103 protein-coding genes and 1 pseudogene (2 of these 104 running past the window's edge) are annotated in these 112,949 nt (G+C 70.6%); 58 read left to right on the top strand and 46 right to left on the bottom strand.

Going from position 1 to position 112,949, the window contains the following annotated elements:
- Positions 1-226, bottom strand: the start of a protein-coding gene (locus ACGFX9_RS04305; RefSeq protein ID WP_393465635.1) for a HAMP domain-containing protein. Its footprint begins 3,896 nt before the window's first position; 226 of the gene's 4,122 nt are visible here — the first part of the coding sequence; the start codon lies at positions 224-226; its stop codon lies beyond the left edge, outside the window.
- Between the two features lie 285 nt (positions 227-511).
- Here ACGFX9_RS04305 and ACGFX9_RS04300 point away from each other — a divergent pair, with 285 nt between their 5' ends.
- Together ACGFX9_RS04300 and hemW are read left to right on the top strand one after the other, a co-directional pair.
- On the top strand, positions 512-2,425 hold the full coding sequence (locus ACGFX9_RS04300; protein WP_393465632.1) for a SpoIIE family protein phosphatase: 1,914 nt from the start codon (positions 512-514) through the stop codon (positions 2,423-2,425).
- Between the two features lie 108 nt (positions 2,426-2,533).
- Complete coding sequence (hemW, locus tag ACGFX9_RS04295) at positions 2,534-3,766, top strand: radical SAM family heme chaperone HemW (protein WP_393464314.1); 1,233 nt, start codon at positions 2,534-2,536, stop codon at positions 3,764-3,766.
- 213 nt (positions 3,767-3,979) lie between these two features.
- On the opposite strand, the gene ACGFX9_RS04290 is transcribed toward hemW, so the two are convergent.
- Positions 3,980-4,795: a DUF3097 domain-containing protein gene (locus tag ACGFX9_RS04290; RefSeq protein ID WP_393464311.1), complete on the bottom strand. Its 816-nt coding sequence runs from the start codon at positions 4,793-4,795 to the stop codon at positions 3,980-3,982.
- 35 nt (positions 4,796-4,830) lie between these two features.
- Positions 4,831-5,574: an MBL fold metallo-hydrolase gene (locus ACGFX9_RS04285; RefSeq protein ID WP_393464308.1), complete on the bottom strand. Its 744-nt coding sequence runs from the start codon at positions 5,572-5,574 to the stop codon at positions 4,831-4,833.
- A gap of 201 nt (positions 5,575-5,775) precedes the next feature.
- On the opposite strand from ACGFX9_RS04285, the gene hrcA reads away from it, so the two are divergent.
- The 18 genes from hrcA (at position 5,776) to ACGFX9_RS04195 (ending at position 24,681) form a co-directional block, all read left to right on the top strand.
- Positions 5,776-6,792: a heat-inducible transcriptional repressor HrcA gene (gene hrcA / locus ACGFX9_RS04280; protein WP_351160429.1), complete on the top strand. Its 1,017-nt coding sequence runs from the start codon at positions 5,776-5,778 to the stop codon at positions 6,790-6,792.
- Positions 6,793-7,932 carry a molecular chaperone DnaJ gene (dnaJ, locus tag ACGFX9_RS04275; RefSeq protein ID WP_393464305.1) on the top strand — a complete coding sequence of 380 codons (1,140 nt, stop codon included), beginning with the start codon at positions 6,793-6,795 and terminating at the stop codon, positions 7,930-7,932.
- A 167-nt stretch (positions 7,933-8,099) separates the two neighbouring features.
- Complete coding sequence (locus ACGFX9_RS04270; protein ID WP_393464302.1) at positions 8,100-9,209, top strand: nitronate monooxygenase; 1,110 nt, start codon at positions 8,100-8,102, stop codon at positions 9,207-9,209.
- Entirely contained in the window at positions 9,206-9,955 is a 750-nt protein-coding gene (locus tag ACGFX9_RS04265) for a 16S rRNA (uracil(1498)-N(3))-methyltransferase (protein ID WP_393464299.1), read from the top strand. The genes ACGFX9_RS04270 and ACGFX9_RS04265 overlap by 4 nt, the downstream gene beginning before the upstream one ends.
- Positions 9,956-9,994: 39 nt before the next feature.
- Positions 9,995-10,423, top strand: coding sequence for a VOC family protein (locus ACGFX9_RS04260; protein ID WP_393464297.1), 429 nt, complete (start codon positions 9,995-9,997; stop codon positions 10,421-10,423).
- A 132-nt stretch (positions 10,424-10,555) separates the two neighbouring features.
- Entirely contained in the window at positions 10,556-11,152 is a 597-nt protein-coding gene (locus ACGFX9_RS04255) for a hypothetical protein (protein ID WP_393464295.1), read from the top strand.
- 45 nt (positions 11,153-11,197) lie between these two features.
- Positions 11,198-14,446 carry a S41 family peptidase gene (locus tag ACGFX9_RS04250; protein WP_393464292.1) on the top strand — a complete coding sequence of 1,083 codons (3,249 nt, stop codon included), beginning with the start codon at positions 11,198-11,200 and terminating at the stop codon, positions 14,444-14,446.
- A 657-nt stretch (positions 14,447-15,103) separates the two neighbouring features.
- Positions 15,104-15,457, top strand: a complete 354-nt coding sequence (locus ACGFX9_RS04245) for a histidine triad nucleotide-binding protein (protein WP_393464289.1) — start codon at positions 15,104-15,106, stop codon at positions 15,455-15,457.
- 6 nt (positions 15,458-15,463) lie between these two features.
- Positions 15,464-16,372, top strand: a complete 909-nt coding sequence (locus tag ACGFX9_RS04240) for a ribonuclease Z (RefSeq protein WP_393464287.1) — start codon at positions 15,464-15,466, stop codon at positions 16,370-16,372.
- Between the two features lie 12 nt (positions 16,373-16,384).
- A complete protein-coding gene (locus ACGFX9_RS04235) occupies positions 16,385-17,386 on the top strand; it encodes an adenosine deaminase (protein ID WP_393464284.1) in 1,002 nt (333 codons plus the stop codon).
- A gap of 159 nt (positions 17,387-17,545) precedes the next feature.
- Positions 17,546-18,739: a macrolide family glycosyltransferase gene (locus tag ACGFX9_RS04230; protein WP_393464281.1), complete on the top strand. Its 1,194-nt coding sequence runs from the start codon at positions 17,546-17,548 to the stop codon at positions 18,737-18,739.
- A gap of 100 nt (positions 18,740-18,839) precedes the next feature.
- Complete coding sequence (locus ACGFX9_RS04225) at positions 18,840-19,943, top strand: carbohydrate kinase family protein (RefSeq protein ID WP_393464278.1); 1,104 nt, start codon at positions 18,840-18,842, stop codon at positions 19,941-19,943.
- A 170-nt stretch (positions 19,944-20,113) separates the two neighbouring features.
- The gene (locus ACGFX9_RS04220; protein WP_393464275.1) at positions 20,114-21,148 is read left to right on the top strand and encodes a PhoH family protein; all 1,035 of its coding nucleotides are present in this window, start codon (positions 20,114-20,116) and stop codon (positions 21,146-21,148) included.
- Positions 21,149-21,161: 13 nt separating this feature from the next.
- Entirely contained in the window at positions 21,162-21,659 is a 498-nt protein-coding gene (gene ybeY / locus ACGFX9_RS04215) for an rRNA maturation RNase YbeY (RefSeq protein WP_393464272.1), read from the top strand.
- 3 nt (positions 21,660-21,662) lie between these two features.
- Positions 21,663-22,964 carry a hemolysin family protein gene (locus tag ACGFX9_RS04210; RefSeq protein WP_393464270.1) on the top strand — a complete coding sequence of 434 codons (1,302 nt, stop codon included), beginning with the start codon at positions 21,663-21,665 and terminating at the stop codon, positions 22,962-22,964.
- On the top strand, positions 22,961-23,314 hold the full coding sequence (locus ACGFX9_RS04205; protein ID WP_393464267.1) for an MmcQ/YjbR family DNA-binding protein: 354 nt from the start codon (positions 22,961-22,963) through the stop codon (positions 23,312-23,314). The genes ACGFX9_RS04210 and ACGFX9_RS04205 overlap by 4 nt, the downstream gene beginning before the upstream one ends.
- 66 nt (positions 23,315-23,380) lie before the next feature.
- Complete coding sequence (locus ACGFX9_RS04200; protein WP_393464264.1) at positions 23,381-24,289, top strand: helix-turn-helix transcriptional regulator; 909 nt, start codon at positions 23,381-23,383, stop codon at positions 24,287-24,289.
- A gap of 26 nt (positions 24,290-24,315) precedes the next feature.
- A complete protein-coding gene (locus ACGFX9_RS04195) occupies positions 24,316-24,681 on the top strand; it encodes a cytidine deaminase (RefSeq protein WP_393464261.1) in 366 nt (121 codons plus the stop codon).
- A 71-nt stretch (positions 24,682-24,752) separates the two neighbouring features.
- Here ACGFX9_RS04195 and ACGFX9_RS04190 read toward each other — a convergent pair whose 3' ends face one another.
- Together ACGFX9_RS04190 and ACGFX9_RS04185 are read right to left on the bottom strand one after the other, a co-directional pair.
- On the bottom strand, positions 24,753-25,091 hold the full coding sequence (locus ACGFX9_RS04190; protein WP_393464258.1) for a P-II family nitrogen regulator: 339 nt from the start codon (positions 25,089-25,091) through the stop codon (positions 24,753-24,755).
- On the bottom strand, positions 25,088-26,374 hold the full coding sequence (locus tag ACGFX9_RS04185; RefSeq protein WP_393465629.1) for an ammonium transporter: 1,287 nt from the start codon (positions 26,372-26,374) through the stop codon (positions 25,088-25,090). The genes ACGFX9_RS04190 and ACGFX9_RS04185 overlap by 4 nt, the downstream gene beginning before the upstream one ends.
- Before the next feature lie 200 nt (positions 26,375-26,574).
- Here ACGFX9_RS04185 and era point away from each other — a divergent pair, with 200 nt between their 5' ends.
- The gene (gene era, locus ACGFX9_RS04180) at positions 26,575-27,543 is read left to right on the top strand and encodes a GTPase Era (protein WP_393464255.1); all 969 of its coding nucleotides are present in this window, start codon (positions 26,575-26,577) and stop codon (positions 27,541-27,543) included.
- 35 nt (positions 27,544-27,578) lie between these two features.
- Here era and ACGFX9_RS04175 read toward each other — a convergent pair whose 3' ends face one another.
- The 4 genes from ACGFX9_RS04175 to ACGFX9_RS04160 form a co-directional block, all read right to left on the bottom strand.
- On the bottom strand, positions 27,579-28,826 hold the full coding sequence (locus ACGFX9_RS04175) for an MFS transporter (protein WP_393464252.1): 1,248 nt from the start codon (positions 28,824-28,826) through the stop codon (positions 27,579-27,581).
- Positions 28,823-30,220, bottom strand: coding sequence for a GH1 family beta-glucosidase (locus ACGFX9_RS04170; protein ID WP_393464249.1), 1,398 nt, complete (start codon positions 30,218-30,220; stop codon positions 28,823-28,825). Before ACGFX9_RS04170 ends, ACGFX9_RS04175 begins: the two co-directional genes overlap by 4 nt.
- 74 nt (positions 30,221-30,294) lie before the next feature.
- The gene (locus tag ACGFX9_RS04165; protein WP_393464245.1) at positions 30,295-30,561 is read right to left on the bottom strand and encodes a protealysin inhibitor emfourin; all 267 of its coding nucleotides are present in this window, start codon (positions 30,559-30,561) and stop codon (positions 30,295-30,297) included.
- 25 nt (positions 30,562-30,586) lie between these two features.
- A complete protein-coding gene (locus ACGFX9_RS04160; RefSeq protein ID WP_393464241.1) occupies positions 30,587-31,657 on the bottom strand; it encodes a M4 family metallopeptidase in 1,071 nt (356 codons plus the stop codon).
- A gap of 297 nt (positions 31,658-31,954) precedes the next feature.
- On the opposite strand from ACGFX9_RS04160, the gene leuA reads away from it, so the two are divergent.
- From leuA to ACGFX9_RS04145, 3 genes are all read left to right on the top strand, one after another.
- Entirely contained in the window at positions 31,955-33,682 is a 1,728-nt protein-coding gene (gene leuA / locus ACGFX9_RS04155) for a 2-isopropylmalate synthase (RefSeq protein ID WP_393464239.1), read from the top strand.
- A gap of 186 nt (positions 33,683-33,868) precedes the next feature.
- Positions 33,869-34,603: a TerB family tellurite resistance protein gene (locus tag ACGFX9_RS04150; protein ID WP_393465625.1), complete on the top strand. Its 735-nt coding sequence runs from the start codon at positions 33,869-33,871 to the stop codon at positions 34,601-34,603.
- A gap of 358 nt (positions 34,604-34,961) precedes the next feature.
- Positions 34,962-35,267 carry a hypothetical protein gene (locus tag ACGFX9_RS04145; RefSeq protein ID WP_393464236.1) on the top strand — a complete coding sequence of 102 codons (306 nt, stop codon included), beginning with the start codon at positions 34,962-34,964 and terminating at the stop codon, positions 35,265-35,267.
- Between the two features lie 455 nt (positions 35,268-35,722).
- Here the strand turns inward: ACGFX9_RS04145 and ACGFX9_RS04140 are convergent, their stop codons facing one another.
- Genes ACGFX9_RS04140 through ACGFX9_RS04120 form a run of 5 tightly spaced genes read right to left on the bottom strand, consistent with a single transcriptional unit; the run spans position 35,723 to position 42,395 of the window.
- Positions 35,723-36,661 (bottom strand): dihydrodipicolinate synthase family protein, encoded by a 939-nt coding sequence (locus ACGFX9_RS04140; RefSeq protein WP_393464233.1) that lies wholly within the window; start codon positions 36,659-36,661, stop codon positions 35,723-35,725.
- Complete coding sequence (locus tag ACGFX9_RS04135) at positions 36,658-37,731, bottom strand: ABC transporter ATP-binding protein (RefSeq protein ID WP_393464230.1); 1,074 nt, start codon at positions 37,729-37,731, stop codon at positions 36,658-36,660. The genes ACGFX9_RS04140 and ACGFX9_RS04135 overlap by 4 nt, the downstream gene beginning before the upstream one ends.
- On the bottom strand, positions 37,728-39,767 hold the full coding sequence (locus ACGFX9_RS04130; protein WP_393464227.1) for a dipeptide/oligopeptide/nickel ABC transporter permease/ATP-binding protein: 2,040 nt from the start codon (positions 39,765-39,767) through the stop codon (positions 37,728-37,730). Before ACGFX9_RS04130 ends, ACGFX9_RS04135 begins: the two co-directional genes overlap by 4 nt.
- Positions 39,767-40,726, bottom strand: a complete 960-nt coding sequence (locus ACGFX9_RS04125; protein ID WP_393464223.1) for an ABC transporter permease — start codon at positions 40,724-40,726, stop codon at positions 39,767-39,769. Before ACGFX9_RS04125 ends, ACGFX9_RS04130 begins: the two co-directional genes overlap by 1 nt.
- Positions 40,727-40,775: 49 nt before the next feature.
- Positions 40,776-42,395, bottom strand: coding sequence for an ABC transporter substrate-binding protein (locus tag ACGFX9_RS04120; RefSeq protein ID WP_393465622.1), 1,620 nt, complete (start codon positions 42,393-42,395; stop codon positions 40,776-40,778).
- Positions 42,396-42,564: 169 nt separating this feature from the next.
- Between ACGFX9_RS04120 and ACGFX9_RS04115 the strand changes: the two are divergent.
- Together ACGFX9_RS04115 and ACGFX9_RS04110 are read left to right on the top strand one after the other, a co-directional pair.
- A pseudogene (locus ACGFX9_RS04115) lies at positions 42,565-42,696 on the top strand (transcriptional regulator); the annotation flags it as partial.
- A gap of 1 nt (position 42,697) precedes the next feature.
- Positions 42,698-44,620 (top strand): beta-galactosidase, encoded by a 1,923-nt coding sequence (locus tag ACGFX9_RS04110; protein WP_393464220.1) that lies wholly within the window; start codon positions 42,698-42,700, stop codon positions 44,618-44,620.
- A 117-nt stretch (positions 44,621-44,737) separates the two neighbouring features.
- On the opposite strand, the gene ACGFX9_RS04105 is transcribed toward ACGFX9_RS04110, so the two are convergent.
- On the bottom strand, positions 44,738-45,319 hold the full coding sequence (locus ACGFX9_RS04105) for a class I SAM-dependent methyltransferase (RefSeq protein WP_393464217.1): 582 nt from the start codon (positions 45,317-45,319) through the stop codon (positions 44,738-44,740).
- Between the two features lie 56 nt (positions 45,320-45,375).
- Here ACGFX9_RS04105 and ACGFX9_RS04100 point away from each other — a divergent pair, with 56 nt between their 5' ends.
- Genes ACGFX9_RS04100 through ACGFX9_RS04090 form a run of 3 tightly spaced genes read left to right on the top strand, consistent with a single transcriptional unit; the run spans position 45,376 to position 47,793 of the window.
- Positions 45,376-46,149, top strand: a complete 774-nt coding sequence (locus tag ACGFX9_RS04100; RefSeq protein ID WP_393464214.1) for an AraC family transcriptional regulator — start codon at positions 45,376-45,378, stop codon at positions 46,147-46,149.
- Between the two features lie 10 nt (positions 46,150-46,159).
- Positions 46,160-46,285: a hypothetical protein gene (locus ACGFX9_RS04095; protein ID WP_393464211.1), complete on the top strand. Its 126-nt coding sequence runs from the start codon at positions 46,160-46,162 to the stop codon at positions 46,283-46,285.
- 32 nt (positions 46,286-46,317) lie between these two features.
- Positions 46,318-47,793, top strand: coding sequence for a membrane-associated oxidoreductase (locus tag ACGFX9_RS04090; RefSeq protein ID WP_393464209.1), 1,476 nt, complete (start codon positions 46,318-46,320; stop codon positions 47,791-47,793).
- Here the strand turns inward: ACGFX9_RS04090 and ACGFX9_RS04085 are convergent.
- Complete coding sequence (locus tag ACGFX9_RS04085) at positions 47,780-47,986, bottom strand: DUF397 domain-containing protein (protein ID WP_393464206.1); 207 nt, start codon at positions 47,984-47,986, stop codon at positions 47,780-47,782. The genes ACGFX9_RS04090 and ACGFX9_RS04085 overlap by 14 nt on opposite strands.
- Complete coding sequence (locus ACGFX9_RS04080; protein ID WP_393464203.1) at positions 47,968-48,801, bottom strand: helix-turn-helix domain-containing protein; 834 nt, start codon at positions 48,799-48,801, stop codon at positions 47,968-47,970. Before ACGFX9_RS04080 ends, ACGFX9_RS04085 begins: the two co-directional genes overlap by 19 nt.
- A gap of 118 nt (positions 48,802-48,919) precedes the next feature.
- Between ACGFX9_RS04080 and ACGFX9_RS04075 the strand changes: the two genes are divergently transcribed.
- The 4 genes from ACGFX9_RS04075 (at position 48,920) to ACGFX9_RS04060 (ending at position 50,562) form a co-directional block, all read left to right on the top strand.
- Positions 48,920-49,141, top strand: a complete 222-nt coding sequence (locus ACGFX9_RS04075; protein WP_393464200.1) for a hypothetical protein — start codon at positions 48,920-48,922, stop codon at positions 49,139-49,141.
- Positions 49,142-49,167: 26 nt separating this feature from the next.
- Entirely contained in the window at positions 49,168-49,356 is a 189-nt protein-coding gene (locus tag ACGFX9_RS04070) for a hypothetical protein (protein ID WP_393465619.1), read from the top strand.
- A gap of 16 nt (positions 49,357-49,372) precedes the next feature.
- Complete coding sequence (locus tag ACGFX9_RS04065; RefSeq protein ID WP_393464197.1) at positions 49,373-49,999, top strand: DUF1266 domain-containing protein; 627 nt, start codon at positions 49,373-49,375, stop codon at positions 49,997-49,999.
- Between the two features lie 89 nt (positions 50,000-50,088).
- Complete coding sequence (locus ACGFX9_RS04060; RefSeq protein ID WP_393464195.1) at positions 50,089-50,562, top strand: carboxymuconolactone decarboxylase family protein; 474 nt, start codon at positions 50,089-50,091, stop codon at positions 50,560-50,562.
- Positions 50,563-50,595: 33 nt separating this feature from the next.
- On the opposite strand, the gene ACGFX9_RS04055 is transcribed toward ACGFX9_RS04060, so the two are convergent.
- Positions 50,596-51,273, bottom strand: a complete 678-nt coding sequence (locus tag ACGFX9_RS04055; RefSeq protein ID WP_393464192.1) for an AIM24 family protein — start codon at positions 51,271-51,273, stop codon at positions 50,596-50,598.
- Positions 51,274-51,392: 119 nt separating this feature from the next.
- Here ACGFX9_RS04055 and recO point away from each other — a divergent pair, with 119 nt between their 5' ends.
- Both recO and ACGFX9_RS04045 read left to right on the top strand, forming a co-directional pair.
- The gene (gene recO / locus ACGFX9_RS04050; RefSeq protein WP_393464189.1) at positions 51,393-52,145 is read left to right on the top strand and encodes a DNA repair protein RecO; all 753 of its coding nucleotides are present in this window, start codon (positions 51,393-51,395) and stop codon (positions 52,143-52,145) included.
- A gap of 31 nt (positions 52,146-52,176) precedes the next feature.
- The gene (locus ACGFX9_RS04045) at positions 52,177-52,998 is read left to right on the top strand and encodes an isoprenyl transferase (protein WP_393464182.1); all 822 of its coding nucleotides are present in this window, start codon (positions 52,177-52,179) and stop codon (positions 52,996-52,998) included.
- 70 nt (positions 52,999-53,068) lie between these two features.
- Here the strand turns inward: ACGFX9_RS04045 and ACGFX9_RS04040 are convergent, their stop codons facing one another.
- From ACGFX9_RS04040 to ACGFX9_RS04025, 4 genes are all read right to left on the bottom strand, one after another.
- Positions 53,069-53,497, bottom strand: coding sequence for a Fur family transcriptional regulator (locus ACGFX9_RS04040; RefSeq protein WP_393464179.1), 429 nt, complete (start codon positions 53,495-53,497; stop codon positions 53,069-53,071).
- 79 nt (positions 53,498-53,576) lie between these two features.
- Complete coding sequence (locus tag ACGFX9_RS04035) at positions 53,577-54,470, bottom strand: metal ABC transporter permease (protein ID WP_393465616.1); 894 nt, start codon at positions 54,468-54,470, stop codon at positions 53,577-53,579.
- A gap of 8 nt (positions 54,471-54,478) precedes the next feature.
- On the bottom strand, positions 54,479-55,279 hold the full coding sequence (locus tag ACGFX9_RS04030; RefSeq protein ID WP_393464176.1) for a metal ABC transporter ATP-binding protein: 801 nt from the start codon (positions 55,277-55,279) through the stop codon (positions 54,479-54,481).
- 32 nt (positions 55,280-55,311) lie between these two features.
- Positions 55,312-56,292, bottom strand: a complete 981-nt coding sequence (locus ACGFX9_RS04025; protein ID WP_393464173.1) for a metal ABC transporter substrate-binding protein — start codon at positions 56,290-56,292, stop codon at positions 55,312-55,314.
- 144 nt (positions 56,293-56,436) lie between these two features.
- On the opposite strand from ACGFX9_RS04025, the gene ACGFX9_RS04020 reads away from it, so the two are divergent.
- Entirely contained in the window at positions 56,437-57,816 is a 1,380-nt protein-coding gene (locus ACGFX9_RS04020; RefSeq protein WP_344527453.1) for a glycine--tRNA ligase, read from the top strand.
- Positions 57,817-57,912: 96 nt separating this feature from the next.
- Positions 57,913-58,119 (top strand): hypothetical protein, encoded by a 207-nt coding sequence (locus ACGFX9_RS04015; protein WP_393464170.1) that lies wholly within the window; start codon positions 57,913-57,915, stop codon positions 58,117-58,119.
- Between the two features lie 6 nt (positions 58,120-58,125).
- On the opposite strand, the gene ACGFX9_RS04010 is transcribed toward ACGFX9_RS04015, so the two are convergent.
- The 3 genes from ACGFX9_RS04010 to ACGFX9_RS04000 are packed head-to-tail and all read right to left on the bottom strand — an operon-like array spanning position 58,126 to position 61,543.
- Entirely contained in the window at positions 58,126-58,563 is a 438-nt protein-coding gene (locus tag ACGFX9_RS04010) for a protein-tyrosine phosphatase family protein (protein WP_393464167.1), read from the bottom strand.
- Entirely contained in the window at positions 58,560-60,038 is a 1,479-nt protein-coding gene (locus tag ACGFX9_RS04005) for an MFS transporter (RefSeq protein ID WP_393464164.1), read from the bottom strand. Before ACGFX9_RS04005 ends, ACGFX9_RS04010 begins: the two co-directional genes overlap by 4 nt.
- 44 nt (positions 60,039-60,082) lie before the next feature.
- Positions 60,083-61,543 carry an MFS transporter gene (locus ACGFX9_RS04000; protein WP_393464161.1) on the bottom strand — a complete coding sequence of 487 codons (1,461 nt, stop codon included), beginning with the start codon at positions 61,541-61,543 and terminating at the stop codon, positions 60,083-60,085.
- Positions 61,544-61,644: 101 nt separating this feature from the next.
- On the opposite strand from ACGFX9_RS04000, the gene ACGFX9_RS03995 reads away from it, so the two are divergent.
- On the top strand, positions 61,645-62,532 hold the full coding sequence (locus ACGFX9_RS03995) for a helix-turn-helix transcriptional regulator (protein WP_393464158.1): 888 nt from the start codon (positions 61,645-61,647) through the stop codon (positions 62,530-62,532).
- A 58-nt stretch (positions 62,533-62,590) separates the two neighbouring features.
- Positions 62,591-63,721, top strand: a complete 1,131-nt coding sequence (dusB, locus tag ACGFX9_RS03990; RefSeq protein ID WP_393464155.1) for a tRNA dihydrouridine synthase DusB — start codon at positions 62,591-62,593, stop codon at positions 63,719-63,721.
- A gap of 7 nt (positions 63,722-63,728) precedes the next feature.
- On the opposite strand, the gene ACGFX9_RS03985 is transcribed toward dusB, so the two are convergent.
- Both ACGFX9_RS03985 and ACGFX9_RS03980 read right to left on the bottom strand, forming a co-directional pair.
- Positions 63,729-65,009, bottom strand: a complete 1,281-nt coding sequence (locus ACGFX9_RS03985) for a cytochrome P450 (protein ID WP_393464152.1) — start codon at positions 65,007-65,009, stop codon at positions 63,729-63,731.
- A gap of 40 nt (positions 65,010-65,049) precedes the next feature.
- Entirely contained in the window at positions 65,050-66,432 is a 1,383-nt protein-coding gene (locus tag ACGFX9_RS03980) for a glutamine synthetase family protein (RefSeq protein ID WP_393464149.1), read from the bottom strand.
- A 174-nt stretch (positions 66,433-66,606) separates the two neighbouring features.
- On the opposite strand from ACGFX9_RS03980, the gene ACGFX9_RS03975 reads away from it, so the two are divergent.
- From ACGFX9_RS03975 to ACGFX9_RS03960, 4 genes are all read left to right on the top strand, one after another.
- Entirely contained in the window at positions 66,607-67,443 is an 837-nt protein-coding gene (locus ACGFX9_RS03975) for a helix-turn-helix domain-containing protein (protein ID WP_393464146.1), read from the top strand.
- Positions 67,444-67,525: 82 nt separating this feature from the next.
- The gene (locus ACGFX9_RS03970; protein WP_393464144.1) at positions 67,526-67,996 is read left to right on the top strand and encodes a cupin domain-containing protein; all 471 of its coding nucleotides are present in this window, start codon (positions 67,526-67,528) and stop codon (positions 67,994-67,996) included.
- On the top strand, positions 67,993-68,712 hold the full coding sequence (locus ACGFX9_RS03965; protein WP_393464141.1) for an SGNH/GDSL hydrolase family protein: 720 nt from the start codon (positions 67,993-67,995) through the stop codon (positions 68,710-68,712). Before ACGFX9_RS03970 ends, ACGFX9_RS03965 begins: the two co-directional genes overlap by 4 nt.
- A gap of 330 nt (positions 68,713-69,042) precedes the next feature.
- Positions 69,043-69,834, top strand: coding sequence for an acetoacetate decarboxylase family protein (locus ACGFX9_RS03960; RefSeq protein ID WP_393464138.1), 792 nt, complete (start codon positions 69,043-69,045; stop codon positions 69,832-69,834).
- A 42-nt stretch (positions 69,835-69,876) separates the two neighbouring features.
- Here ACGFX9_RS03960 and ACGFX9_RS03955 read toward each other — a convergent pair whose 3' ends face one another.
- Positions 69,877-71,352: an APC family permease gene (locus ACGFX9_RS03955; protein WP_393464136.1), complete on the bottom strand. Its 1,476-nt coding sequence runs from the start codon at positions 71,350-71,352 to the stop codon at positions 69,877-69,879.
- Between the two features lie 194 nt (positions 71,353-71,546).
- On the opposite strand from ACGFX9_RS03955, the gene ACGFX9_RS03950 reads away from it, so the two are divergent.
- The 6 genes from ACGFX9_RS03950 (at position 71,547) to ACGFX9_RS03925 (ending at position 77,139) form a co-directional block, all read left to right on the top strand.
- Positions 71,547-72,119, top strand: a complete 573-nt coding sequence (locus ACGFX9_RS03950; protein WP_393464133.1) for a MarR family winged helix-turn-helix transcriptional regulator — start codon at positions 71,547-71,549, stop codon at positions 72,117-72,119.
- Between the two features lie 251 nt (positions 72,120-72,370).
- Positions 72,371-73,906, top strand: a complete 1,536-nt coding sequence (locus ACGFX9_RS03945; protein WP_393464131.1) for an aldehyde dehydrogenase — start codon at positions 72,371-72,373, stop codon at positions 73,904-73,906.
- On the top strand, positions 73,899-74,828 hold the full coding sequence (locus ACGFX9_RS03940) for a 3,4-dihydroxyphenylacetate 2,3-dioxygenase (RefSeq protein ID WP_393464128.1): 930 nt from the start codon (positions 73,899-73,901) through the stop codon (positions 74,826-74,828). Before ACGFX9_RS03945 ends, ACGFX9_RS03940 begins: the two co-directional genes overlap by 8 nt.
- On the top strand, positions 74,825-75,685 hold the full coding sequence (locus tag ACGFX9_RS03935) for a fumarylacetoacetate hydrolase family protein (protein WP_393464125.1): 861 nt from the start codon (positions 74,825-74,827) through the stop codon (positions 75,683-75,685). Before ACGFX9_RS03940 ends, ACGFX9_RS03935 begins: the two co-directional genes overlap by 4 nt.
- Positions 75,686-75,711: 26 nt before the next feature.
- Positions 75,712-75,906 (top strand): ferredoxin, encoded by a 195-nt coding sequence (locus tag ACGFX9_RS03930; protein WP_393464122.1) that lies wholly within the window; start codon positions 75,712-75,714, stop codon positions 75,904-75,906.
- A 6-nt stretch (positions 75,907-75,912) separates the two neighbouring features.
- Entirely contained in the window at positions 75,913-77,139 is a 1,227-nt protein-coding gene (locus ACGFX9_RS03925) for an NAD(P)/FAD-dependent oxidoreductase (protein ID WP_393464120.1), read from the top strand.
- Between the two features lie 54 nt (positions 77,140-77,193).
- On the opposite strand, the gene ACGFX9_RS03920 is transcribed toward ACGFX9_RS03925, so the two are convergent.
- Both ACGFX9_RS03920 and ACGFX9_RS03915 read right to left on the bottom strand, forming a co-directional pair.
- Positions 77,194-79,158 carry a glycogen debranching N-terminal domain-containing protein gene (locus ACGFX9_RS03920; protein WP_393464116.1) on the bottom strand — a complete coding sequence of 655 codons (1,965 nt, stop codon included), beginning with the start codon at positions 79,156-79,158 and terminating at the stop codon, positions 77,194-77,196.
- Entirely contained in the window at positions 79,155-80,570 is a 1,416-nt protein-coding gene (locus tag ACGFX9_RS03915; RefSeq protein WP_393465613.1) for a hypothetical protein, read from the bottom strand. Before ACGFX9_RS03915 ends, ACGFX9_RS03920 begins: the two co-directional genes overlap by 4 nt.
- Positions 80,571-80,725: 155 nt before the next feature.
- Between ACGFX9_RS03915 and ACGFX9_RS03910 the strand changes: the two genes are divergently transcribed.
- On the top strand, positions 80,726-81,994 hold the full coding sequence (locus ACGFX9_RS03910; protein WP_393465610.1) for an ROK family protein: 1,269 nt from the start codon (positions 80,726-80,728) through the stop codon (positions 81,992-81,994).
- Positions 81,995-82,421: 427 nt separating this feature from the next.
- Positions 82,422-85,175, top strand: a complete 2,754-nt coding sequence (gene ppdK, locus ACGFX9_RS03905) for a pyruvate, phosphate dikinase (RefSeq protein WP_393464113.1) — start codon at positions 82,422-82,424, stop codon at positions 85,173-85,175.
- A 195-nt stretch (positions 85,176-85,370) separates the two neighbouring features.
- Here ppdK and ACGFX9_RS03900 read toward each other — a convergent pair whose 3' ends face one another.
- From ACGFX9_RS03900 to ACGFX9_RS03860, 9 genes are all read right to left on the bottom strand, one after another.
- The gene (locus ACGFX9_RS03900; protein WP_393464110.1) at positions 85,371-86,471 is read right to left on the bottom strand and encodes a hypothetical protein; all 1,101 of its coding nucleotides are present in this window, start codon (positions 86,469-86,471) and stop codon (positions 85,371-85,373) included.
- Positions 86,472-86,502: 31 nt separating this feature from the next.
- Complete coding sequence (locus ACGFX9_RS03895; protein WP_393464107.1) at positions 86,503-87,057, bottom strand: hypothetical protein; 555 nt, start codon at positions 87,055-87,057, stop codon at positions 86,503-86,505.
- 10 nt (positions 87,058-87,067) lie between these two features.
- A complete protein-coding gene (locus ACGFX9_RS03890) occupies positions 87,068-91,522 on the bottom strand; it encodes an RHS repeat-associated core domain-containing protein (RefSeq protein ID WP_393464104.1) in 4,455 nt (1,484 codons plus the stop codon).
- 268 nt (positions 91,523-91,790) lie between these two features.
- A complete protein-coding gene (locus ACGFX9_RS03885) occupies positions 91,791-92,735 on the bottom strand; it encodes an oxidoreductase (protein WP_393464101.1) in 945 nt (314 codons plus the stop codon).
- Positions 92,736-92,809: 74 nt separating this feature from the next.
- Positions 92,810-93,589: an SDR family NAD(P)-dependent oxidoreductase gene (locus tag ACGFX9_RS03880; RefSeq protein ID WP_393464098.1), complete on the bottom strand. Its 780-nt coding sequence runs from the start codon at positions 93,587-93,589 to the stop codon at positions 92,810-92,812.
- Positions 93,590-93,662: 73 nt separating this feature from the next.
- Positions 93,663-94,247 carry a TetR/AcrR family transcriptional regulator gene (locus ACGFX9_RS03875; protein WP_393464095.1) on the bottom strand — a complete coding sequence of 195 codons (585 nt, stop codon included), beginning with the start codon at positions 94,245-94,247 and terminating at the stop codon, positions 93,663-93,665.
- A gap of 51 nt (positions 94,248-94,298) precedes the next feature.
- Complete coding sequence (gene nirD / locus ACGFX9_RS03870; protein WP_393464092.1) at positions 94,299-94,622, bottom strand: nitrite reductase small subunit NirD; 324 nt, start codon at positions 94,620-94,622, stop codon at positions 94,299-94,301.
- On the bottom strand, positions 94,619-97,222 hold the full coding sequence (nirB, locus tag ACGFX9_RS03865) for a nitrite reductase large subunit NirB (protein WP_393464089.1): 2,604 nt from the start codon (positions 97,220-97,222) through the stop codon (positions 94,619-94,621). Before nirB ends, nirD begins: the two co-directional genes overlap by 4 nt.
- Before the next feature lies 1 nt (position 97,223).
- Complete coding sequence (locus tag ACGFX9_RS03860) at positions 97,224-98,507, bottom strand: NAD(P)/FAD-dependent oxidoreductase (protein ID WP_393464086.1); 1,284 nt, start codon at positions 98,505-98,507, stop codon at positions 97,224-97,226.
- A 363-nt stretch (positions 98,508-98,870) separates the two neighbouring features.
- On the opposite strand from ACGFX9_RS03860, the gene ACGFX9_RS03855 reads away from it, so the two are divergent.
- The 3 genes from ACGFX9_RS03855 (at position 98,871) to ACGFX9_RS03845 (ending at position 101,432) form a co-directional block, all read left to right on the top strand.
- Entirely contained in the window at positions 98,871-100,328 is a 1,458-nt protein-coding gene (locus ACGFX9_RS03855; RefSeq protein WP_393464082.1) for a ferric reductase-like transmembrane domain-containing protein, read from the top strand.
- Positions 100,329-100,360: 32 nt separating this feature from the next.
- Positions 100,361-100,552: a hypothetical protein gene (locus ACGFX9_RS03850; RefSeq protein WP_393464079.1), complete on the top strand. Its 192-nt coding sequence runs from the start codon at positions 100,361-100,363 to the stop codon at positions 100,550-100,552.
- Positions 100,553-100,649: 97 nt separating this feature from the next.
- A complete protein-coding gene (locus ACGFX9_RS03845) occupies positions 100,650-101,432 on the top strand; it encodes a sulfite exporter TauE/SafE family protein (protein WP_393464076.1) in 783 nt (260 codons plus the stop codon).
- 28 nt (positions 101,433-101,460) lie between these two features.
- On the opposite strand, the gene ACGFX9_RS03840 is transcribed toward ACGFX9_RS03845, so the two are convergent.
- The 3 genes from ACGFX9_RS03840 to ACGFX9_RS03830 form a co-directional block, all read right to left on the bottom strand.
- Positions 101,461-102,090, bottom strand: coding sequence for a class F sortase (locus ACGFX9_RS03840; protein WP_393464073.1), 630 nt, complete (start codon positions 102,088-102,090; stop codon positions 101,461-101,463).
- Positions 102,091-102,216: 126 nt separating this feature from the next.
- Positions 102,217-102,762 (bottom strand): hypothetical protein, encoded by a 546-nt coding sequence (locus ACGFX9_RS03835; RefSeq protein WP_393464070.1) that lies wholly within the window; start codon positions 102,760-102,762, stop codon positions 102,217-102,219.
- A 254-nt stretch (positions 102,763-103,016) separates the two neighbouring features.
- A complete protein-coding gene (locus ACGFX9_RS03830; RefSeq protein WP_393464067.1) occupies positions 103,017-103,808 on the bottom strand; it encodes an aminotransferase class IV family protein in 792 nt (263 codons plus the stop codon).
- A 435-nt stretch (positions 103,809-104,243) separates the two neighbouring features.
- Between ACGFX9_RS03830 and ACGFX9_RS03825 the strand changes: the two genes are divergently transcribed.
- Positions 104,244-104,861 carry an NADPH-dependent FMN reductase gene (locus ACGFX9_RS03825; protein WP_393464064.1) on the top strand — a complete coding sequence of 206 codons (618 nt, stop codon included), beginning with the start codon at positions 104,244-104,246 and terminating at the stop codon, positions 104,859-104,861.
- A gap of 52 nt (positions 104,862-104,913) precedes the next feature.
- On the opposite strand, the gene ACGFX9_RS03820 is transcribed toward ACGFX9_RS03825, so the two are convergent.
- On the bottom strand, positions 104,914-106,224 hold the full coding sequence (locus tag ACGFX9_RS03820; protein ID WP_393464061.1) for an ATP-binding protein: 1,311 nt from the start codon (positions 106,222-106,224) through the stop codon (positions 104,914-104,916).
- Positions 106,221-106,949: a hypothetical protein gene (locus tag ACGFX9_RS03815; protein WP_393464058.1), complete on the bottom strand. Its 729-nt coding sequence runs from the start codon at positions 106,947-106,949 to the stop codon at positions 106,221-106,223. Before ACGFX9_RS03815 ends, ACGFX9_RS03820 begins: the two co-directional genes overlap by 4 nt.
- 378 nt (positions 106,950-107,327) lie before the next feature.
- Between ACGFX9_RS03815 and ACGFX9_RS03810 the strand changes: the two genes are divergently transcribed.
- Positions 107,328-107,624 (top strand): DUF6355 family natural product biosynthesis protein, encoded by a 297-nt coding sequence (locus tag ACGFX9_RS03810; protein WP_393464055.1) that lies wholly within the window; start codon positions 107,328-107,330, stop codon positions 107,622-107,624.
- A gap of 70 nt (positions 107,625-107,694) precedes the next feature.
- Here the strand turns inward: ACGFX9_RS03810 and ACGFX9_RS03805 are convergent, their stop codons facing one another.
- The gene (locus ACGFX9_RS03805) at positions 107,695-109,803 is read right to left on the bottom strand and encodes a molybdopterin oxidoreductase family protein (protein ID WP_393464052.1); all 2,109 of its coding nucleotides are present in this window, start codon (positions 109,801-109,803) and stop codon (positions 107,695-107,697) included.
- Positions 109,804-109,949: 146 nt separating this feature from the next.
- On the bottom strand, positions 109,950-110,561 hold the full coding sequence (locus ACGFX9_RS03800) for a vancomycin high temperature exclusion protein (RefSeq protein WP_393465607.1): 612 nt from the start codon (positions 110,559-110,561) through the stop codon (positions 109,950-109,952).
- A 337-nt stretch (positions 110,562-110,898) separates the two neighbouring features.
- On the opposite strand from ACGFX9_RS03800, the gene ACGFX9_RS03795 reads away from it, so the two are divergent.
- Positions 110,899-111,813: a sirohydrochlorin chelatase gene (locus ACGFX9_RS03795; RefSeq protein WP_393464049.1), complete on the top strand. Its 915-nt coding sequence runs from the start codon at positions 110,899-110,901 to the stop codon at positions 111,811-111,813.
- Between the two features lie 57 nt (positions 111,814-111,870).
- Positions 111,871-112,949, top strand: the 5' portion of a protein-coding gene (locus tag ACGFX9_RS03790) for a deoxyguanosinetriphosphate triphosphohydrolase (RefSeq protein WP_393464046.1). 247 nt of this gene lie beyond the right edge of the window; 1,079 of the gene's 1,326 nt are visible here — the first part of the coding sequence; it begins with the start codon at positions 111,871-111,873; the stop codon falls past the right edge of the window.

The following is a 112,949-nucleotide window of genomic DNA, read 5'->3' as shown; positions in this document are numbered from 1 at the left end:
AGTTGACGTCCCGCACGCGCGTGGCCCAGCTGCCGTGCCCCGGACTCGCGGAGAACCGCTCGTCGAGGTGCCCGTGACGGATGATCTCCCTGCGTACGCGGGCCAGTTCACCGTCGAAGTGGAGAGAGCGGTCCAGCATCTCGTTGAAAACCGTGTGCAGCTCGGCCGTCAGGCCGTCGCCGGTCACCGAGACCTTGGTGAAGTCCCCGTCACGCGCGGCCCGCATGGCGGCGAGGAGGGGGCGCAGATCGGAGCTCGCTTCCGGGGCGGTCTCCGGGATGTTCTCTACTGCCGCGTCCGTGGCGGACCCGGTGCGTGACGTGGGTTCTGGTGCCGGTTTCGGGGCCGGAATCCGACCGTAACCGAGCGCGGGCATAGCACTGTTCTCACTCATAACGGCCCACTTCAGTAACTCGGTGCTTATGGGCGTGGCCAGTCTGTCACTCTGTCCGTGTCGCCTGAGGCGTATTCGACCGAACTGCTCAGGAGCCGAAACGTGGGGTCCATTCCGATGCAACGGGAGACCACTTTCCGTGCCTCCGCCCAACCGGGACACCAACCTGGACCCCCGGCGGTGGTGCGCACATCACTGCCCGGAAACTCTCTTGCGCCCGCCGCCGCGCGCAGGTTCGTGCGCGCGGCGCTCGCCGACTGGACCGAGCTCGCGGTGCCCGCGGCCGTGGGCATCACCGACCGCCTGGCGGACGACGCCGTGCTCCTGGCCAGTGAACTCGTGACGAACGCGGTCGTGCACGCGGGCACCACGGTCGAGCTGATGTGCCGCCTCGACGAGGCGGGCCTGGGAGAGAGCGCCGACAGCCTCGTCATCGAGGTCTCCGACCACCACCCCGCCCGCTCCGTCCGCAACGAACCCGCGCCCCAGCCGCCCGGCACCCCCGAGTACGGCAGGGGCCTGCGGCTCGTCGCGAGTCTCTCCGAGTCCTGGGGCATCACCTACCGAACGGGCACCAAGGCCGTCTGGGCCCGCCTGCCCGTCGACGGCGTCCCGGCCGCCGGCCAGGAACTCCAGTCGTACGCCAACGAACAGGCCCAGCAGCGCGGAGTGCGCGCCGCCGAGATCCTCGCGCCGCTGCCGAATCGGATCGCGCACGACACGGAGTGGGTCAACCGCGGCGCGCTCTCCTTCCTCGCAGAGGCGTCCGATCTGCTCGCGGGCCAGTTCGACGAGGACCTCGTGGCGGCGCTCGCCGGGCAGCTGCTCGTGCCGCGGCTCGCGGACTGGTGCGCGGTATGGCTCGACGACGAGTCCGAGGTCGGCGGACGCGGCGACGGCAGAGGGTTCTCCGGGACACGCCTCGCCCGCGTGTGGCACACCAGCGAGCAGCGGATAGAGGAACTGCGCCGGGCCCTGGAGAAGGACCCGCCGCAGCTGCCCGCCTTGGCCGGATCGGGAGCCGTCCCCGTGCGCTGGCCCACCGAGGCGCTGGCCGGTGAGGCGCCCGGCACGGCCCTGGCGTACCGCCTCACGGCGGGCGGGCGCTCGCTCGGCACGCTCATCATCGGGCGGGCCGGGACGGTGCGCTTCGCCGACGAAGTCACCGGCCTCATCGAGGACTTCAGCCGCCGCGTCGCGCTCTCCATCAGCGCCGCGCGGCGCTATCAGCGGCAGGCCACCATCAGCCAGGTCCTCCAGCGCGGCCTGCTGCCGAGTTCCGTCGCGGAGATCCCCGGGGTGCGCAGCGGCGTGGTGTACGAACCGCGGGACAAGGGCGGCCCCGGCGGAGACTTCTACGACGTGTTCCAGGCCGGCAAGGGCCGCTGGTGCTTCGCGCTCGGCGACGTACAGGGCAAGGGCGTCGAGGCGGCCGTCGTGATCGGCCTCGCCCGGCCGTGGCTGCGGCTGCTCGCCCGCGAGGGGTACGAGGTCGCCGAGGTCCTCGACCGCCTGAACCAACTCCTTCTCGACGACGCGACCGAAGCGGCGGACGCGGCGGCCGCGGCGGTGGTCGCGGTGGCGGGCGGCCAGGGCGTGCCGACCGACGGGGCCACGTCCCGCTTCCTCTCCCTCCTCTACGGCGAGCTGGTGCCCATAGACGGAGGCGGCATCCGCTGCACCCTGGCCAGCGCCGGACATCCGCTGCCGCTCGTGCTCTCCCCGGACGGGACGGTGCGGGAGCCGGTCTCGTCCCAGCTGTTGCTCGGGGTGATAGACGACGTGACGTACACGAGCGAGACCTTCGACCTGCGGACGGGCGACACGCTGCTCTGCGTCACGGACGGCGTGACGGAGCGCCGCACCGGCCGTCACATGTTCGACGACGAAGACGGCCTCGCGACGGCGTTCGCGAGCTGCGCGGGCCTTGACGCGGTGCTGGTGGCGGAGCGGATCAAAAGGCTGGTGCACGAGTTTTCTGATCGGCCGCCGGATGATGATCTGGCGGTGCTCGTGTTGCAGGCGCAGTGATTTCTGCGCGCCGGGGGCGGTGGAGGGGGCGGGCTGCTTTGTGGGGCGGGGCGCTGGTCACCTCCTAGGCGGCGTTCGCTTCTCCGGCGGTGCGGGACAATCGAAGGTATGCCTTCCGCACTGCCTGATGGTGAGCCCATGCCCGAGGACGGGGCGCTTCCCGCGTCCGCCCTTCAGGGGGCAGAAGCCCGTCCGCTCGGCTTCTACCTCCACGTTCCGTACTGCGCCACGCGCTGCGGCTACTGCGACTTCAACACCTACACGGCGACGGAGCTGCGCGGCTCCGGCGGTGTGCTCGCCTCACGCGACAACTACGCGGACACCCTGACCGACGAGGTGCGGCTCGCCCGCAAGACCCTGGGGGACGACCCCCGCCCCGTACAGACCGTCTTCGTCGGAGGCGGTACGCCGACGCTGCTGGCCGCGGCCGATCTCGTCCGCATGCTGGCGGCCGTCCGCGAGGAGTTCGGCCTCGCGGACGACGCGGAGATCACCACGGAGGCGAATCCGGAGTCGGTCGATCCGGCGTATCTGAGCGAGCTGCGCGAGGGCGGCTTCAACCGGATCTCCTTCGGGATGCAGAGCGCCAGGCAGCACGTACTGAAGGTGCTCGACCGCACACATACGCCCGGGCGGCCCGAGGCATGCGTGGCGGAGGCGCGGGCGGCGGGCTTCGAGCACGTCAACCTGGACCTCATCTACGGCACCCCCGGAGAGACCGACGACGACTGGCGGGCCTCGCTTGACGCGGCAATCGGAGCCGGGCCCGACCACGTCAGCGCCTATGCGCTGATCGTGGAGGAGGGCACGCAGCTGGCGCGGCGTATCCGGCGGGGCGAGGTCCCGATGACGGACGACGACGTGCACGCGGACCGGTATCTGATCGCCGACGAGGTGCTTGGCGGCGCGGGATTCTCCTGGTACGAGGTGTCCAACTGGGCCACGTCCGAGGCGGGCCGGTGCCTGCACAACGAGCTGTACTGGCGGGGGGCCGACTGGTGGGGGGCCGGGCCGGGGGCCCACAGCCATGTCGGGGGCGTGCGGTGGTGGAACGTGAAGCATCCCGGGGCGTACGCCGGGGCGCTGGCCGCCGGGCGGTCGCCCGGGGCCGGGCGGGAGGTGCTTGCCGCGGAGGACCGGCGGGTGGAGCGGGTACTGCTTGAGCTGCGGCTCCTTGAGGGGTGTCCGCTGACGCTGCTGCGGCCGGCCGGGCTTGAGGCTGCGCGCCGGGCCCTGACGGAGGGGCTCCTGGAGGCCGCCCCTTACGACGAGGGCCGGGCTGTGCTGACCCTGCGGGGGCGGTTGCTGGCGGACGCGGTGGTGCGGGACCTGGTGGACTGAGGACGCCCCCGGCCCCCCCGGCTCACGCGCACCGCAGATCACCGGCTCCGCCGAGTTCGTCCTCAAACGCCGGACGGGCTGAAAATGGCTTGGCTGCGGCCCTGGCGATCAGGCTGTGCTGCGTGGCAACCGAACGCGCACCCCGGTGATCAGGTCGCGCTACGGGGCAATCGGGTGGGTGGGAGGGAAAAAATCCGCCGCGAAGCGGGCGGGCTAGGGGAGTGTCACGAAGTCGATCAGTTCCTCCACGCGGCCCAGCAGCGCAGGCTCAAGATCCCGGTAGCTGCGCACCGAGCCCAGGATCCGCTGCCACGCGGCGCCCGTGTTCAGGGGCCAGCCGAGCGCCTCGCACACGCCCGTCTTCCAATCCTGTCCGCGGGGGACCCGGGGCCACCCCGCGATACCCACCGAGGACGGCTTCACCGCCTCCCACACGTCGATGTACGGATGCCCCACCACCAACGCGTGCGCACTGCTCACCTCCGCCGCGATCCGGGACTCCTTCGAACCCGGCACCAAGTGGTCCACCAGGACACCGAGCCGCGCGTCGGGGCCCGGAGCGAACTCCGCGACGATCGCGGGGAGGTCGTCGATGCCCTCCAGATACTCGACGACCACGCCCTCGATCCGCAGGTCGTCGCCCCACACCCGCTCGACGAGTTCCGCGTCGTGGCGGCCCTCGACGTAGATCCGCCCCGCGCGGGCGACCCGGGCCCGCGCCCCCGGAACGGCCACCGACCCAGAGGCGGTACGAGAGGGACGTACAGGAGAAGTAGCCGTCGGGCGGACCAGCGTCACCGTCCGGCCCTCCAGGGCGAAGCCCCCCGGCACCATCGGAAAGACGCGGTGCTTGCCGAAGCGGTCCTCCAGGGTCACCGTCGGCCCCTCGGCGGTCTTCTCGCAGCGGATCACCGCCCCGCAGAACCCGGTGCCCAGCTCCTCCACCACGAGGTCCGCCTCCGCGGCGACCTCCGGCACAGGCTTCGGCTTCTTCCAGGGCGGGGTGAGATCGGCGGAGTACTGGCGCATTTTCCCGACGATAGGAAGAAGAAGCGGGAGGCCGGCTACGACACGCCGAAGCGAGCCGCCAGAGTGGCGCGCTGCGCACGGACAAAAGCCGCATCGACCACCGCACCATGCCCCGGCACGTACAGCGCGTCATCCCCACCCAGGTCGAGCAGCCGGTCGAGCGCCGCCGGCCACCGCTTCGGCACCGCGTCATGGCCCGCCTGCGGTTCCCCCGACTCCTCGACCAGATCACCGCAGAAGACGATCTCCGGGGTGTCCGCGGTGCCGGGCACCAGGACCGCCAGGTCGTGGCCCGAGTGGCCAGGACCCACGTTCGCCAGCAGCACCTGCACCCCGCCGCCCAGGTCGAGCGTCCACTCCCCGCACACCAAGTGGTGCGGGCGGACGAGCAGATCGGCGGCCTCCGCGGCGGCGTCCGGCGCGACCCCGTGCCGCAGGGCCGAGGCGCGCAGCTCGTCGCGGCCCTTCGCGAGGAGCATGTCGAGGCCGACCGCGCCGTACACCTCCACGCCCGCGAACGCCGCCGCCCCCAGCACATGGTCGAAGTGCGGATGCGTCAGGGCGAGGTGGGTGACCCGCCGCCCGCCGCCGAGGATGCCCCGGGCCTGGGTGCGCAGCTCCGCACCCTCCCGCAGGGTCGCGCCCGCCTCGATCATCAGGGCCGACGTACCGCCGACCACGAGCCCCGCCGTGCAGTCCCAGACCGGCAGACGCCTCCGCCCCACATGCGGCGCGAGCCGCTCCCAGCCCGCCTCGTCCCATCCCAGTGCCACGTCCATGAGTCGACGCTAGCCCGGTGCGGACGGCTGGGCAGCCGCTCTGCTGCCCGGCCCTTGCCCAGGTCGTACCTCACGGCCGTACACTGGGCGCGGCGAAGACTGGCACTCGCCCGAGGTGAGTGCCAGGCGAAGCCCAAGGGCAGACAGGATTCAGGCCGGAATCAGGCAGGAATCAGGGCGAAGAGGTGGAGGTGTGCGCGGATGCTCAGTGAACGCAGGCTCGAGGTGCTGCGCGCCATCGTCCACGACTATGTCGGTACCGAGGAGCCCGTCGGCTCCAAGGCGCTGACCGAGCGGCACAGCCTGGGGGTCTCCCCGGCCACCGTCCGCAACGACATGGCGGCGCTTGAGGAGGAAGGGTTCATCGCCCAGCCTCATACGAGCGCGGGACGCATCCCGACCGACAAGGGGTACCGCCTCTTCGTCGACCGGCTCGCGGGCGTCAAGCCGATGGCGGCGCCGGAGCGCAGGGCGATCCAGAACTTCCTGGACGGCGCCGTCGACCTCGACGACGTCGTCGCTCGTACGGTGCGGCTGCTCGCGCAGTTGACCCGGCAGGTCGCGGTCGTGCAGTACCCCTCCCTCACGCGCTCGACGGTGCGGCATGTGGAGCTGCTCTCGCTGGCTCCCGCCCGCCTGATGCTCGTACTGATCACGGACACGGGCCGGGTCGAACAGCGCATGATCGACTGTCCCGCCCCGTTCGGTGAGACCTCGCTCGCCGATCTGCGGGCGCGGCTCAACAGCCGCGTAGCCGGCCGCCGCTTCGCGGACGTGCCGCAGCTGGTGCAGGACATGACGGAGTCCTTCGACGCCGAGGACCGGGGCACGGTGGCGACCGTGCTCTCCACGCTCCTCGAAACCCTCGTCGAAGAGACCGAAGAACGGCTGATGATCGGCGGAACGGCCAATCTCACCCGCTTCGGGCATGACTTTCCCCTCACCATCAGGCCCGTCCTCGAGGCCCTTGAGGAGCAGGTCGTCCTGCTCAAGTTGCTTGGCGAGGCCACCGATTCGGGCATGACCGTACGGATCGGTCATGAGAACGCCCATGAGGGACTCAGCTCTACTTCCGTGGTCTCCGTCGGCTACGGTTCGGGCAGCGAGGCAGTAGCCAAGCTCGGCGTGGTCGGACCGACCCGCATGGACTATCCGGGAACGATGGGAGCAGTACGCGCAGTGGCACGTTACGTCGGACAGATCCTGGCGGAGTCGTAAGTGGCCACGGACTACTACGCCGTACTAGGCGTGCGCCGCGACGCTTCCCAGGACGAGATCAAGAAGGCCTTCCGGAGGCTGGCGCGTGAGCTTCACCCGGATGTGAATCCGGATCCGAAGACTCAGGAGCGCTTCAAGGAGATCAACGCCGCGTACGAGGTGTTGTCGGACCCGCAGAAGAAGCAGGTCTACGACCTCGGCGGCGACCCGCTGTCCCAGGCGGGCGGCGGCGGTGGTGCGGGCGGTTTCGGGGCCGGTGGCTTCGGCAACTTCTCGGACATCATGGACGCGTTCTTCGGGACGGCGTCGCAGCGCGGCCCCCGGTCGCGCACGCGCCGTGGCCAGGACGCCATGATCCGGCTCGAGATCGACCTGGACGAGGCGGCCTTCGGGACCACCAAGGACATCCAGGTCGACACGGCGGTCGTCTGTACGACCTGCAGCGGTGAAGGTGCCGCGCCGGGTACGTCCGCTCAGACGTGTGACATGTGCCGCGGTCGCGGCGAGGTGTCGCAGGTCACGCGGTCGTTCCTCGGCCAGGTCATGACCTCGCGGCCGTGCCCGCAGTGCCAGGGCTTCGGCACGGTCGTGCCCACGCCCTGCCCCGAGTGCGCCGGCGACGGCCGCATCCGGTCGCGGCGGACGCTCACCGTGAAGATCCCCGCCGGTGTCGACAACGGCACGCGGATCCAGCTCGCGGGCGAGGGCGAGGTCGGCCCCGGTGGCGGCCCCGCCGGTGACCTGTACGTGGAGATCCACGAGCTGCCGCACGCCGTGTTCCAGCGGCGCGGGGACGATCTGCACTGCACGGTCACCATCCCCATGACGGCCGCGGCTCTGGGCACCAAGGTGCCCCTTGAGACGCTGGACGGTCTGGAGGAGGTCGACATCCGGCCGGGCACGCAGTCCGGCCAGTCGGTGCCGCTGCACGGCCGTGGCATCACGCATCTGCGCGGCGGCGGTCGCGGTGACCTCATCGTGCACGTCGAGGTCCTCACACCGACGAAGCTCGACGCCGAGCAGGAGCGGGTACTGCGGGAGCTGTCGGCGCTGCGCGGCGAGGAGAGGCCTACCGGGCAGTTCCAGCCGGGGCAGCAGGGTTTGTTCTCGCGTCTCAAGGACGCGTTCAACGGCCGTTGAGGTTCTGGTGCTCCGGCACGGGGGTTGGTTCCCCGGTGCCGGAGCACTGTTGATTCCTGCGGGGTATCGGGCGGGTGGGCGGGAAAGTCTGTTGCCCGCCGCAGGCGCCCGCGGGCCCGGCGTCAGGGCGATTCGGCCGCCCGGCCAGGGCATGGCACGATGCGTTCATGTCCTCCGCGCTGACCGATCTCTGCCACTATCCGATCGTGCAGGCCCCCATGGCGGGAGGCGCTTCGTGCCCTCAGCTCGCCGCGGCTGTCTGTGAAGCCGGGGGGCTCGGGTTCCTCGCCGCCGGGTACAAAACCGCCGACGGGATGTACCAGGAGATCAAACAGCTGCGGGGGCTCACGAGTCAGCCCTTCGGCGTGAATCTCTTCATGCCGCAGCCCGAGTACGCCGACGCCGCCGCGATCGACGTCTACCGCAGCCAGCTCGCCGGTGAGGCCGCCTGGTACGAGACGCAGCTCGGGGACCCGGACAGCGGACGCGACGACGGCTACGACGCCAAGCTCGCGATCCTGATGGACGACCCGGTGCCGCTCGTGTCGTTCACCTTCGGGTGCCCCACGCGTGACGTCTTCGACGCCTTCGCACGGGTCGGCACGATCACCGTCGCCACGGTCACCACGCCCGAAGAGGCGCAGACCGCCCAGTGGTCCGGCGCGGACGCCGTATGCGTACAGGGCATCGAGGCCGGCGGCCACCAGGGCACGCACCGCGACAACCCCGAGACGGACGGCGCTGGGCTCGGCCTTCTCTCGCTCATCGCGCAGGTGCGCGAGACCGTGCAGATCCCGGTCATCGCCGCCGGCGGCCTGATGCGCGGCTCGCAGATCGCCGCGGTCCTCGCGGCGGGCGCGGACGTGGCGCAGCTGGGCACGGCGTTCCTCGTCTGCCCCGAGTCGGGCGCGAACGTCCTGCACAAGCAGGCCATGACCAATCCGCTGTTCACCCGCACCGAACTGACCCGCGCCTTCTCCGGGCGCCCCGCGCGGGGCCTGGTCAACCGCTTCATGCGCGAGCACGGGCCGTACGCCCCCGCCGCTTACCCCCAGGTCCACCACCTCACCAGCGGCCTGCGCAAGGCCGCTGCCAAGGCAGGTGACGCGCAGGGCATGGCGCTGTGGGCCGGGCAGGGGCACCGCATGGCGCGGGAGCTCCCGGCCGGGCAGCTGGTGGAGGTCCTGGCCGCCGAACTGGCCGAGTCGAAGGCCGCGTCGGCGGCCGGAGGGCAGCAGGGGAACCAGCCCGGAAACCAGCCGGGGAGTCAGGCATGACCGCGCCCGTCTTCGTCGTCGAGACTTTCGAGGACGCCGACGCGGGCGGCGACGGACGCTACGTACTCGGTGGCCCCGAAGGGCGTCACGCCGTCTCCGTGAAGCGGCTGCACGCCGGTGAGGACGTCGTCCTGACCGACGGCGCCGGACGCTGGGCCGACTGCGTGGTCATGGACACCGAGGGCAAGGACCGGCTGATCCTGCGGATGGACTCCGTACAGGAGGAGGCGCCGCAGGAGCCCCGGATCACCGTCGTGCAGGCGCTGCCCAAGGGCGACCGCGGTGAACTCGCCGTCGAGACGATGACGGAGACCGGCGTCGACGCGATCGTGCCCTGGTCCGCGTCCCGCTGCATCACGCAGTGGAAGGGCGAGCGCGGCCTCAAGGCGCTCGGCAAGTGGCGGGCGACCGCGCGCGAGGCGGGCAAGCAGTCCCGCCGGGTGCGGTTCCCCGAGGTGGCGGAGGCGGCGTCGACCAAGCAGGTCGCGGCGCTGCTCGCCGCGGCCGACTTCGCCGCAGTCCTGCACGAGGAAGGCAGCGAACCGCTGGCCACGGCGGGACTTCCGCAGGCCGGGCGCATCGTCCTGGTGGTCGGTCCCGAGGGCGGAGTGTCCCCGGACGAGCTCGCGGCCTTCGCGCAAGCCGGAGCGAAGCCGTACCGCCTGGGGCGTAGCGTGTTGCGTACGTCGACCGCGGGGACGGCGGCGGCCGCACTGCTCCTCGGCCGCACGGGCCGCTGGTCCTGAATCCCCGCTCCGGGTGGAGCCCAGGTCGAGGAGGATGCCGTGGAACTGGCCCAAGTGCGGCTGCTCGTGACGGATTTCAGCGCCTGCTACCACTTCTACGCCGAAGTCCTCGGCCTCAAGCCGCAGTCCGGGGCGGTGGAGGGGCCCTATGAGAAGTTCAGCCCGGCGACCGGCTCCGCGGGCATCGCGCTCCAGGACCGCTCGATGATGGCCCGCTTCCTGGGCGGAACGGGTGAGCTGGGTGAGTTGGGTGAGTCGGGAGAACTGGTTGAGCCCGCGACCGGTCACCGCTCCCTGGTGGTGCTGCGGGTCGACGACCTCGACGCGTACTGCGCGCAGATCACCGAACGCGGCGGAACCATCGCACACGGCCCGACGCCGCTGACCGACCGCATGCGGGTCGCCCATCTCAAGGACCCCGAGGGGAACCTGGTGGAACTGCAGGAGTGGCTGCTGCTGCGCGGCTGAGGGCACCGCCTTCGAAGAGGACGCAAAGGGGACTGTCGTCGTGCGGCTCGTGGTGGCACTCTGCCGCCTATGGGGGCATTGAGGCGTTTACGTGATCATGCGGGGGGCTCGCGAAGCCGTCACCGGCGGGTGGTGTGTGCCGTCGCGCTCACCGGTGCCGGGGTGCTCGGGGCCGCCGCGTGCGACCCCGTCGACGGGGGCATGAACTCCGCGGCCATCGCGATCACCGTCGACCGGATGGGGACCAAGGAGCTGGAGCGGCAGCACCTCGACGTGCTGTGGGTCAGCTGTACCGCCACCTTCAAGGACAAGTCCACCCCGGCCGGTGGTACGCCGAAGCGCGACACCGTCGCCACCGTGGACTGCCAGGGGCAGGCCAAGGAGGGGAAGGGGCCTGGCGGCACCACGGACATCACCATCAAGGGCAAGGTGTGGAAGCTCGTCGACGGGCGGTGCGTGCGGGGGGACCTGACCGCCAAGGTCGGGGGCAAGGTGTGGTTCCGGGTGGACGTGCTGGGGGACTGCTCCGGGGGCGGCGGCGGTGGGAGCGACGGTGGGGGCGAGCCTTCTCATGAGCCGTCCCATCAGCCGTCCCATGAGCCCTCCCACGAACCCTCCGACCCCCCTGCCTCCCATCAGCCTCCCGCGCCCACCGTCACCGTGACCGTCACGGCCGATCCGCCGCCGCGGGAGCCGGACCCGACCTGCTCGTGCTTCAAGGGCAAGTGATCGAAAGCGCTGTCCGACTGCGCCGCTGCTGCTTACGCTGGCTGTGTGACACAGACTGGGCACCCTGCGTATCTTCGGTTTCCGCATCTGCACGGCGAGTTGGTCGCCTTCACCGCTGAGGACGACGTCTGGGTCGCTCCTCTCGACGGCGGGCGGGCCTGGCGGGTCAGCGCCGACAACATGCCGGTCAACCATCCCCGTATCTCCCCCGACGGGACCACCGTCGCCTGGACGTCCACACGGGACGGCGCGCCCGAGGTGCATGTCGCCCCAGTCGACGGCGGGCCATCCAAACGCCTTACGTACTGGGGCAGTTCGCGCACGGCGGTGCGGGGCTGGACCCCGGACGGGCGGGTCCTCGCCGTCAGTACGTACGGCCAGGCATCCCTGCGGCGCAGCTGGGCGCGGGCCGTGCCACTGGACGGAGGGCCCGCCGACACGCTGCCGTACGGGATCGTGGGCGACGTCGCATACGGCCCCGGGGAGGGGCAAGTGCTGCTGCTCTCCGCACCCATGGGGCGCGAGGCCGCCTGGTGGAAGCGGTACCGGGGCGGCACGGCGGGCAAGTTGTGGATCCGGGGAGGGGGCGGGGAACCTGCCGAGGAGTCCCGGTTCGTACGCGTCCACGAAGAGCTCGGCGGGAACATCGAGTACCCGCTGTGGGTGGGCGAGCACGTCGCCTTCCTCTCCGACCACGAAGGCGTGGGCGCCGTCTACTCCTCGCTGCCCGACGGGTCCGAGCTGCGGCGGCACAGCGGCGTCGACGGCTTCTACGCCCGGCACGCGGCGACCGACGGCACCCGCGTGGTGTACGCGTCGGCAGGCGAACTCTGGCTGCTCGACGACCTGTTGGAAGCCGAGCCACGCCGCATCGACATCCGCCTCGGCGGCCAGCGCGTCGACCTCCAGCCGCACCCCGTGAGCGCGGCACGCTGGTTCGGTTCCGCCGCGCCCGACCACACGGGACGGGGCAGCGCCGTCTCCGTACGCGGTGGCGTCCACTGGGTCACCCACCGGGAGGGGCCGGCCCGCGCGCTCGCCGCAGAGCACGGGGTGCGGGCGCGGCTGCCGCGTACGTTCCGGGTCGAGGGCGAGGAACGCGTCGTATGGGTGACGGACGCGGAGGGCGACGACGCCCTTGAGTTCGCGCCCGCGACCGGGCTCGCCCCCGGCGCCACGCCGCGACGCCTCGCCGCCGGGCAGCTGGGCCGGGTGCACGGGCTCGCCATGGCGCCCGACGGGAGCAGGGCCGCCGTCGCCTCGCACGACGGGCGGGTGCTGCTGGTGGAGCGGGAGAGCGGTGAGGTGCGGGAGGTCGACCGCGCGGAGCACGGCGATGCCACCGGGCTCGTCTTCTCGCCGGACTCGGCCTGGCTCGCGTGGTCGCATCCCGGGCCTCGGCCGCTGCGGCAGCTGAAGCTGGCCAACACCGCTGACCTCTCGGTGTCCGAGGCGACTCCGCTGCGGTTTCGGGACTACGCGCCCGCGTTCACCCTGGACGGGAAGCATCTGGCCTTCCTGTCCGCGCGCGCCTTCGACCCCGTCTACGACGAGCATGTCTTCGACCTCGCCTTCGTCGGCGGATCGCGGCCCCACCTCATCACGCTGGCCGCCACCACCCCCTCGCCCTTCGGGGCGCAGCGGCACGGGCGGGCGTTCGAGGCGCCCGACAAGGACGAGACGCCGGAGAGCGAGGGCGCGCCCGTCACACGCATCGACCTCGACGGGCTCGCCGACCGCATCGTGCCGTTCCCCGTCGAGGCCGCCCGGTACTCGACGCTGCGGGCAGCCAAGGACGGTGTGCTGTGGCTGCGGCACCCCCTGCGGGGGGTGCTGGGGGCCTCGCGGGCCACACCGTCCGACCCCGACCCCAAGAGCGAGCTCGAACGGTACGACCTCGTGCAGCGGCACGTCGAGGAACTCGCCCTGGACGCGGACCACTTCGCCGTGAGCGGTGACGGGAAGCGGGTCCTGCTGTGGGTCGACGGCAAGCTGAAGGTGGTCCCGAGCGACAGGCGTGCCTCCGGCGAGGACGGCTCCGACTCCAACATCACCGTCGATCTCTCCCGGGTACGGCAGAGCGTCGATCCCGCCGCCGAGTGGCGCCAGATGTACGACGAGGCGGGGCGCCTCATGCGGGACAACTTCTGGCGGCCCGATCTGGGCGGGGTGGACTGGGAGGCGGTGCTCGACCGGTACCGGCCGGTGCTGGGGCGGGTGGCCACGCATGACGATCTCGTGGACCTGATGTGGGAGGTGGCGGGGGAGTTCGGGACCTCGCACGCGTACGTGGTGCCGGGCGGGCACTGGGGGAGTGCTGAGGGGCGGCAGGGGCTGTTGGGGGCGGACGTTTCGCGGAGCGTGGAGGGTGAGGCCGACGGTGGTGGTGTCTGGCGTATCGACCGGATCCTCCCCTCGGAGACGTCGGACCCCTCGGCCCGTTCGCCGCTTGCCGCGCCCGGGGTCGCGGTGCGGGCAGGGGACGCGGTGCTAGCCGTCGCGGGGCGGCCCGTCGATCCGGTGACGGGGCCGGGGCCGCTCCTTGTGGGCACCGCGGGGAAGCCCGTCGAGCTGACCATCCTGCCCGCCGGCGGGGGCGAGCCCCGGCACGCGGTGGTGGTGCCTGTCGACGACGAGGAGCCGCTGCGGTACCACGCGTGGGTCGCGGACCGCCGTGCGTACGTCCATGAGCGGTCCGGGGGACGGCTCGGCTATCTGCATGTGCCGGACATGCAGGCGCCCGGGTGGGCGCAGATTCACCGGGATCTACGGGTGGAGGTCGCCCGGGAGGGGCTCGTCGTCGACGTCCGGGAGAACCGGGGCGGGCATACGTCGCAGCTGGTGGTGGAGAAACTGGCCCGCAGAATCGTGGGCTGGGACCTGCCCCGGGGATCGCAGCCCTACAGCTATCCGGCGGACGCGCCCCGGGGGCCTGTGGTGGCCGTCGCCAACGAGTTCTCGGGGTCGGACGGGGACATCGTGAACGCGGCGATCAAGGCGTTGGGGATCGGTCCCGTAGTGGGTACGCGGACGTGGGGCGGGGTGATCGGCATCGACAGCCGGTACCGGTTGGTGGACGGGACGCTGGTGACGCAGCCGAAGTACGCGTTCTGGCTTGAGGGGTACGGGTGGGGCGTCGAGAACCATGGCGTTGACCCGGACGTGGAGGTGGTGGTGACCCCGGAGGACTACGCGGCGGGCCGGGACCCCCAGCTGGACGAGGCGATCCGCCTGGCCTTGGCGGCCCTGACGGAAACCCCGGCCAAGTCGGCTCCGGGGTTGCCGGGCCTCTGAGCGGGGTCGCGTGCGCTGGGCTTGAGCGGGGGTGCGTGCGCTGGGCTTGAGCGGGGGTGCGTGCGCTGGGCTTGAGCGGGGGTGCGTGCGCTGGGCTTGAGCGGGGGTGCGGCGTCGCTCCCTCTGTGGGGCGGGGCCGCGGTGCGGGGAGCCTGGGGTGTGGTGCCTGTCCGTCTGTGGGTGCGGGGCCGCGCCGGTATGTCCGTCCTCGCTATCGTCCGGTGGCCGATGGGCTACTGCGGCACCGGAGCGCCGCGAACCGTGCTCCGGGCGGAAATACCGACACGTCCCCTCGCGTCTCGCTGCCGACTGCGGGTGGGTGGGGTCTGTCCCCGCCTACCTATGTCACGGCCGCCTACCCTGCTGACGTACGCGCCCCGCCCACCCGCCCCTAGTTGCAAGCCCCACCCCACCCGTGCCGATCGCGCCCTGTCACCGCGGGGCAATCGGGTGGGTGGGCGGGAAAGGTTTGTTCGGTCAGGAGGTGCTGCGGGGTGATCGGGCGGGTGGGAGGGAAAGGGCTGTTCGGGCAGGTGGATGCCGGGGGGAGGAAAGGCCGGGCCGGGGCGTAGCCACGGAGGGGAAGGGGCCAGGCGAGGGCGCAGCCCGGCTAGCATGGCGGGGGTTAGCGATCACGACGTAATACGGAGGCGCCGCATGGTGGGAGAACCGCAGGCCGACTGCCTGTTCTGCAAGATCGTCGCGGGTGACGTCCCCGCAACCCTCGTCCGGGAGTCCCCCACCACCCTCGCCTTCAGGGACATAAACCCCCAGGCCCCCACGCACGTACTGGTCATCCCGAAGGCCCACCACCAAGACGCCGCCGCCCTCGCCATCGAGGCACCGGAGCTCGCGGCGGACGTACTGCGCGAGGCCGGCGAAGTCGCCGCGGAGGAGAAGGCGGAGAGCTACCGCATCGTCTTCAACACCGGGTCCGGCGCCGGGCAGACCGTCTTCCACGCGCACGCCCACGTCCTCGGCGGCCGCGGCCTCCAGTGGCCCCCCGGATAACTCGCCTTGTCCGTACGCGAATTGGTGGTCCTCGGCACCGCGAGCCAGGTTCCCACCCGGCACCGCAACCACAACGGGTACGTTCTGCTCTGGGACGGGCAGGGCATCCTCTTCGACCCCGGCGAGGGCACGCAGCGGCAGATGCTGCGTGCCGGGGTCGCCGCGCATGATCTGCACCGGATCTGTGTCACCCATTTTCATGGGGATCACTCGCTGGGACTGCCCGGTGTGATCCAGCGGATCAATCTTGACCGGGTCCCGCATCCGGTGGCCGTTCATTTTCCGCGCTCCGGTCAGCATTTCTTCGACCGTCTGCGGTACGCCACCGCCTATCGCGAGACCGTGGCCCTGAGGGAAGAATCCGTCGCGGAGAGCGGAAACCTCGCCGTTGATTCCTCCTACGCGCTCGACGCCATCAAGCTCTCCCATCCCGTCGAATCCTTTGGTTATCGAATCGCCGAGCCCGACGGTCGCCGCATCCTCCCGGAGCTGCTCGCCGAGCACGGCATCGCGGGGCCCGACGTGGGCCTGTTGCAGCGGGGCGGTGTCCTTGGGGATGTCACCCTGGAGGACGTCAGTGTGGTGCGGCGCGGGCAGCGGTTCGCCTTTGTGATGGACACCCGGCTGTGTGATGGCGTTTACGCCCTCGCCGAAGGATGCGACATGCTGGTCATCGAGTCGACCTTCCTGAACGAGGACCAGCAACTCGCCTCTGACCATGGCCATTTGACCGCCGGACAAGCCGCCCGCGTCGCCGTCGAATCCGGCGTCCGCCATCTCGTACTGACCCATTTCAGTCAGCGCTATCCCGACCCCGGTGTTTTTGAGCAACAGGCCCGAGACGGTGGGTTCGAAGGTGAACTCACCATCGCCCGCGACCTGTTGCGTGTTCCCCTGCCCAAACGAACCATCTGAGTGAGCCGCACCATGCCTCTTCCCAAAGCCGAACTCCATCTCCACATCGAAGGCACGCTCGAACCCGAGCTGGCCTTCGAACTCGCGGCAAGGAATGGCGTCGTCCTGCCGTTCGCGGATACCGAAGAACTGCGCAAGGCCTATCTCTTCGACGATCTGCAGTCCTTTCTCGACCTGTACTACGGGCTCATGACCGTGCTGCGGACCGAGGAGGACTTCGAGCAGCTCGCCGATGCCTATCTGGCACGGGCCGCCCAGCAGGGCGTGCGGCACGCGGAGATCTTCTTCGACCCGCAGGCCCACGTGGAGCGCGGTGTCGCCATCGGGACCGTGATCGAAGGCCTCGGGCGCGCCCTTGACCGCAGTGCCGAACAGCACGGCATCTCGACCCGGCTCATCATGTGCTTCCTGCGCGACAAGTCCGCCGAGTCCGCCCTGCAGACGCTGGAGGCGGCGAAGCCGCACCTCCACCGCATCATCGGCGTCGGGCTGGACTCCGCCGAGGTCGGGCACCCGCCCGCCAAGTTCCGCGAGGTGTACGAGGCCGCCGCCGCGCTCGGCCTGCGCAGGGTCGCGCACGCGGGCGAGGAGGGCCCGCCCGCGTACATCACCGAGTCCCTGGACGTGCTCGGCGTCGAGCGCATCGACCACGGCCTGCGCTGCGTCGAGGACCCGGAGCTGGTGGAACGCCTGGTGCGCGAGCGGGTGCCGCTCACCCTCTGCCCGCTGTCCAACGTCCGGCTGCGCGCCATCGACGTACTCGAAGAGCACCCGCTGGCGCGGATGATGGACGCCGGGCTGCTGTGCACCGTCAACTCCGATGATCCGGCGTACTTCGGCGGCTACGTCGACGACACCTTCCACGCGGTGCGCGAAGCACTCGGCCTCGACCAGGAGCGGCTGCGGGAGCTCGCGCGGAACTCGTTCGAGGCTTCCTTCCTCGACGCCGACGCGGAGGACGAGGCGCTGCGCGCGCGGTACCTCGCCGAGGTCGAGGCTTATTCGTTCGACTGATCGCCGGGGGCAGAGCTAGGGTTGGCTCATGGACTCCTTCATTCAGCTCTACGGCTGACACGACCCTCCAAGGCCCGGGCGCCCGCGATCAGCGGCTGCGCCGGGCCTGTCGTGTCCTCGTCCGCATGCAGCAGCTGAACCACACGAAGGGCTTCCCCCATGCATACTCGACCGTTCCGTCGCCGTGCCCATATCGCCATGGTCGGCGTCCCGATAGTCAGCCATGTGCTGCCAAGCCTGGAGATCATCCGCGAGCTGGTGGCGCGTGGCCACCGGGTGACCTACGCCAACGACCCGGCCGGGCCCGGTGAGCTGATCAAGTCCACCGGCGCCGAACTCGTCCCGTACACCTCGGCGTTGCCCTTCCGGGACAACATCTGGCCCGAGGACCCGATCGCCGTCGGCGCGCTCTTCCTCGACGACGCCATCGCGGTGCTGCCGCAACTGCGGTCCTTCTACGGCGACGACCCCGCCGATCTGTATCTGTACGACATCGGCGCGTACGTCGCGCGCGCCCTGGCCGAGGAGCAGAAGCGGCCGTTCATGCAGCTGTCGCCCACCTATGTGGCGTGGCAGGGGTACGAGGAGGAAGTCGGGGCGCAGCTCGCCCAGTTGCCCGGGGCCGGTGCGCTGAAGGCGCGGTTCGCCGAATGGCTCGCCGGGTGCGGGGCCACGACCCTGGATGTCGCGGCCTTCTCCGGAGTTCCCGACCGGGCCGTCGCCACGATCCCGCGGGCCATGCAGATGTTCGCCGACCGGGTCGATCCGGAGCGGGTCAGCTTTGTCGGGCCCTGTTCCGGCAAACGGGCGCAGGAGGAGAGCTGGCAGCGGCCCGAGGGCGCGGACAAGGTGCTGCTCGTCTCGCTGGGCTCCGCCTACACCCAGCAGCCCGACTTCTACCGGAACTGCGTCGCCGCGTTCGGCGGGCTCCCGGGGTGGCACGTCGTGCTGCAGATCGGCAAGCACGTGGATCCCGCGGAGCTCGGCGAGGTCCCACAGAACGTGGAAGTGCGCTCCTGGGTGCCGCAACTGGCCATCCTCGAGCAGGCGGACGCCTTCGTCACGCACGCGGGGATGGGCAGTTGCGGGGAGGCGCTGTCCGCGGGCGTGCCGATGATCGCTGTGCCCCAGGGCGCCGAGCAGCCCGTCAACGCGGGGCGGCTCGTGGAGCTGGGGGTCGCGCGGCGGATCGAGACCGCCGACGCGACGCCGGACGCGTTGCGCTGCGCGCTGCTCGAGCTGACCTCCGATCCGGACGTCGCGCTTCGGGTCGCCCGGCTCAAGGCCGAGGTGCGTGCCGAGGGCGGCACGGCTCGGGCCGCTGACCTCGTGGAGGCAGAGCTCGGCGGGTAGCGGGTGTGCGTGCCGTCGTCACCGGCTTCGCCGAGCTTGTCCTCAAACGCCGGACGGGCTGCAACCAGCCCGTCCGGCGTCCGTCCGTTACGGTCCCTGCATGGTCGTACCTCTCAAACCCACCGTCGACCCGCTCAAGGCAGCCCGCAGAGCAGGCGATCCGCCCTGCGACGTCTTCCTCACCGGCACGGTCTTCCTCGACATCATCTTCACCGGCCTCGACTCCGCTCCGGTGCGCGGAACCGAGTCCTGGGCGCGCGGCATGGGATCGAGCCCCGGCGGCGTCGCCAACATGGCGACCGCGCTCGCCCGGCTCGGCCTGAACACCTCGCTCGCGGCGGCCTTCGGGGACGACCACTACGGCGAGTACTGCTGGGACGCGCTCGAACAGGGCGAGGGCATCGAGCTCACGACGTCGCGCACCGTGCCCGGCTGGCACTCCCCGGTGACCGTCTCCATGGCGTACGAAGGGGAGCGGACCATGGTCAGCCATGGACACGAGCCGCCGCCGGACGCCGATTCGCCGGGCGGCGGCGCCCCGGAATGCCCGCCACGCGCGCGTGCCGCCGTCGCCTCCCTGACGCCCGGTACGCGCGCCCCGTGGATCGCCGCCGCCGCGCGCACCGGCACGCGGATCTTCGCCGACGTGGGCTGGGACGACACCGGACGCTGGGATCTGGCGGGCCTCGCGGACCTGGAGCACTGCGAGGCGTTCCTGCCGAACGCGGAAGAAGCCATGCGGTACACGCGCACCGACTGCCCCCGGGCCGCCGCGCGGGCGCTGACCGACCACGTGCCGCTCGCCGTGGTGACGCTGGGTGCCGAAGGCGCGTACGCCGTGGACGGGCGGACCGGCGAGACCGCCGAGGTGCCGGCCATCGCGGTCGAGGCGCTGGACCCCACGGGGGCGGGCGACGTCTTCGTGGCGGGCTTCGTTACCGGGACCCTGGCGGAGTGGCCCCTGGCGGACCGGCTCGCCTTCGCGGGGCTCACGGCGGCGCTCTCCGTGCAGGAGTTCGGGGGGTCCCTGTCGGCGCCGGGCTGGGCGGAGGTCGCCGCGTGGTGGCGCACCGTACGGCAGGTCGACGACCAGGACCCCGTGGCGCTGCGCCGGTACGGGTTCCTGGAAGGGCTGCTTCCGGAGGCGACGCGTCCGTGGCCGCTGCGGCGGGCCGTGCCGACGATCGGCTTCCGCTCGGCGTAGGGCAGGGCGGGGCAGGGCGGGCGGCGGGACAGGGAAGGGTGCTCCGCCCGCGACGGGAGTGGAAAAGCCCTACGGCTGTGTCAGTGGTGCGACGTACTCTTGGCAGTGCAAGGCTTTCGAGCGGCCACAAGCCCCGCACGAGGAGGATGAGCAGGCCTAAGAGCCGGCCCATGACTCAGACACCCACAGCTCCTACCCCTGCCCAGGGCCAGGCCCGAGCGCACTTCGCCGTCCCGGCGAGCCACCCCATGGTGACGGTGCTCGGCTCCGGAGACGCCCTGTTGCGCGTGATCGAGAAGGCCTTCCCGGCGGCCGACATCCATGTCCGGGGCAATGAGATCAGAGCCGTCGGTGACGCCCATGAAGTGGCCCTCATCCAGCGCCTGTTCGACGAGATGATGCTGGTGCTCCGCACCGGTCAGCCGATGACGGAGGACGCAGTGGAACGCTCGATCGCCATGCTCAGGGCGGACGAGGCAGGAGAGGGCGACGGACCGGAGACCCCGGCCGAGGTGCTCACGCAGAACATCCTCTCGTCCCGCGGCCGCACGATCCGCCCCAAGACGCTCAACCAGAAGCGGTACGTCGACGCCATCGACAAGAACACCATCGTCTTCGGCATCGGCCCCGCGGGCACCGGCAAGACCTACCTCGCCATGGCCAAGGCCGTGCAGGCCCTCCAGGCCAAGCAGGTCAACCGCATCATCCTGACCCGCCCCGCCGTAGAGGCGGGCGAGCGGCTCGGCTTCCTGCCGGGCACGCTCTACGAAAAGATCGACCCGTATCTTCGGCCGCTGTACGACGCGCTGCACGACATGCTCGACCCCGACTCGATCCCGCGCCTGATGGCGGCGGGGACGATCGAGGTGGCTCCCCTTGCGTACATGAGGGGTCGCACTCTTAATGACGCCTTCATCATTCTCGACGAGGCGCAGAACACCAGCGTCGAGCAGATGAAGATGTTCCTCACCCGGCTCGGCTTCGAATCGAAGATCGTCATCACGGGCGATGTCACGCAGGTCGACCTGCCGAACGGCACGAAGTCGGGTCTTCGCCAGGTCCAGGACATCCTGGAGGGCATCGACGACGTGCACTTCTCACGGCTCACGTCCCACGATGTCGTACGGCACAAGCTCGTCGGCCGTATCGTCGACGCGTACGAGAAGTACGACGACAGTCAGCAGAACAAGAAAAACGGGAAGTAGCGGAAACCGCACCATGTCGATCGACGTCAACAACGAATCCGGAACCGAGGTCGACGAGCAGGCGATCCTCGACATCGCCCGCTACGCCCTCGCGCGGATGCGCATCCACCCGCTCTCCGAGCTCTCGGTGATCGTCGTGGACGAGGACGCCATGGAGCAGCTGCACATGCAGTGGATGGACCTGCCGGGACCGACGGACGTCATGTCGTTCCCCATGGACGAGCTGCGCCCGCCGGCCAAGGACGAGGAGGAGCCTCCGCAGGGGCTCCTCGGCGACATCGTGCTCTGCCCCGAGGTCGCCATCAAGCAGGGCAAGGAAGCGCCCACGGAGCACTCCATGGACGAGGAGCTGCAGCTGCTCACCGTCCACGGAGTGCTGCACCTGCTCGGGTACGACCATGAGGAGCCGGACGAGAAGGCCGAGATGTTCGGCCTCCAGGCGGCCATCGTCGACGGCTGGCGCGCCGAGAACGGCCTCACCGGGCCGTCTCCCGCGCCGACCGTCTCGTAGGCCATGAGTTTCCAGCTGATCGCGGGCGCCGTCGCCCTGGTCGTCGTCGCCTGGCTCGCGGCCTGCGCCGAGGCGGGCATCGCCCGCACCTCCAGCTTCCGCGCCGAGGAGGCGGTCCGCTCCGGGCGGCGCGGCAGCGCGAAGCTCGCGCAGGTCGCCGCCGACCCCACCCGCTATCTCAACGTGGCGCTGCTCGTGCGCGTCGCGTGCGAGATGGCCGCGGCGTCCCTCGTGACATACGCCTGCCTGAACGAATTCGCCGAGACCTGGCAGGCGCTCGCCGTCGCCATCGCGGTCATGGTCCTCGTCTCGTACGTGGCCGTGGGGGTCTCGCCGCGCACCATCGGCCGCCAGCACCCGCTCAACACGGCGACGGCCGCCGCGTACGTCCTGCTGCCGCTGGCCCGCGTCATGGGCCCGATCCCGCCGCTCCTGATCCTCATCGGCAACGCGCTCACGCCCGGCAAGGGCTTCAGGCGCGGCCCGTTCGCCTCCGAGGCCGAGCTGCGCGCGATGGTCGACCTCGCCGAGAAGGAATCCCTCATCGAGGACGACGAGCGCCGCATGGTGCACTCCGTCTTCGAGCTCGGCGACACCCTCGTACGCGAAGTCATGGTGCCCCGCACGGACTTGGTCGCCATCGAGCGCTTCAAGACCATCCGGCAGGCGCTGACGCTCGCCCTGCGCTCCGGTTTCTCGCGGATCCCGGTGACGGGTGAGAGCGAGGACGACGTCGTGGGCATGGTGTATCTCAAGGACCTGGCCCGCAAGACGCACATCAACCGCGACAGCGAGTCGGAGCTGGTGTCCACCGCGATGCGCCCGGCGACGTTCGTGCCCGACACGAAGAACGCGGGGGATCTGCTGCGCGAGATGCAGCAGGAGCGCAACCACGTCGCCGTCGTCATCGACGAGTACGGCGGCACGGCCGGCATCGTCACGATCGAGGACATCCTCGAAGAGATCGTCGGCGAGATCACCGACGAGTACGACCGTGAACTGCCGCCCGTGGAAGAGCTCGCGGACGGCTGTTACCGCGTCACCGCGCGCCTGGACATCGGTGACCTCGGCGAGCTCTTCGGGCTCGACGAGTTCGACGACGAGGACGTCGAGACGGTCGGCGGCCTGCTCGCCAAGGCACTCGGCCGGGTGCCGATCGCCGACGCGTCGGCGGTGGTGCCGCTGCCGGACGGCCGGGAGCTGCGGCTGACCGCGGAGTCCGCGGCGGGGCGGCGGAACAAGATCGTGACGGTGCTGGTGGAGCCGGTTGTGTCCAAGGACGTGGAGGGGGCGACTTCGGGGTGACTCCGCAGGAGCTGCGTGCGTTCTGCCTGTCGTTCAACGACGTGGTGGAGGAGTTTCCGTTCGGTCCTGAGGCCTCGGTGTTCAAGGTCGCCGGGAAGATGTTCGCGCTGTGCGCGCTGGACGGGCGGCCTCTCAAGATGAACCTGAAGTGTGACCCCGACATCGCTGTCCAACTGCGGGCCGCGCACCCGGAGATCGTGCCCGGGTGGCACATGAACAAGCGGCACTGGAACACGGTGACGGTGGCGGGGCTCCCGGACACGATGGTTCGGGAGCTGGTCGAGGACTCGTACGACCTGGTGGTGGCCGGGCTCCCGAAGGCTGTGCGGCTGCGGCTCGACAGGCCCTGAGCCCGCCTGGACGGGGGAGCGGGATCTTATGCTGGTCGTCGGAACACCAGGCAGGGGGGAGCTGCGATGGCAGGGACGAGTGAGGCGGCGGCTGTGCGGCCTCGGGACGAGTCCAAGGCACGGCGACTCGGCGAACTGCGCGAGTTCTTGATGAGCCGCCGGGCGCGGGTCAGCCCCACGGAGGCGGGCCTTCCGGACGGCGGTGCGCGGCGGCGTACGCCGGGGCTGCGCCGCGAGGAGGTCGCCGTGCTCGCGGGAGTGGGCGCCTCCTGGTACCAGTGGCTGGAGCAGGGCCGCGACATCTCGGTCTCCCCGCAGGTCCTGGACTCCGTGGCGCGCGTCCTGAAGCTGTCGAGCGCCGAGCGGCGGCATCTGTATGTGCTGGCCGGTCTCAACCCGCCCGCTCCCGAGGTCGAGCAGGCCGACCAGGGCATGTGCGAGGGGTTGCAGCGACTTATCGATACGTGGATGCCGTACCCGGCACACATCATGGACCGCTACTACAACTGCGTCCTCTACAACGACGCGGCCGGGATGGTCTTCGGGATGCGCCCCGAGATCAGCCAGAACTGCATCGTGGACTTCTTCACCGACCCCATCTACCGCTCCCGGAGCGTGAGTTGGCGCAAGAACGCGGAGTCGGTCGTCGCGCAGTTCCGTGCGTCGTGCTCGGAGACCCCGGACGACGAGGGGTTCCAGGCGGTCCTCGCCGAGTTGCGGGAGACGGCGGGCGAGGAGTTCACCGAACTGTGGGAGCGGCGGGATGTGCGGCCCGCGGGCCAGGTGTACAAGGAGCTCACGCATCCGCTGGTCGGTGCGCTGCATGTCGAGTCGACGGCGCTGAAGGTGCCGGCGCGGCCCGACCTGACGATCGTGCTGCATACGCCGCTCGCGGAGGCGGACACCGCGGCGAAGCTGGAGTGGCTGGCCTCGCCCGAGGGGCGCCGTGGGTCGATGTACCCGGTGGCCTCCTGAGCCTCTTCGCTCCGTATGCTCGGCGTATGACCGAGAGTGCCGCGTCGCTTGACGCTCTTGATGCCGAGGACCGGAAGATCGTTACGCTGGCGCGTTCGGCGCGGGCGCGTAATGGGGTGCCGGAGGGGGCCGCTGTGCGGGACGAGACGGGGCGCACGTATGTCGCCGGGACCGTCTCGCTTGCCTCGCTGTCGCTTTCTGCGTTGCGTACGGCTGTGGCGATGGCTGTCGCTTCGGGGGCGGAGTCTCTTGAGGCGGCTGCGGTTGTCTCCACCGAGGGCGCTGTGGCTGCCGAGGATCTTGCCGCTGTACGGGATCTTGGCGGGGCCGGGACGCCGGTGTTTCTGGCGGGGCCTGATGGGGTTGTCCGGGTGCGGGCCCAGGCAAACTGACTTTTTCCCCAACCCCGGGGTGAATCTTCAGCCCGTCCGGCGTTTGAGGACGAACTCGGCGAAGCCGGTGATCAAATCGCGTCCGGACCCCGCTCTCCCGTCCGCACCCGCACCACCGTCTCCACCGGCACCGCCCACACCTTGCCGTCCCCGATCTTCCCCGTCTTTGCCGCGCGAACGACCGCGTCGATCACCGCGTCGAGGTCGGCATCGTCGATGACGACCTCGATCCGCACCTTCGGTACCAGGTCCACCTGGTACTCCGCGCCCCGGTACACCTCCGTGTGCCCGCGCTGGCGCCCGTACCCGCTCGCCTCCGTGACGGTGAGGCCCAGTACGCCCAGTTCCTGGAGCGCGGTCTTCACCTCGTCCAGGCGGAACGGCTTGATGACCGCGGTTACGAGCTTCATGCGACGTTGCTTCCCTTCATCGGGCCGACCAGGACGCCGTGATCGTAGGCGGTCTCCGCGTGCTGCGTCTGGTCCAGGCCCGTCAGCTCGTCGTCGGGGTCGGCGCGGAAGCCCATCAGCCTGTCGATCGCCTTGCCGATCCCGAACGTCACGGCGAACGTGTACGCCGCCACGACAAGCACCGCCACCGTCTGCTTGCCCAGTTGGGCGAGCCCGCCCCCGTAGAAGAGGCCCTCCGCGCCGTCCGTCATCGTGGCCGTCGCGAACAGGCCGATCAGGAGCGTGCCGACGATGCCGCCCACCAGGTGCACGCCCACCACGTCGAGTGAGTCGTCGTAGTCGAAGCGGAACTTCCATGCCACGGCGTACGAGCAGACCACGCCCGCGGCCAGACCGACCACCGCGGCTCCGAGTACCCCGACGACCCCGCACGCGGGAGTGATGGCGACGAGACCCGCCACCGCGCCCGACGCCGCGCCGAACGTGGTCGGGTGGCCGTCGCGCCGCTGCTCCACGAAGAGCCAGCCGAGCAGGCCCGTGCACCCGGCAAGCAGGGTGTTCAGGAGGGAGGCCGCCGCGAGGCCGTTCGCGCCGAGGGCCGAGCCGCCGTTGAAGCCGAGCCAGCCGAACCAGAGCAGGCCCGCGCCCATCAGGACCATCGGCAGGTTGTGCGGGCGCATCGCGTCCCTCTTGAAGCCGATGCGCGGGCCGAGGACCAGGACGAGCGCGAGGCCGGAGGCGCCGGAGGCGATCTCGACGACCAGGCCGCCCGCGAAGTCGAGGGCGCCGAGCGACGAGGAGATCCAGCCGTCCGGGCCCCAGACCCAGTGCGCCACGGGAACGTATACGAGCAGTGCCCAGACCGGCACGAAGACCAGCCAGGCGGCGAACTTCGTGCGGTCCGCGATCGCGCCGCTGATCAGTGCCGTGGTGAGGATCGCGAAGGTCAGCTGGAAGGTGGTGAAGAGGAGGGTGGGGACGGTGCCCGTGAGGGTGCTCGGGCCGATGCCCGCCATTCCGAGGTGATCCACGCCGCCGATCAGGCCCGCGAACGCGTCGTCGCCGAACGCGAGCGAGTAGCCGGCGAGCAGCCACACCACTGTGACCAGGGCGATCGACACAAAGCTCATGAGCAGCATGTTGAGGACGCTCTTCGTGCGGACCATGCCGCCGTAGAAGAGCGCGAGGCCGGGCGTCATGAGCAGGACGAGCGCGGTGGCGGCGAGCAGCCAGGCGGTGTCGCCGGTGTCGGGGCCCTTGGCCGCGGCCAGAGTGGTGGTCAGGGACTGCACGGGGAATCTCTCCTCCGGTGGGGGCAGAGTGAGAGCGTCACCGCCACGCGTTTCCGAACGGGCACCCCGGCGTTTCCGGTGTGTTTCGTGTTGCGTGAGGGTTTCGTGAAGCTCACCGGCGCCCGGCCCGAAGGCCCCATCCGCGCCCAACGGCGCCTCGGGGTGCTGCGGCCCTCTGTCGATCAGGGACAATGGGCGCCATGAGCGTTCGTACCCAGTCATCCGAGCCGCCGGAATCCTCGGGGGCACCCCACCGCGCCGGCTTCGCCTGCTTCGTGGGCCGCCCCAACGCGGGCAAGTCCACCCTCACGAATGCTCTGGTCGGCCAGAAGGTGGCGATCACCGCCAACCAGCCGCAGACGACCCGGCACACGGTGCGCGGCATCGTGCACCGGCCCGACGCGCAGCTGATCCTGGTGGACACCCCGGGCCTGCACAAGCCGCGCACCCTGCTCGGTGAGCGCCTCAACGACGTCGTGCGCACGACGTGGGCCGAGGTCGACGTCATCGGGTTCTGTCTGCCCGCGAACGAGAAGCTCGGCCCCGGTGACCGGTTCATCGCCAAGGAACTGGCCGGCATCAAGAAGACGCCGAAGATCGCGGTCGTCACCAAGACCGACCTCGTCGACAGCAAGACGCTCGCCGAGCAGCTCATCGCCATCGACCAGCTCGGCAAGGAGCTCGGCTTCGAGTGGGCCCAGATCGTGCCGGTGTCGGCGGTCGGCGACAAGCAGATCAAGCTGCTCGCCGACCTGATCGTCCCGATGCTCCCGAAGAGCCCGCCGCTCTACCCCGAGGGCGACCTCACCGACGAGCCGGAGCAGGTCATGGTCGCCGAGCTGATCCGCGAGGCCGCCCTTGAGGGCGTACGGGACGAGCTGCCGCACTCCATCGCCGTAGTGGTGGAGGAGATGCTGCCGCGCGAGGACCGCCCGGCGGACAAGCCGATGCTGGACATCCACGCCAACGTCTACATCGAGCGGCCCAGCCAGAAGGGCATCATCATCGGCCCGAAGGGCAAGCGGCTCAAGGAGGTCGGGATCAAGTCCCGCCAGCAGATCGAGGCGCTTCTTGGAACGCCGGTCTTCCTCGACCTGCATGTGAAGGTCGCCAAGGACTGGCAGCGCGATCCCAAACAGCTGCGCAAGCTGGGGTTCTGAGGGCTTGGCCCCCGGGCCGGTAGAAGTGGCGCGGGTCAGTCCACGTTCCTGATCCGCGTCACCAGCAGCGCCCCCGCGAGCCCCACCCCCGCCGCCACCAGGTACAGCACCCGGTAGCCGCCCAAGTGCGTCACGATCGGGGCTGCCAGGGCCGGGGCCGCCACCTGGGGCAGGGAGTTGGCGATGTTGATGACGCCCATGTCCTTGCCGCGGTCCATCGCCTTCGGCAGGACGTCCGTCATCAGGGCGAAGTCCACCGAAGTGAAGACGCCGAAGCCCACCCCGAGCACCGCCGCGGCGACCAGCGCGCCCGGCCATGTCTGCCAGCCGGACAGCACGGCCGTCGCCACTGCCATCAGGACGCCCGACCAGAGCACGAACGGTTTGCGGCGGCCGACGCGGTCCGACCAGACGCCGCCCACGACCACCGTCGCGAGCAGCGTCACGCCGTTCACCGCCGTGAGGATCAGGACGCCCCCTTCCGGGTCGGAGTGGTGCAGGCGGTCCCGCAGGTAGTAGAGGAGATAGAGCAGGACCAGGGCGTTGCTGAGGTTGATCAGGAAGCGGGTCAGCCAGGCCCAGCCGAGGTCCGGGTAGCGGCGCGGGCTCAGCCAGAAGGCCGCGGCGAACGACCGCCACGCGAACGGCGGTCTGTCCGCGGGCGCGAGCCGCAGGTCACGGTGGCGCAGGACGTACGGCAGGACCCCCACCAGTGTGAACACCGCGCACGCCGCGTAGCCCGCCCCCACGCCCCCGGCCGCCGTCGCCAGGCCCGTGCCCGCCACCACGCCCAGGATCTGCGCCGCCCCGAGCCAGCCGCCCACCGCGCCCCGCTGGAGCCGTGGCACCCGGTCGGGCACGGCCGCCGTGACCGCGGCGAAGGCGGCGTTCAGGGTGAGCTGGACCAGGCACCAGCCCGCCGCCATCCACCACACCGAGCCCGCGGCCGAAAGCAGCAGAAGCGCGACCGCGCCGCCCGCCGTGCCCGCCACGATCCACGGCGTGCGCCGCCCGAAGCGCGACACGGTCCGGTCCGAAAGGGCGCCGAAGAGCGGGTTCGAGGCGAGGGACACCACGGCCCCCGCCCCTGCCACCCAGGCAAGGACCGTTTCCTTCGACGTGCCTGCCGGGGCGAGGTCCTCCGCCTGGAGGGCGAGGAGGATCTGCAGCGGCCCGTACCAGCCCACCCAGATCGCCCCGTTGGCCAGCGACAGCGCGGACGTCCAGCCCCGCCCGACCCGGGCGGTCGGCTCCCTGAGCGCCTCGACCGGCGTCGCGGTCATGCCCGTTGGGCCCGGAGCGTCTCGCGCAGCCACGCGTACGACGCCTTCGGGGTGCGCTCAAGGGTGGTGTAGTCGACGTGGACGAGTCCGAAGCGTTGCCGGTAGCCCTCCGCCCACTCGAAGTTGTCCATCAGGGACCAGACGAAGTAGCCGCGTACGTCGACCCCCGCCTCGAACGCCCGGTGCAGCGCCCGGAGATGTCCGTCCAGGTAGTCGATGCGGCGCTGGTCGTCGAGGCCCTCGTACGAGCAGCCGTTCTCGGTGATCACCAGCGGCGGCAGCCGGTCGCCGTACCGGTCGCGGAAGCCGGTCAGGAGCTCGGTGAGCGACTCCGGGACCACCGGCCAGCCGAAATCCGTCACCGGATAGCCCTCCAACTCCCGAGGAGAGAAAGGGAGTTCAGGTGGCAGCGTCACGCCCGCGAATTCCGTCGATGCCGATGCCGATGCCGATGCCGATGCCGATGCCGATGTCGCGGCGGGCAGCGGTGCGCCCACCTTCGTCGGCTGGTAGAAGTTGATCCCGTACCAGTCGACCGGCTCGGCGATGACCTTCAGGTCCGCCTCGATGTCGTCGGACGGCATCAACTCCCCGATTCCTTCCGGATATCGGCCGAGAATGAGCGGGTCCGCGAAGAGGCGGTTGAGGAGTACGTCGTAGAAGTCCGCCGCCTCCAGGTCCTGTGCCGAAGACGACGCGGGCCAGGTCGGGCCGTGCGAATTGGCGATGCCGATGTCCGTGACGCCCGCCGCGCGCAGCGCCCGTACGGCGAGCCCGTGCGCCAGCAGCTGGTGGTGCGCCGCCGGGAGCGCGTCGAACATGAGCCGCTCGCCGGGCGCGTGCTGGCCCAGCGCATGGCCGAGCAAGGTGTGCTCGGCCGGTTCGTTGAGGGTGATCCACTTCTTGGCGCGATCGCCGATGCGGTCCGCCACCACGGCCGCGTACTCGGCGAACCGCTCCGCCGTGTCCCGCCGCAGCCAGCCGCCCGCTTCGGCGAGCGCGAGCGGGGTGTCCCAGTGGAAGAGGGTGGGGACCGGACGTATGCCCGCCACGCACAGCTCGTCCACCAGGCGGTCGTAGAAGTCCAGGCCCTTGGCGCTCACCGTGCCCGCGCCGGTGGGCAGGACCCGCGGCCATGACACCGAGAAGCGGTAGGCGCCTGCCCCCAACTCCCGGATGAGCGCCACGTCTTCGCGGTAGCGGTGGTAGTGGTCGCAGGCGACGGCGGCCGTCGTGGCGTCCTTCACGCGGCCCGGCAGCGCGGTGAACGCGTCCCAGACCGAGGGGCCGCGTTCGTCCGCGGCGCCCTCGATCTGGTGAGCCGATGTGGAGACCCCCCACAGGAAGTCGCGGGGGAACTGAGGTAGTGGTTCGCGCGCCTGGGTCGCTGCCATGGGCGCGATCTTCCGTACGGCCGCGTACGGAAGTCAATGGGCTTGCCTCAGAAAAGGTGAACACCGCTCAAGTTTTACGAGCCCTCCTTGAGTACGCGCGTGATCAGCTTCCGCTGCGGATCGCTCAGACGTGGATCCGAGCAGTACACCGTGTGCCCGTCGACGGTGAGCTGGTAACTGAACCCGTCCGGCACCCCTATCGGCGGCGTGCCCCTGCCCTCGGCCACTGCCTCTTCGGCCAGGGCGTGCCACTCGTGGGCATCGGGCAGTCCCGAGGTGTCGATCTCGGCGTTCCGCTCGATGCCCGCGAATCCTCCCGTGCGCTTCACCTGGATACGCATGGGTCCTGTCTACTCCAAGGCGGGGTCAGTTGGTAGGCACCCCGACCTGGGACCACGCCTTCAGGACGGACTGGTGCTCCTCGCCGTCCCCGTACTTGTCGCGCGCGGCGGCCACCGTCAGCTTGGCGAAGTCCGCGAACGAGGCGTCCTGCGCCAGCCGGCCGCCGGTCAGGACCGCGTACCAGATCTGTCCTGCCCGCTCCCACGCGTTGCCGCCGAGCGCCTCGGCGAGCAGGTAGAAGGCGTGGTTGGGGATGCCGGAGTTGATGTGCACGCCGCCGTTGTCGCGGCCCGTGCGGACGTAGTGCTCCATGTCGGCGGGCTGCGGGTCCTTGCCCAGCACGTCGTCGTCGTAGGCCGTGCCCGGCGCCTTCATGGAGCGCAGGGCCTTGCCCGTCACGCGCGGCGCGAGCAGGCCCGCGCCGATCAGCCAGTCGGCGTCGGAGGCGGTCTGGCCGAGCGTGTACTGCTTGATGAGCGAGCCGAAGACGTCCGACATCGACTCGTTGAGGGCGCCCGGCTGGCCGAAGTACGTGAGGTTCGCCGTGTACTGCGTGACGCCGTGCGTCAGCTCGTGGCCGATGACGTCCACGGGGATGGTGAAGTCGAGGAAGATCTCGCCGTCACCGTCGCCGAACACCATCTGCTCGCCGTTCCAGAACGCGTTGTTGTAGTCCTCGGAGTAGTGCACGGTCGCGTTCAGCGGAAGCCCATGGCCGTCGATGGAGTTGCGCCGGTAGGCCTTCAGGTACAGCTCGAAGGTCGCGCCGAGGCCCGCGTACGCGCGGTTGACGGTCGCGTCCTTGCCCGGCTTGTCGCCCTCGCCGCGGACCTTGCGGCCCGGCAGGTCGGTCTTGTGCCGCGCGTCGTAGAGCGTGCGGTGCGGCTTGCTCGCGGCCGCTTCCTTGGGCGGCGTCACGGACGGAGCGCCGATGACCGTGGTCAGGCGGCGGTGGGTGCGCTCGATGGAGTCCCGTTCCAGGGTGCGGCGGGCGGGTCCGGCGAGGGTGGCGTCGTCACTCTGGGCCAGAGTGTCGAGCACGTGCGGCGGGATGATGGTGCAGAAGACAGGCTCGAAGCCTGGATTGGTGGCCATGGCGGCAATGTGGCACTGGGTCATGACTCTGTCACTACCTGCAACGAAGATTAGTGAAATAGAGGGATAGATCTCCTCTCGACCGTTACTCGAGAGCGGTCCCGCATACTGATACCGATCCGCGCAGGCGGCGGCACTCGGTTAGGCTGCTGAGCATCATGCGTTACGGGCTGCTTCTCCTTAGCTGCCGCGGCGAGGGTCTGTAGTCGAGGCCGACCCCCTCCCCGCGGAGTTCGGTGTTGCTCGCGAAGCGACCGTCGGCCGTCCTTAAGGACACTCCCGAGGAGCCCACGCATCATGGTCATCAAGCCGAATCTGCAGCGCGCCACGTCCATGCCGATCCACAAGTACGGCCAGTACGACCAGGTCGACATCCCCGACCGGACGTGGCCCGCCAACCGGATCACGGTCGCTCCCCGCTGGCTCTCCACGGACCTGCGCGACGGCAACCAGGCGCTGATCGACCCGATGTCCCCGGCGCGCAAGCGCGAGATGTTCGACCTGCTGGTCCGCATGGGCTACAAGGAGATCGAGGTCGGCTTCCCCTCATCGGGCCAGACGGACTTCGACTTCGTACGGTCGATCATCGAGGACGGCGCGATCCCGGACGACGTCACGATCTCCGTACTGACCCAGGCCCGCGAGGAGCTCATCTCCCGCACGGTCGAGTCGCTGGTCGGCGCCAAGCGCGCCACCGTCCACCTGTACAACGCGACCGCGCCCGTCTGGCGCGAGGTCGTCTTCCGTGGCTCGAAGGACGCGGTCAAGCAGATCGCCGTCGACGGCACGCGCCTGGTCATGGAGTACGCGGAGAAGCTGCTGGGCCCCGAGACGGTCTTCGGCTACCAGTACAGCCCCGAGATCTTCACGGACACCGAGCTGGACTTCGCCCTGGAGGTCTGCGAGGCCGTCTGTGACGTCTGGCAGCCCGCCGAGGGCCGCGAGATCATCCTCAACCTGCCCGCCACGGTGGAGCGTTCGACGCCCTCCACCCACGCGGACCGCTTCGAGTGGATGTCCAGGAACCTGTCCCGGCGCGAGCACGTCTGCCTGTCGGTCCACCCGCACAACGACCGCGGCACCGCCGTCGCCGCCGCCGAACTGGCCATCATGGCCGGCGCCGACCGCATCGAGGGCTGCCTGTTCGGGCAGGGCGAGCGCACCGGCAACGTCGACCTGGTCACGCTGGGCATGAACCTCTTCTCCCAGGGCGTCGACCCGCAGATCGACTTCTCGGACATCGACGAGATCCGCCGCACCGCCGAGTACTGCACCCAGATGGAGGTCCACCCGCGCCACCCGTACGCCGGTGACCTCGTCTACACCGCCTTCTCCGGCTCCCACCAGGACGCCATCAAGAAGGGCTTCGAGGCGATGGGCGTCCGCGCCGAGCAGCAGGGCAAGACCGTCGACGACATCGAGTGGGCCGTCCCGTACCTGCCCATCGACCCCAAGGACGTCGGCCGCTCCTACGAGGCCGTGATCCGCGTCAACTCGCAGTCCGGCAAGGGCGGCATCGCCTACGTCCTGCAGAACGACCACAAGCTGGACCTGCCGCGCCGCATGCAGGTCGAGTTCTCGAAGATCATCCAGACGAAGACCGACACCGAGGGCGGCGAGGTCACGCCCGACGCGATCTGGGGCATCTTCCAGGACGAGTACCTGCCCAACCCCGACAACCCGTGGGGACGCATCCAGGTCAAGAACGGCCAGACCACCACGGACAAGGACGGCACGGACACCCTCACCGTCGAGGCGACGGTCGACGGCGCCGACACCGTCCTGACCGGCACCGGCAACGGCCCGATCTCGGCCTTCTTCAACGCGCTGCAGGGCATCGGCATCGACGTACGCCTCCTGGACTACCAGGAGCACACGATGAGCGAAGGCGCCTCCGCGCAGGCCGCCTCGTACATCGAGTGCGCCATCGGCGACAAGGTCCTGTGGGGCATCGGCATCGACGCGAACACGACGCGTGCCTCGCTCAAGGCCGCCGTCTCCGCGGTCAACCGCGCCGCTCGCTGACGGGACGCCGCCCCGGGGCTTCTGCCCCCGAACCCCCAGTCATCAACCGCCGGACGGGCTCATCCAGAGCCCGTCCGGCGGTCGTCTACCGGCCATCTCTCGCACAGGGTGCTGACGCCACATCAACACTGTGGCTAACATCACGTCCAACACGGCAATGTCGCCGGGGCGTTACGGAGGTGCGTGGTGCTGCCAGATCGGGGACGAGACGACCGGGATTCCCGCATCCTCGCCACGCCCGTCTCACGCGGGCGGGTTCTGCGCAGGCGCGTGCTCGGCGTCCATACGGCCTGGACCACCGTCGGAGACGGTGAGTTCTTCTGCCCGGGGTGCGGCGGTGACCGCAACTACCAGCGGCGCACCGGCCGTCGCCGCTTCGTCCTGCTCGGCCTGCCGGTCCTGCCGCGCGGCTCCGTGGGCCCCATCGTCGAGTGCGCCGCCTGCGGCGACCACTTCGGCACCGACGTTCTCGACCATCCCACGACCACACGCCTTTCGGCCATGGTCCGCGACGCCGTGCACACCATCGTCCTCGCGGTCCTCGCCGCGGGCGGCACCTCCTCGCGCACGACGCTCGACGCGGCCGTCGGCGCGCTGCGCGGCGCGGGGTTCGACGACTGCTGCGAGGAACAGCTCGTCGCGCTCGTCGAGGCGCTCGCCGCGGACACCGGCCGGGCCACCGTGCCCGACTGCGGGCCGGGCCTCGCCATAGAGCTCCACGAGGCGATCGGCCCACTGGCCCCGCACCTCGCTCCCGCCGGACGCGAGGCGCTGCTCCTGCAAGGCGCGCGCATCGCACTCGCCGACGGCCCCTACACCCCCGCCGAGCGCGAGGTGCTCACTACCGCGGGCGGTGCGCTGACCATCGGCGCGGACGAGGTGACACGGCTGATGGTGGCGGCGCGGACCACGCACTTCTGAGCGTCCCCGCCCGCACTTCCGACCCGCACGGCGCGGGCGACGCGCTTCCGGGCTGCCCCGCGCTCCGACGCCGTACTCCCGCGGGAGTAGCGCACCCCCCGGCGCCTCCCCGCGCCGTACGCCCCAACTCGCCCTCACGCCCGACGGATCGCGCGCCTCGCTCCGGAAGGGTTGGCACCGAACCTGCCGACCTGCCGGAAGGAGCCCGTCATGCGAATCACCGTCCTCCTACAGCACGCAGGATCTGGTGCGCTGGGCGACGGAAATCGATGGGCAAGGGATCACGGCCTCTCATTCGCCCAGCCTTACGGCTCGGGCAAAGCCCTCATGCCAACTCACCCAGAGCAAGAAGCCGTTCATGCATGGCAGCAAGGTAATCCAGGCTGAGGCCGCGATGTTGTGCAACCAGAAGGGCAAGGGGAACTTCTCGGCGTCATTGCGCCAGTATCACGGGCTTGGACTCTGGAAGACCAAGGCCACTCGGGGATACACGAACGAGCAAGGCAAGGCATTTCCAGTGACCCTGCACTTCACCTGCTCGAGGCTGACCACGAGTACGTGGACGTACCGCAGCAACATCGGTAACGCGACGTTGCGAAACGGCAATGGCACTTGGGGTGACAAGAACGTCTTCTCCAAGACTGCCGGACTCCACTGCGCCTAATTCGTTGATTCCCGACGCGGCTGTCCTCTGCCGTGAGAGCGGTCCGGCACCGCAGCACTCAGGGATGCTGGACGCGTACGATTCCGTGCAGTAATGCGGGGCACGGCGGCAGCACAAGCCAAGTGCCCACCAGACGCGTACCAGTGGATGGAGATTGGGTGGCACAGGAACAAAAGCGCCCAGATTCAGCAGACCTCGCCGTGGCCGGATGCGGATGGCTACTGATTGTGGCTGTCGTAGCTGTGCCGGGACTTGTCCTGGACGATGGTCCACTCACTGTCTACCTGGCCGTCGTCGGCGGGATCATCGGGCTTCTGTGGGTGTGGGAGAGACGGCGCCGCTGGCACCAGTCCTGAGTAGCCGGTGATCACGCGTTTGTGATCACCGGCTACTCAGTCGCCGTACGAGCGTTCCGCTGGTAGCCGGCGGTAGGGGGGCGGGGAAAAGGCCCCCGCCTACAACAACCCCGCCCCCGCCAGGAACTTCCCCACCCGCTCGACCTCCCCAGAAGACAACGGAACCTGCGGCTCAGCGGTAGCCGCGCACGCGATCACGCCCCGCAGGGCGAGCGCCGCCTTGAAGGCGCCCAGCGCCGAGGAGCTGCCGCCCATCCGGCCCGGATCGCCCACCCGCACCATCCCGAACAGGCCGCACAACCGCTCCTGCTCCACCCGCGCCCGCGCCCAGTCCCCCTCCCGGCAGTGGCGGTAGAGCCGTGCGTACCCCGCCGGGTCGACGTTGCCCAGGCCCGGCACCACCCCGTCCGCCCCCATCGCGAGGGCTCCGTCCACCGTTGTCTCCGCGCCCGTCAGCACGCTGAAGCCGGAGACCTCCGGGCGGGTTCGCGCGCCCAGGACCACCTCGCGGAAGTTGCCCTCGTCCCCGCTGGAGTCCTTGAGCCCGGCCAGGACGCCCTCCGCGGCCAGCTCCAGGGTCAGTTCCGCGGGCAGTTTGGAGTGGACCGAGGCCGGGAGGTCGTACGCGAAGACCGGGACCGGTGAGCGCTGCGCGATCAGACGGAAGTGGCGGGCCACCTCCGCCGGGTGCGTGCGCGTGTAGAAGGGCGCCGTCACCACCACCCCGTCCGCCCCGGCCCCCGTCACCGAACGGACATGGTCGAGGACCCGTGGCGTCGCCATGTCGATCGCCCCCGCCAGGACCGGGAGTTGGCCGCCGACATGGCCCACCACCGTCTCGATGACCGTCCTGCGTTGGTCGTCCGTCAAGTACGCCGCCTCCGAGGACGAGCCCAGGACGAACAGGCCGTCCACACCCCCTTCGATCAGGTGGTCGACCAGGCGGATGAGTGAGGCCGTGTCCACCTCGCGCTCCGGTGTCAGGGGAGTGCAGACGGGCGGGACGACACCGGTCAGCGGGGTGGGCGTGGTCGTCATGGAAGCTCCCTGGGGTTCGCGATGGTGCTCGCGTCCGTGGCGGCGGACTGGATCACCAGCTCGTGCGTGGACTGGCCGTCCCGTACGGGATGGTGGCACCGGTAGCGGTGCCCGGACCCCGCCGTCGACGCGAAGTCCGGCATGGACGACGCGCAGACCTCGTCCGCCTTCCAGCACCTCGTACGGAACGGGCATCCGCTCGGCGGCCGGGTCGCCGACGGCACCGGGCCGACGAGCGGGATCGGGTCGATCGGGTCGAGCAGGCCGGGGGTCGCGGAGAAGAGGGCCCGGGTGTACGGGTGCCGGGCGCGGTCCAGGATCTCCTGTGCCGGGGACTCCTCCACGATTCTGCCCAGGTACATGGTGATGACCCTGTCACTCATCCGCCGCACCGTCTGGATGTCGTGCGACACGAAGACAAGGGCCAGGCCGAGCCGCTCCTTCAGGTCGAGGAGGAGGTTGAGGATCTGGGCGCGTACGGAGACATCCAGGGCGCTCGTCGGCTCGTCCGCCACCACAAGATCCGGTTCGAGCGCCAGCGCACGGGCGATCGCCACGCGCTGCCGCTGCCCGCCCGAAAGCTGCCCCGGCAGCCCGTCCGCAAGGACCTTGGGCAGTCCGACCAGAGACATCAACTCACGCACACGAGCCTCGCGTTGGGCCGCCGTCCCCACCCTGTGGACGTCCAAGGGGTCCCGGAGGATCTGCCGTACCGTCAGTCTGCGGTTCAGCGCCGTCGACGGGTCCTGGAAGATCATGCCGGTGTTGCGGCCGATTGTGGCCCGCCGCTCGGCCGGCTTCATCGTCCACAGGTCCCGCCCCCGGAAGGACACCGTGCCTGCCGTAGGCCGCTGCACCCCCACGAGCACCTTCGCCAGGGTCGACTTGCCGCACCCCGACTCGCCCACGACGCCCACCGTCTCCCCGGGTGCGATGGCCAGATCGGCGCCGGTCAGGGCGTACACCCGGTCCCGCGAGAACAGGCCGCCCGAGCGGGCCCTGTGCACGACGTGCGCCCCGGAGAGGGTGATCAGGTCTTCGGAGCTCACTTGAGGGTCGCCAACCGTCATTTCAGGGCCTCGTTTCCCCTGGGGCCCGGTACCCTCGGCGGCTGCTGCGCCGGATGGTGGCAGGCGATGGAGTGCCGTGCCCCGCCCACGAGTTCTGGCGCCGTCGTGCGGCACACCTCGCTCGCCAGCGGGCAGCGGTCCGCGAACCGGCAGCCTGCGGGGAAGTCGGCGGGCGACGGCACGACGCCCTTGATCTGCGTGAGCCTTCCCCAAGCTCTCGACTTCGCTCGAGCAGGGGATGCCCCACTGGCCGCCGACTCCAGGGACAGGACCGAGCCGAGCAGGCCACGCGTGTAGTGGTGCGACGGCGCCTCGACGAGGTCCGCCGTCACGCCCGTCTCGACGATCTGCCCGCCGTACATCACCACCACCCGGTCGGTGACGTCCGCGACCAAGGCCAGGTCGTGCGATACGAGGATCAGCGCGAAGCCCAGCTCCTCGCGAAGGCGGAGGAGGAGTTGGATCACCTGGGCCTGGACCGTGACGTCCAGGGCCGTCGTCGGCTCGTCGGCGACGATCAGCTTCGGGTCGCGGGAGAGCGCCATCGCGATCAGGACGCGCTGCCGCTGCCCGCCGGAGAGCTCGTGCGGGTAGCTGCGCAGGGTGCGGTCCGGGTCCAGGCCGACCAGTTCCAGGAGCTCCACCGACGTGCGGCGCCCACCCCTTCGTACGACCTGCTTGAGCTGGGCACGGACCGTCATCGCGGGGTTGAGGGACGACAGGGCGTCCTGGTAGATCATCGCCATGTCGTGGCCGAGCAGCCGCCTGCGTGCCCGCATCGGCATGCCGAGCAACTGCTCGCCGTCGAAGGTGACTTGACCGGCAATACGCGCACCCTTCGGCTCCAGGCCCATCACCGTCAGCGCCGTGAGCGACTTGCCGCAGCCCGACTCGCCCACCAGGCCGAGGACTTCACCCGGCCGTACGTGGAAGCTGATGCCGTCGACGATGTCCACCCCGCCGTGGCGACCGTCGAACCCGATCGCCAGGTCGGTGACCGTGAGCACCGGCGTCCCCTCGGGCAGCGGTCGCGCGCGTGAGCGCAGCCGCTGGGCCGCCTCCGTCAGGCCCGGCAGCTGAAGGACCTGTCCGCTGCCCGGCTCGGGGGCTTCGAGGCGGTCCTCCTTGCGGGCCGCGCGAGCCGCGCCCGGCACGTCGCGGGAGGCGGGCGCCGCCCACGCGTCGGAGACCCCCTCGGAGAGGATGTTCAGGGCAAGGACCGTGATCAGCATAAGGAGGCCCGGGAAGACCGTCGCCCACCAGCCGCCGAGCAGCACCATGTTCTTGCCGTCGGCGATGACGCTGCCCCAGGACGGGTCCGGGGGCCGTACGCCCGCGCCGATGAAGGACAGCGACGCCTCGAAGACGATGGCCTCGGCGACCTGCACCGTGCAGAACACCAGGATGGGCGCGGCGCAGTTGATGGCGACGTGCTTGATGAGGATGTGCGGGGTGCGGGCGCCGACGATGCGTTCGGCGACGACATAGTCCTCGCCGTACTGATCCATCACGTTCGCCCGGACGACCCGCGCGATCGGCGGTGTGAACAGGAACGCGATCGCGCAGATGAGTACGAGGATGCCGCCACCGAAGACCGCCACGAGCACCGCGGCGAGCGCGATCCCGGGGAACGCCATGACGATGTCCAGGCACCGCATGAGCGTCTCGTCGACCGCCTTGCGCGAGGTCGCCGCGATCGCCCCGAGCACCGCGCCGACGATCAGGGCGAGCAGCGTCGCCCCGAGCCCGATCGCAAGCGACCAGCGCGCCCCGTACATCAGTCGGCTGAGGATGTCGCGGCCCAGACTGTCCTGGCCCATCCAGTGGTCCCCCGAGGGGTGGCCCGTGCCGTCGACCTGGGGCTGCTGGTCGAGCGGGTCGTGCGGGACGAGCAGCGGCGCGAAGAGCGCCACCAGGACGACCACGCCGACGACCGCCATCGCGACCTGCGAGAGGACCGGCAGCCTGCGCAGGGAGCGGATCCGGACGCCGGGGCGCGCGAGTCTCTCCGCCAGCGCCTTGCGTGAGGCGATCATCAGGCAGTTCCCCTCAGGCGCGGATTGACCAGCAGATGGAGGATGTCGAGGACCAGGTTCACGACCACGAAGCCGACGGCGGTCGTGATGACGACGCCCTGTACGACGGCCGGGTCGCCGTTCTTCACGGCGTCGATCATCAGCTTCCCCATGCCGGGAAGCGAGAAGATCGTCTCGATGACGACCGCGCCGCCGAGCAGGTAGCCGACGCGCAGGCCGAGCACGGTCAGCGGGTTGATGAGGGCGTTGCGCAGGACGTTGCGCCCGACGACCACGACCGGTGGCAGGCCGCTGCCGATCGCCGTCCGTACGTAGTCCTTGTCGAGCTCCTCGACCACCGCCGTACGGATGATGCGGGTGAGCCCGGCGGCCACCGGCAGGGACAGCGCGAAGGCGGGCAGCGTCATCGTCTTGAGCCAGCCGGTGAGGGAATCACCGGGGTTGATGTAGCCGCCGGTCGGGAACCAGCCGGCCTCCACCGCCAGATACTGGATCATCAGCAGCGCGAGCCAGAAGCCGGGCGCCGCCACACCGGTCAGCGAGACGACGCGGATGAGCTGGTCGGGCAGCCGGTCACGGTAGATCGCGGCGGTCACACCGAGCAGCAACGAGATGACGACCGCGATGCCGAGCCCCATGAAGGTCAGCTGCACGGTCAGCGGAAGGGCGGTGGTGACCTGGTCGACCACCGGTGAGCGGGTGAGCACGCTGATTCCCATGTCGCCCCGGATCAGATCCCCCACGAAGGCGACGTAGCGCACCGGCAGCGGATCGAGCAGGCCGTTCTCCTCGCGGAACTGGTGCAGTTGTTCCTGGGTCGGATTGGCGCCCTGGAAGAACGCCGACGCCGGGTCGACGTCCGAGAACCGCATCACGAGGAAGACGAAGAGGACGATGCCGAGCAGCAGCGGGACGAGCAGGGCGATGCGGCGGGCCAGGATTCTGACGATCGCTGTCACGACGTACGACTCCCAACGGGCTTACTGGCGGGGCTGGTTGCAGTAGGCGTCAGTCGGCCCACTTGGCCTGGAGGAGATTGATGCCGGGGAAGGGCTGGGCCTTGATGCCGGTGAGTTTCTTGGGATCCCAGGCGGTCATCAGCTCGTTGTGGACGACCGGGTAGATCACCGCCTGCTCGGCGACCGTGTCGATGTAGTCCTGGACCATGGCCTTCTTCTTGGTCGCGTCGGGTTCGCGCGTCGCCTGGTCCATGTCCTTGAAGAGCTTCTTGGCGGTGGAGTTTCCCGCCCAGCGCGCGTAGCCCATCCACAGGTTCTCGGGCCCGTAGTTGTAGTGCATGATCAGGTCGGGGTCGATGCCGAACTGGTTGGGGTTCGAGGCGGCAGCGACGACCTGGTAGTCCTTCTTCTGGTCCATCTTGGTGAAGACGGCCGTCGTCTCCTGCGGGTCGAGCGTCGTCTTGACGCCGATCGCGTCCCACGAGGCCTTGATGGTCGGCAGACAGTCGACGATCCAACTCACGTTCACCGCCATGAGGTTGATCGACAGGTCCTTGACCCCGGCCTCCTCCAGGAGCTTCTTCGCCTTCTTGGGGTCGTACGCGTAAACCGTCTTGGCAGGCCGATAGGCGGGGTTGGACTCGTTGAGGAACGAGGTCGACGCCTTGCCATGGCCCTTGAGCGCGACCTCGATCATCTTCTCGGTGTCGATGGCGTAGTGCAGGGCCTGGCGCACGCGTACGTCGTCGAAGGGCTTGTGCGCGGTGTTGAACATCAGGAACAGGTTGTTCATCCCCGCCCCGCCCTCGACGGTGAGGCCGCCCTTCTTGAGCTGCTCGATGTTGGCGTACGGGATGTTGTCCGCGATCTCCGAGTCCGCGCTGCCGCCCGAGATCTTCGCGACGCGGGGCGCCGCGTCGACGATGGTCAGCCAGTTCATCTTCTTGAAGGCGGCCTTGCGCGGCCCGTTGTAGTCGTCGAACGCCTCGAAGGTGGTGTTGGACTTCGGGTGGTGCGACGCCTGCTTGTACGGTCCCGAGCCCACCGCCTTGCCCTTGGTCGCGTCGTCCCAGGCGCCCGCCTTGGAGAAGACGTGCTTCGGCATGATCTTGGCGAGGGAGAGCCGGGCGAGACCGTCGGGGAAGGGGAACTTCAGGGTCAGTTCGACGGAGGTCGCGTCGACCTTCTTGACCCCCTTCAGCCAGCTCTCGAAGAAGCCCTTGGCCAGGGTCTGGGTCTTCGGGTCCAGGATGCGGTCGAATACGAAGACGACGTCGTCGGCGGTGACGGGCTTGCCGTCGTGCCACTTGGCGCCCGGCCGCAGCGTGAACTTCCAGGTGGTCGCCTTGTCGTCGGTGGGGATCTCCGTGGCGAGCGCGGCATACGGTTCGCGGGTGATGGGGTCGGTGTTGAGGAGCCCCTCGTAGATGTGTTCGTTGCCGGCCATCGCGAAGGCGGACGCGGTCTGCGTGGGATCCCAACTGCCGTCGTTCCCATAGCCGATGACGGCCGTGAGGGTGGAATCGCCGCCCTTGCCGCCACCCCCTCCGGCCTCGTTCGTGGACTCGGGCCCCGACGAGCAGGCGGAGAGCGTGGTGGTGATCGCGGCGGCGGCGCCCAGCGCACCCGTGTACCTGAGGAAGGACCGGCGGTCCGGCGCGCGGCCGATGTCCGGAGCGTGTTGGGTGTGCCCGGTGGAGCCGATGCTGGTCTTCTGGTCGCTCACTGTGTCTCCCCTTGCTCCCTTGAGAGATCCCACGTCCTACGTCGTGGTGGCGTGGCGACCATAAGAGCGGCGGCGAAACCGGTCAAGGCTCTGGGCAGCGCACTCGTCCGGGGGCGGAGTGTCACAGATCGAGAGCGGGCAGGTATCCGGCAGGGATGTGATGGCGCGGTACGTCGAAGCGCTCGGGGGCAGCCTGGTGATGGTTGCGGTGTTCGACGACGGCGAGTTGCGAAAGGTCGGATGACATGCCAGAGGGGCAAATATCCGACACGGATGCGCTGGCCCGCTTCCGCTTACGCCTGTCGTCGCTCGGCTACGGCGGCGACTACAACCCCGAACAGTGGGGCCCCGAAGTCCACGCCGAAGACACCGAGCTGATGCGCGAGGCGGGGGTGAACCTCGTGACGCTCGGCATCTTCTCCTGGGCGAAGACGGAGCCCGCCCCCGGCGCGTACGACTTCGCCTGGCTTGACGGCCACCTGGACCGCCTGGCCGAGGCGGGCGTCGCCGTCAGCCTGGCGACGATGACCGCCTCCCCGCCACCCTGGCTGACCCGCCTCCACCCCTCGACCCTCCCGGTCCTGGAGGACGGCACCCGTCTGCACCCCGGCTCCCGCCAGCACTGGTGCCCGTCGAGCCAGGTCTACCGCGCCCACGCGGTACGCCTGGCCGAGCGCCTGGCCACCCGCTACGGAACGCACCCCGCCCTCGCCCTCTGGCACATCGGCAACGAATACGGCTGCCACATCTCACGCCACTGCCACTGCGAGGTATCGACGGCGGCGTTCCGTACGTGGCTCCGGAAGCGCTACGGCACGGTGGACGCCCTCAACGAGGCGTGGTCGACGGACTTCTGGTCGCAGCGCTACGGCACCTTCGAGGAGATCCACACCCCCCGCAAGGCCCCGTCCTTCCGCAACCCGGCCCAGCAACTCGACTACTGGCGCTTCTCATCGGACGAGCTCCTCGCCTGCTACCTGGCCGAAAAGGAGGTCCTCACCCGCATCACCCCTCACATCCCCGTCACGACGAACTTCGTCCCGGTGGCCAAGACGCTCGACCTCTTCGCCTGGGCCCCGCACCTGGACGTCATCTCGTACGACTCCTACCCCGACCCCCACAACCCGGACTCCCTCCACCGCACGGCCTTCACGTACGACGTGATGCGAGGCCTCAAGGGCGGCCGGCCATGGCTGCTCCTCGAGCAGGCGCCGGGGGCGGTCAACTGGCGCCCCCGCAACGGCAGAAAGCCCCCCGGCCGGATGCGCCTGGACAGCTGGCAGGCGGTGGCGCACGGCGCGGACTCCGTGCTGTTCTTCCAGTGGCGGCAGTCGCGCGGGGGAGCGGAGAAGTTCCACTCGGCGATGGTTCCGCATGGGGGGCGGGAGGCGCGGATCTTCCGGGAGGCGGCGGCGCTGGGGGAGGAGCTTGCCGGGCACCCGGAGCTGCTCGGCTCGACGCCCGAACGGGCGGACGCGGCGCTGCTCGTGGACTGGCCCAGCTGGTGGGCGCTGGAACTGGACGCGCATCCGAGCGCGGACGTCACGTTCCTGGAGGCGGCCCTGGCCCACCACAAGCCGCTGTACGACGCTTCGGTGGCCTGCGACGTGGTCCCGGCGGACGCGGCTTTGGCGGACCTGACCCGGTATCGATTGCTGCTGATCCCCAATCTTTACTCGGTCACGAATGAGACCGCGGAACGAATCTGCTCCTACGTCCGGTCCGGCGGCACCCTGGTCATGTCCTACTTCTCAGGAATCACGGACGAACACGACCGCGTCCACCTCGGCGGCTACCCGGCCCCCTTCCGCGAACTGCTCGGCCTCCTGGTGGAGGAATTCGACCCCCGCCCCGACAGCACCTGGGCGGAGGTGATCCACCTGGAGGGCGCGGAAGCGGTGCTCTCGTTCCCCGACGGCAGCCCGGCGGTGACCCGCCACGCGTACGGCAAGGGAGTCGCCTGGTACCTCGGCACGCGCCCCGCTCCCCAGGGGATGCGGGAGCTCCTGGACCGCGTACGCGCGGAGTGCGGGGTGAACCCCGTCCTGCCGGACCTCCCGGAGGGGGTGCAGGCGCGGACGCGGGTGACGGCGGCGGGGGAGCGGGTGCATGTGGTTCTGGACGAGCGGGAGTTGAGCGTGGAGGTGGTGCGGCGGGGGCGCCGCTGATCGCAGTCGCTGATCGCCGCCGCCAGGTCTCCGGAGGGGGCGGTTGCAGAAGAATTCCAGGGCCGCAGGGAGAAGCTCCTGGTCAGGCCTCACCCGCGTGGAATTTCTCTGCAACTCTCAGCCGCCGACCGGCTTCCTGGCCCGGAACCGCAGCCCCCCGCTCTCCGGATGCCGTTCCACCACCGGCTCCGTGAAACCGGCGGCCCGCAGCCGTGCGGGAAGGGTCGCCGGGGGCACGGTGTTCATCGTGTCGCGGATGTGCAGCAGGCGGAAGCGGAGGCTTGGCTGGCTGTCGCTGCCCGCGAAGACGCCGCCCGGACGCAGTACGCGGAACGCCTCAGCGAAGATGCGGTTCTGGAGGGCGTCGGTGGGGACGTGGTGGAGCATCGTGAAGCACACCACCGAGGAGTACGTGGCGTCGGGGAGCGGCAGGTCCGTGCCGTCCGCGTGCAGGATGCGGGCCCGGTCGCCCCACTCGCGCTCCAGCAGGCGGACCGTGTCGGCGTCGATCTCGACCGCCGTGAGGCTGGGGACCTGGTCGACGAGTACGCGCAGGTTGGCGCCGTAGCCCGGGCCGATCTCCAGGACCTCGTCGCCGAGTTCGACGTCTTTGAGGGCCCAGGGGAGGAGGCGGTCCTTCACCGTCCGGGCCCACTGATCGGAACTGCACAGCTTGCGGTGCGCTCGGTTCATTGGCATACCGGCGACGCTAGATCCGAGCCCTCCGTGTCCACCACGGGCTAGGCTGCCGTCCCATGTCGCAGACCGGACACGGGGCGCTTACCGCCATCTTCGTCGGTGACTTCACCATGCCCCGCGGCGTGAAGTTCGCCCAGCATCAGCACCCTGTCCACCAACTCGCCTGGTCGGCAAAGGGGTTGCTGCGCATCCGTACCGACACCGGCTCCTGGCTGCTTCCGCCCTCCCTCGCCCTGTGGATCCCCGCCGGGCTGCCGCACGCCACCGAGGCCGAGGGCGACACCGTGATGCGCAGTCCGTACGTCGATCCGGCGCGCTGCCCCGAGTCCGCGTCCTGGACCGAGCCGACCGTCCTCGCGGCGGGCCCCCTGCTGCGCGCCCTGATCGACCACCTGCTCCGTACGGACCTCGACCTCGACGCCCGGTCGCGCGCGGAGAGGGTCCTCCTCGACGTGCTGCACCCCGTCCCCGTGACGAGCGTTTCCGTTGCCGAGCCCAAGGACCCCCGCGCGGGCGAAGTCGCGGCGGCGCTGGCCGCCGACCCCACCGACGGGCGCCCCCTGGAGGCCTGGGGCCGCACCGTCGGCGCGAGTGGGCGCACCCTCGCCCGGCTCTTCGTTGCCGAGACGGGCCTGGCGTTCGGCCAGTGGCGCGAGCGGCTGCGGATGCAGGCGGCCATGCCGATGCTCGCCGATGGCATGCCGATCGAAGCGGTGGCCGCGCGCGTCGGCTACGCGTCGGCCAGCTCGTTCGTCGCCGCGTTCCACCGCATCGTGGGGCTGACCCCACGGCAGTATTTCCCGGTGCGGCCACCGAACCCCCGGGGTTAGCGTCAGGCCCATGCCCGAACTCCGCCACTTCCACCTCCTGGTGGGCGGTGACGGTGACGTCCTCGGGCGGGTCAATCAGAGAGAGGTGGAAGGGCGGGCCGAGGTGCGCTATCGCCTTGCCACCGCTGCTGGTTGACACCTGATCCGGGCCGCGTCAGAGTCGCGCCGGTGGAGATCAGCGAGCTGAGCGACGCCGAGCGGCGGGTGTGGGACGCGTATCCGCTGGGGCGGTCCGTCGACTTCCGGGAGCACGACAGGGAGCCCGCCGACGCCGGCGCGGAGTGGGGGCCCGAGCGGGCCGTACGGGCCGAGGTGCTCCGCGCCCTGCTCCTCGACGGGCCCCGCCAGGCGGGCGAGACCCCGGTTCTGCGGGTCAGCGGCGCTCGCGTCACCGGGCGGCTCGACCTCCAGTACGCGGATGTCGCGGCGCCGATACATCTGTGGGCCTGCCGCTTCGATGAGGAACTGGACGTATACGGCGCCCAGTTGCGGCAGCTCAGCCTGGGCCGGTCCGTGCTGCCCGGCCTGCACGGCGTCGCACTGCGGATCGACGGTTCGCTGCGGATGACCGGCTGCCGGGTGCGGGGGCCCGTCCGGCTCGGTGGCGCGCGGATCTCCGGGGGGCTCTTCCTCGAAGGGGCGCGGCTCGGCGAGGAGGGTGCGTTGCCGCTCTCCGAGCCGATCCTCGGGCTCAATCGCGCGACCGTCGATGACAATCTGCGGGCTGACGGAGGCTTCACCGCCCACGGGATGGTCCGCCTCGCGGGAGCCGTCGTCGCCGGGACCATCACCCTCAACGACGCCGTCCTCAACAATCCGGGCGACACGGCCCTGCACGCGACGAACTTGAGCGGCGGCACCGATCTGCACGCCATGCGGCTCACCGCGCGGGGGCGGATCAACCTGCGGGGCGCCCGTATACCGGGGCAGCTCAACTTCGCGTACGCGCGCCTCTCCAACCCCGGCGGCATGGCCCTGCGCGCCAGCAGCCTCGTCGTCGGCGAACTGTGGCTCCGCGAGGCCGCCCACATCGAGGGCACCGTCACCCTGCGACGCTCCCAGCTCGACCTGCTGCACATCACCCCGGAGACCTGGCCGGGCGCGGTCCGCCTCGACGGCCTGACCTACACCACGCTCGACCCGCACGAGCCCGCCGAGCGGCGGCTCCAGATCCTGGAGCGGGACGCCGACGGCTACGTCCCGTACGCGTACGAGCAACTGGCCACCGCCTACCGCCGGATCGGGGACGACGCCGCCGCCCGCAAGGTCCAACTCGCCAAGCAGCGCCGCCACCGCACCACCCTCGCCTGGTACGCCAAGGCCTGGGGGTATCTCCAGGACGCCACCGTCGGCTACGGCTTCCGGCCGACGCGGGCCGCGGTCTGGCTGCTCTCGCTGCTCCTGATCGGCTCCGTCGCGTACGCCGTGCGGGAGCCGGCGGCGCTGAAGCCGGACGAGGCCCCGGAGTTCAACCCCGTCTTCTACACCCTTGACCTGCTGCTCCCGATCATCGACTTCGGGCAGGAGAGTGCGTATGCCGCGCGGGGGGCGTTTCAGTGGTTCGGGTACGCCCTGGTCATCATGGGCTGGACCCTCGCCACGACGATCGCGGCGGGCATCACGCGGGCGATCAGTCGCCAGTAGGGCGGATGCCGGTCACGAATGCGTGCCACGCGGGGGCGCTCAGCAGCAGGGCGGGGCCCTCGGGGTCCTTGCTGTCCCGTACGGGGACGACCCCGGGGACTCCATCGGCAACCTCGACGCAGTTCTCACTTTCATCGCCGCTGCTGTGGCTGCTCTTGCGCCAACGGGCGTTGCTCAGGTCGTGCTCGCGCATCGTCTGTAGTCCTCCGCCGCCGATTGGATGAGTGCCAAGGACGCCTCCGGCGGCAGCGCGACGGCCCTGAGTAGATCGTAGGACGCCTGTACCCGCTTCACCACAGCCGGATCGTCCAGCAGATTCCCCGTATTCACGGCCTCTGTATAGACAGTTGGGGGCGCGTCCTCGAACTCCATGATCTTCATCATCTTGCCCATCCTGGGGTGTGCCCCCACAGCGAAGGGGATCACCTGCACCAGTACCTTGTGTTCCCGCGCCATCGCCACGAGGTGGTTCAGCTGTCCGGCCATGGTGGTGGGGCCGCCGACCAGTACACGGAGGACGGTCTCGTGCACGATCGCCCAATACACGGGCCTTGTAGCGTCTTTGAGGAGCGGGGCACGGGCCATGCGGGCCCTGTGCAACTCGTTGAGGTACTCGTCCGCGGCGAATGGATTGCTCGCGACGAAGAGCGCTCGGGCGTACTCGGGGGTCTGGAGGAGTCCCGGAACCAATGCTGGCTCGAACTCGCAGATCTTCGTTGCCAGCCGCTCCAGCTCAGCGGCATGCGCGAAGTGTTCCGAGTACGGCTGGTCCTTGATGAGCTTGCGCCACATCCGCTCGAAAAAGCCATCGGTTTGTAGAACCTCGTCGATCCGCTCAGCCACATCCAACTGCGGCTTACGAATAGCCTGTTCGAATTGGCCGACGTAACCCCCGGAAACAAAAACCCGCACCCCCAGCGCCGACTGCGTAAGCCCCGCATCCTCCCGTCGCCGCTTCAACTCCGCGCCGAAGAACTCCCAGGCCGCCTGTCGCGAACCATTGGCCATGGCCAACCACCCTCCGCTGCCCCGCAGTTGTAGGAGACAGACTCCTGTCGAGTGTAGGTGGATTCCGTCACCGTAGGGATGCGAAGAGTGAGATCCGACGGCAAAGGGGAGCCACCCGATGGGTGAGAACAAGGCGCACGCGCCGGTATGCGTCGAGGACGCGGAGGAAACCATGAAGGAATTGCGCACCGCACTCGCGCGGGCAGGAATTACTTTGCCGTCATTGCGGATCGACCCCGCATCCTTGGCCCGGGAGGCGCCTTGTCCGCTCATCGAATTGGGCGGATGCCGCGTCGAGACGGCGGCACGCCTGGTCGCCGTACTGGAGGTCGCGCCGTGAATCTGCTCCCCATCGGTTCGTACGCGATGGACACCCTCACCGGACAGGTCGGCAGGGTGATGGGCCACGAGGGGCCCTACGTCCAGCTCCGTCCCTTCGGCGGGGGCCGGGAGTGGGACTGCGTGCCGGACGCGCTCAGGACCGCCACCACCTCGGAGAGGCTCCGTGCCGCTACGGCGTATGCGAACGCCCGGAGCCGGGGTGAAGTCCCGTGACGTAAGGTCCGGGCGCATGGCCATATGGAAATGGAGCAAGCCGAGGGTCGAGTCCAGATATCCGGCGCCGCTCACCATGCACCAGCTCTGGATGGTGTCGCTGAGCGCGCCGGTGAGCCGGGACAAGGACGCCTCCCGGACGAGCCTCTACCCGTTCACCCGCATCGACGACGGCAAGGCCGAGAAGTGGCTGGCCGAGCAGTGGGAGATCACCGCGCCCGAGCAGCTGCTCGGGCGCCTGAGCGGGCTCGCGAGCACCGGCTATCGCGCGATGGCCCAGCGGCGGCTCGGGGTGGCGCCGCTGGCCTTCGACATCGCGCTGTACGTGGACATCTCACGGCGGGGCTTCGCCTGCGGGATGCTGAGCGAGGCCGACACCTGGAACCGGCTCAAGAATGTCGTGCCGACGGTCGCGGGGACGTACGCCTCCTGGCAGGAGTACGCCGATCACTACCTGCTCGGCAGGAAGGTCTGGCGCGACAGCCTCCAGGGCACCCAGGACCAGGACTTCCCCGCGCCGCAGGCCGTCTCCGACGCCCATCTGAAGGCCCTGCTCGACCCGGCGAACCCCGCGAGCCCGTGGAACCTCGCCCCCTGGGAAGCGATCAGCCACCCCGACCGGGCGCGGCGCGGAGGTCGCTAGAGACGTACGTCACACGGGCCCATGTCACATCGCGGCGAGCTCGTTCCGTCCTATGTGTGCAGCCAACGAAAACGGCAGAGGAGCACACCATGGAACCCCGTCTCAACATGTTCACCAGCCCCGTCGCGGGCAAGTTCTGGAAGCACATGATCGCGGCGAACAAGGTGCTCACCGAGTCGTCGGTACCGGACTCGACGCTGGAACTCGTGAAGATCCGCGCGAGCCAGATCAACGGCTGCGGCGGCTGCCTCGACATGCACACCAAGGACGCCGCCGCCGCCGGTGAGACCGCCACGCGCCTCAACCTGGTCGCCGCATGGCGGGAGGCCACCGTCTACACCGAGGCCGAGCGCGCCGCGCTTGAGCTGACGGAGCAGGGCACCCGCATCGCCGACGCGGCCGGCGGGGTCACGGACGAGGCCTGGGCGAATGCCGCCAAGCACTTCGACGAGGAAGAGCTCTCCGCCCTGGTCGCCCAGATCGCCCTCATCAACACCTTCAACCGCGGCAACGTCATGATCCGCCAGCCCGGCGGCGACTACCAACCGGGCCAGTTCGGATAACCGGGCAGGGGCGAGGGGGCGTCGTCCCGTGCGCTAGTGCTGCTGCGGCTTCTGCGGAGTCACCTCGCTCGGGCGCACGATGACGTACCCCTCGCCCCGCAGCATCAGCTGCACGGCCTCCCCGGAGCCGCCCCTGATCATCGAACCGATGGACTGCGAGCGGTGCAGCGTCGTGGCGAGGTCCGCCGTCCAGCCGACCACCGCGTCCGTGTCGACGTACACCGGCTGCTGCGGCGTCACCGGGATCACCAGAGGGTTTCCCTCGCAGACCAGACCGAGGCGCCCGGACCCCGTGAAGACACTGTTGAAGAGACCGCCGCCCGTGATGCCCGCGCCCTTCACCGTCTTGATCTCGTACGAGAGCGTCGCGTCGAAACACAGCACGTTGCGGCCGTTGACGGTGAGCATGTCGCCCGGCTCGACGTCGACGATGAAGCAGTTCTGCGCCTCGTGCGCGAACCACGCCTCGCCCTGGCCCCGTACCGCCATGAGGGGCAGCCCCTCGCCCGTCATCGCCCGCTTGAGCATGCCGCCCATGCCCTGGCCCTTGCGCTCGAACTCCAGGCCGCCGCGGTAGGCGATCATCGCGCCCTGCCGGGCGTGCATCTCACCATTGACCGTGTACTTGATCGACTTGGCGTTCTGCAGCGTCATCCCGGGGACGGAGGCCTGCTGCGCCATGTGCTCGGAGGAGAACAGATCACTCTTCATGCGGGCATATTGTCAGGTGTGGGCGGATCCGTCAGGGGGGTGGGACTCAACACTCGCCCGGTGACGGCCGATCGGCCACCCCGGCCACACCCGGCCAGCCCGTACGCGAGAATGGGCCCATGAGTCTGTTCCGTGATGACGGCGTCGTGCTGCGCACCCAGAAGCTGGGTGAGGCGGACCGCATCATCACGCTGCTCACCCGCAGCCACGGCCGCGTACGCGCCGTCGCCCGCGGCGTGCGGCGCACCAAGTCCAAGTTCGGGGCACGGCTCGAACCCTTCTCCCACGTCGATGTGCAGTTCTTCGCCCGCGGCAGCGAACTCATCGGCCGCGGACTCCCGTTGTGCACACAGAGTGAGACGATCGCTCCGTACGGTGGCGGAATCGTCACCGACTACGCCCGCTACACCGCGGGCACGGCCATGCTGGAGACGGCGGAACGCTTCACCGATCATGAGGGCGAGCCCGCCGTGCAGCAGTATCTGCTGCTCGTCGGCGGACTGCGCACCCTTGCCAACGGCGAGCACGAGCCGCACCTCATCCTCGACGCGTTCCTGCTCCGCTCCCTCGCCGTGAACGGCTACGCGCCCAGCTTCAGCTCCTGCGCCAAGTGCGGAATGCCCGGCCCGAACCGGTTCTTCTCCGTGGCCGCGGGTGGCTCCGTCTGCGTCGACTGCCGGGTGCCCGGCAGCGTCGTACCCTCGATGGAAGCCCTCGGCCTGCTCGGTGCGCTGCTCACCGGGGACTGGGAGACCGCGGACGCGTGCGAGGCGCGGCATGTCAGGGAGGGCAGCGGGCTTGTTTCCGCCTATCTGCACTGGCACTTGGAGCGCGGGCTCCGCTCACTGCGGTACGTAGAGAAAACCACTTAACAGAGAACAGCTAGGTAGGAGAGAGCCCCCCATGGCACGACGCGGAATCCTCGGACGGTCCCGCCGTGAGTACAAGGTCCCCGAGCCGCACCCCTCGGGCGCCACGCCGCCGAAGATCCCCGGCGAGCTGGTGCCGCAGCATGTGGCGTGCGTCATGGACGGCAACGGACGCTGGGCCAAGGACCGGGGACTGCCGCGCACCGAGGGGCACAAGGTCGGCGAGGGCGTCGTCCTCGACGTGCTCAAGGGTTGCCTGGAGATGGGCGTCAAGAACCTCTCCCTGTACGCCTTCTCCACCGAGAACTGGAAGCGTTCGCCCGACGAGGTCCGCTTCCTCATGAACTTCAACCGCGACGTCATCCGGCGCCGACGGGACGAGATGAACGACCTTGGCATCCGCATCCGCTGGGTGGGCCGCATGCCCAAGATGTGGAAGTCCGTCGTCCAGGAGCTCCAGATCGCCCAGGAGCAGACCGTCGACAACGACGCGATGACCCTGTACTTCTGCGTCAACTACGGCGGACGCGCCGAGATCGCCGACGCCGCGCAGGCCATCGCGCGCGACGTCGCGGCGGGCAAGCTCGACCCCTCGAAGGTGAACGAGAAGACCTTCGCCAAGTACATGTACTACCCGGACATGCCGGACGTGGACCTGTTCCTGCGCCCCAGCGGCGAGCAGCGCACCTCCAACTACCTGATCTGGCAGTCAAGTTACGCCGAGATGGTCTTCCAGGACGTGCTGTGGCCGGACTTCGACCGGCGCGACCTGTGGCGCGCCTGCCTCGAATACGCCGGGCGTGACCGGCGGTTCGGCGGGGCGATCCCGAACGAGGAAGAGATCGCGAACAGTTGATCTCGTTCACGTGAACGCACTGCGGGCCCGCACCGAATCCGGTGCGGGCCCACAGTACGTACAGGTCAGGTCACTTCCGCTTCGCGGCAGTCTCCGCACACTCGGCGCACGTGCCGAAGATCTCCACGGTGTGCGCCACGTCGACGTACCCGTGATCCGAAGCGATCGCCTCGGCCCACTTCTCCACCGCCGGGCCCTCGACCTCGACCGCCTTGCCGCACACCCGGCAGACCAGGTGATGGTGGTGGTCGCCGGTGGAGCAGCGGCGGTAGACCGACTCGCCCTCGTCGGTGCGCAGCACGTCGACCTCGCCGGCGTCGGCGAGGGACTGGAGCGTGCGGTAGACCGTGGTCAGGCCCACCGAGTCGCCCTTGTGCTTGAGCATGTCGTGCAGGTCCTGCGCACTGCGGAACTCGTCCACCTCGCCCAGGGCCGCCGCCACCGCGGCACGCTGCCGGGTGGATCGGCCTCGTACCGGGGGTCCCGCAGCCGTTGTCACAGGTGCCTCCTCAACTGATCACTCGCACGATCGCCCGCACATCTGTCGTATCCCGTCGGGCCATTGTGCCAGCTCACTCTCAGACGGTGGCCCCGTCCGAGGCCCGCCGGGCCTCGGGGACGTCCGCCGTGCAGGTGGCATCGGCGGCGGTCACGGCCCGTGCGCGGCGGCGCGCGAGGGGCGTCGCGAGCGCCGTCAGGACGACGAAGACGCCGATCGCCATCAGCACGATGGTCGCTCCCGGCGGCACGTCCTGGTAGTACGAGGTGACCGTGCCGGACAGCGTCACGGCCGTGCCGATGACCACCGACAGGATGAACGTCACCTTGAACGAGCGGGTGATCTGCTGCGCCGCAGCCACCGGCACCACCATGAGCGCACTCACCAGAAGCAGGCCCACGACCCGCATCGCGACCGTCACCGTGACCGCGGCGGTGACCGCGATCAGCAGGTTCAGCGCCCGCACCGGCAGACCCGTCACCCGCGCGAACTCCTCGTCCTGGCTCACCGCGAACAGCTGCTTGCGCAGGCCCACCGTGACCAGGACCACAAAGGCCGCGAGCAGGCAGATCGCCGTGACGTCGGAGTCGGAGACCGTCGAGAGCGAGCCGAAGAGGTACGAGGAGAGGTTCGCGTTGGAACCGGTGTCCGAGAGGTTGATCAGCAGGACACCGCCCGCCATGCCGCCGTAGAAGAGCATCGCGAGGGCGATGTCGCCGCGCGTCTTGCCGTACGCCCTGATCAGCTCCATGGTCACCGCACCCACGACGGAGATGAGCGTGGCCATCCACACCGGGCTCGAATTGAGCAGGAAGCCGAGGCCCACGCCCGTCATCGCGATGTGACCGATGCCGTCGCCCATCAGGGCCTGGCGGCGCTGGACGAGGTAGATGCCGATGGCGGGGGCCGTGATGCCGACCAGGACGGCGGCGATCAGCGCCCGCTGCATGAACTCGGTCTGGAGGATTTCCATCGTCATCATCAGCTCAGCAGTCCCGTGCGGATCGGCTCGTGCTCGTCGGCCGAGTGCGGATGTACGTGGTCGTGGCCGGGCAGCGCATGCTGTCCCGTGGCCTTGGGCGGCGGGCCATCGTGCGTCACGCAGCCGTCGCGCAGGACGATCGCGCGGTCGATCAGCGGCTCAAGGGCGCCGAGCTCATGCAGGACGAGCAGGACCGTCGTACCGGCCGCGACCTGCTCGCGCAGGGTGTCGGCGAGGATCTCCTGGCTCGCCAGGTCGACGCCCGCCATCGGCTCGTCCATGATCAGCAGCTCCGGCTCGGAGGCCAGCGCGCGGGCGATGAGCACGCGCTGGTGCTGGCCGCCGGAGAGGGCGCTCACGGAGTCCTTGGCGCGGTCCGCGAGGCCGACGAGCCCGATGGCCCGGTCGACCGCCGCGCGGTCCGCCTTCGTCGTCCAGCCCAGCTTCGTCAGCTTCGTACGCGAGAGACGGCCGGACGACACGACCTCGCGGATCGTCGCCGGGACGCCGCTCGCGGCCGTCGTGCGCTGCGGTACGTAGCCGATGCGGGCCCACTGCCTGAAGCGCTTCAGGGGGGTGCCGAAGAGGCTTATGTCGCCGCCGGTGAGCGGGACTTGGCCGATCACCGAGCGGACGGCGGTGGACTTGCCCGAGCCGTTCGCGCCGAGCAGGGCCACGACCTCGCCGGGCCTGACGGTGAGATCGATGCCGCGCAGCACGGGGCGCGCGCCGAGGGTGGCCGTGGCCGCCCGCACGGATATGACGGGCGGGGCGGAACCCACTGCGTCCGTGTCCTTCATGGCGTGCGCCTCCGATGCTGCCAGCCGTTGTCTCACTTCGCGCCTAGGGCCTTCTGGAGCGCGGCGAGGTTGGACTCCATGACCTCGATGTAGTCATCGCCCTTGGACTTGCCCGTAATTCCCTCCAGCGGGTCCAGGACGTCCGTCTTGAGGCCCGCGTCCTTCGCGAGGGTCTCGGCGGTCTTCTTGCTGGCGAGCATCTCGAAGAACACCGTGGAGACCTTCTCCTCCTTGGCGAGGTCCTGGAGCTCCTTGATGCGGGCGGGGCTCGGGTCCGACTCGGGGTCGATGCCGGAGATGCCCTCCTGGTCCAGGCCGTAGCGCTCGGCGAGGTAGCCGAAGGCGGAGTGCGTGGTGATGAAGGTCTTCGTCCCGGTGTTCTTCAGGCCGTTCTCAAACTTCGTGTTCAGGCCGTCCAGCTTCTTGACCAGGGCCTTGGTGTTCTTCTTGTACGCCGCCGCGTGGTCCGGGTCGGCCTTCTCCATCGCCTTGCCGACGCCCTCGGCGACCTCGGAGTACTTCACCGGGTCCAGCCAGATGTGGGGGTCGGCGCCGGCTTCGCCTTCGCCCTCGTGGTCTTCGTCGGCGTGCTCTTCGGCGTGCTCGTCGCCGTGGTCGTGGCCGACCCCGGTGCCGTGCTTCTCCAGCTTGGTGAGGGTTGCGGCATCCACGGTGTTCTTCACGCCGGACTGGCCGATGGCGTCGTCGACGGCGGGCTGGATGCCCTTGAGGTACAGGATGAAGTCCGCTTCGCCCAGGGAGGCGGTCTGCCGGGGGCTGAGCTCCAGGTCGTGCGGCTCGACACCCGGCTTGGTCAGGGTGTCCACGGAGACGTGGTCGCCGCCGATCTCCTGGGCGAGGTACTGCATGGGGTAGAACGACGCCGTCACGTTCAGCTTGCCGTCGCCGTCCTTGTCCGCGGCGCTGGAGGACGAGCAGGCGGACAGGGCCGTGAGTCCGAGGACCGTGACGGAGGCGACGGCTGCGGTGGGTATGAGGCGGCGTACGTTCATGACACTCATTTTCAACAAATCTGGAAACGATTGTCAACTAGCGGTCTCTGGCGAAGCTGGACCGGAACCGATTTGATTAGGGGGGTAAGGCCGCCGGTAACCTGAAGCATTCGCTTCGCCCACCGTCGTAATGAAGAGAGCACCGTGGCCGCCGACAAGATCGACAGCATCGTCAGCCTGAGCAAGCGCCGTGGCTTTGTTTACCCGTGCAGTGAGATCTACGGCGGCCAGCGTGCCGCCTGGGATTACGGGCCGCTCGGCGTCGAGCTCAAGGAGAACCTCAAGCGCCAGTGGTGGCGCTACATGGTCACCTCGCGCGAGGATGTCGTCGGCATCGACTCGTCGGTGATCCTGGCCACGGAGGTCTGGCAGGCCTCCGGTCACGTCGCCACGTTCTCCGACCCGTTGACCGAGTGCCTCTCCTGCCACAAGCGGCACCGCGCCGACCACCTGGAAGAGGCGTACGAGGCCAAGCACGGCCGTCCGCCCGAGTCCCTGGCCGACGTCAACTGCCCCAACTGCGGCACCAAGGGCCAGTTCACCGAGCCCAAGCAGTTCTCCGGCATGCTCGCCACGCACCTCGGCCCCACGCAGGACAGCGGCTCCGTCGCCTACCTGCGCCCCGAGACCGCGCAGGGCATCTTCACCAACTTCGCCCAGGTCCAGCAGACTTCGCGCAAGAAGCCGCCGTTCGGCATCGCGCAGATGGGCAAGTCCTTCCGCAACGAGATCACGCCCGGCAACTTCATCTTCCGGACCCGCGAGTTCGAGCAGATGGAGATGGAGTTCTTCGTCAAGCCGGGCGAGGACGAGAAGTGGCAGGAGTACTGGATGGAGCAGCGCTGGAACTGGTACACCGGCCTGGGCCTGCGCGAGGAGAACATGCGGTGGTTCGAGCACCCGAAGGAGAAGCTCTCCCACTACTCCAAGCGCACCGCTGACATCGAGTACCGCTTCCGCTTCGGCGGCAGCGAGTGGGGCGAGCTGGAGGGCGTCGCCAACCGCACGGACTACGACCTCTCCGCGCACTCCAAGGCGTCGGGCCAGGACCTGTCCTACTTCGACCAGGAGGCCGGCGAGCGCTGGACTCCGTACGTCATCGAGCCCGCGGCGGGCGTCGGCCGCACCATGCTGGCCTTCCTCCTCGACTCCTACATCGAGGACGAGGCGCCCAACGCCAAGGGCAAGCTGGAGAAGCGGACGGTCATGCGCTTCGACCACCGCATCGCCCCGGTGAAGGTCGCGGTGCTCCCGCTCTCCCGCAACCCGGAGCTGTCGCCGAAGGCCAAGGGCCTGGCCACGGCCCTGCGGCAGAACTGGAACATCGACTTCGACGACGCGGGCGCCATCGGCCGCCGCTACCGCCGCCAGGACGAGATCGGCACGCCGTACTGCGTGACGGTCGACTTCGACACCCTGGACGACAACGCGGTGACGGTGCGCGAGCGTGACTCGATGAAGCAGGAGCGGGTCTCCCTCGACCAGATCGAGGGCTACCTCGCCTCGCGCCTGGTGGGCTGCTGACGCCTGCGGCTCGCATTGAGTGAAGCTTGGTGAAGCTTGAAAGAAGCCCCCGGTTCCGAGTATGGAACCGGGGGCTTCTGCTGCACACTGGGCGCCATGCCTTCGACGACCACAAGCAAGGTCAGCAGATGGGACCAGCACGGGCGCGAGCATGTCGTGCACGTGCAAAAGGCGGGGGTGCAGCGGCAGCTGAGCTGCGACACCTGCGGATGGAGCAGGAAGGTGCAGTTCCTGCCGTGGCTCAAGGCAGAGGAACACCTGGCCGGGGAGCATCAGGCCACGGTGGATCCTTCGGTGCCTTAGGGCTCCTCAGCCGAACCGCCTCACGAACCCCCGCTGCCAGGGCGTCTCCACCGCCCGTCGCGCATAGTGCTCCCGCACATACGCCACCGCCTCCCGGCCCGGCACCCCGTCCAGCACCGCCATGCACGCGAGCGCCGTACCCGTACGCCCCAGTCCGCCCCCGCACGCCACCTCCACCCGCTCGCTCCCGGCACGTTCCAGTGCCTCGCGCAGAGCCGCCGCCGCTGCCGTGCGGTCGGTGGGGAGGCGGAAGTCGGGCCAGTGCAGCCACTGGAACTGCCATGTGGCTGGCGGCGGTTCCTTGCCCAGCAGGTAGAGGGCGAAAGTGGGCTTCGGGCCCGCTGGCAGGGGATATCGCAGGCCACGCCCTCGGATGAGCCGCCCGGAGGGTAGCCGTAGTACGCCTGGTGCAGGAAAGTTCCACGTCTCGGTCGCGTGAGTCACGGCGCGAGCGTAGTGGTGCCGCCCGGCCTCTCCGCCAGTGGTTCTCGTGGGCCCGCGTCGAGCCGTTCGGCCGTCCGCCGTGCCGTCCCCCTCGCCCACCGGCCGCTGGTCAGCGCGCCCAGGAGCAGGACCGCGAGGCCGCAGCCCGTGATGATCCACCAGGCGGGGCGGCTCGCTTCGGTGAAGGCGGCGGCGTACGACGAGGATCCCACCCCGGAGGCCAGTACCGCGCCGATGACCGCGACGCCAAGGGTCTGGCCGATCTGACGGCTCGTGGAGGCGACGGCGGCTGCGACGCCCGCCTGGGCGCGGGGCATGCCGGAGACGGCGGTATTGGTGATGGGGGCGTTGACGAAGCCGAAACCGAGGCCGAAGAGGACGTAGCCGAGGAAGAGCGTCACGTTCGTGGTCTCCGCGTCGAAGGCGGCGAACAGGACCCCCGAGACCGTCATCGCGACCCCCGCGATCAGGAGCGGAAGCCGCGGGCCCCGGCTGCCCACGAGCCGACCGGACAGCGGGGCGCAGATCAGTGTCATGGCGGCCATGGGCAGCATCCACACCCCGGCGTGCAGCGCGTTCAGGCCGCGTACGTTCTGGAGGTAGAGCGTGGACAGGAAGAGGAAGCCGCCCAGCGCGGCGAAGGCGCTGACCGCGATCACCGTCGCCCCGCTGAACGGCGCCGAACCGAAGAAGCGCAGGTCGATGAGGGGGTCGGCGCGGCGCGGCTCATAGGCGAGCAGCCCGAGGAGGGCGAGCAGGGCGGCGCCCGCGAAGGCCAGGATCAGCGGGGACGTCCAGCCCGCCGCCGGGGCCTCGATGATCGCGTACGTCAGGGCGCCGAGCAGCACCATCACCAGGAGCTGGCCCACGGGGTCGGGGCGGCGTGGCTTGGGGGCGCGGGACTCGGGGACGTAGCGGATGGTGAGGAGGAGGGCCGCGAGGCCGACCGGCAGGTTGATCCAGAAGATGGAGCGCCAGCCGACGGAGTCCACCAGGAGGCCGCCCACGAGCGGGCCCGCCGCCATGGATATGCCGACCACGCCGCCCCAGACCCCGATGGCGCGGGCCCGTTCGCGCGGCTCGGTGAAGGTGTTGGTGATGATCGACATCGCGACCGGGTTGAGCATGGAGCCGCCGACCGCCTGGAGCATGCGGAAGGCCACGAGCGATTCGAGGTTGGGCGCGAGGGAGCAGGCGACGGAGGCGGCCGTGAAGATCACGAGCCCCACCTTGAAGATCTTCTGGCGGCCCACGCGGTCGGCCGTCGAGCCCGCGAGCATGAGGAGCGCGGCGAGTACGAGGGTGTAGGCGTCGATCGTCCACTGCATGCCGGAGATGCTGGTGCCGAACTCCCGCGCCATGCTGGGCAGGGCGACGTTCAGGACGGTGTTGTCGAGGCTGACGATCAGCAGGCTCATGCAGCAGATCGCGAGGACAAGCATGCGTCGGCGGTGCGTGAGCTGTGTCTCGGGCATGCTTTCGACGGTATCTCGCGGCGCGGGACGGTGCGTGCACCCCCTCACCCCAGCCTCCGCGGCAGCCGCAGGCTCAGCAGCGCAAGCCCTAGCAGTCCCGCCAGCTGTGCGCCGAGCACGATCACGTACGCGTCCCGCATGCCGAGGCCCGGCACCAGGGCCAGGAAGAGCGAGCCGAGTGTGGCCACGCCGATGGCCAGGCAGGACTGCTGCACCGTCGCCGCGAGGCCGCTGCCCGCGCCTGCCCGCGCGGCCGGTACCGCCGCGAGCACGATGCGGAAGTAGAGGGCGAGCTGGATGCCCTGGCCGATGCCGCACAGGGCGAGGCCGGGCGCGAGGGCGAGCGGGCTCAGCGTGGGCCACGGCGTCCACAGCACCGTCAGCGCGAGGACCGCGAGGCCGCAGCCGTGCACCAGCGCGCACGCCGTCATCGCACGGCTGCCGAGCCACGTCACGAGGCGCGGCGCGAGCATCGACGCCGCGAACTGCGCGACGCCCATCGGGACCAGGGTCAGCCCGGACTTCAGCGCGCTGTAGTGCAGGCCCTGCTGGAGGGTGACCGCGCTGGTGAACATCCAGCCGCTGAAGCCGATGAAGACCGGCAGACCGAGTACGAGTCCCTTGCGTACGCCGGGTGCGCGCAGCAGCGACGGGGGCAGCAGGGGGCTGCCGCCGGTGCGTTCGGCGCGCAGTTCGACGTACGCGAACGCCCACGCGAGGAGCGGTGACGCGGCGAGCAGCGTGATCGCCCACGCGGGCCAGCCGGCGGCCCGGCCTTCCGTGAGGGGAAGGAGCAGGGCGACGAGTGAGGCGGCGAGCAGGACCGTGCCGGCGATGTCGCCGCTCCGGGGCTGCTCGGTCCTGCTGTCCGGTACCGCGCGCACCGCGCAGAGCAGGGCCGCCGCCGCGACGGGCACGTTCACGAGGAAGGCCATGCGCCAGCCGGTGCCCGCCACGTCGGCGGCGACGATGACCCCGCCGAGTACCTGCCCGAGCACCACGGAGAGCCCGCCCACCGAGCCGTACAGCGCGACGGCCTTGGTGCGCCGCTCGCCCCGCGTCGTCGCGTGGATGGTGGCGAGTACCTGCGGCAGCATCAGCGCCGATGACGCGCCCTGTGCGACGCGCGCGCCCACCAGCCACCAGGCGCCGGGTGCGAGCCCGCAGGCCAGCGAGGTCGCGCCGAAGGCGGCGACGCCCCAGAGGAAGAGCTTGCGGCGCCCGTAGGTGTCGCCGAGCCGCCCGCCGAGCACGAGCAGGACGGCGTACGCGACGGCGTACCCGGCGACGACCATTTCCAGGGTGGCGGGGGAGGCGTGCAGGTCGCGTTCGATGCTGGGCATGGCGACGTTGACGATGAAGAAGTCGATCATCGGGAGCGCGGCGCCGAGGAGGAGGGTGACGAGGCCGAGCGGGGTCAGGGCGGAGGCGGCGGCCGGGGGAGCCGGGGCCGGGGGAGCCGGGGCCGGCTTGAGTACATGTGCCGTGGAGTTCGTGAGGTTCACGCCTACGACGGTCGTCGTACTTCCAGCCTGGTACCAGAGTCTCTTTATCCTGGTACCTGTACTACCTGGAAACAGGGCCGTCCTGCGGGCAAGCTGGTCCCATGAACACCGCAGCGCCGGCGCAGCCCGACCGTATCCGCCGCAGTGAGCTCGCCGACTTCCTGCGCAGCCGCCGCGAGCGGATCACGCCCGAACAGGCGGGCCTGCCGCGCGGCCCGCGCCGCCGTACGCCGGGCCTGCGCCGTGAGGAGGTCGCGCACCTCTCCACGGTCGGCGTCACCTGGTACACGTGGCTGGAGCAGGGCCGCGCCATCCACGTCTCGGCGCAGGTGCTGGACGCGCTGTCGCGTGCCCTGATGCTGGACGCCGGTGAGCGCGCCCATCTCTTCCAGCTCGCGGGCACCGCCGATCCCTCCCCGGCCGCCGAGACAGCGTCCGTGCCGCAGGGCCTGCTGCGGATGCTGACCCAGCTTGAGCCGTATCCGGCGTGCGTGCAGAACTCCCGGTACGACGTCCTCGCGTACAACGTCACGTACGGGAATCTGCTCACCGATCTCGACGTGCTGCCGCCCGAGGACCGCAACTGCATGTGGCTGACGTTCACGCACCCCGCCTGGCAGGCCGCCATGGAGGACCGGCAGGAGACGATGCGCCGGATGGTGGCGAGGTTCCGGGCGCGGATGGCGGGGCACCTCGCGGACCCGGCGTGGAAGACGCTGCTCAGGCGGTTGCGCAAGGCCTCGCCGGAGTTCTGCGAACTGTGGGAGCGGCATGAGGTGATGCAGGCGGTGGACCAGTCCAAGCGGTTCAACAACCCGCTGGTGGGGCCGCTGCACTTCACGTACCACGGGCTGTGGCTCGGCCCGGCCGAGGGGCCGCGCCTGGGGACGTACGTCCCGGCGGACGAGCGCTCGCGGGCCGCCACGGACGAGCTGTACCGGCTGCTGAAGGAGGGGCGCGCGGGCAGTGGCGCGGATGGGGGACAATGAGAGGTCTGCCCTCGCTTCAGATCAGCTCGCCCCAGCTCGCCCCGGAGGATCCCCCGCCATGGAGCCCCAGCTTCAGATCGGTCCGCACGCCGTGCGGCCGCCCGTCGTGCTCGCCCCCATGGCGGGCATCACGAACGCGCCGTTCCGGACGTTGTGCCGGGAGTTCAGCGGCGGCAAGGGCCTCTTCGTCAGCGAGATGATCACCACGCGCGCCCTGGTCGAGCGCAACGAGAAGACCATGCAGCTGATCCACTTCGACGAGACCGAGAAGCCGCGGTCCATCCAGCTGTACGGCGTCGACCCGGCCACCGTGGGCAAGGCCGTCCGCATGATCGCGGAAGAGGACCTGGCCGACCACATCGACCTGAACTTCGGCTGCCCCGTCCCCAAGGTCACCCGCAAGGGCGGCGGCTCCGCGCTCCCGTACAAGCGGCCCCTGCTGCGGGCGATCCTGCGTGAGGCGGTCGCCGGGGCCGGTGATCTGCCCGTCACGATGAAGATGCGCAAGGGCATCAACGACGAGCACATCACCTTCCTCGACGCGGGCCGTATCGCCGTCGAGGAGGGCGTCACGGCGATCGCGCTGCACGGCAGGACCGCCGCCCAGCACTACGGCGGCACCGCCGACTGGGACGCCATCGCCCGCCTCAAGGAGCACGTCCCCGAGATCCCCGTCCTCGGCAACGGAGACATCTGGTCCGCCGCCGACGCCGTGCGGATGATGAAGGAGACCGGCTGTGACGGCGTTGTCGTCGGCCGTGGCTGCCTCGGCCGGCCCTGGCTCTTCGGCGACCTGGTGGCCGCCTTCGAGGGTACGGGCGCGCCCAAGGCCCCGGATCTGCGCGAGGTCGCCGCGGTCATGCTGCGGCACGCGACTCTCCTGGGCGAGTGGATCGGCGACGAGGCGCGCGGTGTCATCGACTTCCGCAAGCACGTGGCCTGGTACTTGAAGGGTTTCGCGGTGGGGTCGGAGATGCGCAAGCGCCTCGCGATCACCTCGTCCCTCGCCGAACTGGAGGATGGGCTCGGCGAGTTGGACCTCGACCAGGCCTGGCCCTCCGGTGCCGACGGTCCGCGCGGCCGTACGTCGGGCAACAACCGTGTGGTCCTGCCGGACGGCTGGCTGAAGGACCCCTACGACTGCGCGGGCATCGGCGAGGACGCCGAGCTGGACACGTCCGGAGGCTGAACCGCCTTCAGCGCAGGGTGACTTGGACCGGCAGCTGCTTGATGCCGTTCACGAAGTTCGACCGTACGCGCCGCACCTCTCCGGTGACCCGGATGTCCGCGAGCCGCGGCAGCAGTTCCTCGAACATGACGCGCATCTCCAGTCGGGCAAGGGAGTTGCCCAGGCAGAAGTGCGGGCTGCCTTTGCCGAAGGTGACGTGGTCGATGTTCTCGCGCGTCACGTCGAAGCGGTACGGGTCGGGGAAGACGTCCGCGTCACGGTTGCCCGAGGCGAACCACAGCACCACCTTGTCGCCGGCCCTGATGAGCTTGCCGCCCAGTTCGACGTCACGGGTCGCCGTGCGCCGGAAGTGGTAGACGGGCGATGCCCAGCGCAGGCACTCCTCGACGCCGCCCGGGATGAGCGAGGGATCGGCGGTGAGCTTGGCGCGTTCCTCGGGGTGGTCGATCAGCGCGAGCATGGAGTGCGAAATGGCGTGCCGTGTCGTCTCGTTGCCCGCGACGACGAGCAGCAGGAAGTAGTTGTCGAAGTCGGTGCCGGAGAGCGGGACGCCGTCCTTGGGCGAGTTGTTGACCAGCGCGCTCACCAGGTCCGTGCCGTCGCCGCCGCGCCGCTTCGCCGCCAACTCCCTTCCGTACGCGAAGACTTCGAGGGCGGCGGGGGAGCGGAAGGGCAGATCGCGGTACTGCTCGCTCTCCACGCTCTCAAGGAGTACATCGGCGTAATCAGGATCTGTGTTGCCGATGATGCGGTTGCCCCAGTCGATGAGCTGCTGGGTGTCCTCTTCGGGTACGTCGAGCATGCGGGCGAGGACATTGATGGGGAAGTCCGCCGAGACCTCCTTCACGAAGTCGAAGGCGCCCTTGGGGAGCGCCGCGTCGAGCGTGCGGGCGGTCAGTCCTCGCAGGAACGTCTCGTACGTCGCGACCGCGCGCGGGGTGAACTGCTTCTGCAGGATCAGCCGCATCGCCCGGTGCCGCATGCCGTCCGTCTCCAGGAGGGAGCGGCGCAGGGCGATCTGGTCCTCGTCGACCTCTTCGAGGTTGGTGAACCGCGTGGAGGTGAAGGTCTCCGGGTCGCGGTCCACGCGCACGATGTCCTCGTGCCGGGTGATGGCCCAGAAGCCGGAGTTGGGCGCGGGTTCGGGCTGCCAGTGGACGGGGTCCTCGCGGCGCAGCACGTCGAACATCCGCCAGGGGAGCGTGCCGTCGGTGAACTTGTCGTTGTCGGCGAGGTCGACGTCGGAGAGGGCGAGGGGGGTGGGCCCCGCGGTGACCGTACTGCGCACGGGCGTACTCCTTCGCTGGCTTGCGGGGGCACCTGACGGGTCAGATCTGGAAGGCGTACTCCATGAACTCCCAGTCGGTGACGTGCTGTTGGAAGCGTTCGATCTCGTTGCGCTTGTACGTGAGGAAGGCGTCGGTGAACCCGGTGCCGAGCAGCTCGGTGAGTGCTTCGTCGGCCTCCAGGGCGTCGAGGGCGGCGCCGAGCGTGCCGGGGAGGCGGGGTGCGGAGTCCTCCTGGTAGCCGTAGCCCTCCAGGGGCGGGGGCGGCTCCGCCTTGTCCCGTAAGCCGAGGAGGAGGGCGGCGACGGCTCCGGCGACGGCGAGGTAGGGGTTGGCGGACGCGTCGCCGAGCCGCAGCTCCAGGCGGGTCCCCGCGCCACGCTCGGGCGGTATCCGGAGCATGGCGCTGCGGTTGTCAAGGCCCCAGTCGATCAGCCAGGGGGCGAGGGTGTCGGGGCCGAAGCGTTTGTAGGAGTTGACGGTCGGGTTGAGCAGGGCGCTGAGCGCGGGTGCGTGCCGCAGGAGCCCGGCGATGGCGTGCCGGGCCGACGCGGAGAGCCCGTCGGGGGCTCCCGGATCCTCGAACACATGGCGTCCGGCGGAGTCGGTGAGCGAGATGTGCAGATGGAAGCCGGAGCCGCCGAGGGCGTTGAACGGCTTGGCCATGAAGGTCGCGAGCCGTCCCTCGCGGCGGGCCGTCTCCTTGACGGCGGCCTTGAAGCGGAAGGCGCGGTCGGCGGCGTCCAGGGCCTCGGAGTGGTCGAGGTTGATCTCGAACTGCCCGCCGTCGAATTCGTGGTTCCCCGCGATGACGCCGATACCGAGGTCCGCCAACAGCCGCAGGGTGCGCAGGAGATGGCCGTCCGGGTCACCGCGCCGCCCCGCGCTGTAGACGTTGCCGGTGGCGCCTCCGTAGAGGGCCCATCCGGAGGCGGCAGCGGGATCGGCCTCGCACAGGAAGTACTCCAGCTCGGGCCCGACGACGGGGGTGACCGGACCCCCGGCGTACGAGTTCGCCCCCTCAAGTACCCGCCGCAGCAGGGCGCGTGGCGACTCCGGGGTCGGCTCGCCCGTGGCGGGGTCGAAGGTGTCCCCGATGCACCAGGCGACGCCGGGCTCCCAGGGCAGGGCCTGGAGAGTGCTCAGATCGGGCCGTACGCAGACGTCGGGCAGCCCGGCTTCGAGCCCGCCGGCCACGGGGACGACGTCGCCCCGGGGGCTGGTGTGGTAGACGGCGCGACAGAAGGAGAGCCCGTGACCGCAGGCGCTGGGCAGCTGCCCGACGAGGATGTCCCGGCCGCGGTCTACGCCGATGAGGTCGGGGTAGATGACGCGGACGATGTCGGTGCCGTGGGCGCGGAGGGCTTCGACGGTCTCTTCGACTTGGGCGGCAGTGTTCCGCTGGGTTGCGCTCGCTTCGGTCACCCGTGGTCCAGCCTTTCTGCGGGGCGGAGCGGGGTCATCGTTTGAGACCAAACGATAGAAACCCCTGGGGGTGCGCGCAAGCCCCTCCGGGGGGGATTGAGGACCGGAGGGGACGTATCGGTATTTCCGCGGACTGTGACCTTCCTGGGCTGGGCGGCTCATACACTGACGAAAATGGAGGACCACGCGGTCACCGGGATCGGCGCACGTCCGGCGCCCACCTTGCGGGAGTACGTCAACTCGTATGTCGGCTTCGACCTCCGCGGGCTCCCGACGGGGGTGCACTGCGGCCCGCCGAGCCGCGCGCTCACTGCGGTGATCAGCCTGTCAGATCCTTTGGAGGTGGCGGCGGGCGTTGACGACGGGTCACCGGTCACCCGATTCGGCAGCGTGGCCGGCGGTCTGATGTGCCGGTCCGTCGCGATTCACCATGACGGACGCCAGCAAGGTGTTCAGATATCGTTGACACCGCTCGGGGCCCGGGCCATCTACGGCATGCCGTCCGCCGAGCTCGCCCACCGCCTTGTCCCACTCGACGAGCTTCTCGGAGCGCTTGCCGTCGAGCTGGTCGACCGGCTCCGATCGGCGACAACATGGGCGGCGCGGTTCACCGCGCTGGACGAATTGCTCCTCCGAGCTGTCGGCCGTGGCGCCTGCGGCGACCATGTGCGTCGGGTGCGCCCGGAGGTAGCCGAGGCATGGCGCCGCCTCGTCGCCGCGCGGGGTTGCGTCCAGGTCGGTGCAGTCGCCGCGGAACTCGGCTGGAGCCGTCGGTACCTCACCGAGCGGTTTCGCGGTGAGGTGGGCCTGTCGCCGAAGACCTTCGCCCGAGTCTTGCGCTTCGAGCACGCGCACGAACTGGCGGCGGCGCGGGACCCGCTCCCGTGGGGCGATGTGGCAACCGTCTCCGGCTATGCCGACCAGGCCCATCTCGTTCGGGACTGGCGCGAGTTCACGGGCCGATCGCCGACGGCCTGGCGTCGCAGCGAAGTCCTCCTCGGAGCCGGATAGCCGCCAACCGTCTGCCCTTCGTGTCGGCTTCTCTTCCCTTTTCTTCAAGACCGCCCGATCGCTGTCGTGGACGATCGTCGGCATGAGACTCCTCAACCACGAACGCAATGCCATGGACCTGCGGACCACCCCCGTGCACCTCGGACTGGGATCGAGAGCGAAACCCGTCGAGGGTTTCACCTGGGACCCGGAGGTGCTCCAGGCCTACAGCGCCGCGGTCGCGGCGGACGGCGCCGAGGGCCGGACGGTGATGATCTTCGACGGCGACGGGATCGGCGACCATTGGGAGAGCCACCCCGCAGGCGACGAACTGGTCGTTTGCCTCAGCGGGTCCGTGACGGTCACCCGCGACGTGGACGGGGTGCCCGACCACGTTCTGCTCGGGCCGGGCGAGGCCACCATCAACCCGGCCGGGGTATGGCACGTGGTCGACATGGAGGGGCCCACGTCCATCCTGGCCATCACTGCGACCCTCGGCACCGACCACCGTCCTCGGACCGACACCCGCCCGACCGAACATGTCGGCACGCCAAGCCCGGAGGAAGCGCCGTGACGACACGCATCGCGTGCCTCGGCGACAGCCTCACCCGCGCGCAGTTCAGCGTCGACTACCTGGATCTTCTCGGACGACGCCACCCTCCCGGCGACGTGCAGCTTGCCCGTTTCTGCGCCAACGGCGACTTCGCCTACAACCTCTTGCAGCGCCTCGATGCTGTCGTCACGAACCCACCCGATGTGATCACCGTGTTGATCGGGACCAACGACGCCCGAGCGAGCCTTGCCGGCTACCCCGTCGAGCAGGCCATGAAGCGCAAAAAGCTCCCCGATCGCCCGTCGGCCGGCTGGTTCCAACAGTGCCTGGGAGCCGTCGTCGCACGGCTGCGAGCGGAGACCGACGCGACGATCGGTCTGCTGTCGCCACCGGTACTCGGCCAACAACTCGACGGAGCAGCGGCACAGGCATCGCAGGCGTACAGCCGGATGATCGCCGAGGTCGCCGCCACCAACGACGTGGCCTACCTTCCGCTCCACGAACGCCAGATCGAGGAACTGTGCCAAGCGGACCCGCCGCCGATTTCATACCGGGAGGCGACGCCCACAGCGGCCGTCGGCGTCCTCGCCCAGCGCGCGGTGCTGCGCCGCAGCCTCGACACGATCTCGCGGCGGCGAGGTCTCGTGCTCACGACCGACCACATCCACCAGAACAGCCGCGGCGCCACCCTTATCGCTGAGGTCATCGACGCCGGTCTGCTGACCCGGAGCGCGTAGCGGGCAGCGGCTCGGTGCCGATCGGTTGTCTGGTCGAGGGCTTGGAGGACGCCGCTGGTCGGCCGGGGGACACGATGCGGATCGTGGGGTTGGGGAAGATCTCGCCGTTCTTCTTCGCGTGCCGGAACAGTGACCGCAGGGCGACGATCCGGCCTTCGCGCTGTTTGCCGGTGACAGCGTCCCGGACCGCGATGATGTCCTCCCGGGTGGTCAGCAGGGCGCAGAGGAACTCACGGGATGTCGCGCAATAGCGCTCCCGCCCCCAGAGGCCTATCGTACGGGCCCAAACGGAAGATGTGCCGGTGGCGAAGACCCGAAGGAGCCCCCCCCATGCCCGCAGCCCAAGGATTCTTCCCGCCCAAGACCGCGACAGGCCGCGCCTCCCTCATCCCCGCCCCTCCCTGGCACTACTCCGGCGACCTCCTCACCGTCGAGTACCGCACCGACCCCGCCCGAGTACGCGAACTCCTTCCCGAGCCCCTCGACTTGGCGGCGGACGACCCCGGCGCCGTTGCCCTCATCTGGGCCGACTGGCAGTCCTGCGGGGACTCCAAAGCCGAACTGCTCGACCCGGTACGCGCCCAGTACAAGGAGTGCTTCGCCGTCGTGCGCTGCGGCTACCGCGGCCGTACCTACTCCCGCTGCGTCTACATCTGGGTCGACAAGGACTTCGCCGTCGCCCGAGGCATCCACCAGGGCTACCCGAAGAAGCTCGGCTCGATCCACCTGACCCGCCCGCACCCCTTCGGCCCCGCGCCCCGCATCGAAGCGGGCGCCGCCTTCGGTGCCACCCTCGCCGCCGCCGACCGGCGCCTCGCCCAGGCCGTCGTGACCCTGCGCGAGCCCGCCGCGACGAACGGCTTCGTCAACGCCCACCCCATGGCCCACCACCGCCAACTCCCCTCCATAGACGGCAAAGGGCTGGCCCTGGACGAGCTCGTCGCGACCGGCGCCGCCTCCTTCGAGGGCGGTCAGGCCTGGTCGGGCGAGGCCGAACTCGACCTCTTCGACGCACCCACGGAGGAGCTTGCCGCCCTGAAGGTCCTGGAGCCGATCGGGGCGTACTACCGCCAGGTCGGCGTGGTGTGGGACGGCGGAACACTGCTGGAGAGGGGGCTATAGGGCGCTTCCGGGGCATCGGCCCGCGGGGTCGGCGGCCCGGGCCTACCGCCCCGAAGCCGACCCGATCCCCGCATACGTATCCGGCCGAGCCCTGCGCAACCACAGCCCCCACGCGACCCCCGCCGCCGCGGCGATGAGGATCAGGCACGGCAGGATCCACCGCAGCGGATTGTCGGCCGAAACCCCCAGCTGCACGCTGAAGTTGGTCAGCGCCAGCCAGAAGACGACGGCGAGCGCGACGCCGGAGAGGAGCGGGGCGATGAGCCGGTTCCAGAGGGGCTCGGCCAGATCGCGGCGGCGCGCGAAGTAGGCGATGACGGCGGCCGACGTGGTGAGCAGGAGCAGGATCACGCCGAGGGCGCCGAGGTTGGTCAGCCAGGTGAAGACGTCCATCACCGGATCGCGCCCCGCGAGCGCGAAGACGGCGATGACGGTGAAGGTGAGCGCGGTCTGGAGCAGCGAACCCCGGTGCGGCGACCCGTACCGCGGATGCGGCACGCCGAGCGCGCGCGGCAGCACACCCTCCCGGCCGAGCGAACGGACGTACCGGGCAACGGCGTTGTGGAAGGACAGCAGCGCCGCAAGGAGACTCGTGATGAGGAACAGCTGGGCGAAGTCGGAGAAGACCGGACCGAGGCCGCCGCTGCGGTCGCTGAGGAAGAACAGCATCTCGGGCCCCTGCTCTCCCGCGACCCTCGTGGCCTGAGCGGTACCGGCCCCGCTGATCATCGCCCACGCCGTGACCGCGTAGAAGACACCGATGAGCCCGACGGCGATGTACGTCGCACGCGCCACCGTGCGGCGCGGATCACGGCACTCCTCGCTGTAGAGCGCCGCCGACTCGAAGCCCATGTACGCGGCGAACACGCAGCACAGCGCGACCCCGAGCGAGCCGTCCGTGGCGGCGCCCCAGGTGAGCGGCGTGGTGGAGACGCCGTGCGGGGCGTCGGCGAACTGCCCGATGTCGAAGACGAGTACGGTGCCGAATTCGAGCAACAGGAGCACGGCGAGGACCTTCACGCCCAGGTCGACGCGGAGATATCCGAGCATCCCCACGACGGCCGTGCACGCGAACACGAGCGCCCACCAGGGGATGCCGACGCCGGTCTTGGAGTCGATGAACTGCGCGGTCGTCGAGCCGAAGAGCCCCGCGATGCCGATCTGCATCGCGTTGTACGCGAGCAGTGCGACGAACGCCGCACCGACGCCCGCGGTGCGGCCGAGCCCCTGCGCCGTGTACGCGTAGAACGCTCCGGCGCCGGTGATCCGCCGGCTCATCGCCGCGTACCCGGCGCTGAAGAGCGCGAGGACGACGCCGATGAGGAGGTAGAGGAGGGGGATGCCGAGGATGCCGGTGACGCCGAGGGACTGCGGTATGCCACCGGCGGCCACGGTGAGCGGGGCCGATGCCGCGACGACGAAGAAGACGATGCCGGTGACGCCGATGCGGCGCTCCGGTGCGAGGGCGGTGGCGAGGGGTGGCGCGGGCGTGGGCGCGCCGTGATGGTCGATGGCCATACCGGGCCTCCGGGGAGGGGAGCGCGTTATCGTTTGAGCCCGTACGAATTCGAATGGCGCTGATGGTACGGACGCGTGTGCACCCCGGCAAGAGGTGTTGGGAGACTGTGGCCGCCGGCCGGAACCACAGCAGGCGCGCGAGGCACAGGCGCGAGGCACAGGCGCGCGAGGCGCGGGAACGAGGAGACACGGACGTGACGGGCTACCGCTCCATCCGCGAGACCGAGAAGGCGGTCAGGGCCAAACTCGGCGGCACCCCCGTCGAGTACGAGCAGATGGCCGCCGTATCGAACATCTACCGGGCGGCGTCGGCCGTACGGCAGCACTTCGAGAACTCCGTGCTGCGCGGGGCCGAGCTGACGTGGACGTCGTTCGTGGTCCTTTACGTGGTCTGGATCTGGGGAGAGATGGAGACGCGGTACGTCGCCGAGGAGGCCGGCATCTCCAAGGGGACGCTGACCGGGGTCGCCCGGACGCTGGCCGGGCGTGGCCTGATCGAGCGGCGGGGTCACCCGGACGACGGGCGGCTCGCGCTGCTCCGGCTCACGGCGGAGGGGGAGCGGCTGATGGAGAAGGTGTTCCCCGCGTTCAACGCCGAGGAGGCCTTCGTCGCCGACGGACTGACCGACCAGGAGTGCCGGACGCTGGCGGATCTCCTCCGGAAGATCGTGGTGCAGACGGAGGAGAAGGGCGAGGAGCGGCGCCTTGAGCTGCTTGACGGGGCTGATCCCACGCCTCGCCGGAGCGGCAGGCGGGCCAAGGGGTAACTTCCCGCCCCCGGCCTTGCGTCAATGGTGCCCCCGGGCCTTGCGTACCGCCATCACCGGCTCCGCCGAGTTCGTCCTCAAGCGCCGGACGGGCTGAAACCGCGCGCGGTCGCGGTGTGGGTGCCTCCCGCACCGGTGGTCGTTTGAGCCCAAGCAGTAGCCGAACGTCGCGCCCACATCGAGGGGTTGACCCACCCGGCCGCCCGCTCATAATGTTGTTTGGGGTCAAACGAAATGGACTGGAGGAAGTCATGGCTCCCCCCACCCCCGCGCCCCCGACCAACCCCCCGCACACGGCGGTCGTCGCCACCGTCCCCGTCGACACCCGGCACTGGATCGGCGGCAGGCGCGTCGCGTCCGTGGCCACCTTCACCGACCGCTCGCCCCTCGACGGAGCCCCGCTCGCCGAGATCGCCCGCGGTGGCGCCGAAGAGGCCCGGACCGCCGTGGCCGCCGCCCGCGATGCCTTTCCCGGCTGGGCCGCCACCCCGCCCGCCGAGCGCGCCCGGCTGCTGCACGCCGTCGCCGACGGGGTCGAGGCGCGCGTCGAGGACCTCGCGATCGTCGAGACCATGGACAACGGCGCCCTCCTGCGCTCCCACCGCCGCGGTGTCATGCCCCGCGTCGCCCACAACCTCCGCTACTTCGCCGACCGGCTCCTCGCCCTCTCCCACGACGACTTCGACACCAGGGGTCACAGGAACCACGTGAGCTGGGACCCGGCGGGCCCCGCCGTCCTCATCACACCGTGGAACGCCCCGCTGATGCTGGCGAGTTGGAAGATCGGGCCCGCGCTCGCCGCCGGGAGCACCGTCGTCCTCAAGCCCGCCGAGTGGACCCCGCTGACGGCCTCGCTCTTCGCGGACATCGCGCACGAGGCGGGCCTGCCGGGCGGGGTGTTCAACGTGGTGCAGGGGTACGGGGCGGAGGCCGGGACGCCGCTCGCCGCCGATCCGGACGTGCGGCGGATCAGCTTCACCGGGTCGGTGCCCACCGCGCGGCGGATCGCCACGGCTGCGGCCGGGAATTTGGTGCCGTGCAGCTTCGAACTGGGCGGGAAGTCCCCGCTGCTCGTCTTCGCCGACGCCGACCTGGAGCTGGCCGCGGACCTCGCCGTCGAGCAGTACGACAACGCGGGGCAGGTCTGTCTGGCCGCCACCCGCATCCTGGTCGAGGAATCCGCACGCGAAATCTTCCTCGGTCACTTTCTTGACCGGGTAACGAAGTTAACCCAGGGAGATCCCCGCGACGAGGCCACCGACATCGGCCCCAACATCCACCCCCGGCACATCGAGCGCGTCGACGGGTTCGTGCGCCGGGCCCTGGACGCGGGAGCCAAGGCGGTCGTCGGCGGCGGACGCAACACGGAACTGGCGGAACTGGCGGAACTGACGGAACTGGGCGGGAACTACTACCTCCCCACCCTCCTCACCGACGTTCAGCAGGACTCCGAGATCGTCCAGGAAGAGGTCTTCGGGCCCGTCCTCACCCTCCAGACCTTCCCCGAGGGCGACGAGGACGAAGCCGTACGCCTGGCCAACGGCACCCGCTTCGGCCTCGCCGCCACCCTCGCCACCGGCGACCGCGAACGCGCCCGCCGGATCGGCGCACGGCTCGTCGCCGGCACGGTCTGGGTCAACTGCTTCTTCGTACGCGACCTCTCGGCGCCCTTCGGCGGCTCCCGCGCGTCGGGCATCGGGCGCGAGGGCGGCGACTGGTCCTTCGACTTCTACTGCGACCTGAAGAACACGGTGACCGCGCCGAAGGGGTGGGCCCGCCATGGGTGAGATCGTCGGGGCGGGGCTCCTCGCCCACGTGCCCACCATCGTGCTGCCCGAGGAGACCCGCAAGGAACTCAACGAAGGCCGCGAGATCAGCCTCGTCACCGGGCTGCGGCGGCTGCGCGATGAGGTCTTCGAGACGCTCGACCACGACACCGTCGTCGTCCTCGACTCGCACTGGGCGACCACGGTCGAATTCGTCGTTGCCGCGCACGGGCGCCGCGCCGGGCTCTTCACCTCCGAGGAGCTGCCGCGCGGCATGTGCAGGATGCCGTACGACTACCCCGGAGACCCCGAACTCGCCCACTCCATAGCCGAGTTCGCCGGTCGGCACGGTACATGGATCACCCCGATCGACGACCCGTACCTGCCGGTCCACTACGCCACGATCAACCTCTGGAAGTACCTGGGCGAAGGGCTGGGTGGAGGCCTCCCGGAGAAGAAGTGGGTCTCGATCGGGGTCTGCCAGACCGGCGACACCGAGGACCATCTGCGGCTCGGCCGCGCACTCGCCGACGGTATCGCCGCGCTGCCCGACCGCAAGGTCCTCCTCCTCGCGTCCGGCGCGCTCTCGCACACCTTCTGGCCGCTGCGGCAGCTGCGCGACCACGAGTCGAGCGAACCCTCCCACATCCGTACGCCGCAGGCGCGGGCCGCCGACGAGCGGCGCATCGCGTGGCTGGAGCGCGGTGAGCACGCCGAAGTCCTGCGCACGATGCCGGAGTTCCTCACCCACAAGCCCGAGGCGCGCTTCGGCCACTACCTGATGATGATCGGTGCTCTCGGAGAAGAGCAGTGCTCCGCGCCGGGCCGCGCCTACAGCGACTACGAGAACTCGGTGGGCACCGGCCAGACGCACCTGTGGTTCGACCGCCCGGCAACCGGCTGGACCGGCACCGACAAGCAGAGCGAGGTCTCCCGCGTATGACACGTACGCCCACCGTCGAATACCGCCGCATCCTCCTCGAAGGCGCCGCGGTCCAGGTCGTACGGGAGGGGGACGAGCTCGTCGCCGCCGACGGCCGCCGCCTGAAGGCCACGGAGGCGCACCACCTCCCGCCCGTACGCCCCTCCAAGGTGATCGCCGTCCACCTCAACCACCGCAGCAGAGTGGCGGAGTTCGGCGTCAGCCTGCCGACCGCGCCCACCTTCTTCCACAAGCCGGTCTCGGCGCTCAACGCCCACGGCGGCGCGGTGGTGCGCCCCGAAGGCTGCAAATACCTCAACTACGAGGGCGAGATCGGCATCGTCATCGGCCGGACCTGCCGCAACATCGCCCCCGCGGACGCGGTGGCGTACATCGCGGGCTACACCGTCGCCAATGACTACGGCCTGCACGACTTCCGCGACACCGACGCCGGTTCGATGCTCCGGGTCAAGGGTTCGGACACGCTCTGCCCGCTGGGTCCCGGCCTAGTGACGGGCTGGGACTTCCACTCCAAATACCTGCGCACGTACGTCAACGGCGAGCTGGTGCAGGACGGTTCGACAGACGAGATGCGGTGGGACATGCACTATCTCGTCGCGGACATCGCCCGCACGATCACGCTGGAGCCGGGCGACGTGCTCCTGTCCGGTACGCCCGCCAACTCCCGCCCCGTCGAGCCCGGGGACGTCGTCGAGGTCGAGGCCGAGGGCCTGGGCCGCCTCACGAACCACATCGTCACCGGACCCACGGCCATCCGCACCGACGTCGGCGCACAGCCCACCGAGTCCGAGGAGGTCGTCTCGACGGCTTTCGGAGGCGACTGGGAGTTCCGCGGAGTACGAGCCCCGCGCCGCTGATTCGCGGACTTGGGAAGGGAGTTCAGATGCCACTCAAAGTCACCGTCGACACGGACGTCTGCCAGGACCACGGGCAGTGCGTCTTCGCCGCTCCGGACGTCTTCACGCTCGACGAGGACGGTCACCTGACGTACGTCGACGCGCCCGACGAGGCGTTGCGCGCCGACGCGGAGGACGCCGCCGACGTCTGCCCGCTGCAGGCCATCCGGGTCGAGGGCTGACCCGCCGTGACCTCGGCGGGAATCGCCGTCGTCGGCGCGTCGCTTGGCGGCCTGCGGGCAGCGGAACAGCTGCGGGCGGCAGGGTGGCAGGGCCCGATCACCATGTACGGGGACGAGCCCCACCTCCCCTACAACCGCCCCCCGCTGTCCAAGGAGGTCCTCGCGGGCGAGGCCCCCACGACGGCGACGGAGCTGCGCCGCCGCCCGAGCGTCGCGGACGTCGAGTGGCGGCTCGGCCTGGCGGTGGAGTCCGCCGACCTGACGGCGCGGACGCTGACGCTGGCTGACGGCACGGTGTGCGGGTACGAGGGTTTGGTCGCCGCGACGGGGGTGAGGCCGCGCAGGCTGCCGCTGTCCTCGCCGGCCGGGGGCCCGCGACGGCACGTGGTACGCACCTTGGAGGACTCGGAGGCGCTGCGGGCTGAACTGGGTGACGGCGTAAGGGTGCTGGTGATCGGCTCCGGCTTCATCGGATGCGAAGTGGCGGCGACGGCGCGCAAGGCGGGCTGTGCGGTGACGGTGGTCGCACCGGAGGCCGAGCCGATGATGCTCGCGCTGGGGGAGGAGCTGGGCCGGGTGCTGCGGAGACGGCATGAGGCGCGGGGGGTGCGGTTCCGTATGGGCCGCCTGGTCTCCCACCTGCACGCTGAGGGCGCCGTGTTGGACGACGGCAGCGAGTGCGGGGCCGACGTCGTGGTGGAGGCCGTCGGCTCGGTGCCGAACGTGGAGTGGCTGAGGGCGAGCGAGGGCGTGGCCGACCTGACGGACGGCGTCCTCTGCGACGAGCACTTGCGGATCGGGGGGCTTCCGTACGCGGTGGCGGTGGGGGATGTGGCGCGCTTCCCGAACCCTCGGTACGGGGAGGTCGCGCGGCGGGTCGAGCACTGGTCGATGGCGTCGGAGTGCGCGCGGCACGGGGCGCGGGTGCTGGTGGCGGGGCTGGCAGGCGGCGACCACGGACTGCCGCCGTTCGACCCGCTGCCGTCCTTCTGGAGCGATCAATTCACGCTGCGGGTGCAGTCGTTCGGGATGCCGGGGGTGGGGGAGAGGGCGGAGCTGCTGGAGGGGGACGCCGATGCCGATGCCGGTTCGGCCGAGGGGGATGTGCTGTACGGCTATTACGCGGGGGAGCGGATGGTGGGGGTGGTCGCGCTCGGTGGGGCCAGGGCGGTGGCTCTGGCGGGGCGGTATCGGGGGGAGCTGGTGGGGGTCCCCGCGGGGCCTTGGATATAGCCCGTCCGGCGTCCGGCGTTTGAGGACGAGCTCGGCGCAGCCCGCGATTGACGGCTAACCCCCCACCGCACTGAGCAGGGCCAACGGCGCCGCCGCCGACCGGGACTCCCGTACGCACGCATGCGGATACGGCACCGGCTCCGGATGCGACTCCCGCCCGTACCCCGCGAGGACCTCCGGCAACCGGTCACCCCCCGTGGACGCCGCAGCCACAAGGCCCCGCGCCACCGCCCTCGCCTCGTCGTGGAGGCCGTAGCGCGCGAGGCCGAGGGCGATGAGCGCGTTGTCGTGCGGCCACACCGAACCCCGGTGGTAGGACAGCGGGTGGTACGCGGGCTGCTCCGCGGCCAGGGTGCGCACTCCCCAGCCCGAGAAGAAGTCCGGCTCCAGGAGGCGCCGGCCCACCGCCTCCCCGTACTCCTTGTCCAGGAGACCGGACCACAGCAGGTGACCGGCGTCGGAGGCCAGCGCGTCGACCTGGTGGCCGTCGCCGTCGAGTGCGAGCGCGCAGAACCCCTTCGACGGCATCCAGAAGTCCCGCTGGAAGCGGTCCCGCAGGTCGGCCGCGGCCTGCGTCAGGAGGTCCGCATACACCGTGTCGTCCCAGACCGTACGCGCGAGCCAGGCCGTGCGGCCCAACGCGTCGTACGCGTACCCCTGCGCGCCCGCCGCCATCACGGGCCCCGTGGCGGGGCTGCCGTCGGCGGAGCAGATCGCGCCGGGGGAGTCCTTCCAGTTCTGGTTGGCGAGGCCGCCCTCGTCCGCGCGGTAGACGAGGTAGCCGCGCGAGGTGAGCCCGCCGTGGTCGAGGATCCAGCCGACGGCGGCCCGCGCGTGCGGCTCAAGGCGGCGCGCGAGGGTCGTGTCGCCGGTCAGCTCCGTGTACGCGCCGAGCAGGACGAGGAAGAGCGGGGTCGCGTCGACCGAGCCGTAGTAGCGCCCGAACGGCACCTGCCCGAAGTGCGCGAGTTCCCCGTGCCGCACCTCGTGCACGATCTTGCCTGGCTGGGCGACCGCCCCCTCGGTGGCCTCCGTCGCCTGTGTCGCGGCGAGCGCGGGGAGCGTCGCGGCGGCCAGGCGCGGCAGATAGGGCAGGGCGAAGAGCGAGGTCAGGAGGGCGTCGCGGCCCAGGAGCGTCAGGAACCAGGGGACGCCCGCCGCGGGGACGCTGAGCGCCTCGCCGCCCGGCCCTGATGCGGGTACCTGGAGTATGGCCAGGTCGGCGAGGCCCCGCTCGCAGGCCGCCGTCAGCTCCGGCCAGCCGCCCGGGATCACGACTCCGGACGTGAACTCGGCCAGCGCGGACGCCTGTTGGGCCGCGGCCTCCGCCGGGCCCGCGGGCACCCGCGGTTCCGGCGCCCCGTACGGATGTGCCGCGACACGCAGTGCCACCTCCGCCGTGTCGTGCGCGTCGAGGTCGAGGGACCAGACGAGTCGCCGCGCACCGGTGCCGGTCTCCTCGACCGCGTCCGGCGGGGGGCTGGCCGTCACGGTCGTACGGGAGCGCCACTCACGGCGCCGGTAGGCGAACTCGACGCCCCGCGGCTCTTCGTCCTCGCCGCTGATGACCTTCCGCGACCTGACCGCGCCGGTCTTGGAGTACGTACGGTGGTCGGCCCGCAGCTCGAACTGGTCGGCGAAGTCGGCGTCCACGGTCAGGGCGAGGCGCACGGCTGTCGGCACCGCGCGGTTGCACGTGACGCGCAGCGACTCCACGAACGTGCCGTCCGTCACCGCCTGTTCGCGGAAGAGCGTGCAGGACGGGGGCTCCAGCCGGCCGCCGCGCGGAACGAGCACGCACCGGGCGACACCGGCGTCCGCGTCGGCGTCCGACACCGGCGCGAGGACCTCCGGGACGGCCCCGTCGACCGTCAGTTGCCAGCGGCTCAGATGCCGGGCGTCCCGAACGAAGAGACCGTCCGGTGCCGCACCGCCCACGCGCACCCCGCTGATGTCCCCACCCGCGCCCAGCGCCGCGAACGTACCGCCTCGCACCAGTAGTTGCCGCCGATCAGTCATCCCTGAACCCCTCCCTGATCGTCCAACAGCAGATCAAGCGTGAGCGCCGCGCTCCAGCCGAAGCCGCGCGCACCGCAGCCCCGCCCCGTGTGCGGATCCACGTACTCCGCGAAGCCGGACTCCCCGGCCACTTCGAGCAGCGAACGCCGCAGTCCGTCGGCCCGCGCGAGCTCGCCGTGCAGCCGGAGCCCGCGTTCGAGCAGCCAGTTGGTGTTGAACCACGCGGGCCCGCGCCAGTACCGCCGTGCGTCGAAGGCGCTCCCGGTGAGGTCGTAGCTGGGCGCGAGGCGGGCCGGGCCGCCGAGTCCGAAGTGCGGTCCGTACGCCGTCCGTACGAGCGCGGCGGCGATGGGGCGCGGCAGCGCGGGCAGGATCAGCGGGATCAGGCCGCCGACGCCCCGCTCCGGGACCAGCTGCCCGGAGCGACCGGAGTCCCCGGAGTGCCCGGAGTCCCCTGCGCGCAGGTCGCGGCAGAAGAACATGCCGTCCACCGGGTCCCAGAGCCGCTCGACCAGGACGCCGGTCAGGGTCCGTGCCCGTGCGCGGCGCCCGGCCGACGCCCCGGGCATCCCCAACTCGGCCTCGATCAGCGCCAATGCGTACTCGGAGGCGATCAGGAGCGCGTTGAACGCGGGGTCCTCGACGGCGAACCCGCCCGCGCCGCTCACCCCGCCCGCCCCGTCCCCGTACCCGCGATCGCGGTAGTCCGCGGCGAGCCGCACATACCTGCCGTAGTCGAGGTCGGTCGGCCGGTCCTCCGGCGCCCCGTGGGCCAGGTCCGCGCGGCGGTACGCGGACGGGTCCGCCGGGGTGATCCTGTTCAACGGGGCGTCCCAGCAAGGGCTGTTGTCCATGCCCTGCTCCCAGGGGTGGACCACGCAGGCAAGCCCCGCGCCGCCCGCGTTCCTGCGGTGCAGCAGGTAGCGGTGCCAGGCGGCGAGCCGCGGATGTGCGCGGGCCAGGAAGGAGCGGGCCCGGGAGAGGCCGGGGTCGGCGCGGTGCACCAGCCAGACGGCGAGCGCGTGGACCGGCGGCTGCACGATGCCGGAGGTCTGCACGGCACAGGGTGCCCCGGCCGCGCGGCCCGCGGTGGTGGAGCGCCAGAAGTCGGGGCTGGGAAAGTAGGCGTCCAGGGGGACGGCCGGGTTGAACACGATGTGCGGGACACGGCCGTCGCCCCACTGGGCGGAGAGCAGCGTTTCCAGCTCCAACTGTGCCCGTAGGGGCGAGAGATGGCGCAGGCCGATCGCGATGAACGCGGAGTCCCAGGACCATTGGTGGGGGTAGAGCTGCCGGGAGGGGACGGTCGATGTCCCCATCCAGTTGGCCCAGAGCACCTCGGCGGCCCGCGTGCGCAGCGACGGCGCGGCACGGCGGGGGGCGGCGGCGGTCAGCTGGGCGGTGCGGCCCACGTTCGTGCGGTCCACGCGGATCTCCCCAAGGGGCCCGCGGGTTGTGACCCCTTGGACGCCCTGTCAGTTTGGTGTTATCCACCTTAGGGTTACGTCTGCTTAACACGCAAAACCCAATATGTAACGTGGAGTTGATGAGCGCAAGGGGAGAGTTGATGCGGGACCGACCGGTGGGCGAAACACGGGCGACGGGGGGCCGCGGGGGCGGAAGCGGGCAGTACGCCGGTGCCGGGGACCTGCTCCAGCTGGTGCGCACCGGCCGTGCCACCACGCGCGGCGCCCTGCAGCAGGTCACCGGACTCTCCCGGGCCACGGTCGGCCAGCGCCTTGACCGGCTGTTCCGTGCGGGCTGGCTCCGGGAGGGCGCCGGCGCCCCGGACACGGCAGGCTCGCCGCTCGGCGGGCGTCCCGCCCTGCGCCTGGAGTTCGACGACACCCACGCGGTGGTCCTCGCCGCCGATCTGGAGACCCGGCACGCCCGCACCGCCCTGCTCGGCCTCACCGGCGAGGTCGTCGCCGAGTCCGTGGGCCCCCTGGCGATCGACGACGGGCCCGAGGCGGTCCTCGGCGAACTGGGCGTCCGCTTCGCCGAGCTGCTGCGCAAGGCCGACCGCGCCCCGGAGACGGTGTGCGGCATCGGGCTCGCGGTGCCGGGCCCGGTGGACAGCGAGACGGGCCGCGTCGTCCAGCCGCCGATCATGCCGGGCTGGGACGGCTACGACATAAGGGGCCGCCTGCGCCGCGCCTTCGCCGAGCGGACGGGCGGCCCCGCGGGCATCCCGGTCCTCGTCGACAACGACGCGAACCTCATGGCGTACGGCGAACAGCGCGTCTCCTACCCGCGGTGCTCGGCCTTCGCCCTGGTCAAGGTCTCCACCGGCATCGGCGCGGGCGTCATCGTCGACGGCGCGGTCTACCGGGGCATCGACGGAGGCGCCGGGGACATCGGCCACATCAGGGTGCCCGAGGGCCCGGAAGGCTCGGCCGCGCTGTGCAAGTGCGGCTCGTACGGCTGCCTTGCCGCCGTGGCCAGCGGCCGTGCGGTGGCCGGGCGGCTGACGGAGGCGGGTGTTCCGGCGGCTTCGGGGGCGGATGTGCGCCGGCTCCTGGAGGCGGGGAACCCCGAGGCGGTGGGGTTCGCGCGGGAGGCGGGGCGACACGTGGGGGAGGTCCTGGCGACCGTCGTCACGCTGCTCAACCCCGGAGTTCTGATGATCGCCGGAGATCTGGCCGGAACTCCTTTCCTCACCGGCGTACGCGAGCTGCTCTACCAGCGGGCCCTGCCCCGCTCCACGGCCCATCTGGAGATCGTCACCTCGCGCCTCGGCGAGCGCGCGGCGCTCGTCGGGGCGGGAACGCTGGTGGTCGAGCACCTGTACGCGCCGCGGCGGGCCGAGGAGAGGCTGGCCGCGCTCGGCGTATGACGGGAGTCCGCGGGAGTCCGGCGGAGAGGTGAGGTGTCCGCGTCGGCGTCCGGATGCTGACATCAGGCCGCTTCAAACGGCGTGATTCTCGCCACCCCTGATAGGGCTTGCGCTCAGATGAGCGATCCTGGGGCGACTGCACTTCTCCAAGGGGTGGCACTCAGTGCCACTGCTCGATCATTCATGAGGTGAACTCACATATGAGATCTGCGCGCTCATGTGAGCGTTTCGCAGGTTCTACGGGGGTTGACCCTTCAAGAGTTGAATGAATGACCGGGCGCTTCGCTACTGCCGAGTTACTTTCGATCTACTGGCGGACGGGTGGTTACAGCCGTATGACGCACAAGTGGACGTACCCAGGCGCCTTCGATCTGGGTATGTTCCTCGCCGTCAGGGCAGCCACCGAGTCCTCGAGGAGTCGAGACCCGTGTCGGAAAACAAAGATCACCACGTAGCGCAGAGCGATGCGAGCGATGCGAGCGATACGGCCGTGAAGTTCGTCTACGACTTCACCGAGGGCAACAGGGACCTCAAGGACCTCCTCGGCGGGAAGGGCGCGAACCTCGCCGAGATGACCAACCTCGGGCTGCCCGTCCCTCCGGGCTTCACCATCACCACCGAGGCCTGCAAGACCTACCTCGCCAGCGGCGAGGAGCCGGTCGAACTGCGCGACGAGGTCAGCGCGCACCTCGACGCCCTTGAGCGGAAGATGGGCAAGAAGCTCGGTCAGGCCAACGACCCGCTGCTCGTCTCGGTCCGCTCGGGCGCCAAGTTCTCGATGCCCGGCATGATGGACACCGTCCTGAACATCGGGCTCTCCGACAAGTCGGTGACGGGCCTCGCCAAGCAGTCCGGCGACGACCGCTTCGCCTGGGACTCCTACCGCCGCCTCATCCAGATGTTCGGCAAGACCGTCATGGACGTCGACGGCGAGCTGTTCGAGGACGCCCTTGAGGCGGCCAAGGCCGCCAAGAAGGTCACGATCGACACCGACCTCGAGGCTGCCGACCTCAAGAAGCTGGTCACGAAGTTCAAGAAGATCGTCAAGACCGAGGCCGGGCGCGACTTCCCGCAGGACCCGCGCGAGCAGATGGACCTCGCGATCCGCTCGGTCTTCGAATCGTGGAACACCGACCGCGCCAAGCTCTACCGCCGCCAGGAGCGCATCCCCGGCGACCTCGGCACCGCGGTCAACATCTGTTCGATGGTCTTCGGCAACCTCGGCCCCGACTCCGGCACGGGCGTCGCGTTCACCCGCGACCCGGCCTCCGGTCACCAGGGCGTGTACGGCGACTACCTGACGAACGCGCAGGGCGAGGACGTGGTGGCGGGCATCCGCAACACCGTCGCGCTCGCCGATCTGGAGCAGATCGACAAGAAGTCGTACGACGAGCTCATGAAGATCATGGAGACCCTTGAGACGCACTACAAGGACCTCTGCGACATCGAGTTCACCATCGAGCGCGGCCAGTTGTGGATGCTGCAGACCCGCGTCGGCAAGCGCACCGCCGGTGCCGCCTTCCGTATCGCGACGCAGCTCGTGGACCAGGGCCTGATCGACGAGGCCGAGGCGCTGCAGCGCGTCAACGGCGCGCAGCTCGCCCAGCTGATGTTCCCGCGCTTCGACGAGACCGCGAAGGTCGAGCAGCTCGGCCGGGGCATCGCCGCGTCACCCGGTGCCGCGGTCGGCAAGGCGGTCTTCGACTCGTACACCGCCATCAAGTGGTCGCGTTCGGGCGAGAAGGTCATCCTCATCCGCCGTGAGACCAACCCGGACGACCTCGACGGCATGATCGCCTGCGAGGGCATCCTCACCTCCCGCGGCGGCAAGACCTCGCACGCCGCCGTCGTCGCCCGCGGCATGGGCAAGACGTGCGTCTGCGGCGCCGAGGACCTGGAGGTCGACACCAAGCGGCGCCGCATGACGGTGGGCGGCACCGTCGTCGAGGAGGGCGACGTCGTCTCCATCGACGGCTCGACGGGCAAGGTGTACCTGGGCGAGGTGCCCGTGGTCCCCTCGCCGGTCGTCGAGTACTTCGAGGGCCGCATGCACGCGGGCGCCGACGACGCCGACGAGCTGGTCGGAGCCGTGCACCGCATCATGGCGTACGCGGACCGAGTACGCCGTCTGCGTGTACGCGCCAACGCCGATAACGCGGAAGACGCTCTCCGGGCCCGCCGCTTCGGCGCCCAGGGCATCGGCCTCTGCCGCACCGAGCACATGTTCCTCGGTGAGCGCCGCGAGATGGTCGAGCGGCTGATCCTCGCCGACGCGGACGAGGAGCGCGAGGAGGCGCTCAAGGAGCTTCTGCCGCTCCAGAAGCGTGACTTCGTGGAGCTCTTCGAGGCGATGGACGGCCTTCCGGTCACCGTGCGTCTCCTGGACCCGCCGCTGCACGAGTTCCTCCCGGACATCACCGAGCTCTCCGTGCGCGTGGCCCTCGCCGAGTCCCGCAAGGACTCCAACGAGAACGACCTGCGTCTCCTCCAGGCCGTGCACCGCCTGCACGAGCAGAACCCGATGCTGGGCCTGCGCGGCGTACGCCTCGGCCTGGTCATCCCCGGCCTCTTCACCATGCAGGTACGGGCCATCGCCGAGGCCGCGGCCGAGCGCAAGAACGCCAAGGGCGACCCGCGCGCGGAGATCATGATTCCGCTCGTCGGTACGGTCCAGGAGCTGGAGATCGTCCGCGAGGAGGCCGAGCAGGTCATCGCGGAGGTCGAGGCGACGACGGGCGTGGCGCTGAAGCTGGCGCTCGGCACCATGATCGAGCTGCCGCGCGCCGCGCTGACGGCGGACCAGATCGCGGAGGCCGCCGAGTTCTTCTCCTTCGGCACGAACGACCTCACGCAGACCGTCTGGGGCTTCTCGCGTGACGACGTGGAGGCGAGCTTCTTCACGGCGTACCTGGAGAAGGGCATCTTCGGGGTCTCCCCCTTCGAGACCATCGACAGGGACGGCGTGGGCAAGCTGGTGAAGGACGCGGTCGCGGCCGGCCGCGCCACGCGCCCCGACCTGAAACTCGGCGTCTGCGGCGAGCACGGCGGCGACCCGGAGTCCGTGCACTTCTTCCACGAGGTGGGCCTGGACTACGTCTCCTGCTCCCCGTTCCGTATCCCGGTGGCCCGCCTGGAGGCAGGCCGCGCGGCATCGGAGTCGGCGGGCAGCGACCACCGGTAGGCCTGATCTCCGGAGCCGACGCCGTGTCCCCGACCCTCACCGATGCGGCATCGGCTCCGGTTCACCAAGAAGGGGCAGCACCCTGTGCGGGGGTGCTGCCCCTTCGGGCTTCCCCCGCCACGCAGGTTGACGACACCCTGAACCCCCCGGCTGCTGAAGCAGCTGTCTGATCGCCCTGGACCGGGCCGCGGATCGTCAGCGGCGCATCCAGATCTTGCCAATGGTGTCCTCGTCGTAGGCCTCACAGCAGACGCCCACGGCCAGGACTTGGGATGTGCCGGGGACGACAGCGAGGCCGGTGATCGTGTGTTCGGAGGCGACCTGTTCGCTCGTCCAGTTCCGGCCGTCGTAGTGGAAGGCCTCCGCGGTGGATGCGGAGGCAAAGATCCCGCCATGCCCGTCGGCGGTGGCACGGGCGAACTCCCCGCCGACGCCGGAGCCGACCACTCTCACCCACCTGTGCCCGTCCCAGCGCACCGCGAGAGGCCCGGCCGCGTCCCCTGTTCGACCCGTGCGGCCGACCGCCCAGAGCTGCGTCGGCGACTGTGCGGCGAGCCCGTCCAGCTCTCCGCTTTGCCACGTGACCGCTGGCGGCAGCGGCACCGTGCGCCAACTCCCGCCGTCCCAGTGCAGGGTTGCCGGTTTGCCCCGATCCTCGCCGACGGCCCAGACGTCCCGAGGCGACAGCGCATGGAGGGCACGCACGCACACCATCGATGGCAGGGCGACGGCCGACCAGCCCGCGGCGGTACGGTGCCGGAGGAACGAACGGCATGTGCCGTTACCGCCCCGCCGCCGGCCCGCCACCCACACATCGCCCGGCCCCGCGACGGTTGCCGCGTCCACCACGGAGTTGGGCTCGCGCCAGGCGAGTGTCCACCGACTGCCGTTCCACCGCGCCCCATGGGCCTCCTGGGCCCGGCCGTCACCGGTCGGCTGCGCGAGTCCGAAGACCCACACGTCGTCCGGCCCCGAGGCTGTCACGACGCGCAGGCTTCCCAGGCCGAGCTGCTCGGGTACCTCGACCTTGGCCCATGTCCCGCCACTCCACCGCATGACAACCGGTTCGGTTCCCTCGTCTCCCACCGCCCAGGCGTCGTGCGCTCCGGTGGCTACCACGTCCTTCAGGGTCCCGGGGTTGCCGGTGTGGCCCATCAGCCGCCACGGTCCGGAGCCGGCCGTCCCGCTCGGACGCGGGCTCTTACCCGTCGCGTGCGTCCCGCCGCCGGGCGTCGCACAACCGCCGACGGTCAGGCCCAGGACCGCGCTGAGCACAGCAACCGCAAAGCGGCGCACTGGCCACACCCCCCTCTTCCGGCTCACCGGCTCATTCTGTTCTCAGCTCGCGGCTTCCTGCTCGGTTCTTCGCGATGTTCCGTGTCTTCCTGGTGCGGGCCGACCCGGCGACCACGGCCAGTACCGCCGGCGACGTCGACCACTCGGCGAGGTGGCGCTGCATCCAGTCCGTGACCTCCGCCAACTCGGCGGCCGTCGGCACGTGGCCGTCCTTGACGGACAGGTAGAACAGCCAGTCCTGGATGCGGCGGCGGATGAACTCGCGGTGCCCCTCCGCCTTGAGCTGGTCGATCTCCGGCAGTAGTTCGTCCGACCACTGCCGGAACTCGTCAGGACCGGTCACTTCATAGGCGATCTCGTCCACGAGGGCGACCACCGCCGTCTTTGCCCCCATCTCGTTGGGGTCGCGCAGGATCGTGGCCACGATCGCGCGGTCCCGGTCGCGGCTCGACGAGGCAGCGGTCACCGAGACGACGCGCAGGTACGCGGACGCTCGCACGTGCTCGTCCGCGACGGCTTCGTCGACGTCCACGTCGACGATGCCGGCCTCCGCGAGCAACTCGGCCACATCGGAATGCAATGTCATCGCTTCATCCCTACTTGCAGGGTTTCTTGCCGGCCTCGGTGGCCTCGCGCTGCTCCTTCGCAGCCCGCTCCTCCGCCTGGCTTCGCTTGCCGAGCTTCCTGACGGCGGTCCTGATCTGCGGCTTGAAATGCTCCACCGCTTGTCGCTGCTTGCTCGAAAGCTCCGGTTGGTTGTGGAGGGGTTTGCCGTTCGGCCCGATCCTGACCTCGCGACCCCCGCCACCGGTGACATGAGCGTGCGCCGGCTTGTCGACGTCGTACTCGTGTACGACGATTTTCACGCCGTTCTTGCTGACGTCGAGGAGGGAAAGGCCGAGGGGGTCGATCCACATGAACGGGTTGGGCACGTAATTGTGCGGCGCGAAGCCACCGGCGAGACCGATCGGGTCCGAGGTGAGGTAGCGGGCGGTTTCGGGGTCGTAGTGCCGGAAGTAGTTGTAGTGCAGCCCCGTCTCGGGGTCGTAGTACTGGCCGGGGAAACGCAGTGGTGTGTAGGCGGTGGCGCTTCGGTTCCAGGCTGTGGTGCCCCAGAGGGTGGTTCTGGTGCGCCAGGCGATGTCGCCCTGTTCGTCGAGGAGTTCGGTCGGGGTGCCGACGAGGTCGGTGACGATGGCGTAGAAGCGGGCGTCCACTTCTTCGTCGGTGAGGTGTCTGCGCTCTGTTTGGGCCAGGGGGCACAGGCCGTCATGGTCCCATGTGAGGGTTACTGATTCCGGTGCGCCCGGGGTGTGGCTCGTCTGTTCGCAAAGGGTCATGTCGTCCCAGGTGAAGTCGGTCTGTTCCGCCACCCCCTGTTCCGTCATGCGCTGTTTGGATATTCGGCGGCCGAGGGGGTCGTAGAGGTAACGCCACCTTGTGCCGTCGGGGGTCACCACGGATGTGAGGCGGTCCTCCGCGTCCCATTCGTAGCGCCAGGTGTCGGGTTTGCGGGACAGGCGGGTCTTCTGGCGCAGGGTGGTGCGGCCTGCTGTGTCGTATGCGTAGCGGACGTTGCCCGCCGCGGTGATGCGGGTTCCGGTGTAGGTGCGGGGGCCTGTTGCCTCTTGGCCCGGCATGGGGGCCGGCCAGGAGGCGTCGGTCTGGTTGCCCGCCGCGTCGTAGGCGTAGGTCTCTGTCCAGCCTGCCGCGTGGACCGCTGTGACGCGGCCTGCCGCGTCCAGGTCGAAGTGCCGCGCGCCGCCCAGCTGGTCCTCCATGCCGGTCAGATGGTCGTCCGCACGGTACGTGTACGCCCGCTGCTGGATACGGGCGTTGGCCGGGCCCAGCAGTTCCTGTTTCGACAGGCGGCCCACGACGTCGTACACGTTCGTCAGTGTCAGGGCCTCGCCGACCGTGCGCGTGAGTTCCCGGCCCGCCTCGTCGTACGTGAACGCCAACCGCCGCCCGGAAGCGGTCAGTTCGGTGCGACGACCTGCCGCGTCGTATGTCCAGGTGCTCGTCGCGCCGGACGGTGTGGTGCGGCCGGTGCGGCGGCCCAACTCGTCGTAGGTGCAGGTAAGGGTGCGGCCGTTGACCGTCTCCGAAAGTAGATTGCCTGACACGTCCCTGGCCAGGGTCAGTGTCACGTCCGGGCTCACCGCCCCGGTGAGGGCGCCTGTCGCGTCGTAGGTGTAGCGCGTGATCGCGGCGCCCGCCACGTTCTGCGTGACCGTCCGGCCCAGCATGTCCCGTTCGAAGGTGATCTCGTCGCCCGCGGCCGTCGTACGGGTCGCCAACTGGCCCGCCGGGTCGTATGTGTACGTCAGTGTGCGGGCGTCGAAGTCCGTCTCCGCCACCAGGCGGCCTGCCGGGTCGTACTCGTAACTCCAGGTCAGTCCCTGCGGGTTGGTGACCTTGCGGAGCTGGAGCTGGGTGTCGTGGTCGAACTCGTGGCGGGCGCCGTCGGGGTCCGTGCGGGCCGCGATCAGGTCGAAGTGCGTGTATTCGTGTGTCGTGGTCGCGCCCATCGCGTCCGTGTGCGAGACGCAGTTGCCCTCGCCGTCGTACGTCCACGACTCCGACGAACCGTCCGCCTCCGTGCGCCGCGCCAGCTTGCCCTCGACCGTCCACTCAAGCCGCGTGGTCGCGCCAGTCGGGTCCGTGATCGCGGCCGGGCGCCCGAAGGCGTCGAGGTCGTAGCGGGTCACCGCGCCCAGCGGGTCGGTGACTTCCAGCGGCAGGCCCGCCGCGTCGCAGCGCCGCTCGGTGGTGTGGCCGAGGGGGTCCGTGATGGTGGACACGGCTCCGGTGGCGTCGTGGGTGAAGTGATGCGTCAGGCCGTCGGGGGCGGTCACGCTGGTGCGGTTGCCGAACTCGTCCCATGCCTGGCGCTGGACGGCGCCGTCCGGGCCGACGATCTCGACCAGCAGGTTGAGGTCGTCGTACACGGCACTGGCGGACGTGCCGTCCGGAGCACGTGTCGCGATCAGATTGCCGTGCTCGTCCCAGGTGTTCTCGGTGCGGTGCCCCAGCGCGTCGGTGCGGGCGAGCAGGTCGTTGCAGCTGTTCCACTCGGTGTGGACGGTGCCGCCCAGCGGGTCCGTCTCGGAGAGGAGCTGTCTGAGGTCGTTGTAGCGGTAGACGGTGGTCTGGCCGAGGGCGTCGGTGTAGCGGGTCTCCCGCTCATCGGGGCGGTACTCGATGGTGCAGGACAGGTGGCCGGCGGTGCTCTCGCCGCGGACGCAGCGGTCTTCGTCGTCGTAGGTGAAGCGGTACCAGGTGTGGTTGCTGTCGGTCCAGGACGTGATGCGGGTCCGGTCGTCGTAGTCAAGACTCAGCCGCGGCCCGGCCGAGTTGTGGACCTCGGCCAGATTGCCGACCTCGTCGTAGCGGTACGCGGCTACCAGCGTGCTGCCGGTGCCGGTGCCGGTGCCGGTACCTGTGCCGGTGCCTGTGCCTGGGGCGAGCAGACGCAGCGCGGTGATGCGGTTGTCGTCGGTGTCCACCTTCAGGTGGTAGCCGCCGGTGTGGCGTATCGCCGTGGGTGCGCCGGTGGCGTCGCGGTCGATGTCGATGCGGTTGCCATTGCGGTCGGTGATGGCTCGCAGGGGCAGGGTTTCGTGTCGTTCTCCGGCAGGGAAGTGGCGGACGTGGCCGGTGTGCGGGTCGGTGGCCGTGACCGTGCCCGCGTCGTCGATGTGCAGTGGCCGGCGGGGACCGTGGGCGGGTAGCACCGGTTCACCGCCGGGCTCGGGGTGGGGGTAGGACAGCAACTGGCCGTCCTCGGTGACGTAGATCAGACCTTGGTCGTCGATCTCGACCCGCTCGTCCAGCGTCGAGGCCCATGAGTCGCCGTACCAGCGGCCCCAGCGGTACGTGGACAGATGCGTGCGCTGGAGGACGAGTGGGAGCAGCCCCGGCAGGGTGATGTCGGTCTGTTCCATGAGCATTTCGCCGGAGATCATGTCGATGGGATCGCCGTTCTTGCAGCGGCCCTTGGCGGGCTTGCTCTTGGCCAGGTCGTCCCCGCCGCGCCGCAGCCCGTTCTTGAGGCCCTTGCCCAGGCCCTTCATCCCGGCCTTGAGCCCCTTCATGCCCTTGGCGAGGCCGCGGAGGGAGGTGAGTCCCTTCATGCCGGGGATGCAGTCGAGGGCGGCGAAGGCGACGTCGAGTAGGCCTGCTTCTCCCTTGGCGTATTTGTTGAGGGTGTCGGCCAGGACGATCAGGGCGGCGATGAGGACGATCGCGCCAAGGATCGGCCCGCCGACGATCATCGCGATGACGCCGAGTACGGCGACGACGACTTTGCAGACGGCGACGATGGTGTCCCAGTTGTCGGTGACCCAGTCCCCGACCTCCTCCCACCACTTACGGTTCTGAATACCCGCGTCGGAAGCCTCTTCCAGCTTCTTCTTCGCCGTGCCCGCCGCGTCCTGACGCATCTTGCGGGCGTCTTCCGCCATCTTCTTCGCGGCGTCGAGGTTGCTCTGCGCGGCGGTGACGTCCGACTTGGCGGCCGTCTGGGCCTTCTCGGCGGAGTTGGCGTTGCGGGTGGCGGCCTTGACCTTGTCCGGGTCCGGTTTCGGGACGTCCTTGCCCGACTTACCTTCGTCGTCCTTGTACTTGTCGGCTTCCTTGCCCGCCCTGTCCATCCAGGAGTCGGCGGAGGTCAGGCGGGACTGGGCGGCGCTGAGGCTGGTCTGGGCCTCGCGGCCCTGGGCCAGGGCCTTGTCGGCGAGGGCTTGGGAGCGTTCCAGCTCCGGCCAGTACGTCGAGAGCGCGTCGCCCGCCATCTCGTAGCTCTTCTTGAGCTTCTTCAACTTACCCGGAGCGTCCTCGAACTCCGCGGTGAAGGACTCCGCCGTCTTACCGGCCCAGGTCAGGATCGCGTCCTCGCCCGCCATCCCCTTGATGTCCCGCAACACTCCCGCGACATCGTCCGCGAAGTCGTGCAAGCTCTTCGCAAGGTGACGAACTCGCTGCGGATCGCCCGGAGTCGGGTCCTTGTCGAGGTCGAGTATGTGCCAGTCGGCCGGACGGTACGACACCGAAACATTCCCCCGTTAAGTCGTTCACTTATGTCCCGAGACGCACCAGAAGATCATCTGGCGGTGTCCGGGCAACGGTATCCGGAGCCCGGGCCCCGCCCCTTCGGCATGTTCGGGCACTCGGGCCAGGGGCTCAGTCCAGCAGGGACGCGGGGTGGGGATGCCCTCGCTCAGCGAGGTTGTGGGCGCCGTGCATCACCGGCTTCGCCGAGTTCGTCCTCAAACGCCGGACGGGCTGAAGCCCCCGCCGGACGGGCTGAAAACCACCTCAGGCCCCCCGCCCCGCAAAGGAAGGGCTGACCTTCGTCAAGCCCTCCGACGCTTCCCAAAGCCGTTCCCCCGCCGTGTCGTTCAGCGTCCACTTCGCTCGCCAGGACTTCGCCGGTGCGCCCTGCCAGCCCAGGAAGCGTGGGCCGGTGAAGGAGTCCGGGCTGACGCCGGGGGCCGTGGCCGCGTACAAGGAAGGGAGCGCGCCCGCCGATGCCGGCTGGGCCAAGGCGCGGTTGCCCAGCCGCATTACGCGTTCGGCCGCCTTGCGGCCCTCCATCTTGGGCGCCGCCGCCTGGAGGTTCGTCTCCGCGTAACCGGGGTGCGCAGCAGCCGCCACGACATCGGAGCCCATGGCCGCGAGGCGCCGTGCGAGCTCGTGGACGAAGAGCAGGTTCGCCGACTTGGAGCGGCCGTAGGCGAGCCAACGCCGGTAGTTGCGCTCGCTGTTGAGGTCGCCCATGTCGATGTTCCCCAGCGCGTGGAACGCGCTGGACACTGTCACGATCCGGGCCCCCGGCGTCCGCAGCAGCCTCGGGAGCAGCAGGCCGGTGAGGGCGAAGTGGCCGAGGTGGTTGACGCCGAACTGTGTCTCGAAGCCGTCCGCAGTCCGCCGGTACGGCAACGCCATCACGCCCGCGTTGTTGATGAGGAGGTCGAGTCCGTCGCCGCCCGCCTCGCTGTCGTACGACGTCGCGAACTCCCGCACCGAGGCAAGATCGCCGAGGTCCAGTTTCCTGAACTCGGCCTCCGCGCCGGGGACGTCCGACCTCAGCTGCTCCAGCGCCCGCGTTCCCCGCTCCCCGCTGCGGCAGGCGAGGACCACGCGGGCGCCACGCCGGGCCAGTTCGCGTGCGGTGACATAGCCGATGCCGCTGTTGGCGCCGGTGACCACGGCCGTGCGGCCACTCTGGTCGGGGATGTCGCTCGCGTTCCAGCCCGTCATGACAGCTCCCTCGGCTTGGGCGCACGCCCGTTCCTACCCGGCGGTAAGTCGGAATGCGAGCCTACGGCAGCGGCTCAGGCGGCGGCACCCCCGTCGATCACCAGATCCGCGCCGACCACCGAAGCCGACTCGTCCGACGCGAGGTACAGCACGGCGGCGGCCACCTCGGCCGTCGACGAGACCCGCCCGAGCGGCGTCGCGGTCTTCATCCGCACCCCGCGCTCGGCCTCGCTCTCGCCCGGGAGCAGCGACATGCCGGTGTCCGACGCGCCGGGGCTGACGGCGTTGATCCGTACGCCGTCCGCCATGTGCTCGGCCGCGGCTCCCTTGGTGAGCGCGGAGACGGCGGCCTTGGTGGTGGCGTAACCGGTGGTTCCGGGGCGGCGGATGTGGGGACCGATGTTGGAGGAGATGTTGACGATCGCCCCGCCGCCCGGCTGCGTACGCATCTGCCGCACCTCGGCCTGGAGCGCGAGCAGTACGCCGGTGACGTTGATGTCCAGCATCGTGCGCCACTCCTCCTCGGGCAGCTCGGCGACCGGCTGCCCGGCGCGCAGGACGCCCGCGTTGTTGACGGCCACGTCCAGCGAGCCGAAGCGCTCGACGGTGGCCTCGACGAGCGCCGCGAGGTCGGCGGAGCGCGAGACGTCGGCGGTGACGGCGAGCGCCGTGCCGCCGGCTTCCTCGATGAGCCCCACGGTCTCCTTGAGCGTGCCTTCGGTGCGCCCGGCGACGACGACGTTCGCGCCCTCGGCGGCGAAGGCGAGCGCCGTGGCCCGGCCGAGACCGGAGCCGCCGCCGGTGACGAGGGCGGTGCGGCCGAAGAAGCGGGTGCGCGGTGCTGCTGAAGTCATGATGCAGGGCTCTTTTCTTGAACGATCGGTTCAGTATGAGGGCATGAAAATGACAGCGCGGTGGCTTCGCGCTTCAGTCGAGCAGCGTCAGTGCCTGCTCCGTCGCGTCCCGCACCCGCGCCGGATCCCGCGAGGCCTTGCCGACCACGCGCAGTCCCTGCATCAAGGTGAGGAGCAGGCGCGCGAGCGCCCGGGGGTCGCGGCCCTGGGGCAGTTCGCCCTGCGCCTGCGCGCGGACGAGCGCGGAGTGGAGCAGCGTCTCCATGTGCTCCCAGCTGCGCTCGACGCAGCGGGCGGCCGGCGCGTCGTGCGGGCCAAGTTCGGCGGCGGTGTTGGTGATGAAACAGCCGTTCAGGCGCGCCTCTTCGGAGGAGGACTCGGCTCCGAAGCGGCGCACCACCGCGCGTACGGCGGGCAGGGCGGGGCCGGGCTGCGAGAGTTCGGCGAGCAGGCGCGGGTCCTGGATCCCCGCGTACCGCTCCAACGCCTTCAGGTACAGCTCGTGCTTGTTGCCGAACGTCGCGTAGATGCTGGCGCGCCCGATGCCGAGCGCCTCCACGAGGTCCGCCATCGACGTCGCCTCGTAGCCGCGCCGCCAGAACAGCTCTAGGGCCGACTGGAGCGCGGCGTCCGGATCGAATTCCTTGGTCCTGGCCACGAGGCGAGAGTAGCCATTTCTGGAACGCTCGGTCAAGTAATGGAGGGGTGGCTAGGCGAGTCGCACCGCGTGTGTCTCCACCGTCACCGAGTCGTCGTCGAGGCACCGGCCCGACTCCAGGTCGAACCGCTGCTTCAGGAGCGGCGAGGCCACGAACGGCCGGCCCTGGTTCGCGCCGAGCAGGCCGCGGGAGAGTACGGCGGCGCCCGTGAACGGGTCCCGGTTGTCGATCGCGTACGCGCGACCCTCGCGGTCGATGAAGAGCGCGGCCTGGCGGCCGTCGGGGAGCAGGGCGGCGATGCCGCGGCCCGGCTGGAGGAGTGCGCGGTCGCAGACCTCGAACCAGTCGTCGGCCAGGCGGAGTTGAATGGTCATCGGGATGCAGCACCTTCCAGGGGTCGGGAGCCGATGGTGAGGAGGGGCAGGTCCGGCTTGATCTGGTCCCGCTCCGGGACGAAGCTCACCGTGGGGTCCGGGACGTCCGGCGCGTTCACGAAGGACACGAACCGCGCGAGCCGCTCGGGGTCGTTGATGGTCTCGGACCACTCGTCGCGGTAGTGCGCGACGTGGTCGGCCATCAGGGCCTCCAGTTCGGAGCAGAGTCCGAGCGAGTCGTGGACGACCACGTCACGTACGTGGTCCAGGCCGCCCTCGATCCGCTCGAGCCAGGTCGAGGTGCGCTCAAGGCGGTCTGCCGTGCGGATGTAGAACATCAGGAACCGGTCGATGAGGCGTACGAGTTCGGCGTCGGACAGATCCTGCGCGAGCAGGTCCGCGTGGCGCGGGGTCGCGCCGCCGTTGCCGCCGACGTAGAGGTTCCAGCCGCTCGACGTGGCGATCACGCCGAAGTCCTTGGACTGGGCCTCCGCGCACTCGCGCGCGCAGCCCGACACGGCCGACTTCAGTTTGTGCGGGGAGCGCAGTCCGCGGTAGCGCAGCTCCAGGTCGATGGCCATGCGCACCGAGTCCTGCACGCCGTAGCGGCACCAGGTCTGTCCGACGCACGACTTCACCGTCCGCAGCGACTTCCCGTACGCGTGACCCGACTCGAACCCCGCGTCCACCAACCGCGTCCAGATCAGCGGCAGTTGCTCGACACGCGCGCCGAACATGTCGATGCGTTGGCCGCCGGTGATCTTCGTGTAGAGCCCGAAGTCCCGCGCCACCTCGCCGATCACGATCAGCTTGTCCGGTGTGATCTCGCCGCCGGGGATGCGCGGCACCACCGAATAGGAGCCGTTCTTCTGGAGGTTGGCCAGGAAGTGGTCGTTGGTGTCCTGGAGGGAGGCCTGCTCGCCTTCGAGTACGTAGCCGTCGGCGCCGATCGTCGGCGCGAGCGAGGCGATGATCGAACCGACCGTCGGCTTGCAGGTCTCGCATCCCTCGGTGCCGCGCGCGGCCTCGCGGCCGTGGGCGTCGATGAGCTGCCGGTAGGAGGTGATGCCCAGGGTGCGGACGATCTCGTACAGCTCCTGGCGGGTCTGGCCGAAGCAGCCGCACAGCCCCTTGTCGACCTCGACGCCCGACGCCTCCAGCTCGTCGTTGACCAGCTGGCCGAGCACCTTCACACAACTGCCGCAGCCCGTACCGGCCTTGGTGCACTTCTTGACCTCGGGCACCGTGGTGCAGCTGTGCTCGGTGACGGCGCCGCGGATCGAGCCCTTGGTGACGTTGTGGCAGGAACAGATGACCGCGGAGTCCGGCAACGCGGACGGGCCGAGCGCCACCGGACCTGCCGCGCCCGCGGGCAGCACCAGCTGCTCGGGCGAGATGGGCGGCACGCTGCCGGTCAGCGGACGCAGTACGCCGTACGACTCCACGTCGCCGACCAGGACACCGCCGAGCAGCTCGCCGCCGGTGCCGATGACCAGCTTCTTGTACGTTCCCGAGCGCGAGTCCGAGTAGACGACGTCCAGGCAGTCGGGGGTCGCGCCGTGCGCGTCACCGAAGGAGGCGACGCCCACGCCGAGCAGCTTCAGCTTGGTCGACAGGTCGGCGCCGGTGAAGCTCGACTCCTCCGTGGCGATGGCGGCGGCCACCGTCTCGGCCATCTCGTATCCGGGGGCGACGAGACCGTAGACCCGGCCGTCCGACGCCTGCGCGCACTCGCCGATCGCGTACACGTCCGGGTCGCTGGTGCGGCACTGCTCGTCGACGGTGATGCCGCCGCGCTCGCCGACCGAAAGGCCGCTCTCGCGGGCGAGTTGGTCGCGCGGACGCACACCGGCGGAGAACACGACGAGGTCGGTGGCGATCTCGCCGCCGTCCGACAGCTTCATCCCGCTGACGGCGCCGTCGGTGGCGATGATCTCCTGGGTGCCGACGCCCGTGTGCACGGTCAGGCCCATGTCGGTGATGGTGCGCAGGAGCGCGGCGCCGCCGCCCTCGTCGACCTGCACCGGCATCAGGCGCGGCGCGAACTCCACGACGTGCGTGTCGAGTCCGAGGCCGCGCAGCGCGCCCGCCGCCTCAAGGCCGAGCAGCCCGCCGCCGACGACGGCGCCGGTCGTGGCGTACGTCTTCGCGTACTCCTCGATGGCGAGCAGGTCCTCGATCGTGCGGTAGACGAAGCAGCCGGTGGTGTCCTTGCCGGGCACCGGCGGCACGAAGGGGAAGGAGCCGGTCGCGAGGACGAGGGTGTCGTACGCGATGGTCTCCCCGGAACGCGCGGTGACGGTCTTCGCCTCGCGGTCGATGGTGTCGGCGGGGTCGCCGACCCGCAGGTCGATCCCGTGCTCGGCGATGAACTCCGGGTCGGTGAGGGAGAGGTCGTCGGGCGTGCGGCCCGAGAAGTACGAGGTGAGCTGTACGCGGTCGTACGCGGGCCGAGGCTCCTCGCACAGGACGATCACGCGGTGCGTGGCGGTGAGGCCGCGGGTGGCGAGGGCCTCAAGGAAGCGCTGGCCGACCATGCCGTGCCCGACGAGGACGATGGTGTTGTCGCGCGCGCTGTGGCGTGGGGTGTCCGTGGGCATCTCAGAGGCCTCCGTCGTGGGTGAGCAGGTGGAGCAGGGGGCTGCCGTCGTCGGGCAGCGGGTCGTCGGCCTCCCAGGCGCGGGCGAGCGCGCCGACGGCGGTGAGTTCGCCGAGCAGTACGCCGCCCACGAGTCGGTCGCCGCGCACGATGACCTTGCGGTACGTGCCACGGGTGGCGTCGGCGAGCTGGACGACGTCGTCGTCGGGCCGGGGCTCGGGGTCACCGAAAGCCGCCAGGTCCAGGGGAGAGGACCCGGCGAGATCGGAGGTGTGCAGGGTGAGACGGGTGAGGGCGCGGGTGCCGGAGTAGGGGCGGGCGTCCTGCGGGGAGATCAGGGCGTCCGCGAGGGCCTCGGCCTGTTCGAGCGCGGGCGCCGCCAGGCAGCGGGCCTCGCCCGAGTGCTCGGCGCAGTCGCCGATGGCGCGGATGTCCGGGTCCGATGTGCGCAGCTCGTCGTCGACGACGATGCCGCGGCGGATGTCGAGCCCGGCGGCCTGGGCGAGGCCGGTGCGGGGGCGGACGCCGCAGGCCAGGACGGTGAGGTCGGTGCCGAGTACGTACCCGTCGGCGAGCTCCACCGACCGTACGGCCCCGTCGACCTGCCGCACGCCGCGGACGCGGCACTCGGTGTGCACTTCCACCCCGAGCGAGACGAGGTGCTGGTGCACCAACTCGCTTGCCGCCGGGTCGAGTTGGCGCTCCATGAGCCGGTCGCCCTGCTGGGTGAGGACGACCTGGGCACCGCGGACGGCGAGCGCGCGGGCCGCCGAGACGCCGAGCAGCCCGCCGCCGATGACGACGACGCGGGTGCCGGGCCGCACGGCCTCGGACAGGGCGAGACAGTCGTCCATGGTCCGAAAGGCGTGCACGCCGCGCGGCAGGTCGGTGGCGCCGGGTTCGAAGAGGCCGCGCAGGGGCGGGAGCACGGGGTTGGAGCCGGTCGCGAGGACGAGCGTTTTGTACGGTACGACGCTGCCGTCGGCGCAGTGCACCAGGCGGTCCGCCCGGTCGATGCGGACGGCGCGGGTGCGGAGGAACTCGCCGGGTACGGGAGGCAGGCCGATGACCTCGGGCCCGTACCGTCCGGCGAGTACGTCGGCGAGGAGCACGCGGTTGTAGGGCGCGTGCGACTCCTCCCCGATGAGCAGGGCGTCCTCGCCGCTGCCCGCCAGCCGCTGGGCGACCCGCACACCGGCGAGTCCGCCGCCGATCACCACCACGCGGGGGGTGGCCCGGGGGCGGGGGCTCGGGCTCGGGGCCGTGGCCGGGGTCGATGAGGTCATGTACGAGAGCGTGCGGGGGCGGTGTTACCCGTCCGCATCCTGACTGTTTCCCGGGGGGAACGCTGCGCTCAGCGGGGGTGGGGCTGGGCTGTGAGGGTTCTGGCCGGGGGCCTTGGGGGGTTGGGGGGGGGCGCGTCCACTGGCTGGGGGTTGGCTGGTTGCCCCGGGGCTGCCGTGTACCGAAAAGCCTTTCCCGCCCACCCACCCGATTGCCCCGCATTGCCCCGCATCCACGTCTGATTGCCCGCAGCGCGAATGCCGTGGCTTAACCCCCGTTGAGCCAATCCTCAAGCCCACCTTAAGGATCAGCAGTACCCCCCTGACCAGCCACTTTCACCGGCGCCCCGCGCCTAGTCTGCGGCGGTGACCACCGAGGCAGCCGATTCCCCACTAGCCGCGTACCCCGCCCTCTCCGCCTACCTGCGCCAGACAGCGACGGCGGGGGAGCCGGACGCGCCGCCGATGCCCGCGGCCCCGCCCCGCCCCGCTCGCCGTGCCGCCGCTCCCGCCCCGCCCCTCCGCCTCAGCCCCGCCGCCCTCCGCTTCGGCATCCTCGGCGGAGCCCTCGCCGTTGTCGTGCTCTGGGGATTTCAGGCCGAGCCCTCCGCCCGGCTCGACGTGCTCTTCGCCACCGGTGCGCACCTCTCCGGGGTGCTGGCCGGGTACGGCGTTCTCGTCATGCTCTTCCTCATGGCCCGCGTCCCCGCGGTCGAGCACGGTGTCGGTGCCGATCGGCTTGCGCGGTTGCATGCGCTTGGTGGGCGTTATGTGCTCTCCCTGTGCCTGGGGCACGGGCTGCTCGCCCTCTGCGGGTATGCCGCCCACGCCGACACCGACCTCCTGAGCGCCTCCCGCGACCTGCTCGGCTACCCGGGGATCGCCCTCGCCGCCGTCGGCACCTCGCTGCTCGTCACCGTCGGCGTCACGTCCGCGCGGGCGATGCGCCGCCGCCTGCCGCACGAGACATGGCGGGCCGTGCACCTGCTGACCTACCTCGGCGCCGCCCTCGGCTTCGTCCACCAGCTCGCCGGGCCCGATGTCGCCGGCAGCGTCCTCACCCTGTGGCTGTGGTCGATGCTGCACGCCACCGTGGCCGTACTGCTCGTCTGGTACCGCATCGTCGTACCCGTGCGGCAGGCGCTGAAGCACAGCCTCCGCGTCCTCGACGTACGGGACGAGGGGCCCGGCGTCGTCTCCGTCCTCATGCAGGGCATCGGGCTCGACGAGCTGCGGGCCGAACCCGGCCAGTTCTTCCGCTGGCGCTTCCTGCGGCGCGGCCTCTGGCACACCGCGCTGCCGTTCTCGCTCTCCGCGCCCGTGCGGGACGACACCCTCCGGATCACCGTGAAGGCCATCGGCGACCACACGCGGCGGGTGCGGCGACTGAAGCGGGGCACCCGGGTGCTCGCCACCGGGCCCTTCGGCGCGCTCACCGCCCACCGGCGTACGCGGCGCAAGGTGCTGCTCCTCGCGGGCGGGGTCGGGATCACGCCGATGCGGGCGCTGTTCGAGACGCTGCCCGGCGGCCCGGGGGACATCACCCTGCTCTACCGGGCAGGCAGCGCCGAACAGCTCGTCCTGCGGGAGGAGCTGGAGGAGATCGCCCGCGGCAGGCAGGCGGGGCTGCACTTCCTGCTCGGCCCCTCCGACGCCTCCTTCGACCCCATCGCCCCGCAGGCGCTGCGCAACCTGGTCCCCGACCTTGCCGAGCACGACGTCTATCTCTGCGGACCGCCCGGCATGGCGGCCACCGCCACCACGGCGCTCGTACGGGCCGGGGTGCCCGAAGAACGCGTCCACGCGGAGTGCTTCACCTTCTGAGCCCCGGCCCATCCCCCTGAAAAGAAAGCGACATGGGACGTCACCGCAGACCCGTAGGCCCCGCTCAGGGCCCCACCCTCCAGGCACGCCGCAGGCTCACCGCGGCACTCGCGGGAGCCAGCGCGCTGCTCGCCACCGGCCTCACGCTCACCGTCGACCCGGCGGCCCCGCCCGCCCCCGACCGCACGCCCACCGGCATTCGGGCGCCGCAGGCGGCCCCGTAGAAGAAGGGTGCCGGGGGGCCGGGGGGAACCTCTGAAGACGCTCAACTCTCCCGGAATTCGTGGACGGCAAGATCACACCCTCCATAGGGTCGCGATCATGCCTGACATATCTCTGACCACCGTCGTCGTCCTCTGCGTCGCCGCGCTCGCGGCAGGCTGGATCGACGCGGTGGTGGGCGGGGGCGGGCTCCTCCTCCTGCCGGCCCTGCTCCTCGGACTGCCGGGCGGCACCCCGGCCGCCCACGCCCTCGGGACGAACAAGGCCGTCGCCATCGTCGGCACGACCGGCGCCGCGGTGACGTATGTCAGGAAGACACCCGTCGACGTACCCACCGCTGTGCGGATCGGCCTCGCCGCGCTCGCCGGATCGATGGGCGGCGCGTTCTTCGCGGCGGGGATGAGCACCGAAGTGCTCAAGCCCGTGATCATGGTGGTGCTGGTCGGCGTCGGGGCCTTCGTCATCTTCCGGCCCGCCTTCGGCACCGCGCCCGCCGCCGAGCCCGCCTCGCCCAAGCGCATCCTCGCCGCCATCGGTCTCGCGGGCCTCGGCATCGGGTTCTACGACGGGCTCATCGGACCCGGCACCGGCACCTTCCTGGTGCTCGCGCTGACCGCCGTGCTCCACCTCGACCTGGTCTCCGCCTCCGCCACCGCCAAGATCGTCAACTGCTGCACCAACGCAGGCGCCCTCGCGATGTTCGCCTGGCAGGGCGCGGTCCTGTGGCAACTGGCCGCCCTGATGGCCGTCTTCAACCTCGCGGGCGGCATGTTCGGCGCGCACACCGCGCTGAAGAAGGGCAGCGGGTTCGTCCGGATCGTGCTGCTGACCACCGTCTTCGGGCTTGTGGCCAAGATGGCGTACGAGCAGTGGATCGCGTAGCCCCGTAGCCGCAGCGCCCGAGGACGGATCAGCGCACGCGCGTCATGTGGGCGAACACCACGACATTGCCCTGATACCCCGTCTTCTTCGAGTAGCCGCCACCGCACGTGATCACTCGTAGCTCCGGCCTGTCCGCCGGCCCGTACACCTTCTTGTCGGGGAAGTGCTTCGCGTCGTAGACCTCGTTCGCGTCGACCGTGAACACCGCGACGCTGCCGTCCCTGCGCTCGATCTCGATGGTGCTGCCACGGGTCAGACCGCCCAGGTCGTAGAAGACGGACGGGCCGTCCGCGTTGTCGACGTGCCCCGCCACGATGGCGGTGCCCCGCTCGCCGGGCGTGGTCCCCGACTCGTACCAGCCCGCGAGATTCGTCTTCTTCGGAGGCGGTACGTCGAGACTGCCCCCTCGCGTGAGGCCGAGCCCCATGAGGGGCGCGTCGACCCGGATCGCGGGGATCCGGATCCGGTCGGGCGGGGACGGCGGGAGCGCCGCGGCGGCCGGAGCGTGCTCGGAACGGGGATGGGCCGTCGCGGCCTGCTCGGCGGACGGCTGGGGCGGCGTACGGGACTCCGTGCCGTTGTGCAGCAGCCACGCGCCGGAGCACAGCGCCAGCACGGTGACCGCCCCTATGGCGGAGTTGAGGGTCTTCCTGCGCATCAATGGACTCGTCCCCCTCGGGGTTCGGGGAGGCCGGTCCCCGCATCCCCCTCCGGATCCACGAGGGACCGGTGGACCCGGAGGGGGAGGGGGCTGGCGGTACCGGTGGACAGCGGAGGGTGTCCGTCAGATCCTGTCGCCTCTCGCCCGGCGGTGCAGGAGCCAGGTACCGCCCGCGGCGGCGACGGCAAGCGCCGCCACACCCGCCGCGGTCTGCACGGGATCGGGGCCCAGAGCGCCGCCGACCCCCGTCTTCACATGTCCCTTCGGAGCCACCGGCTGCTGTTCGGGGGCGGCGGCGGTGGAGGTGATCGTCACGACCAGATCGCCCGTCACCTGCTTGCCGCTCGCGCCGGATCCCGAGCACTTGGCGACGATCTCGTAGGTGCCGGGCTGCGCCGACGGCGGCACCTCGAACCGGCCGACCGCGTCCTCCTCGTGGTCCTCCTCCTGCGTGCCGGTGAGCGTGAAGGCGCCCGCACCCACCGCGCTCGCGTCGCCTGACGCGCTGCCTCCGCTGCCGCAGGCGGTGGTGTGCACGGTGACCGTGGTGCCGGGCGTGACCGTGGCCGGATGGATCTCCAGGCCCCCCGCGGCGGCGGCGGGGGGTGCCAGCAGACCCGCCGATGCGACGGCGAGCGCGGCGGTGGTCAGCAGACGGGCTTTGCGCATCGTGCTTGCTCCTCCGAGGGCCTTCAGAGGTACGGCCCGCGGCACCTCCGAGTGCCGCTGCGTCGGTCGAACCCCGCTCTACCGAGGTAAGTGGCACTCGGCGACGCACGCCTCCTGAGGAGCTGTCAGAAACCCTGCGCCGAGGCGTCTTCTGACACTTCGACGGAAACATTCCAGCAGGTCACCCGGCGTGTCGCGAGGAAGTGTCCGAAGGAGGTGATGGGCGCCTGTGAATGGGTGACTCGGCGCCGGTCTCAGATGGTGTCCCAGGGCACGTCGCCCTCGTAGACCCCCGCCAGAGTTCCCATCAGCTTCTCGTCGACCGCGAACTCCGTGGCGTCGATCCGCCGCACCGGTGCGATGCCGCGCGCGTTGGTGACGAAGACGGCCGTGTACGAGGAGAGGTCCGCGAGCGTCACCGGGGCCCGGCGTGTGGGCAGCCCGGCGGCCGCGAGGCGCGGTTCGAGGAGCTGCATGGTGATGCCGGCCAGGCAGGGGGCGTCGGGCCAGACGATCTCCGAACCGTCGTAGAAGGCGATGTTCGTGACGGCGCCCTCGCTGATCGTCCCGCCGGGCCCGGTGAGCAGCGCGTCATCGAAGCCCGCGCGCCGCGCGAGCTCCCCGTAGTGCGCCTGGCCGAAGCCGCCGAGGTGCTTGAGGTGCGGGAAGGGGCGCTGGTAGGGGACGGACTGCAGGGCCTGCGCGTCCCCGGGCATCGAGCCCGGCGCCCGGACGGTGACCATGACGGAGGGCTCGCCATCGGGTGCGTGGACGTGGACGCGTACGGAGGCGTCGGTGATGTCGTCGCGGAGTACGTGCCGGATGAGCCCGCGGACGTACTCGCCGTCGAGCTCCCGCCCGAAGATCTCGCGGCTGGCCGCGTCGAGCCGCTCCAGATGCAGCCCGAGCCCTCGCGCGGCGCCGCCCCTGACCTGCATCGCGGTGAAGTGCCCCGGAGCGCCGAGCGCGGGCCACAGCAGCCGGTCGGCGGTGGCGGCACGTCCGTCGATCTCAAGACGCTGCAGGGGCGCGGGGGTTGTCGTCATGGGCTTCACCGTACGACGCGGGGAGCGGGGGCGGTACGGAGAGCTTGGCGTGGGACTTCGGTGCGGCCGGGGGGCCTGACGGAACCCGGTGTGGCCTCACGTCGGCCCCCGGGACCGTGCGTCGACTGCGGTGCCGCCTCGCTCGGGACTTCGGCCGGTGGCCTCGCGTCGATCCTGGTGTGGCTTTGCGCGGGACGGTGTGGGGCGGCGTCGGGATCCGGGTGGCCTCGCACCGGGTCCCGAGCGGGGGGCGCGGTGCACTCCGGGTGGACCTTGATGCAGGCCCGACCGGGACTCGGATGGCCTCGCGTCGCCCCCCGGGGCACCGCACCGGGCGTCGATGCGGTCCCGAATGGGCCGGCGGTGTAATCCCGCGAGGCCCCCGTGCCCGAAGCCGCTTGACCTCAAGCAAGGTTGAGCAATGAAGCTCTCCTCATGACCCAGAACACCTTCGCCACTGACTCCCCGTCCACCATCACCCCCCTCCGCGTCGCCGTCATCATCGGCAGCAACCGCGAGGGCCGCTTCGGGCCGATCGTCGCCGACTGGCTGCTGGCCCGGCTCCGGGAGCGCGAGGACTTCGAGGTCGATGTCGTCGACCTCGCCGAGTCCCATCTGCCCACCGCGCTCTCCTACAGCCCCTCGCCCGATGTACTCGCCGAACTCGGCAAGGTCAGTCCGAAGCTGGCCGCCGCCGACGCCTTCGTCGTCCTCACCCCCGAGTACAACCACTCCTACCCCGCCTCCCTCAAGAGCCTCATCGACTGGCACCGCGCCGAGTGGGAGGCCAAGCCCCTCGGCTTCGTCTCGTACGGAGGGCTCTCCGGTGGTCTCCGCGCGGTCGAACACCTGCGCCCCGTCTTTGCCGAGCTGCACACGATGACCGTCCGCGACACCGTCTCCTTCCACAACGCGGGCGCCCTCTTCGCCGACGACGGCACCCACAAGGACCCGGCCGCCGCGAACGCCGCGGCCAAGGCGATGCTCGACCAGCTGAGCTGGTGGGGATGGGCCCTGCGCGGCGCCAAGGAGGCCCGCCCGTACGGCAGTTGAGAGGAGCCGCGGCCCCCGGAGGGTAGGCCCCCGGAGGGTAGGCCCCCGGAGGCTAGGCCTCCGGGAGGTGTACCGCCGCCACCGCGCCACCGCTCTCCGCGTTGCGCAGCTCCACCCGCGCCCCGATCACCTGCGCCTGGCCGAACGCGATCGTCAGGCCGAGGCCCGTACCCTGGCCCCGCTCACGGGCGCCGGTCTGGAAGCGCTGCGGGCCGTCCCTCAAGAGGCGCTCGGGGAAGCCGGGCCCGTGGTCGCTGACCGTGACCACGGGCCCGGCCACGCGCACGTCGACCGGTTCGGCACCGTGCCTGCGGGCGTTGGCGACGAGGTTGGCGACGATCCGCTCCAGGCGGCGCGCGTCGGTCCGTACGAGTGTGCCGCCCCCGTCCGGGCCGCACGCCGCCGCGAACCGCACGGCACACCCCGACCGCTCCGACCGCTGCACGATCCCCTCGGCCAGGGGGCCCAGCGGATGCGTATCCAGGTCGGGCCGCTCCACCTCCGCGTCGAGCCGCGCCACTTCGAGCAGGTCCTCGGTCAGGGTGCGCAGGGCCCCGACCCGGTCGCGCACCAGCTCCGTGGGGCGGCTCCGCGGCAGCAGTTCGGCCGCGGTGTGCAGACCGGTCAGCGGGGTGCGCAGCTCGTGGGCGACATCCGCGGTGAAGCGCTGCTCGGCCTCGATGCGCTGCTGGAGGGAGGCCGCCATCGTGTCGACGGCGGCGGCCAGTTCGGCGACCTCGTCCCGTGTAACCCTGCCGTTGCCGCCGCCCGGCGGACGCGGATGGTCGATACGGGCGTCCAGTTCACCCTGGCTGATCCGCCGCGCGGTGGCCGCCGCGGTCCGCAGCTCGCGGCTCAGCCGACTGGCGAGCGCGGCGCCGCCGAGCGCGGCGAGGATGACGACGACGGCGCCCGAGACCAGCAGCTGCCGGTCGAACTCGGCCATCTCGGCGGCCTGTTCGGTCAGCGGCTCACGGACGGACAGCACATGGTCGCCGACCGGCCGTGCCGCCCAGACGACGGGATCGTCGGCGCCCATGTCGAGGTAGGTGGTCCGCCGGCCGTCCAGCGCCGCGGTCCGCAGCGAGGCGGGAAGGCCGGGCGCGTCCAGGGCGGCATCGGTATGGGCGTCGCCGCCGGTGTCGACCTGCCCGGTCAGCTCGTACAGCTGGCGCACCCGCACCAGCTGGGCGGTCGCCCCGGACCTGGCGTTCGACGAGACCTGGTCGAGTCGCGCCTCGTGGACGAGAACGCCGATGGCGACGGCGACGACCGCGCAGCCGAGGGCGAGGAGGGCGGCGATCTTCCAGCGCAGACCGAGGGCGTTGAGCGCGGCGCGGGCGCGCCGGGCGATGGCCCTCATCCGGGGCCACCCGTGGCGCTCGGGGTGGGGGTAGGGGAGTGGTCCGCGTCCGGGTCCGGGTCCTCGTCCGGCGTCTTCTTGTGGTTCTTGTAGTTCTTGGTGTCGCTGACCGTGGACATCCGTACGCCGTCCCAGTGGAACCGCACGGCCTGCTGACCGCCGTCCGCGCACGAGCTGCGTACCAGCAGATCCGGACCGAGCGTCTCGATGCTCACGCGCTTCCCGGCGGTGAACAGGATGGGGTAGACGTGACCGTCGCGCTCCTTGTAGACGGAGAGAACGCTCCGGCCGCTCTCCGTGTCGGCGGCCACGAGCAGCTCGGGCTGACCGTCGCCGGTCAGGTCGACCAGCAGCGGTGGCCGCAGGCCGGGGTGTCCGGGGCGGTCGATCCCGCCGTGGTCGGCGAGCGGCTTCATCCGCGGGTCGGCCCGCAGGACCTTGCGGAAGTCCACCGCGCGGAGCCCGTCCTCGCCCAGCTTCGGGAGCCCCTCCAGGGCTTCCGGCGGCGGCTGGTGGGTGGCGGTCTCGGCGCCGGGCGCCTTGGACGACGTACTCGACCAAGCGGGCCAGAGCGGCTCGGGGCGCGGCTGCACGGACACGGACGGCGCGGGCTCACCGGCACCGAGCCCGTCCACGCTGCCGCATCCGGCCAGCACGACGGCCGCCACGGCGGCGAGGAGGGCGGCGCGGCGCAGGGGGCGGGGGTGGAGGCAAGAGAGGTTCATGGCTCTGTCGACGGTAGGAAGCGTCCATCACGGAAAACGGGACGTTGTGTAACAGAACGGGGTGAGTGGGGAGGGATCGCTGAGGTCGGGACCTTCGACCTGGCCGGTGGCCCCTGCCGGTCCCGGGCCGCAACCTGTACGAACGCGTGGTGCGCAGGGCGTGGCGGTAGCCCGGCTCGGGAGGGGCTCCGGAAGCTCCGGGAACGCCGAATGCGCTGCTCAAACGCCCGGCACCCGATCCGGTGGACTCCCTCACTCGTGCGAGCGAAGCGCGTGAACCACATGATCGCCAAGGGTGTTCGCTGTGGCACTCTCCGTGTGCACCAGTCGGTGCGCGAGTCGGTGCGTGAGCACCACGTCCTCAGCAGGAGTTGCCCCATGAGCCTTCGCCGTTCGCTGCCGGCCCTCGTCGGTGCCGTAGCCCTCACCCTCGGCCTCCCCGCGGCGGCCTCCGCGGCCCCTGCCGCACCGGCCGCCGCCATGAACCCCTGCGGGTTCTACGAGACCGGCAGCGACGCGTTCTACAACCACTGCACGAGCGACGGCTCGAACGTGGTCATCAAGGTGAAGGCGGCCTGGGGCCCCGACTACGAGCGCTGTGTGGGCCCGGGCAGGAGCTGGCTCGGAGCGGCGAAGAAGATCCAGGGCGCGCACTACCTCGGGCGCACCTGCTGACCTCCGTACGCGCACGCGCATGACAGCGGGCCAGGAGGGTGCGCAGGCGTGTGCATCCCCTGGCCCGCCGCTACGTCCGCTCCAGCCGCACTGCGCACACCTTGAACTCCGGCATCCGTGACACCGGATCGAGCGCGGGGTTCGTCAGGGAGTTCGCCCGCCCCTCGCCCGGCCAGTGGAACGGCATGAAGACGGTGTCGGAGCGGATCGAGCCGGTGATCCGCGCCGGGGCGACGGCCCGCCCCCGCCGCGAGACGACGGCCACCGGCTCGCCCTCCGCTATCCGCAGCCGCGCGGCGAGCCGCGGATGCAGCTCCACGAAGGGGCCGGGGGCGGCGGAGTTGAGCTCCTCGACGCGGCGCGTCTGGGCCCCCGACTGGTACTGCGCGAGGACCCGCCCGGTGGTCAGCAGCACCGGATACTCCGCGTCCGCCTCCTCGGCGGCGGCCCGGTGCACGACCGGCACGAACCGCGCCCGCCCGTCCTCGGTGGCGAACCGGTCGAGGAAGAGACGGGGGGTACCGGGGTGGTCCACAGCGTCCGAGCCCCCCTCAGCCCCCAAATCCCCCGCCGGGCAAGGCCAGAACACCCCCTCCCCGTTCCCCTCGCTCAGCCGTGCGTAGGAAATCCCCGAATAGTCCGCCGGCCCGCCCGCGCTCGCCCTGCGCAGTTCCTCGAAGACCTCCTCCGGGTCGGTCGGGAAGCCCTTGCCGTGGCCGAGGAGGGCGGCCAGGCCGTGGAGTACGTCCAGGTCGCTCCGTACGCCGGGCGGCGCACTCACCGCCCGGCGCCGCAGCAGCACCCTGCCCTCCAGATTCGTCACCGTGCCCGTCTCCTCGGCCCACTGCGTCACCGGCAGGACGACATCGGCCAGTTGCGCCGTCTCGGAGAGCACGACGTCCGCCACCGCCAGGAAGTCCAGGGACCGCAGCCGCTCCTCCACATGCGCGGCACGCGGCGCCGAGACGACCGGGTTGGAGCCCATCAGGAGCAGGGACTTGATGTCCCCGCCGAGCGCGTCGAGCAGTTCGTACGCGGAACGGCCAGGACCCGGGAGCGAGTCCGGGTCGACGCCCCACACCCCCGCCACATGCGCCCGCGCCGCCGGATCGGTCAGCTTGCGGTAGCCGGGCAACTGGTCGGCCTTCTGGCCGTGTTCCCGTCCGCCCTGCCCGTTGCCCTGGCCGGTCAGACAGCCGTACCCGGCCAGCGGACGGCCCGCGTTCCCGGTGGCGAGGCAGAGGTTGATCCACGCGCCCACGGTGTCCGTGCCCTTGGACTGCTGCTCGGGCCCACGCGCGGTGAGCACCATCCCGGCGTCGGCGTCGCAGAACATCCTCACCGCGTCCCGGAGCTGGGGCACGGATACGCCACTGATCCGCTCCACGTACTCCGGCCAGTGCGCCATCGCCGCCGCCCGCGCCTCCTCCCAGCCGCTCGTCCGCTCCTCGATGAACGCCTCGTCCACCCGGCCCTCGGCCACCACCAGGTGCAGCAGCCCGAGCGCGAGGGCCAGGTCCGTGCCGGGGCGCGGCGCCAGGTGCAGATCGGCCTGCTCGGCGGTACGCGTCCTGCGTGGGTCGATGACGATCAGCTTGCCGCCATTCGCCTTCAGCTCCGTCAGATACCGCAGCGCGGGCGGCATCGTCTCGGCGAGGTTCGAGCCGACGAGGATCACACAGCCGGTGCGCGGAATGTCCTCCAACGGGAACGGCAGTCCGCGGTCGAGCCCGAAGGCCCGCTGCCCCGCCGCAGCCGCCGACGACATACAGAACCGGCCGTTGTAGTCGATCTGCGACGTGCCGAGCGCCACCCGCGCGAACTTCCCCAGGGCGTACGCCTTCTCGTTGGTCAGCCCGCCGCCGCCGAACACCCCGCACGCGTCGGCGCCATGTTCCGTACGCGTACGGGACAGCCCCTCGGCGACGCGGCCGATCGCCTCCTCCCAGGTGGCAGCTTCGAGCCGGCCCGTGGCGTGGGACCTGATGAGTGGCTCGGTCAGGCGCACCCGGGAGGAGAGCACCGCGGGCGCCGTACGGCCCTTGCCGCACAGTGCGCCCTTGTTCACGGGGAACTCGGGGCGCTCCACGACCTCCACCCCGCCGGGGCCGTCGGTCAGGCCCATCCCGCATTGCAGCGCGCAGTACGGGCAGTGGGTCGGTGTCGCCTTGGTGTGCATACCGGACAGCGTCCGCCGTGCGTGTTACGCGGCCCGCCCCGCCGCGTTACACCGCAGGTACGCCCGCCTCAGCCGCCGCCCCGCCCCACTGTGAGGCCCCGCTCCGACCCGGCTGAGCTGCGGTGATCGCCCCGCACGGCGCCCCCTCAGCGCCCCGTCGCGAGCGCCTCCCGTACGCCCGGCTCCTTCGGCCCGAGGAAGTGCGGATCCGGCCGCAGCGTCGCGTCGAGCGCCGCCTTGCCCGCCGCGAACAGCTCCCGCGCGCCGCCGTAGTACCAGGTCGCGTCGTGCTTGGCGTCGACCCCGACGCCGTACGACGAGACGCCCGCCGCGCGGCAGAGCGCGACGGCCCTGCGTATGTGGAAGCCCTGGCTGATCAGGACCGCCCTGTCCACGCCGAAGACCTTCTTGGCGCGCACGCAGGAGTCCCAGGTGTCGAAGCCCGCGTAGTCACTGACGATCCGCCGCCCCGGCACACCGCGCTCGGTGAGATACGCGCGCATCGCGTCCGGTTCGTCGTACTCCTCGCGGCTGTTGTCGCCCGTGACGAGGACCACCTCGATCCGCCCCGCCTCGTACAGCTCGGCCGCCGCGTCCAGGCGGTGCGCGAGATACGGCGAGGGCTCGCCCTTCCACAGCCCGGCGCCGAAGACGACCGCGACCCGCGTGTGCGGCACGTCAGCCGTCGTACGCAACCGCCCCTCCGCCGTCACGAACAGCCATGTCGCGGGCAACAGCGCCAGCACACACACGGCCATGAAGACCTGCACCGCCCGCCGCTGCCCCCGCCGCGTCCGCGGCAGCCGCAGACCGCGCGACCGGGCCGCGAGCCCAAGCCGCCGGACCCAGCCCGGCACCCCCGGAACGCTGACCGCCGCCACCGCCCGCCGCATCCGCCCCCGCCGCATCCACCCCGGCCGCTCCATCCCGTACCCCCGTGCCCCCGCGCCCCACGCCGGATCCCCCGATCCGGTCACTGCCCACAAAGGTAAGCGACCCCACTGACAACGCCGGGTCACCCTCGGTGAGCCCCGCCGAAACGACCCGTCACCGGTACGCAACGCCACCGCAATAAGGTGCGGCCATCCTCGGTCCATGACGCCGTCGAACCCTCTTCGTGACGAGTCCGGCAGCACCCCTCTCGAAAGTACGGCGCAACTCATGGACCGGATCACCAGCCAGCTCGGCAGCCAGCTCAATCTCGTGTCGCTCGACGGCAGGCGCCGCCCCGAACCCGCGCCCGCCCTGGTCGTGGTCGCCCACGGCAGCCGTGACCCGCGCGCCCTGGCCACCGTCACGGCGCTCCTGGAACGGGTCCGCGCCCTGCGGCCCGGGCTCGCCGTGCGCCTCGGCCACATCGAGCTGAACGAGCCGCTGCTCCCCGACACCCTCGCCACGACGGCCGGCTCCGCCGTCCTGGTGCCGCTGCTGCTCAGCCGCGGCTACCACGTCAAGCACGACATACCCGAGGCCGCCGCCGCGGCTCCGCACCTCGCCACGCGCGTCGCCGCCCCGCTCGGCCCGCACCCCCTGCTCGTCGACGCCCTGCACGACCGGCTCGTCGAAGCGGGCTGGCCGACCGGGCCCGACGAGGCCGACCGGCGGTCCCGCGGTGTGGTCCTGGCCGCCGCGGGCTCCCGCGACCCCGACTCGGCCGCCGACACCCTGAACGCGGCGAAGCTGCTGTCGCGGCGGCTCGGCGTACCGGTCGTGCCCGCGTACGCGACGCCGACCGCGAGCTCCGCCCTCAGCGTGCCCGCCGCCGTGCGCGCCCTCGCCGCCCGCGGCCGCCACCGCACCGCCGTCGCCTCGTACTTCACGGCGCCGGGCCGCTTCGCCACCCAGTGCGCCGAGGCCGCCCCCTGGATCGCCGCGGCCCCGCTCGGCGCCCACCAGGCCATGGCCCGCCTCCTCCTGCACCGCTACGAACAGGCCCGCGCGACGGCCCCCCTCGCCCCGGCCGCCCCTGCCGTCCCGCAGCTTTCGCCCCGTCAGCTGGCCTCCGCCTGACGGCGGTCACAGGGCCCGGAAGCCCCCTTTGTCACTCCTTGCGTTTACTGTCGGTGCATGGAAGGCACTGCACCGAACGCGTACGACGACGAGGCGGTCCACGAGGCGGTCTACGACGAGGCCGCTGTCGAGCGATGGGCCGGCGAGCCGGACAAGAGGCCGGGACGCACCGCCTTCCAGCGTGACCGGGCGCGCGTCCTGCACTCCGCGGCGCTGCGCCGCCTCGCGGGAAAGACCCAGGTGGTCACCCCAGGGACGCGCAGCAACGAGGCGTGGGACGCCAGTGCCCGCACCCGTCTGACGCACTCCCTGGAGTGCGCGCAGGTCGGCCGCGAGCTCGGCGCCGCGCTCGGCTGCGACCCGGATCTGGTGGAGACCGCCTGCCTCTCGCACGACCTGGGCCACCCGCCCTTCGGCCACAACGGCGAGCAGGCACTGAACGAAGTCGCCGAGAGCTGCGGCGGCTTCGAGGGCAACGCCCAGTCGCTGAGGCTCCTCACCCGCATCGAACCGAAGCGCTTCGTCAGAAGCCAGGAGACGGACGAACTCGTCAGCGTGGGGCTCAACCTCACCCGCGCCGCCCTTGACGCCGCCACCAAGTACCCCTGGCCGCGCGGCGCCCACCCCACCGATCCGCGGTCCACCAAGTTCGGGGTCTACGAAGACGACCGGCCGGTCTTCGACTGGGTCCGCAAGGAGGCGCCAGGCCGCCGCACCTGCTTCGAGGCCCAGGTCATGGACTGGTCGGACGACGTTGCGTACTCGGTGCACGACATCGAGGACGGCCTGCACGCCGGGCACCTCGACCCGAACCTCCTGTACGCCGAGCCCGAGCGCCGGGACATCTTCGCCGTGGCCATAGGCCGCTACGTACCGGCGGACACCGACCCCGAAGAGCTCTCCCAGGCCCTGGACCGCCTCCTGGAACAGGAGTGGTGGCCGCACGGGTACGACGGCTCCGCCGTCGCCCAGGCCCGCCTCAAGGACGCCACAAGCCAGCTCATCGGCCATTTCTGTCTCGCCGCGGAGAGCGCCACGCGCGCGAGGTACGGCACGGGCCCGCTCACCCGGTACGCCGCCGAGCTGGTCGTGCCGCGCGAGGCCCGCCACGAGTGCGCGGTCCTCAAGGCCGTCGC

Source organism: Streptomyces sp. NPDC048436, assembly GCF_043200355.1.
GTDB lineage: Bacteria > Actinomycetota > Actinomycetes > Streptomycetales > Streptomycetaceae > Streptomyces.
This window is presented reverse-complemented; position numbering and strand designations above follow the sequence as displayed.

Bases quoted from the DNA above. Each gene is read 5' to 3' on its own strand.
- ACGFX9_RS04300 (WP_393465632.1), top strand. From the start codon at position 512: ATGCAACGGGAGACCACTTTCCGTGCCTCCGCCCAACCGGGACACCAA.
- hemW (WP_393464314.1), top strand. From the start codon at position 2,534: ATGCCTTCCGCACTGCCTGATGGTGAGCCCATGCCCGAGGACGGGGCG.
- ACGFX9_RS04290 (WP_393464311.1), bottom strand. From the start codon at position 4,795: ATGCGCCAGTACTCCGCCGATCTCACCCCGCCCTGGAAGAAGCCGAAG.
- ACGFX9_RS04285 (WP_393464308.1), bottom strand. From the start codon at position 5,574: ATGGACGTGGCACTGGGATGGGACGAGGCGGGCTGGGAGCGGCTCGCG.
- hrcA (WP_351160429.1), top strand. From the start codon at position 5,776: ATGCTCAGTGAACGCAGGCTCGAGGTGCTGCGCGCCATCGTCCACGAC.
- ACGFX9_RS04270 (WP_393464302.1), top strand. From the start codon at position 8,100: ATGTCCTCCGCGCTGACCGATCTCTGCCACTATCCGATCGTGCAGGCC.
- ACGFX9_RS04265 (WP_393464299.1), top strand. From the start codon at position 9,206: ATGACCGCGCCCGTCTTCGTCGTCGAGACTTTCGAGGACGCCGACGCG.
- ACGFX9_RS04245 (WP_393464289.1), top strand. From the start codon at position 15,104: ATGGTGGGAGAACCGCAGGCCGACTGCCTGTTCTGCAAGATCGTCGCG.
- ACGFX9_RS04235 (WP_393464284.1), top strand. From the start codon at position 16,385: ATGCCTCTTCCCAAAGCCGAACTCCATCTCCACATCGAAGGCACGCTC.
- ACGFX9_RS04230 (WP_393464281.1), top strand. From the start codon at position 17,546: ATGCATACTCGACCGTTCCGTCGCCGTGCCCATATCGCCATGGTCGGC.
- ACGFX9_RS04225 (WP_393464278.1), top strand. From the start codon at position 18,840: ATGGTCGTACCTCTCAAACCCACCGTCGACCCGCTCAAGGCAGCCCGC.
- ACGFX9_RS04220 (WP_393464275.1), top strand. From the start codon at position 20,114: ATGACTCAGACACCCACAGCTCCTACCCCTGCCCAGGGCCAGGCCCGA.
- ybeY (WP_393464272.1), top strand. From the start codon at position 21,162: ATGTCGATCGACGTCAACAACGAATCCGGAACCGAGGTCGACGAGCAG.
- ACGFX9_RS04210 (WP_393464270.1), top strand. From the start codon at position 21,663: ATGAGTTTCCAGCTGATCGCGGGCGCCGTCGCCCTGGTCGTCGTCGCC.
- ACGFX9_RS04200 (WP_393464264.1), top strand. From the start codon at position 23,381: ATGGCAGGGACGAGTGAGGCGGCGGCTGTGCGGCCTCGGGACGAGTCC.
- ACGFX9_RS04195 (WP_393464261.1), top strand. From the start codon at position 24,316: ATGACCGAGAGTGCCGCGTCGCTTGACGCTCTTGATGCCGAGGACCGG.
- ACGFX9_RS04190 (WP_393464258.1), bottom strand. From the start codon at position 25,091: ATGAAGCTCGTAACCGCGGTCATCAAGCCGTTCCGCCTGGACGAGGTG.
- era (WP_393464255.1), top strand. From the start codon at position 26,575: ATGGGCGCCATGAGCGTTCGTACCCAGTCATCCGAGCCGCCGGAATCC.
- ACGFX9_RS04175 (WP_393464252.1), bottom strand. From the start codon at position 28,826: ATGACCGCGACGCCGGTCGAGGCGCTCAGGGAGCCGACCGCCCGGGTC.
- ACGFX9_RS04170 (WP_393464249.1), bottom strand. From the start codon at position 30,220: ATGGCAGCGACCCAGGCGCGCGAACCACTACCTCAGTTCCCCCGCGAC.
- ACGFX9_RS04165 (WP_393464245.1), bottom strand. From the start codon at position 30,561: ATGCGTATCCAGGTGAAGCGCACGGGAGGATTCGCGGGCATCGAGCGG.
- ACGFX9_RS04160 (WP_393464241.1), bottom strand. From the start codon at position 31,657: ATGGCCACCAATCCAGGCTTCGAGCCTGTCTTCTGCACCATCATCCCG.
- leuA (WP_393464239.1), top strand. From the start codon at position 31,955: ATGGTCATCAAGCCGAATCTGCAGCGCGCCACGTCCATGCCGATCCAC.
- ACGFX9_RS04145 (WP_393464236.1), top strand. From the start codon at position 34,962: ATGCATGGCAGCAAGGTAATCCAGGCTGAGGCCGCGATGTTGTGCAAC.
- ACGFX9_RS04140 (WP_393464233.1), bottom strand. From the start codon at position 36,661: ATGACGACCACGCCCACCCCGCTGACCGGTGTCGTCCCGCCCGTCTGC.
- ACGFX9_RS04135 (WP_393464230.1), bottom strand. From the start codon at position 37,731: ATGACGGTTGGCGACCCTCAAGTGAGCTCCGAAGACCTGATCACCCTC.
- ACGFX9_RS04130 (WP_393464227.1), bottom strand. From the start codon at position 39,767: ATGATCGCCTCACGCAAGGCGCTGGCGGAGAGACTCGCGCGCCCCGGC.
- ACGFX9_RS04110 (WP_393464220.1), top strand. From the start codon at position 42,698: ATGCCAGAGGGGCAAATATCCGACACGGATGCGCTGGCCCGCTTCCGC.
- ACGFX9_RS04105 (WP_393464217.1), bottom strand. From the start codon at position 45,319: ATGCCAATGAACCGAGCGCACCGCAAGCTGTGCAGTTCCGATCAGTGG.
- ACGFX9_RS04100 (WP_393464214.1), top strand. From the start codon at position 45,376: ATGTCGCAGACCGGACACGGGGCGCTTACCGCCATCTTCGTCGGTGAC.
- ACGFX9_RS04095 (WP_393464211.1), top strand. From the start codon at position 46,160: ATGCCCGAACTCCGCCACTTCCACCTCCTGGTGGGCGGTGACGGTGAC.
- ACGFX9_RS04085 (WP_393464206.1), bottom strand. From the start codon at position 47,986: ATGCGCGAGCACGACCTGAGCAACGCCCGTTGGCGCAAGAGCAGCCAC.
- ACGFX9_RS04080 (WP_393464203.1), bottom strand. From the start codon at position 48,801: ATGGCCAATGGTTCGCGACAGGCGGCCTGGGAGTTCTTCGGCGCGGAG.
- ACGFX9_RS04075 (WP_393464200.1), top strand. From the start codon at position 48,920: ATGGGTGAGAACAAGGCGCACGCGCCGGTATGCGTCGAGGACGCGGAG.
- ACGFX9_RS04070 (WP_393465619.1), top strand. From the start codon at position 49,168: ATGGACACCCTCACCGGACAGGTCGGCAGGGTGATGGGCCACGAGGGG.
- ACGFX9_RS04065 (WP_393464197.1), top strand. From the start codon at position 49,373: ATGGCCATATGGAAATGGAGCAAGCCGAGGGTCGAGTCCAGATATCCG.
- ACGFX9_RS04060 (WP_393464195.1), top strand. From the start codon at position 50,089: ATGGAACCCCGTCTCAACATGTTCACCAGCCCCGTCGCGGGCAAGTTC.
- ACGFX9_RS04055 (WP_393464192.1), bottom strand. From the start codon at position 51,273: ATGAAGAGTGATCTGTTCTCCTCCGAGCACATGGCGCAGCAGGCCTCC.
- recO (WP_393464189.1), top strand. From the start codon at position 51,393: ATGAGTCTGTTCCGTGATGACGGCGTCGTGCTGCGCACCCAGAAGCTG.
- ACGFX9_RS04045 (WP_393464182.1), top strand. From the start codon at position 52,177: ATGGCACGACGCGGAATCCTCGGACGGTCCCGCCGTGAGTACAAGGTC.
- ACGFX9_RS04035 (WP_393465616.1), bottom strand. From the start codon at position 54,470: ATGGAAATCCTCCAGACCGAGTTCATGCAGCGGGCGCTGATCGCCGCC.
- ACGFX9_RS04030 (WP_393464176.1), bottom strand. From the start codon at position 55,279: ATGAAGGACACGGACGCAGTGGGTTCCGCCCCGCCCGTCATATCCGTG.
- ACGFX9_RS04025 (WP_393464173.1), bottom strand. From the start codon at position 56,292: ATGAACGTACGCCGCCTCATACCCACCGCAGCCGTCGCCTCCGTCACG.
- ACGFX9_RS04015 (WP_393464170.1), top strand. From the start codon at position 57,913: ATGCCTTCGACGACCACAAGCAAGGTCAGCAGATGGGACCAGCACGGG.
- ACGFX9_RS04005 (WP_393464164.1), bottom strand. From the start codon at position 60,038: ATGCCCGAGACACAGCTCACGCACCGCCGACGCATGCTTGTCCTCGCG.
- ACGFX9_RS03995 (WP_393464158.1), top strand. From the start codon at position 61,645: ATGAACACCGCAGCGCCGGCGCAGCCCGACCGTATCCGCCGCAGTGAG.
- dusB (WP_393464155.1), top strand. From the start codon at position 62,591: ATGGAGCCCCAGCTTCAGATCGGTCCGCACGCCGTGCGGCCGCCCGTC.
- ACGFX9_RS03975 (WP_393464146.1), top strand. From the start codon at position 66,607: ATGGAGGACCACGCGGTCACCGGGATCGGCGCACGTCCGGCGCCCACC.
- ACGFX9_RS03970 (WP_393464144.1), top strand. From the start codon at position 67,526: ATGAGACTCCTCAACCACGAACGCAATGCCATGGACCTGCGGACCACC.
- ACGFX9_RS03960 (WP_393464138.1), top strand. From the start codon at position 69,043: ATGCCCGCAGCCCAAGGATTCTTCCCGCCCAAGACCGCGACAGGCCGC.
- ACGFX9_RS03955 (WP_393464136.1), bottom strand. From the start codon at position 71,352: ATGGCCATCGACCATCACGGCGCGCCCACGCCCGCGCCACCCCTCGCC.
- ACGFX9_RS03945 (WP_393464131.1), top strand. From the start codon at position 72,371: ATGGCTCCCCCCACCCCCGCGCCCCCGACCAACCCCCCGCACACGGCG.
- ACGFX9_RS03940 (WP_393464128.1), top strand. From the start codon at position 73,899: ATGGGTGAGATCGTCGGGGCGGGGCTCCTCGCCCACGTGCCCACCATC.
- ACGFX9_RS03935 (WP_393464125.1), top strand. From the start codon at position 74,825: ATGACACGTACGCCCACCGTCGAATACCGCCGCATCCTCCTCGAAGGC.
- ACGFX9_RS03930 (WP_393464122.1), top strand. From the start codon at position 75,712: ATGCCACTCAAAGTCACCGTCGACACGGACGTCTGCCAGGACCACGGG.
- ACGFX9_RS03920 (WP_393464116.1), bottom strand. From the start codon at position 79,158: ATGACTGATCGGCGGCAACTACTGGTGCGAGGCGGTACGTTCGCGGCG.
- ACGFX9_RS03910 (WP_393465610.1), top strand. From the start codon at position 80,726: ATGCGGGACCGACCGGTGGGCGAAACACGGGCGACGGGGGGCCGCGGG.
- ACGFX9_RS03895 (WP_393464107.1), bottom strand. From the start codon at position 87,057: ATGACATTGCATTCCGATGTGGCCGAGTTGCTCGCGGAGGCCGGCATC.
- ACGFX9_RS03885 (WP_393464101.1), bottom strand. From the start codon at position 92,735: ATGACGGGCTGGAACGCGAGCGACATCCCCGACCAGAGTGGCCGCACG.
- ACGFX9_RS03880 (WP_393464098.1), bottom strand. From the start codon at position 93,589: ATGACTTCAGCAGCACCGCGCACCCGCTTCTTCGGCCGCACCGCCCTC.
- nirD (WP_393464092.1), bottom strand. From the start codon at position 94,622: ATGACCATTCAACTCCGCCTGGCCGACGACTGGTTCGAGGTCTGCGAC.
- nirB (WP_393464089.1), bottom strand. From the start codon at position 97,222: ATGCCCACGGACACCCCACGCCACAGCGCGCGCGACAACACCATCGTC.
- ACGFX9_RS03860 (WP_393464086.1), bottom strand. From the start codon at position 98,507: ATGACCTCATCGACCCCGGCCACGGCCCCGAGCCCGAGCCCCCGCCCC.
- ACGFX9_RS03850 (WP_393464079.1), top strand. From the start codon at position 100,361: ATGGGACGTCACCGCAGACCCGTAGGCCCCGCTCAGGGCCCCACCCTC.
- ACGFX9_RS03845 (WP_393464076.1), top strand. From the start codon at position 100,650: ATGCCTGACATATCTCTGACCACCGTCGTCGTCCTCTGCGTCGCCGCG.
- ACGFX9_RS03840 (WP_393464073.1), bottom strand. From the start codon at position 102,090: ATGCGCAGGAAGACCCTCAACTCCGCCATAGGGGCGGTCACCGTGCTG.
- ACGFX9_RS03835 (WP_393464070.1), bottom strand. From the start codon at position 102,762: ATGCGCAAAGCCCGTCTGCTGACCACCGCCGCGCTCGCCGTCGCATCG.
- ACGFX9_RS03830 (WP_393464067.1), bottom strand. From the start codon at position 103,808: ATGACGACAACCCCCGCGCCCCTGCAGCGTCTTGAGATCGACGGACGT.
- ACGFX9_RS03825 (WP_393464064.1), top strand. From the start codon at position 104,244: ATGACCCAGAACACCTTCGCCACTGACTCCCCGTCCACCATCACCCCC.
- ACGFX9_RS03820 (WP_393464061.1), bottom strand. From the start codon at position 106,224: ATGAGGGCCATCGCCCGGCGCGCCCGCGCCGCGCTCAACGCCCTCGGT.
- ACGFX9_RS03815 (WP_393464058.1), bottom strand. From the start codon at position 106,949: ATGAACCTCTCTTGCCTCCACCCCCGCCCCCTGCGCCGCGCCGCCCTC.
- ACGFX9_RS03810 (WP_393464055.1), top strand. From the start codon at position 107,328: ATGAGCCTTCGCCGTTCGCTGCCGGCCCTCGTCGGTGCCGTAGCCCTC.
- ACGFX9_RS03805 (WP_393464052.1), bottom strand. From the start codon at position 109,803: ATGCACACCAAGGCGACACCGACCCACTGCCCGTACTGCGCGCTGCAA.
- ACGFX9_RS03800 (WP_393465607.1), bottom strand. From the start codon at position 110,561: ATGGCCGTGTGTGTGCTGGCGCTGTTGCCCGCGACATGGCTGTTCGTG.
- ACGFX9_RS03795 (WP_393464049.1), top strand. From the start codon at position 110,899: ATGACGCCGTCGAACCCTCTTCGTGACGAGTCCGGCAGCACCCCTCTC.